Raw genomic sequence first — 115,343 nt, forward strand, 5'->3', positions numbered from 1 at the left:
GGGTTATAGGACATTTGGTGTTGTTTTTGATCCGGGTTTTCGTTGGTGTGGTGGGCGAAACTGGGGTTTTGAGTTGGTCTGCTTCAACTGCGAGGTCGGACAGGATGTGTTGGTAGAGGGCAGGGTTTTGCCTGTTACGGCGCGGTAAAGTCGCGTTTTGAGTTGCTCGTGTTGTGTTCGTGTGCATGAGTATTCCTTCTTGCCCTATTTGCAGTGCGAAGATGACGCGTCATGGTTACACCAGTGCGGGGAGGCAGCGGTGGCGTTGTCGGGCTTGTAGCGTTAGTGGGCTTAACAGTATTGATAACAGTGCTAAGCGTTTAGAGGAGTTCCTTGCCTGGTTGTTATCTGGTACCAGGCAGGTCGATATGGCGGGTCAAGGAAGATCGTTTCGGCGTCGTTGTAAGGACTTGTGGAGTATTTGGCCGCTTGCCCCTCTGGTGGATGAGGTCCATGACGTAGTGTTTGTTGATGGCATCCACCTGGGGCGTAAGGCAGTGGTGTTGATTGCTTGTACCCCTGATTACGTGCTGGGCTGGTATGTGGCAAGAGCGGAGAACTCTAGGGCTTGGACTGCTTTAATGCAGCGTATTGCCCCGCCCTTGTTGGTGGTCTCTGATGGTGGTGGCGGGTTTGAAAAAGCGTTACGCCGGGTTTGGCCTGATAGTGAGCATCAAAGGTGTACCTTCCACGTATTTACTCAAATCCGTCAGGCTACTACTACGCGCCCGAAACTAGAGGCTTCTCAAGAGCTGTACTCATTGGGAAAACAGTTGTTAAGGGTTAAAAACACCGGCCAAGCCCTGGCCTGGATGGTCGACTACCAGGCTTGGGACCAGTACTGGAGCGGGTTTTTAGCCGAGAAAACTCTTACTGCTACAGGGTGGACATACACTCATGAGCGCCTAGTTCGAGTGCGTAACAGTATTAACAAGCTCATCAGTCGTGGCGTATTGTTTACGTTTTGTGATCCCGCCTGGCAAATGCCTATGCCAGCGATGAATAACCAAATCGAAGGCGCGATCAACTCCCCTCTTCGCCACATGCTGCGCGACCATCGTGGCATGCGTCTAACCAGGCGTATCAAAGCAATCTTTTGGTGGTGCTACATGCACACCGAGAACCCGCTACCAGCCGCGCAAATCCTTAAAACAATGCCTACCGACACCGACATAGAAAACGCCTGGCAACAAGCCAGCCTCAAACACCAAACCAGTGGAATCATCCCGAAATGGGGAGACGCCACCGCATGGAACGAACTACACCACACCACCCCATACAACAACACCTGGGACTAACCCCCAGCAACACAATTTGTCCTATAACCCGCTAATGCGGGTTACCGGACAATTTGTGTGTCTTTTGCCGGGCGTGTCGGGGTGGGTTAGTGGCCTGCCCAGCCTTTGCGGATGTGTAGGGATCCGTCTTGGTTTACCCAGTGAGTATCTGGTTGCGGGTAGAGGCTGACGGTTTTGGTTGCTCCTTCAAGCCATAGCCTTCAACCCACAGCATTTTCATAGCTAGATTCAGTGGTCTTCTCAGGTTGGGTGTCTACATTAATAGTCATCACAAAGGAATACGGCGAACGAACCACAAGGGTTCGTCACTGCCGACGGAATTGTTGAGGAGACGCTATCGGGAGACTCTTTCTGTGTTGATGGGATGCTCCAAAGGGCCAAGCCGCAAGGTTTGGCCCTTTGGAGCATCTACGCCACCATCACGTGGCGTATTGCCAGGATCAGACCACACTCTCGAAAAGCTCAGTTGCGCAAAGAAAAGCTTCAGGCTCCCGGCGCACGCTCGGCAAGGAACCGCGTCAGAACAATGGCGCCAGCCTTCGATAGTGGCTCATTCCCGTTCCCGCACTTCGGACTTTGAACGCACCTCGGGCACCCGTCCTCGCAGTCGCAGGATTCCAGGGTTGAAAGCACCATCCGCATCCACTTGCCTGCGTTCTCAAATCCAGCGGAAGCATACCCAGCTCCACCACGGAACGCATCGTGCACAAACACGGTCGGCAGACCGGTGTCATCATGCTCCGTGGTTGACAGGCCACCCAAATCCCAGCGATCACACGTAGCCAAAAGGGGCAGGAGCCCAATCGATGTATGTTCGGCCGCGTGCAACGTTCCAGACAGGTCCTCGTTCCCGATTCCTAATCCGCGCAACTGCACCTGAGCGGCCGGCGACAATTCATACCAGACCGCCTTCGTTGGCAGAGTATGCGTTGGCAGCTGGAGCTCGATGTTGCGAATAAACTCAAGCCTCGGCAGGCGCAACAGGTCGTAGTCAGTCACGCGCGTCGACACGTCCACACTGCCAAACGACCAGGTCACAAGCCCATCGTCGGACGTCCACGTGTCGTCAACCGACGTGATCGACACGGACACACGTTGCTTGGCGCGCGTGCGCAGGGGAGTGCGGACCTCTTCGACGAGCGCAATCCGTTGCTTCTCCTCAGGGGCCGGTGGCGCGATGTAAGAGATAGGTCTAGGCCGAGCGGACAAGGTGCCGGCGTCGGGTTGGCCCCCAAAAGAATCACTGGCCGGCTGTGCGAGCGCGCCCGCACTCCGCTCCCGTGGCACACCCCCGCTACTTCGCGCTTCCTTGGCAGGCGTGGCGCTCATCATCGGCGAATACTCCACGACGTGGTACGTCCGCCCCTGATGTACGTAAATCGCGTCGGCAAAAAGGTGCGCATCTGCGGATCCGGCGTCCATCGTGCCGATCACCGCGCCCGTGCGTGCGTCGACAATCTGTACGTCTCCCGACCCGCCTCGCAGGTCAGTCAGGTCGGCGGGCCTCTCTTGACGGGTGGCGTCCCAGTACCAGCCGGTTGGTCGCTCGCGAAGGTAGCCCTCGTCGGCAAGCTGGCGTGCAAGAAGTGGGAACGAGGCTCCAAACAGCGCCAGATCTTCACCATCTGTGCGCTCAAGCGACAGCGGGATTTCCGAGGCTGCCACACACAAATGAGGCGCCAACACCCACGGGTTGGTGGCATCGATGACGTTTGCTTCTACGGGGGCAAAAATCTGATCCGGGTGGTGAACAAGGTACTCATCCATCGGGTTATCGGACGCAACCAGAACAGAAACGCCCGCTTCCCCTGCGCGTCCGGCGCGACCAATCTGCTGCCAGAGCGACGCGCGCGTCCCCGGCCAGCCTGCAGTCACCGTCGCGTTCAAACCGGAGATATCGAGCCCCAACTCCAGAGCAGACGTGGTGGCAACCGCACGCAGTCGCCCGCTTCGCAATGCTGCTTCCAAGGCGCGACGCTCCTCAGGTAAGAAGCCACCGCGGTACGCGGCAACACGCCCGGCCAGAGGCGAACCATGGGACGAGAGCGAATTCCGAACCTGCGCCGCAACCGACTCAGCACCCGCACGTGAACGAACAAATGTCAGAAGACTCGCGCCCTTTTCGATCATCGCGGCAGTCAGGGACGCGGCCTCGGTCTGCGCAGAAACGCGACGCATCGGCGCTTCCAAAACGGTCTCTTCCCCTGCGACCGCTTTCAAGAATGCGCTCATATCCACTTCGGCCTCATCGGGGACGAGGCGCCCCTGCCAGAGGAACAACTGGTGGTCTGAAGCGGGCGAACCATCATGAGTCACGCCGATGCACGGGCGTCCGGTCATAGCTTGGCCGACGGCCTCGGGATCACGAATTGTCGCCGACAGCATGATGATGATCGGATCAGCGCCCAGATGGTGCGCGATGCGTAGCAGACGGCGGATGACCAGCGAAATGTGGGCGCCGACGACGCCTCGCCAATGGTGAAGTTCGTCAATGACGATGTATTTCAAGGAAGCCAGGAATCGCGTCCAGCGTTCGTGGCCGGGGAGCATCACGTAGTGCAGATAGTCCGGGTTCGTCGCAATAATGTCGGCGTTGGCTCGTGCCCAATCCTTTGTTTCCCGCGGAGTATCACCGTCTGCGGTCACCGCGCGAACCTGACGCAGAGCAGAATCAGAGGGCGCAGCTGACAGTAACGCACCCAGGTTTGCCATCTGGTCGGCGGCCAACGCCTTCGTCGGCGAAATATACAGGCAGGTCGGGCGACGACGAATCTGCGAAATACGCCCAGAGTCTTCGGCGCTCACCAGATCAGAGAGGATCGGGGTCCATGCTGGTGCAGACTTACCAGACCCTGTGCCCGTCGCGAGGACAACATCATTGCCGGACGCAATGGAATCTAGCGCCTCAACCTGATGAGACCACGGGCGAAGAACGCCTCGTGCTTTCCATGCTTCTACAACGTCGAGTGCAACCCAGGTGGGCCACTCAGCGGTGCGCTCGGCCCGCCCTTCGATGACGTGCATATCGATCAGACGATCATCGCCCGCACCGATATCCATCAGCAGACGCGCAAGATCACCGGCATTCGGGGACGGAATTGGGGTGAAGGAGGCGTCGGTGCGCGCAGGTGTTTCACCACCGGATTGACCGGCTATACCTGACGCGGGAACCTCGTTCACTTGCGCGGGTCAGTCCAACCGAGAGTCTGCTCGGCGGCCTGCTTCATGTATTCGATTGCCTTCAGTCCCGTCGAAATGCCTGCGTCAATGTTTTCGGACAGCTGGTCGTTCGAGATCCCGGCGATCGCGTCGATGCTGAAATCAGCGCACACCTGCAGGTTTCCATCTTCGTCCGGCATTGAGTAGACGGTCGGGAAGTACATTTCGCGGTTCCACGAATCTGCGGCGGCAAAAACTTGCTGGGTTGACGACGCAAGCGGAATGTCGGCTGCCCACATCGCGCGGATCGTGATGAAACGGTTCGACGTATCCAGCATGATGAGGAATGGCGTCGTATCGAACATGGCGCCGGCAACACGGCCTTCGCTGACCTGTTCCACCTGGAAGTTCTTATCCGAGAACGCCTTGAGCAGACGGTCGAAAGTAATCGGGTAGGGAGTCTGATCATCGTTCGGGACGGCAAAGGGAGCACTCATCAGTTGTCCTCCTGAATATCAAGCTCGTCAGACCACGTGACGAATTCTGGAAGTGCTGCTTCCAAGTCGGTAATAAATGTCAGGATCATCGACATCGACGACTCCCAGAACGCATCCAGCTGAGCCTTCGTGAACCCCTGCGACGCGACCACATTGCACTCGGCAATCAGGCCGAACTTCCCGGCGTCTTCGAGCGGAGCAAGGTACGCCTTGGGCAGGATGCGCGACGAGTTGCACGTCGAAACCTCGTTGACCAGTGCGGTGAACTGAGCGTCGTCGGTGGCAATTCCTCGCCACTGAGCACGCAACTGTAATACCTGCGGGTTCGACATATTCCAGAAGAAAACGGCGTTGCGCGTCGGGATCGCGAGTTCGGCCTCGCCGTATTCCCCGAACGAAACATCGCGATCGGAAAGCAACTGCCGAATCCGCTCGGTGTTGACGGGCGTCGTCGTGGACATTCAGATTCTCCTGAAGATGAAGGAACGAGGCCGTCCATCGCCACGGATCGTGATTCGGCGAACGACGTTCGAAAGAGTTGATTTACTCTATCGAAGTATGCGTGCGCCGGCGCGTTCAAGCGCGCTTGTTCACGCCTGACCCGCTCTGTTCAGCGGATACGGACGGGTTATCGATAAGGTATGTGCGTACCGTTTACTTGTATAGACCACGAAAATGGTGCGGACACTCCCAGGGTTCCGCTTCGACACTTTTATCAGACGAAGCGGACAGTTCAAGGCAACAGGCAAGAAGAGGTGACACGCGTATGCAACGCCCAAACGTTCCCCAAGCGCGCCAGCCTCAACTATCGCGCCTCAACCGGCCACGAGGCGCGCAAGCAGGCGTGGCCTCGTCCCCAACTAGCCAGGCATCTGCCCGTGGGACGTCAACGGGTCGCTGGTATGCGCGCCGGCTTCGTCGCAGGATCGTTTCGGCGATCGCATGTGTGATCGGCGCAGTTGTTATCAGCTATGTCGCCGTCACGACGCCCGCGGGGCAGGCTCTGGACACCCTGTTCATGGAGGCCGCGATCCGCTGGAGTGACAGCGCAGGCAACCTGACGCGTCTGATTACATCCATTGCATCTGTTCCCGTGATGATTATCGTCGGCGCAGTCGTGTTTGTTGTGGCAGTGATCCGTCGTCGCCCAACATTGGCGGGTCGAGCAATGTTCGTCGTGATCGGGGCTAACGCAACAACTCAGATCGCAAAATATCTGCTGGATCGGCCAAACCTCGGCGTGACAACAGATGTTGCAAACTCCCTGCCATCTGGGCATACAACAGTTGCCATGGCGATTGCTCTTGCTCTGGTGATGGTTGCGCCACCGTGGCTTCGCGCGCCTTCAGCGTGGGTTGGTTGGGTGTGGACTGCCCTGATGGGGATATCGGTGATGATTTCAGCGTGGCACCGGATCGCGGACGTCGTTGTCGCGTTCCTGATTTGTGGCGCCTGGGCGCTGGCATTGGCGCCGATTGAACACCGCACACGACATATCGGCGGGATGCGCGCGTACGTCGCAATGGCCTTGGTGATTGGCTTTATCGTTGCCTCGATCTTGACGGTTGTGGCGCTTGCGGGCGTAGACGTGTCAGCGGTCGCAAACCCGGGACCGTCCGGATACGGCTTCGCCGAGTTCCTTGAAGAATCTCCCAGTCGCGCGCGCATTCTGGCTATCGCGGGCACACTGTGGGTTGTTGTGATTTCCGGCTGGGTCATTGATGAGGTTGATTCACTCAGTGGGAACGAACGCTAATTCTTGTTATCTGGCGCGTGCCTAGAGTCGACACTCGCCCGCCTTCAAAACGGCGATCGGGACGTTGGGCCCATTTTTGCGTTGTTGTGTGTCGTGATCGAAAGATGCTAGGGCGTGTTGCGTCAAAGAGACTCGATTTCACTTGAGCAACTACATATAGTGGTGAGCGCTTCGCGCAAGCACTAGATATAGTGCTTGCGTTCGTGTCTGACCGTTGGGAACACACCGTTTCCACTGGTCAGAGCTTTTCCTCAACGAAGAATTGCCAAAGGTCAACCAATGAACGCCGCTGAAAAAGCCTCGCCATCCACACTATCCCCGCTCGCGGAAAACACCAGCACCCAATCGCGCTATGACGTTGATGCGCTGGGAACTGTCGACGAATACCTCGACCGTTCTGACTGGCGAGTCAACGCAAACGCGAACCAGGGATACTCGCTCGGTGGCCTGATCCTGAATTCAGCCGGCAAGATCATTGCGAACTACTGGCTCGAACAGGTCTACACCCGTGAAATTGGCGAAGCGCACCGCCGGGGTGACTACCATATCCATGACCTCGACATGTTCGCCGGCTACTGCGCAGGCTGGTCGCTGAAACGCCTGATCCAGGAAGGCTTCAACGGCGTGGGTGGCGCGATTGCTTCCGGACCACCCGCACACTTCTCTTCCGCATGTGGTCAGATTGTGAACTTCCTTGGCACCCTGCAGAATGAATGGGCCGGCGCCCAAGCGTTCTCCTCGTTCGACACCTACATGGCGCCCTTCGTCCGCCTGGACAACATGGAGTACGACGAGATCGTCCAGTGCATGCAAGAACTGATCTACAACCTCAACGTTCCGTCGCGCTGGGGTAGCCAGTGCCCGTTCACGAACCTCACCTTCGACTGGACGTGCCCGGATGACCTGGCAGAGGAATACCCGCTGATCGCCGACGAGGTCTGCGATTTCACCTACGGCGAGCTCCAGCATGAAATGGACCTCATCAACCAGGCCTTCATCGAGGTCATGACCGGTGGTGACGCCGACGGTCGCGTCTTCACCTTCCCGATCCCGACCTACAACATCACCCCGGATTTCGATTGGGATACGCCGAACACGGATCGCCTGTTCGAAATGACGGCGAAGTACGGCCTGCCCTACTTCCAGAACTTCATCAACTCCGACCTTGACCCGCACATGATCCGCTCGATGTGCTGCCGCCTGCAGCTTGACCTGCGCGAACTGCTCAAGCGCGGCAACGGTCTGTTTGGCTCGGCAGAATTGACGGGTTCAATCGGCGTGGTGACGATCAACATGGCGCGTCTCGGTTACCGTTTCGCCGATGACGAAGCAGCCCTCATCGCTGAACTTGATCACCTCATTGACCTTGCCTCACAGTCCCTTGAATTGAAGCGTGAAACGATCCAGTTCCACATGGATCGCGGTCTGTTCCCGTACTCTCGTCGCTACCTGGGAAGCCTGGACAACCACTTCTCAACGGTCGGTGTGAACGGCATGAACGAGATGGTCCGAAACTTCAGTCACGATGATTACGATCTGACCGATGAGCGCGGCTTCGACATGTGCGTCCGCATCCTCGACCATATTCGCGATCGCATGGTGGAGCTTCAGGAAGCCACCGGCCACCTCTACAACCTCGAAGCGACGCCGGCTGAAGGTACGACCTACCGTTTCGCGAAGGAAGATGGCAAGCGCTACCCGGGCATCCTGCAGGCGGGAACCGCGGCCGAGCCGTACTACACGAACTCGTCCCAGCTTCCCGTTTCCTACACGGACGACCCCTTCCAGGCTTTGGAGGATCAGGAAGTCCTGCAGTCGAAGTACACGGGTGGCACGGTCCTGCACCTGTACATGGGTGAGCGCATTTCGTCCGGCGCAGCGTGCAAGGAATTGGTTCGCCGTTCCCTGACCGCGTTCAAGGTCCCGTACATCACGATCACGCCGACCTTCTCCATTTGCCCTGTTCACGGCTACTTGGCTGGCGAGCATGAGACGTGCGAAAAGTGCGCCGCCGCCCACCCGGATCGCGAGCCCCAGCAGTGCGAGGTCTGGACCCGCGTCATGGGCTACTTCCGCCCCGTCCAGTCGTTCAATATCGGCAAGAAGGGCGAATACGCTGAGCGCACAATGTTCAGCGAGGATGCCGCTTCCCACCACGGCGAATTGGTGTCTGCGTTCCCGCCGGTTGGCGAGCGGTGAACACTGGTCAAATCGGTCTGACGCTCGCTTCCGGGCCTCGTGAATTTACCCCCGATGACCTGCAAATCGCGGGACTTGTCCCCATGTCGACGGTGGACTGGCCGGGAAAGTTCGTCGCGTCCGTCTTCTGCCAGGGGTGCCCGTGGGAGTGCGCGTACTGTCAGAATTGTGCGATCCTCGACCCGAGAATCCCGGGCGTCGTCGCGTGGGATGCTTTGGAACGCCTACTCGCGCGACGGCACGACCTACTTGACGGCGTCGTCTTCTCTGGCGGGGAAGCGACACGTCAGTTGGCGCTCATCCCCGCAATGCGACGTGTTCGAGACCTCGGATTTGCCGTCGGACTGCACACCGCGGGCGCTTATCCCGCGCGCCTTCGCACCCTCCTCGAAGAAGGGCTCGTCGACTGGGTCGGCTTGGATATCAAGGCACTCCCTGAGAACTACCCATCCGTCGTCGCCCGCTCCGGCAGTGGAGAAAAAGCGTGGGAAGCCCTCGACATCCTGCTCGACTACGCCGAGGAAGCGCGCCGCGGTGCGCACGCCAGCCGAGTCGTGAGGGACGAGGCCGGGACCCGCGCGCACGTTACGCCTGTCGTTGCGGGAGTTGATTACGAGGTCCGACTGACCGTCTACCCCGGAGGGCCGGGGGATGGACTGGATGTCGCTCTCGCTCTCAAAGAGCGCGGGGTAGCCTCGTTCGCGCTCCAGCAGGCTCGCGCCCAAGGAACCCCCGATGCCTTCGTCGCCGAACAAGTGGGATGGGATGAGCAAGTACTGGCGCTCGCGGATGCGTGCGAGGTGCTCGGCTTTGAAACCTTCACGCGCCGGCTTGCTTGAATGCCCTAGCTGTCGGTGACGTACCTTCATAGAGTGGGCATGAGGTCGATGCAGATCGTTTCACGTGCACGAACACCGCGATTGGCCCATGGTGAACGCTAGAGTGGATAGCACAAGCGCAATGGTCGCAAGACAACTCTTGTCAAAGATATGAAGGAATGCCATGGCTACGCCTGAAAATGCTCCCGATGCGGTACTCGCTGTCGCGGACCCCAACACCAGCGCAGATGATCTTCGTCTGATTGCTGCGGTGCGTCCAGACTTGCATACGGCAATCGCAGCCCACCCGAATGTGTACGCGGGCCTGCTTGACTGGATGGAGTCACTTGGCAATCCAGAGGTTGTCGCTGCAGTCGCACAGCGTCGCGCATTCGATGCGGGGGCTGTGCCACCTAGCGCACCTACGCCTCAACCGACCGATGCGTCAACCCAAACGTTCGTTAATGTGATTGAACAGCCGGACACTCAGGTACACGAGCCGGCAAAGGACGTTACCCTAGAGCCTACTCAGGTCGAAGAAGAGCCAGAAACCACGGTTGACCACGTCACCCTTCAGCCCGAGACCGTCGTAGCTACGTCCGAAGAACCGGCAGTTGACGAACCGGTGTCTGAGGTTACGGAAACTGAAGAGGGAGAATCCGAACAGGCTGACGCTAAAGAGCCCGAAACTGAAGAAACCGAAGAGGTCGCCGTCGAGTCGCAGCAGATAGCTGAGTACACTGCTCCCGATGCTGATTCTGACGCGATTGCCAGCGAAGGTATTGACGCAGAACAACCCGCGCCCGAACAAGTCGAAGAAACCCCCGTCCGTCAAAGCATCTTCCCAGAATCGACCGTGAATGCCGAAGATGGCGATCATACGACGGTACTCCCCACGGTGAATGGCCCTCAGGCAAGCGAAACAGATTCATTCCCCGCAGTGGATCAGGGAGCTCAATATGCGCCGACGCACCCCCAATCCACCATGCCCACTCAGGGGCAGATGCCCGTCGGCTACATGCCCGCAGGTGCAATCCCGCAACAGGGATACCAACAGCCCATGAACTACCAGGGACAATACCCCGTTCAGGGCGTGCCAATGCAGCCTGCAAAGAACTCCACGAACAAATCACTGGTGATCATTCTGGCCGTCCTGGTGGTGATCGTGATCGTTCTTGCTATTGGAGTTGCTGGAGCATTCGCCGGTTGGTTTGATTCAGGTTCGTCGAGCGACACGTCCGCTGATTCAATGACGCAGTCGGCTCAGACACATTCGCAGACGCAAACTCCCGAGCAACCGCAGTCGGCGAAGCCAGAGGTAAAAGAAAAGTATCCGGCACCGTCAAGCGCCGAGGTTGCTGATACGTTCTCAGCTCCGTCCGGTAATATCATCTGCACTCTTGGCGGAGACATGGTTTCCTGCCAGATCAATGAAACCCACTGGACTGGCGCGGCCGGGTATGAGGTGTGTGGTGACAACCGAGGCGCACTCTTCACTGTCGACTCCAAGAACACGAATTATGCCTGCGCCAACATTGCCCCGCCGATGAACGGCAAATACATCAGCTCCCTCGCGTACGGCTCGTACGTGAAGAACGGAAATGTCGCCTGCATCTCAACTCAAGACGGTATCTCCTGCTGGAACACGATTTCCGGCAAGTCCTTCGCTATTGCTCGCGAAGGCTGGATGTTCGATACCAAAGGTGAAATCCTGCCGTCCCAGTTCATCTGGAACCAGTGAACTCCACGTCTGAGTGCCACAACTAGGGAACACGCGAGTAGGGAACACGCGAGCGCCTCATAGGCTCGCGCCCCTGAAACGCACCGGCGCCCCTCACACGCTGTCGTGATGTGAGGGGCGCCGGCCTCGTCAATTGGGGAAAACTGCGAACTGGACTATCTGCACCGACTGGCTGATCCGCGTAGTCTTCCCGCTTGTGTCGAGGTGAGCCTTACTTTTCGATTGGGCCAAGGACCACGTTCGCCCACGCGCCGTGCAGTGATTCTTGATCCGATGGCTGGAAGAGGCCGGCGAGAGCATCACGGTAGAGGCGAGACAGCTCGTGACGGTTGTAGTAGGACGAGCCACCGCACGCGCGAATTGCCTGCTCAACTGCGCGAAGAGTGGCCTCGGCGGAAGCATTCTTTGCCGCCGACAACTGTGGCATCCAGATCGGACCACGGTCAACACCGGCATCAATGTCGCGAGCAAGCTCGCGGATCTGCGGGCCAACCGCGTTCATTGACAACGCGGCCTCGGCGATACGCCAACGAATATCCGGATCGTTCGAGTACACCGTCTGGTTCTTCACCGACGTGCGAGTCTTCACGTGTTCGGCAGCGACCTCAACCGCACGCTCACCCACGCCCTGGTAGGTGGCGCCCAGCAGAATTTCGAAGTTTGAGAAAATGCCGAAAACAACCGGATCCTTCGACGGGCCGGGCTCGCAACGAGTCAGAATACGATCGGCGGGCACGTGAGCACCTTCGAGGATCGTCGTATTCGACTGGGTTGCGCGCATACCGAGCGTGTCCCAATCATCCTTGATCGTGAAACCGCCATCTTCGCGGTGCATGATGCCGAACACCGAGTGTGGGCCGTCCTCGCTCGAATCATCGCGGCCGAAGGTCAGCAGGCGCGTCCACACGGGAGCAAGAGACGTGAAGACCTTCGTACCCTCGAACGAGTAGCCACCCTTGCCATCCGGCGTTGCCTTCGTGATCGAACCGAAAAGAACCAAATCGTTACCCGGCTCGGAAATGCCGAACCCGAAAAGCTCACCGGCAGCCGCGTCGCGCAGGATCAGTTCGCCGCGATCGTTTCCGTTGCGCACGAGGTGACGGCCGAGGCCCACGATGATGTGGTGCATATTGATGCCGAGCGCCGTGCCCGGAGCTGCCTTCGCAAGTCGTGTCTGCTCCGCTGCAATTTCGACGAGGCTCAGGCCAGCGCCACCGTATTCCTTCGGAACAAAAGCGGCTAGGTAACCAGCGTCGCGCAGGTCAGCCAAATCGTCTGTCGGGAACGTGTTCTCTTGGTCGTGAACGGTAGCGCGCTCGTGAATACGAGCAAGCAGTTCATCAGAGAGGAAACCCATCGTGGTCCTTTCACAAAGTTAGCTTTCCCTAACACGCTACTCTTTCTGGGTGAAAATGCACTTCAGCTTTTAAAAGTGAACGTACGACAGACCATAGTTGTGTTGCGAACCCGCCGAATCGGGCACTTTTCGAGTAGGTTAAAGACGTGAGTCAACCGCATCCCGCACTTAGCCCTCGTCAGCGCTTCCTTCAAGAACGCCAGCGTCGCCAAAACGTGACGTTCGCCGTGACGATCGTCGTCATGCTTGTTCTTGCATTGCTCAGCGCGCTGGTCCTGACGGGAATTGTTCCAGTTCCCTTCGGCAACTCCTTCTCGAAAGCAGAAAAGTTCGCCACCAGCGGTAAAGTGCCGTGCCCACCGGAAGAAACACTCCCGGTTGATCCCGCATCGGTGAAAGTCCAAGTTCTGAACACCACGTCGCGTCAAGGCATAGCCTCTGAGGCAACAGAAATGCTGACCGCAGCGGGTTTCGCCCCCGCTGAGCCGGGCAACTACTCCACCGAATACGCTGGAACTGTTGAAATTGATACCGGCATCGCTGGCGTTGTTGACGCATACACGGTCGCGCGATTCTTCCCGAACTCGAAGGTCATCCTGACCGACGCAACCGACAAATCTGTCACCGTTCTGCTGGGCACGTTATACGACGGTGCATTGAATGCTGATGAAATCCAGCAAATCCTCAACTCCACCGATGCTCTTACAGCTCCTGCCCAGTGCCTGCCCCTGTCTGACGATGATCTTGAGCGGATCGCAAACGGCGGGCAGTCCGGCGCACAGTCTGGCCAGTCCGGACAATCGGGCGAAACCCCTGAGTCCGGTGCGCCCGAAGAAGCTGCGACAGAAGAATCTGCTTCCTGACTGCTAGGTCGGTTCAACCTGGAGCAGGCGTATGCCTAGCGCCTAGGCATACCTGTTCTTGCGCTAAAACGCGTGCTATCTACGCATTTATCCGGGTAATGTCCTGTTTCCTATCGCGTCCAGAGTAGGTATTCACACTGAAGATGTAGGCGCGGCCTCGTACCCCAGCACCCTAGAACGCAGAACGGAAATGTTCCCTCAACGCGTCCCCATCTGAGCCGAACCACACCGGAATCGAACTCGGCACCGTGCGCAACGCATCCGGATACAGGCATTCGAAAGTACCGTGCGACATGAACTGCTCAATCTCCGACAATGAGCGGATCGCAATCCCCGCAACATTCTCAGGATGCTCACGCGCGAACTCAGCGTAAATCTCCGGATCGCGCTGCCCATCATCGCCAACCAAATACCACTTCATCGACGGGAACATCCGAGCAAGCCTTCGCAACTCTCGACGCTTATGCTCAAAACCCGAGCGGAACCAACCCGTATTCGACGGCCCAAAATCCGTCATCAAGAACCCGCCACGCGGATAATTCAGGCGACCCAGGAAGTCGCGAAGTGCGGGCACAACATTCCACGCGCCCGTCGACAGGTAGATAAGAGGGGCGTGCAACGCCTCGTGCTGGGAGTCGGCGGAAGTCTGGGGGGTTTGCGGGTCAGCTGAGGTTACGGGAGTTTGCTTGCCTTTGGTTTGGGGGTGGGTGGCTTGCGTGTGAGTCGAAGCTTGGGGGACTGTCGATTCAGCCGAAGCTTGGCGGTGAAGGGCTTGTGTGTTAGCCGAAGCTTGGCGGTGCGCCATGTCCGCTAAACACGTCAGGAAGCCCGCCATCCCAGGAACAGCCTCTCGCGACGACACACGGTCAACGAAGGAATGCCTCGCGGCAGTGAGCAAACGCGGGAGCATCGTCACCATCACCGTGTCATCAATGTCAGACACGACGCCAAACTTTTCGTTATCACCAGCGATGCGTAGGGAAACGCAAACGGGCTTCCCCGCGCGGATCCTCTGCGACCCGTGTCCCGTCTGCCCCGACAGGCGGAGGGCATCTTGCGTTGTCAGGCTCTCGCCCTCGCCGATGCCTAGGGTATGAAGATCCCCCTCGTGCAGAACCTGAATCCACGCATCATGCCAGCCCGGCGTCAGACCATGCCCCTCGACGGTCAGGTCAATGTAGCCACCGCGATCAGCGAAAGTAATTCGACGTTGGCGACCAACCGTGACCAGAACAGGCTGACGAGGAACCTGGGCATCAAAGAACTGACGCCACCCGCGTCGCTCGGCCAGCCACGAACGCTGGTCGGCGGTGCGTTCCATGATTACGCGCCCCAGGATGCGCGCTCTGCGCGTGGAGCCGTGGCCACCGAACCCGACAATGCCGGGGATGAAGCCCCACTCTTCCAATGCGCGTGCGAGGATACGGGAGCTCGCCTCGCCAACTGACGAGGTCAGTGCGAGCAGAAATGACGGGGTTTCGTCATCGATAAGCGGTTCGGCGAACATGTATCTCCTGAGGGTCAGCTTCCATTGTGCCCGATTTGCTGCTCGTCCGCCTCCGGCTCCTGCCTTGTGGCAGTGGCTACGGTCGGGTTTCTTGGCCCCGACTGCACCTGAGGCGACACTTTTGCCCTGAAAACCCCAGATCCGTCGCCCTAGGTGCAGTCCGTGTAGTTCCAAGCAATGCGCAGTTGAAGCTTTACTGTCCGTCTGCGTCCTGCTCCTGCGTTGCCTGGCCTGACGCGGAGGGGGTGTTGCTTTCGTCCGGCACGGGTGCTACTTCGGCAGTCGAGGTTGCGCCACTCGTCGCGTTACGCACGATCTTCAGTCCGGCCAGCATGACTAACACCATTAGCCAGGCTGCGACCACCATGAACAGATATCCGCCGTGCGATCCGCGCGCGTCCACGGCAGGGCCGGCAAGAGCTGAGCCGATGGACAAGCCGAGGTTGAGGGAGGTCGACATCCAGGTGAGTCCTTCGGTGAGGGATTCAGAGGGGACGACTCGCGCGACGATCATATTGACGTTCGTCATGGTGGGCGCGCATGCGACGCCTGCGATCAGCATGATGACGGCCATGACGGGGAGTGAGTGTGCCAGAAGGTACGTGCTTGACCCGATGGCGAGTGCGACGACGCCGATCGCGTAGAGCTTCCACATGGGGGCTTGCCAGGTGCGCGAACCGTAGACGAGCGCAGCGAACATTGATCCTAGCGAGAAGAGTGCGAGCAGGACGCCCGACATTGCCGGGTGGCCGAGTGCGTCCGCGAAGTCGACGACGGCAACGTCGTTTGCTCCGAACATCATGCCAGCGCCGACGTAGGTAAGGGCGAGGACAATGACGGCAGGTGTACGGATCACGGATGAACGGCGGTGACCGGTGGGTCGAGGCGAGGGTTCAGGTTCGGTTGCGCGCTGGCTAAAGAATCCGAGGCCTCCAATGAGGACAAAGACGACGATCAGGATGATGCCGAGTGCTGGGTGGAAAACGGTGCCCAGGACTGTCGAGAGTACGGGGCCGAGCGTGTAGACGACTTCGTCCATCGCGGATTCGTAGGCGTATGCGGTGGTGAGTTGGCTGGGGCGTCGTACGGTTTTTGCCCAGCGTGAGCGGACGAGCGCGGAGGGGGATCCCCAGGTAGCTCCGGCAAGTGCCGCGAAAAGGCAGACGAGGCCGGGATACGCATGAAGCAGTGCGACCGCAAGCATGCCGGACACGCTAGCGACAGAAATGATCAGGGATGGCACCATGATTTTTGTTTGGCCGTATTGATCGACCAATCGGGACAGCGTGGGTGCGACCAGAGCTGTCGCGATGATGTTCACGGCGGATACTAGGCCGGCAAGGGTGTAGTTGCCGTAGGTTGCCTTGATCAGCAGGATGATGGATATACCGATCATCGACATGGGCAGTCGCAGGATGAGTCCGGAGATCGAGAATTTCCATGCGCTGTTGAGGCGTAGAACTTCCGCGTATGACTTGAACACCTTTGCATTCTAGCGATGTGGTGAACTGGCCTCATGGAGGGGTTGCTCACCCCTATTCGGTGACCTCGAAGGTTCCCTGTTGGCCCTTTCGACGTAACTTATGGCGCGGTTGACGAAGTTGTCGTGGCCGGTTTCGAGGCCTCACACGCGGATGCGCTTGCTGACGGCGGCCGCATAGTACCCATCGGCTTGGGCGCTGGCGTGCAGACCGCAGGAGTGGAGATTAACCGCACGGTACGCCGCTCCCAATCCATCCTCGGCTCATACGGCGCACGCACCCGCCAAGACCTACCTGCGGTAGTTGAGCTGGCCTCTGAAGGCGTCATTAACTACAAGGAGATCGTCTCTAAGCAGTTCTCACTTGAACAAGCTGACGAAGGCTACAAGGCGCTACGCGACCAGAAGATTCAGGGTCGTGCAGTTGTGGACACGAGCCTGTAACGCCACTCCTAGACTAATCAATAGGACTGCCCTCGCTGTTGGTTCTCAACAACGAGAGCAGTCCTATATCTATTACAAGAGCGCTTGCTAGCAGCAACATTCTTCAGCGCAACGATCCACGACAGGGCTAATAATCGTGCCGGAAAATCCAGGGTTAAAGGACAAATTGTGTTGGGGAGGTAGTCCCAGGTGTTGTTGTAGGGGGTGGAGTGGTGTAGTTCGCTCCATGCGATGACGTCTGCCCATTTTGGGATAATTCCATCGGTTTGGTGTTTCAGTCTGGCTTGTTTCCAGGCGTTTTCTATGTAGGTGTCGGTAGGCATGGTTTTAAGGATTTGCACGGCTGATAGCAGGGACGAAGCTGTCACGGCAAGGCCGTTCTTAACGAGGCTACTGAGCTGTGCCTTCTTAGCCCATGTGGCGGTGAGTATCCCTGCTGGGTCAGATCGGTTTCGCAACACAGGAGGCCGGCGGGATTCTGGTGAATCCCGCCGGCCTCGTCAAGCGAATGTCTTGCTACTCAGACTTAGCCAAGGGCGTCAGACACAACCTTCTTCGCGGCCTCCTGGACCTGGGCAAGATGCTCAGCGCCCTTGAAGGACTCGGCGTAGATCTTGTAGACGTCCTCGGTGCCGGACGGGCGAGCGGCGAACCATGCGGACTCGGTCGTCACCTTCAGGCCACCGATCACAGCGTCGTTACCCGGGGCGCGCACCAGCTTCGCAGTGATGGCCTCGCCAGCAAGCTCCGTTGCAGTCACGTCGTCAGACGACAGGGCTGCAAGCTTTGCCTTCTCTTCACGGTTTGCAACCGCATCAATACGGGCGTATGCCGAAGCACCGAAGCGAGCAACCTGATCATCGTGCAACTGCGATGGCGTCTTACCGGTGACAGCCGTGATTTCGGAAGCCAGCAGAGCAAGGATGATGCCATCCTTATCCGTCGACCAGACCGTGCCATCCTTGCGCAGGAAGGAAGCTCCGGCAGATTCCTCGCCACCAAAAGCGACCGACGCGTCAAGTAGACCGGGGACGAAGTACTTGAAGCCAACCGGAACCTCGATCAGCTTTCGGCCGATGTGCTCAGCAACGCGGTCAATTAACGACGACGAAACAAGGGTCTTGCCGATCGCAGCATCCGCCGGCCAATTCGGGCGGTGTGTGAACAGGTACTCAATCGCAACCGCCAAGTAGTGGTTCGGGTTCATCAGACCGTCGGGGGTGACGATGCCGTGACGGTCTGAGTCAGCATCATTACCGGTAGCAATGTCATACGGAGTCTTGTCATTAGCGTCCGGCGTCATTACCTGACGTAGGGAGGCCATTGCGTACTCGGACGAGCAGTCCATGCGGATCTTGCCATCCCAGTCCAGCGTCATGAACGGCCATGCCGGATCAACGGTCGGGTTCACAACCGTCAGATCCAGGTCGTAGCGTTCAGCAATCGCTGCCCAGTAGTCAACCGATGCGCCACCCAGCGGATCGGCACCGATACGAACATTGGCGCGACGAATCGCGTCAATATCAATGACGGTATCCAGCTGGTCGACGTAGTAGGTCAAGTAGTCGAACTTCTCCAGGTGCTCATCGTTGAACAACGAGGTGCCGATGATGCGCGGAACCTTGCGCCAGCCATCTTCTAGAATCTGGTTTGCGCGGTTCGCGATCCAACCGGTGGCGTCCGTATCAGCCGGACCGCCATGAGGCGGGTTGTACTTGAAACCACCATCGCGCGGCGGATTGTGCGACGGGGTAACAACAATGCCATCAGCCAAGCCCGGGCCGGATGTGCGCAGAGCCTTGGGCGCACCATTGGCGCCAAGGATGGCAACAGAAACCGCCGGGGTGGGCGTGTAGGAATTACGAGCATCAATCTTCACGCGCACACCGGCGGCAGCCAGAACTTCAAGAGCAGTGCGCCAGGCGGGCTCGCTCAAAGCGTGGGTATCGCGACCGATAAACAGCGGGCCATCAAAACCCTGGGCTGCACGGTACTCAACGATCGCCGCGGTGGTTGCAACGATGTGTGCTTCATTGAAGGTGCCATTCAGGCTCGATCCGCGGTGACCGGACGTACCGAATGAGACGCGCTGTTCGACAGTGGCTGGATCAGGCTCGATGTCGTAGTAAGCGGAAACGACCTCGTCGACGTTAATGAGGTCTTCTGGAAGGGCGATGGTGCCAGCTCTTTCATGCATGGTCACAGTTTGACACTCGAGCGCCGAAATGGGGAGTCATTTTCGACTGGCGAAACAAAATGGGCAGATGAATAGGTAAGTGGAGCCGGCCTCGTCGATGAATGAAAAGCGAAAAGTGACAGTATTCGTGAACCGAATTCGCAGATGAGGCACCAATACCGCTAGTATATGTAACGCCGGTCACGCCGGTGCGCGTACGCGACCATGCAACGAAGATGATGCAGGAGGCCCTCGTGGGGTGGTTCGACTCTATTGAGCACAACAGGTGGCTATCAGCCCAAATGCAAGCGTTAATCGCCGAAGCAGAAGGGGCGATTGTGCCCACGGGCTTCGCGCACCTGACCGATCAGGGCGAACCTGACCCGACCCGAAGCATTGACCTTGCCGTCACCGCTCGAATGGCATACGTCTTCTCGCTGGGTGTTCTGATGGGACTGCCTGGCACACGTCGCTACGCCGACCATGCCATCAAGTGCATGAATCGCTACTTCGTTGACCCCGTCAACGGTGGCATGTGGACCTCCATCAAGCCTGAACCCGACGCCGACGGACACGGCGTTCCGTGGGATGACGCCGTCCGTGACAAGTCGCAGTATCACAACGCGTACGTGATCCTTGGTGTTGCCGCGGCCACGGTTGCCAACCGCCCAGCTGCCCACGAACTGCTGACCACCCTGCTCCACGACCAAGAACGCCACTGGATCGAACCAAATGGCCTGGTCGTTGATCAATTCGACGAAGCATTCACGCAAGCGTTGCCGGTACGCGCTATGGGCACTCTGCTTCACACTGCCGAGGCCTATCTTGCTGCCGCCGAAGCGACCACCGACCCTGTTTGGCTCGAACGCGCCGAGGCAATGGCGGCCTTCACGTATCGCACAGCGTCCGCGAACAACTGGCGCCTGCCCGAGTATTACGACAACTCATGGCGGGCGCTGACCGGAGAGCCTCAGGGGCAGACCGACGGGCGTCGCGTCTACCACGGCTACGTCACCGGACATGCTCTGCAGTGGTCGCGTCTTGCCCTGCAGATTCGTGCCGGCCTACGCTCTATGGATCGCACCGTGCCCGACTATCTGATGGAAATGGGCCTCGAACTATTCGAACGCGCCCGCGTTGATGGCTGGCGACGTTGCGACGGCGAACCCGGTTTCGCCACCTGCGTTGATGGCATGGGTGAGCCCGTCCCGGGAGAAGATGAACACCAGCAGTGGGTTGTCTGTGAAGGCATTACCGCGGCGGCGTCCCTACGTCGTGCCTACCTGGATGATGGTGTCACTCCCGGCGAGGTTGAGCACTTTGAACACTGCTACCGTTCCTTCCTTGATTTCGCTAATGACTATCTGATTTCTCAGCCGGGACGCTGGGTTCGTCGCCTCGACGCGCACAACCAGTCCGTTGTTGCAGCGAAGTCGTCGCGCTGGGATGTGTACCACGCTGTTCAGGCGATGCTTGCCGTCCGAGTTCCGCTCTGGCCGCCCTACGCGTCCTCCCTGTCGCGCGGACTGTTGGATCATCCGGAAGAGGCACCGTCGGATAAGAAGTCGTGGAACCTGTTCCACTTCCGCCACTGAGAATCTCAGTTGGGTGTTGGTTCCGTTACTGATTGACGAGGCCGGCCACGCTTGACTGATCTTCTCGCTGACCGTGGGGCCGCGGATTGTGTCATCGTGATACATTCCGCGGCCCCAGGTGTTTGTTCGGTTCTGAGTTTTGAATGTTTTTCATGTACTCTGAATCCCACTGGAGGGCTGACCGAGCGGCCGAAGGTGACGGTCTTGAAAACCGTTGTGTCAGCAATGGCACCGGGGGTTCGAATCCCTCGCCCTCCGCTCTGATATGTGTCGCGACATTGTGTGTGCAGTGTCGCGACACTTTTTTGTGCACCTCGTATGTCGTCGATGGGGTGGTGCAATCTGCTTCAACGAACTCCACTACACCACCCCTACCACAACATCTGGGACTAACCCCAGCAACATGAAATGTCCTATAATCCGGGGAGTGCCAATGCTTTCGTAATGTGATTTCGATGCGCCAATTTCCCTCACGGCATCGAAACCCGTTAGGATTAGTGGGTACTTCCGTACTGGAGACGTGGCTGAGTGGCTGAAAGCGCACCCCTGCTAAGGGTGTGTACGTGTTGAAGCGTACCGCGGGTTCGAATCCCGCCGTCTCCGCCCTTGAAGCGCTAACCGCCTAGAATTAAACCAGTCCAACTTTTGGAGGCTAGTCCATTTCAACGAATGGCGGGGTTTGTTGTGGTCGCCGGTTCCTGTGGCATGATCGACGTTACGTTATGGACATAATTCCACCGCGCTTCGTACATGCGGTGAACGTATTCCGCGATAATCGTCCAAATCATAAACTGATGTCACCGGTTAAAAGACGCACTTAGGTCATCAAAGGAGTCCCACACCATGCAGATCGGTATTTTTAAGACGGCTGACGAAGTTGCAGATGTCGCTATCAAGGAATTGATTGATGTCCTGTCGGTCGCCGACGTGAAGACGCTGGGCGTTGCTACGGGTTCTACTCCCTTGGCTCTTTATGCTCGTATTCGCGATGCTCATGCAGCGGGGACGTTCTCTCTGACGGATTTCAAGGCGTTCGCGCTTGACGAGTATGTCGGCATCGCCGAGGACCATCCGGAGGGCTACCGTAAGGTCCTGTCCCGCGAGCTCGTCGGTGATGACAAGACCGGCCTGACCGAAGAAAACCTCAATGTTCCCAACGGTTTCGCCGACGATCTTGAGGCTGCAGCGAAGGGTTATGACGAGGCAATCAAGGCTGCCGGTGGCGTGACCCTGCAGATCCTCGGCATCGGTTCAGACGGTCATATCGGCTTCAATGAACCGGGCGGTTCGCTGGTGTCGCGCACGCACGTTGATGCGTTGACCAAGCAGACTCGCGAAGACAACTCTCGGTTCTTCGACGGTGACATGAGCCAGGTTCCGACCCGTTGCATGACGCAGGGCCTGGGCACGATCATGGACGCGAAGCACCTGCTGATGATCGTCACCGGAGAAGGCAAAGCTGACGCGGTTGCAGCGATGATCGAGGGTGGCGTTTCGGCTCTCTGGCCGGCGTCCATCATCCAGATGCACCCCAGCGTCACGGTTCTGCTCGACGAAGCGGCTGCCTCAAAGCTCGCCCACAAGGACGTGTACACGAACGCGTGGGAGATCCTGCGATGAGCTCCGCGGGTGCACTCCCAGTCAGCGGACTGGTCGACGAGGACTCTGTCGTCACTCTCAGCGGGCAGGTACTGGACGCTGACGGTCACACGCTTGGTTCCGGCCTGGTTGTGAAGGATGGTCGCGTTGTCGAGGTTCTGCCGTATGACGAGTCCGTGAAGGGCTGGATTACTCCGGGTTTCATTGACATTCACTGCCACGGTGGCGGGGGATGCTCGTTCCCGGATAAACCGACGTTTGAAAAGATCATGACGGCGATCAACGCTCACCGTCAGATGGGGACGACGGCTTTGCTGGCGTCAACGGTGTCGTTGGTGGACCCATTGCCGGCGATCCGTGAACTGGTCGTAGCCTGCGAGTCCGGTGATCTGATCGGCATTCACATGGAGGGCCCGTATATTTCGCCTCACAAGTGCGGTGCGCAGAATCCAGAAGCGGTACGTAACCCCGACCTTGATGAGCTACGCACGTGGCTTGAAGCGGGCAAGGGTTACATTCGCACGATGACGATCGCTCCCGAAGTGGAAGGTGCTACCGAGGCTGCGAAGCTCCTGTTGGATTACGGCGCAATCCCGTCGTGGGGGCACACGGTGTCGTCGGGGCCTCGTACTCGCGAGGTCATCGCCGAGACGACCGCCTACGCGAAGCAGATCGGATTCAAGACTCTGCCACAGACTGCGACGCACCTGTTCAACGCAATGCCTGGGATCACGCACCGCGCTCCCGGTCCCGTCCGTGAATTGCTCGCTGCTGCTCGCGCGGGTGAGGTCGCCGTTGAACTGGTTGCTGACACGATCCACGTGGACGCTGACTTGGTGTCCGACGTCGTCCGCTTCGTCGAGCCGGAAAACCCGCACGGCGTTGTCTTCGTGACCGACGCGATGGCGGGCGCTGGTATGCCCGATGGTAATTACCAGCTCGGTGGCTTGGACGTGGACATCACTGACGGTGTTGCTGTTCTTGCAGGAACGGACACGATTGCCGGTGGCACGGCCCGTATCGCCGAGGAACTGCAACGCTTGGTACGAGGCGGATTCTTGAGTATCGAACAGGTTGTTCGCGCAGGAGTTGGTGCGCCCGCCAAGGCGCTTGGAATCGAGGGACGCGCCGGCGTGACCCTCACTTTCGAGCCTGGCGTCGTCCTGAACGCCGTTGTCTTTACCGAGGACTTTGAGGTTGCTGAGGTCTACAGGGAAGGCCAGCGTCTGAAGTAGACCAATCTGGTCGCTGTTTCCACGCATTGAGCGCATAGTGTCCCCGCTGACGAGCACGTCAGCGGGGACACCGTGGCTTATAGGGCATACGTGGGCCTCATGCCCGAATTGTGTGCCGTGTTGGAATGCCTCCGCGGGCTACGGCGCATTTATGAGTCGTGACTTCTACGAGCCAGCCTAAGCCGTAGCTCCCTAAAGATACTCGCGTAGAAGAAGCGTGCAGAAAGATGTGGGGTTAATACCCAAAATGTGCCCGCTACCTGGGAAACCAAGTAGCGGGCACGTCCTATCAAGGGGTAGTGCTCTGGCATTCTCGTCAGATTGTTGGGGGCGCAGGCGAGCCTTTACTGTGGCTTTACGGCGCGTGCAGCTGCGCGCGCCGCTACGGGAGCCGCCGCGGCAATTGCTTCAAACTCCCGTTCGCCATGCGAGGCTGACACGAACCACGCCTCAAAGAGCGACGGTGGCAAGGAAACACCGGCATCAAGGAAAGCGTGGAAGAACGCCGGGTGACGCCATGTGTCCTGCGCCTGCATTTGAGCGTAGTTGATCAGTGGAGCCTGCGCGGCCTCGTCCCCAAACGCGATGGAGAACAATGAACCGGCGCGCTGAACGCCGAAGGGGACACCCTCGGCGACAAGGGCGGACGACACGATATCGATGACCGTCTGCGCGGCTGAGTCAACATGGTCGTACACGCCCTGATCGGCAAGCTTCAGGGTGGCAATACCGGCTGCGGTCGCCAGCGGATTGCCGGACAGGGTTCCTGCCTGATAGACGGGACCGAGCGGAGCCAGCAGGTTCATCACATCTGCGCGTCCGCCGACCGCCGCCAGTGGCATACCGCCACCGACAACCTTCCCGAATGCGAAAAGATCGGGTGCCCAACCACCTTCGGATGCTGAACGCAAGCCCCATATTCCGCCGGCGGAAACGCGGAAGCCGGTCAATACCTCGTCCAAGATCATCAGCGCACCGTACTTTTCAGTGACGCGACGAATCGCTAGGTTGAACGATCCGGGGTCAACAACGCCCATATTGGCCGGCGCACCTTCGCAGATGACGGCGGCAATTTCTTGACCGCGAGTGGCAAAGCATTCTTCGAGGGCCACCTCGTCGTGGTAGGGCAACACGATCGTCTGAGCGCTGACCGCAGCCGGCACGCCCGCGGATCCGGGCAAGCCTCCGGTAGCAACACCCGATCCTGCGGCCGCAAGCAAGGCGTCAGAATGCCCGTGGTAGCAGCCGGCAAACTTCACGATCAGGTCGCGACCGGTCGCTCCGCGTGCCAGACGCATGGCGGTCATGGTGGCTTCAGTGCCGGTGGAGACGAAACGGACGCGCTCGGCGGCGCTCACCCTGCCGCGGATCAGTTCGGCGAGTTCAACTTCCGCCTCGGTCGGCGCACCAAACGACAAGCCTTTCGCTGCCGCCTTCTGAACGGCTTCGATGACTGCCGGGTGCGAGTGTCCCAGCAGTGCAGGTCCCCACGAACATACCAGGTCCACGTATTCGCGCCCAGTCGCGTCTTTCACATATGCGCCCTTCGCGGATGTGATGAACGGCGGGACGCCGCCGACGGATCCGTACGCGCGCACGGGAGAATCAACTCCGCCGGGAATCACGCCTAAAGCGCGGATGAATAGTTCTTCGTTGGTGGTCATCGGGTTCTCCGTATATTCATCAGTCTAACGTTGTATAGAAATTGACGAGGCCGCTCAGTTTCGCGCTGTTTTGCGCAGTTGCCGGGTGTCGCTGGGTGGTGCGTGGGTTTACTTTCGAAGGCGCTTGGCAACTTCAAGCGCCCAATAGGTGAGGACCATGTCAGCGCCTGCGCGCACGATCGCGGTGATGGATTCGTCGATGATGGCATTGCGATTGATCCACCCGTTTGCGGCGGCTGCTTCGACCATGGCGTATTCGCCGGACACCTGATAGGCGGCGACTGGGACGCTCGACAGTGAAGCGACTTCAGCCAAAACATCAAGGTAGGCAAGCGCGGGCTTGACCATGACGATGTCAGCCCCTTCCTCGATGTCGAGCAGAACCTCGCGTACGCCTTCGCGCTTGTTCGCGGGATCCTGCTGGTAGGTGCGACGGTCGCCTTTCAGGGTCGAGTCGACGGCTTCGCGGAATGGGCCGTAGAACGCGGACGCGTACTTTGCCGAGTAGGCAAGGATGGCAACATCTGCGTGCCCATTATCGTCAAGCGCTTCGCGGATTGCGCGCACCTGGCCGTCCATCATCCCCGATGGGGACACCATGTGGGCGCCGGCTTCAGCCTGAGACAGAGCCATCTTGACGTACAGATCTAGGGTTGGATCGTTGTCAACGCGACCCTGTTCGTCGAGGACACCGCAGTGCCCATGGTCAGTGAACTCGTCGAGGCAGGTGTCAGCACAGATGACGAGTGCATCGCCCACTTCTTCGGCAACGGCAGTGATTCCACGGTTCAGAATCCCGTCTTCTGCCCACGCCTGCGAACCGGTCGGGTCACGCACCTCGGGCACACCAAACAGGTCAATTCCGCCGATGCCAGCTTCGGCGCACTCGGCTGCGTAGCGACGCAACGAATCAATGTCGAACTGGAACTGGCCGGGCATTGAAGTGATCGGCACGGGAGAGTCGATGCCTTCGCGGACGAACACGGGTGCGATCAGTTGTTGGGCGCTCACTCGAGTTTCGCGGACGAGGCCACGCATCGCAGCAGACTGTCGAACTCGGCGGGGGCGGAAGAATGGAGCGGGAGAAGTCATGGAAAGTCAGATCCCTTTCTTTGGTGAATGACCAGCATGTGTTTCAAGAATGCGCTTGACGCAGTCGGCAACCGCTTCAGGAGTGGGATGATCGGCGACAATGACCTGAGCTTCGGGAGCGATCTCTGCCATCGTTGTGGCGCTCGCCTGTCCTAATACAATGACGGGAATGTGCGGGAAGAAGTAGTGCGCAACATCTTTCAAAGCCCGCGCTGATGACGGGGCGGTGATGACCGTCGCGGTCACAGAGGTGGACGAGCACATCGTCGCAAGCTTGCGAGAATAACGCGGAGCGACCGTCACCGTTGTGTAGACCGGATAATGACGGACCGAATAGCCGGTCTCGCTCAGCATCTGGCGAAGCTGAACCCTGGCGATTGCCGACTGTGGAAGTAGTACTTCGCGAGTCTGGACACCGCGCTCGCGATCAAAAGCGACAACAGCGTTCGCCAAGTCCTCCCCGGACCCTTCGGATTGCAGATCAGCGTCGATGCCGAGCGCTTTCAATGCTTTCGCTGTGGCAGGGCCAACCACGCCGATGCGCGCGCCTCGTTCGTGCACGCACTTCATATAATCAACAAAACTCTCGATGCGATCTGCGCATACGCGAATCGTGCGCGCCGAAGTAAACAGAATCCATCCGCACGAACCCGTTGACGCGTACGTCATCAGATCATCTGCGAAACGCTTGCACTCCTCGTCACTCACTGTGGTGCGAGTGAGTTCCAAAGATTCAGCGTGAACGTGCACGTCCGGAGTCGAAAGGGCTTCGATTGCCTGCCCAAACGGGTCGGGGCACTCCGTCGAATGTGGGCGTGTAATGAAGACGTGTGCGTCGGTGCTCATTTCGCCTGATTCTTCATGGCGTGTATATCAGCGACTTCTTCGGCTCCCGCCCTAAGCAGGGTTTGTGCAAGCGTGCGTCCCAGCAAGATTGCGGCCTCGTGCATCTCGGTGGAGATCGCGGACCTGGAATCGTGGACCAGGGGAATGGGGCACGAGGCCACACGTTCAAGCACCTGGCTGCCATCGGTCGCGATCACGCGCCCGTGCAGGGTCAATACTCCGTCGTCGATTGTGCCAAGCGCTCCAAGTGGTGCAGCGCATCCGGCACCCAATGCGTTCATGAGCGAGCGCTCTGCAGTTACGCCGATGTGTGTTGCCGGGTCATCCAACGATGCAACAAGAGCGATCAACGCGGGATCCCAGTCGGATCGCACTTCAATAGCCAGTGCCCCTTGGGCGGCGGCAGGAAGTATCTGATTGATCGGAAGGTACTGTGAAATCGCCTCTGACATGCCTAAACGGTTGAGCCCTGCGGTTGCCAATATGACGGCGTCCAGATCTTCGTTGATGCGTGCGAGGCGTGTCGGAACATTGCCACGAATATCGACGATCTGAATGTCGGGGCGGGTAGGCAGAATCTGGGCACTACGCCTGGGAGAACCCGTGCCAACCTTTGCACCTTCTGGAAGCTCTGCCAACGGCACGCCACCTCGTGAACAGAGAGCGTCACGAACATCCTCGCGCGGTGGCATCGCGACGAGGGTCAAACCGTCAATATCGCCAGTCGGCAGATCCTTACACGAATGCACGGCGATATCGCATTCGCCAGCAAGTAGAGATTCGCGCAGGCGGGCAACGAATACCCCGGTTCCCCCCAGCTTCGACAGGGGAGTTGGGTCAACGTCGCCGTGAGTCGTGATCTGAACAAGCTCCACGCGGACGGGGGCGCCCGCATTTGCGCCAGCTTCTTCGATCGCGTCCGCCACCATCTGCGATTGGGCGAGGGCAAGCTTCGAAGCTCGCGTGCCCAGCTTGAGGACGGGGGTATCGGAAGCGGGGATGGGGGAGTTCATGGTCACCATTGCAGATTAGACGAGATGAGGGTAATTCGATAATTGATAGTGACAAAAGTCGGTTCTCTTCACGTAATTCTTCGGATTCAATTATTTTATGACAGAGTGAATTAAAAACTATCTGGAGAGTCGGAATTTATGTGACAGATATTCGGCAATAGGTAATGACGTAATTCGTATTTCAGGATTAAATGAATTCTTTTCACCTGCCGAAAAGGAGTGAGCGCCTCTCACCCCGTACGCGCTGACGTGCATCTGCCACCACGCTGGCGATTCCGGAACCTGATACCCACGCCCCACAAATCAGCAAGCCGGGCAATGATTCCGCCTTCTGGCGCAGGGCACTGATTCGACGAGCCAAGTCGGGTGTCGCCTGCGCCAAAGTGCCATTCCAGTGAATCACCCTGTGATCGATCACGTCCTCGGTGGCAAGATCTGTGCCGGTCAGCACGCTGGCGTCATGCAGAAGCTCGCCCAGTGATGGCGTTCGATCTTCATCTCCGGGTCGACCGTAAGACAGGCGAAGAAGATGAACGTGCTCCCCGTGAGCCTCGCGCAATTCGTCGGCAATCCATGCCCACTTCACATCCAGCTGAGAAAGTGCTTTCGCGCCTACAGGGCACTCGGCAACGCTAGAAATATCGGGCGAAACCAGCAATCCAGGACCAACCGGAGCGCTATCCAGTGCCTCTGCTCGAACAGTGAGGAAAGAACGAACAATCGGCGCGCCCGGCGCAAACGCGCATTCTTGGGCTTCCGGGAACAAAGGGGTCAGCACGCGCAGAGCAGGTGCGTGCGAACAAGCCAGAATGACGCGACTGGCTGTTAGTAGACGTCCGACCGGCGTGCGATGGGGTTCTGCGGAAGGAGCTCCAGCTGGGGTCGTATTGCGAATATCCACCTGCCATTGGACGGTGCTCGAGTCGCTGGAACTGACCTGCGTGCGACAGATCGCTTCCGCGCCGCAACGCGTCGCAATCGTGCCACCCTTTGCCAGAATCTCAGCTGTAAGGGCGTCGATCAGAACCTGCATTCCACCCTCAATGCTGACGTCGCCACGCGGCCCGCTGGACTTTTCCAGTCGTGCGCCAACAGTCTTCGCAAGGCTCTTGTGATGGAGTAGGTCAGCGCGCATCCCGGGTAGTACACGGTCGACATCCAGCTTCTCGGGATCCTGCGAGTGAATACCAGCTACCAGCGGGCGGACCAAGCGATCAAGTGTGGCTCGCCCCATGCGGGCTTCAATAAACGAGGCCACGTCGGCGCATTCGGCGCCGACGTGGGGAGGCAAAGCCAGGTCTTCACATGCGCGCATCGCCCCTTGCGCCCCAAGAATTGCCCGGACTTCTGCCGATGCCGGGTCCGAAGGGATACCCATCATCGAGCCCGATGGGAACCGGTGAAGACCCCACGTGGTTTGGGCAGAATCAGGAACGGGTGGCAGGAAATAATGCGAGCGTCCTCCACCGGGTGCAGTGACTTTCAGCCCCAGCTCTTCAGCCATAGAGGTCACCGCGGTGCCTCGTGGAGCAAAACTCTCCGCGCCGATATCGACGTGAGCACCGCCCACCATCATCGATGCGACTTGCCCGCCCACATAGCCTCGCGACTCAACAAGCAGGGTCGCCTGGCCTGCTTTGACGGATTCCCAGGCGGAAACAAGTCCAGCAATTCCGCCACCGATCGCGATCGTGTCCCAGTGATCGCGGGACAATTCGCTTGTCGATGAGATCATGCGATCTTTGGCGCTCATAGCGAATGCACCAACTCGACCAGACGTGTCAGAACGCTTGGATCCGTGTCCTTTGGAACGCCGTGAGCAAGGTTGAAAATATGGGACGGTGCGGCCTTACCCTGACGAATAATCTGACGCACCTTTTCTTCAAGAATGTCGAATGGAACGGTCAGGTAGGCGGGATCCAAATTGCCCTGCAGGGGAACAGTATTGTCAAAAAGCGCGGATGCTGAGTCTAAAGAAATGCGCTGGTCAACGCCGATAACATCGCCACCTGCATCATGCATCGCGGTCAGCAACTGCGGTGTGCCCGTGCCGAAATGGATCATCGGGGCGCGCGCTCCAGTTGTTGAACTCAGGACGCGACCGGCAACCTCGATCGCACGCGCTGAATAGGGGGACACGTGGCGCCGGTAGTCGTCTTCGCCTAGTACGCCAACCCACGAATCGAACAGCTGAGTGGCTGATGCGCCAGCCGACACTTGCTCGGCGATAAACGCTCCGGTGACATCTGCGCACCACGTCATCAGCCGATCCCACGACTGAGGATCTGAATACATGAACGCTCGAGCTTCGCAATGGTCGCGCGAAGGTTGGCCGGCAACTAGGTAGCAGGCGAGGGTAAAAGGTGCGCCACCAAAACCAATGAGGGGAGTGGATCCAAGCTGGGTAACCGTCATGTGTACGGCTTGGTGGATCTGCTCAATTCCGGGCGCGATTGAAAGCGACGCTCCGCGCTCTGTCAGACGATCAACGTCATCCGCGCAACGAATCGGAGATGCGATGACGGGGCCAACTCCCCCCACTATCTCCACATCCACGCCCGCAAGTCGCAGGGGAACCATGATGTCCGAATAGAACACCGCCGCATCAACCCCGTGGCGACGAACCGGCTGTAGTGTCGCCTCACTTGCCAATTCGGGAGTCAGGCACACGTCCAACATTGATGCCTGCGAGCGTGCGCGAAGCTCGCGGTACTCAGGCAAAGAACGTCCAGCCTGGCGCATAAACCAGACGGGGGTCGTGGCTGGGCGACGGCCCGACACTGCTTGCATGAACGAAGACTCGGACACGGGTGACGTGGCGGCCTTCGTCGCCAAGGGCGCGTTGTCCGAAAGGGTCACGGTTTTCCTTACATGGTGGGGACAGATTCAACAATTAGTTTTTATGTCAAAGTGTCATTTATTTTATCTGTCAAATTGTCGTTAAATGAGTTTTCAAAATGTTTCACATAAATTGTGAATCATACGTTTAATTATGGTTTGATTGCGACGAAATGGGAATTCATATTTTATCCGTCAGCCATTCCGACCAGGGCCTTGATGCCGTGGCCGAGGCTAGTCGCACCACCCCGTCGATTGTCGATGAATTCCTCAAAGCCGGAGTAATCGACGGTGCGGTCACGATATCGACCTGTAACCGCGTCGATATTGTTGTTGACTCCGCTGAATTCCCGGTGGCGCTGAATGAACGACTCGACGCGGTGACATCGCGCTCTGGTCGCGATGCCGTCGCCTACCTGTTTCGCGTTGCCTCGGGCTTGGACTCCATGGTCATCGGAGAACGTGAAATTGTCGGCCAAGTCCGTCGCGCAGCTGAAGTGGCCACGCAACGGGGGACGATCACTCCCGCTCTTTCGCGCCTCTTCCAATCCTCGTCCGCGGTGTCACGCAAAGTAGCTGCGAAAACAAGCCTTGCTGGCCATGGGCGCTCCATTGTTCACGTGGCGCTTGACTTGGCGAAAGAAGTGCGAGGCGACCTCGGCGACCAACGCGCCATCCTCTTTGGAACCGGGTCCTACGCGGGTGCAACTGTCAGTGCCCTGCGCGACCATGGCGTCCGCGAGATCGGAGTCCACTCAGCATCGGGGCGCGCCGAAGCGTTCTGTGAGGGGCACGGCGCCCGCCCGATTGTCTCCGACACCATTGACGACGAGCTTGCCCACGCGGACCTCATTGTTTCGTGCAGAGGCAGTGGTCAGCCGGTCTTGACCGCAGATCAGATCTGCGCGGTCGTATCTACCCGAGGCGCCGACAGCCCACTGATCATTGTCGATCTTGCGTTGGTTCCCGATATTGAAATCGACGATTTCGAAGCAGACCAGGTGGTTCGCATCGGCTTGGACAACGTCTCTGATCGCCTGCCCGCAGTCCAACGCGAAGACATCGACATCGCCGAAGCCATCATTGCCGACGCTGTCACAACCTTCGTCAACGTCGCCCATGGCGCGGATGTCGACCGTGCGATTGTGAACCTTAGAAACGCAGTTGACGCGATCGTTGAAGAAGAATGTGCCACTCTTTCTCACCTTTCTGGGGACGAGGCCGCGCGCACTGCTCGAGCCCTCCACCATTTGGCGGCGCGTTTGGTGAACGCGCCCTGCCGTACTGCCAGGGCAGCAGTAGCAGACGGAAATGCACATGAATACCTCGAAGCGCTTGAACGAGTCCTTGGAATTGGAATAGAAAATGACTGATCTGACCGCACCCTACGATGCGCTTCTCGTGGTTTCCTACGGTGGCCCGAACGGCCCCGACGATGTGCTCCCCTTCATGCGTAACGCCACGAAAGGCAAGGGGATCCCGGACGAGCGCCTGCTGGAAGTCTCCGGTCACTACGGTCGTTTCGGGGGAGTCAGTCCCATCAATGCCTGCAACGAGGCCCTGCTAGAAGCTCTGCGCGAGGAACTGCATTCACGAGGCGCGGACATCACTATTGGCCTCGGAAACCGAAACTGGCACCCCTTCATGTCGGAAACAACTGCGGAACTTGCCCTAGGTGGTGCCCGCAGAATCCTGATGATGCAGACCTCTGCCTACGCCTCGTACTCCGGATGCCGGCAGTACCGCGAAGATGTCGCGGACGCACTCGCCCTGCTCCCCGATGGAGGCAAGGACATGACCGTCGATAAAGTTCGCTCGTACCACGATTCTCCCGGCTTTCTTACCGCCCAGATCGACGTTGTCAGCGAATCAGTGAAGACGTTACTCGATCGAGGAACTGCGATCGACGATTTGCACCTCGTCTTCGTCACTCACTCCATCCCCACCCAGATGCAGGGCGGATCCGGTAATCCCGACAAGCCCGGTTCAGACTACGCGGCTCAGCATCTCGCGCTCATGGAACTGATCGTCCCCGCAGTCGAAGAAAAGCTTGGACTCGAAGCAGGAACGCTGAAAAACGACCTGGCCTTCTGCTCGCGTTCGGGCAATCCGAACGCATCCTGGCTGGAACCCGACATCAATGATCGCCTTGAAGAACTCAAATCCGAAGGCATCAAAGCCGTCTCATGCGCGCCCATCGGCTTTATTTCCGACCACATGGAAGTCGTCTTTGACCTCGACACCGAAGCCAAGCAAACCGCGGCCGACCTGGAACTCGACTACGACCGCGCGCACACCGTCGACACACACCCTGCATTCATCGCATCCCTTGCCGACCTCATCCTTGAACGCGCAGCCCGCGCTCGCGGAGAAAACCCAGAACAACCCTCGACCCTTCCGCTGGGCGCGTGGCCGGACGAATGCACAAGCCACTGCTGTCGCATGATCGAAGGTCTCGACACGGGAAAGACAGTGGTTGCAGGGCCAACCGCCGCGAAGAACGGCGAACTACCCACGCACGCTCGCCCACGCGGTGCACACCACCCGACCGAACCCGCCCCAGAAAAGCCACGTGAGTAAGAACGGTGGGCGGCCTCGTCAATCGGAGAAAACTGCTCGCTGAATATTCGCGCCAACTGAAACAAACAATCAAATAGCTTCACACAAAGCTCACATCAAAGGAGAACCAATGAGCCAGACCGGAAAGACCTACTCGCACAAGGATCCGCGCGACGCCACCGACGTCGATATCGACGCCATCAATAACGGTTTCCACTACGGCCTGACCTCGGTCTTCGAGACCGGCGCACCGTTACCGGCCGATGAAGCAGAACGCAAGGCCCTGGTTGAGGAAACCCTGGCAGCCATCACCCCCGAGGGCGTGGAACTGCGTGGCACCTACGACCTTGCTGGTCTGCGCGCCGACGCTGACCTGCTGGTGTGGTGGCTCGCCGACGATCCGCTCGCGTTGCAGAAGGCCTACCGCGGTCTGCTCGCGTCGCCCTTGGGTGCCTACTTGATTCCCGTCTGGTCCGTCATGGGCCAGCACACTCCTGCAGAATTCAACACCCGCCACGTGCCCGCTTGCTTCGCAGGCGTCGCACCGCGCGACTGGATCACCGTCTACCCGTTCGTCCGTTCCTACGACTGGTACCTGATGGAGCCCGAAGAGCGTAGCGCCATCATGGCCGAGCACGGCAAGAACGGCTTCAGCCAGTACCCGGATGTCAAGGGTTCGACCCTGTCCGCATTCGGTATGTCCGACTACGAGTGGATTCTCGCATTCGAGGCTGACACGCTCGATCGCTTGGAGGGTGTGCTTCACGCTCAGCGCTACACCCGTGCTCGCCTGCACGTGCGCGAGGACCGTCCGTTCTACACCGGTCACCGCGTCTCGCTTGGCGAATGGGCCGACGTTCAGCCGCAGGCGTGATACTCGCGATGGGGTGAAGTCCCTGACTACATAAACTGACTACATAAACTTTCGGGCTCGTGTCACTACCGTGGTGCGAGCCCGATTGTTTTTGAGAAGCGCGGTCAGGATTCGACGAGTTGGCGAGCTAGGGCCTGGCGAACAAACTCTGAAGGCGTGGAGCCGAGCTGTTTGGCTCGAGTCTCGGCAAGCTTTCATAGCGCATCGGGGACGCGAATCGTCTTAGGGGTCATTGCTTGGGTTGTGTATTCCCATGCCCGTGGAACAGTCGGTTCGAGGGGGCTGTGAGGGAATCCAGAGTCAATTTCGTCTTTCCAGCGTTCGATGTCTCCGTCGTGCGGTTGCCTTTATGGGCTACTGGCGAGTCGAAAAAGCGAAGGGTCAGCACTGAAATCTGATTATTCTTTCGTCCGTTCAATAAACGGAATCTGAACACCGACTTTTCCTTGCTATTGAGGCGATAATGACGGTGAATGTGGAGGAGTGGTTCTCCCCATTTTTTCTGGCATACAAACGCATTTCTACATGGGTACACGTAGGGTTGGACTGTGACCACAGCTCTGTATCGTCGTTATCGTCCAGACACATTTGCTTCCGTCATCGGTCAAGACCATGTGACGGGGCCACTTCGTGCTGCTCTGCGTGCAAACAAAGTGACCCACGCATACCTGTTTTCAGGTCCGCGCGGGTGTGGAAAGACCACGTCAGCGCGTATTCTGGCCCGCTGTTTGAACTGCGAGCAAGGACCGACTGATACTCCGTGTGGAACCTGCCCGTCGTGCGTCGAACTGGCCACCGGTGGTTCGGGGTCGCTCGACGTTGTCGAAATTGACGCAGCCAGCCACGGTGGCGTTGATGATGCGCGTGACCTGCGTGAGCGCGCCACCTTCGCGCCCGTGCGTGATCGCTACAAGATCTTCATCATCGACGAAGCCCACATGGTTACAAATCAGGGCTTTAACGCGTTGTTGAAGCTGGTGGAAGAACCCCCAGAGCACGTGAAGTTTGTCTTCGCAACGACAGAACCAGAGCGCGTGATCGGAACGATTCGTTCTCGTACCCATCACTACCCGTTCCGTCTGGTTCCGCCAGATGTTTTGGAACCCTACCTGCAGCAGTTGGCGGACGAAGAACACGTCAACATTGGCTCCGGTGTTCTGCCACTGGTCATGCGCGCCGGTGGCGGTTCAGTGCGTGACACTCTTTCCGTTCTTGATCAGTTGATGGCAGGCTCCATTGACTCGGCTGTCACGTATGAAACCGCTGTTTCACTGCTGGGGTATACGGACTCTGCTCTTCTTGACGAGATCGTTGATGCTCTTGCTGGTGGCGACGGTGCGGCGGCTTACCGCGTTATTGAACGCATGGTGGATTCTGGTCACGATCCGCGTCGCTTCGTTGAAGACTTCCTTCAAACACTGCGTGACCTGCTGATTATCGCGGTCGCAGGTGACGGCGCAGGCGATGTGCTGACATCCATCCCTGCTGAGCGTCTCGATCGTATGCGCCATCAGGCAGTGAACTGGGGTCCGCGTCCGCTGTCTCGCGCAGCTGATCTGACCGATGAGGCACTTCGTTCCATGACCGGTGCAACATCACCGCGCCTCCAGCTTGAGCTTCTTATTGGGCGCATTCTTGTGCCGACACCTTCTGGTCAGGCTGTTGCAGATATGCCGGTTCCCGGCACGGTTGGCATGCCCGGTGGGGGTGCTCCAAGGGAGCATCACGGTGCTGATTATGCTGGAAATAAGCCGATTGGTGCCGCCCCTTCAGCTTCTGGCCCCCAGGCGGCTCGCGCTGCGTTGGCGCAGACAGCCCAACGCGCTTCGCGCCCTGATTCGAACCAGCAGGACCAGCCGGCGGATCTGGCACCACGTGCCCAAGCTCCTTCGTCTCCGCATTACGAGGGGGCGCCGGTTTCCGATGCTCCTACCCCAATGCCTCAGCAGGGCTCCTCGTGGCCCGATGTGGCCCCGACCCTTTCGTCTTCGTGGGATGACTCGTCGGTCGCCCAGTCTCAGAACAGTGCTCCCGCTGTTGAGCCTGAAGAGCCAGCGCCTGCGCCACAGGCAGAGCCCCAGTCGGTGGATGCGGCCTCGTCAACTGAAGCACCAGCTCGCCAGACACCAAGCCAGAACGGTGGGAAGCAGGCGGACATCGTTCGAGCTCGATGGAATGAAGTGCTTGACCGTCTGGCCTCGATGAGCCGCGTCGCATGGTCGCTGATCAACACGAACGCGCAGTTGGGTGCGATTGAGGGGTCGAATCTTGTGCTGGTGTTCCCCTCCGAAGGAATCATGGCGAACTTTGAACGTGGTGGCAGACATCAGATCGTCTCCGACGCGATCTACGAGGTCACTGGTCTGCGCTATGAACTCAGCGCACAGGTGGGACAAGCAGCGGGAGGGCTGGCAGTAACGGCACCTTCGGCACCTGCATCGCATCATGCATATTCCGATCCGGCTCATGCCAATCAGTCCTATTCAGGTCAGACGCAGAACGTGCCACTCAACAACACCGCGAACCGAGCTGGGCAGCCTGATGCTGGATGGGTTTCGGAGCCGCCCCCTTTTGAGCACCGCGTTGTCCAGGCTCCTGACGTTGGTTCACAGGCCGTGGGCGATCCAGCGCCACGTGTTGCCCCCGATCCGGCCCCGCACGTCGGCTCTGATCCGGTAGTGTCGGATGACCCGTGGGGTGAAGTAGTTATTCGCACTCCGCACGAAGACGTTGAAGAGCCAGCCCAAGCGCGTGAACCTGAACCGCAGGAGGGTCTGAGCGAATCGCAACAGGTGCACAACGGTCCGCAACCTAGCTGTGATGACGCTTGGTCAGCTGAGGCTGAGCCTGCTTCAACGCGGTTGGATTCGGATCCCGCCGAGGCACCTGCGGATTCCAGCCCGGGTTTTAAGGTTCACTCGGATTCGTCGGCAGTATCCGATGATCGCCCCTCCGATGGTCACGACGACGATCAGGCAGACTCCGAGTCTTTGACTCAGGTAGAACCAGTGCGTACCGGGGGGCCGGTACACCGTGCCATGAGCGTCTTCACCTACGACGATTTTGACCCGCAAAATGCGAGCGACGATCAGGTGACAACGCCTAGTGGGTGGGCGGATGCTCCCGTTGCTCAGACGAACTCGGTGAGCTTTGAAGACTTCGGCGATACGGCTCAATCTGCAGGTGACTCTTGGGCTAACGGTGACAATAGCGCTGGTAGTGATGCCGATAATGATGGGTCTATTGATGACGGTCAGGATTCCGCTCCGCTCGACATGGGTGAAGACCTGCCCTCAATGGATGACGAAGATATTGAAACCACAACTATGGTCGGAGTCCCCGTTGTCCTTGACGTCCTCGGTGGCAAGATCATTGAAACAATCCCGAACGGAAGTGAACGCTGACCATGTACGAAGGTGCTCTTCAAGATTTGATTGATGAGTTCGGTCAGCTTCCCGGAATCGGACCGAAGTCTGCCCAACGCATGGCCATGCACGTATTGGATGCGGAATCAGATGACGTTGCTCGACTCGTTGATGCTATTCAGGCGGTGCGGAAAAAGGTTCACCACTGCTCGGTGTGCGCGAACCTGACCGAAGAAGAAACCTGTTCTATCTGCAGAGACGTTCGACGTGACCCCACAATGATCTGCGTCGTCGAAGAACCGAAAGACATCCAAGCGATCGAAGCGTCACGGGTATTCCGCGGACGCTACCACGTGCTCGGCGGAGTTATTGACCCGATCCGTGGCATCGGCCCCGAGCAACTCCGTATCCGTCAACTGCTGTCGCGTCTTGAAGACGATCAGATTACCGAGGTCATTATCGCGACCAACCCGAATGTCGAAGGCGACGCAACCGCTGCGTTCATCGTCAGAATGTTGAAGAGCATCGGCGTTTCAACATCGCGTCTTGCCATGGGCTTGCCAATGGGTGGCGACCTTGAATACGCCGACTCGAAGACTTTGGGTCGGGCCCTTGAAGGACGAACCGCTCTGGGCTGACAGTGTCATCCCAGAGCGGTGCGTTCGGACTGCAAGTCCGGCAAAGACGAAGGAACTCAGTCGGTGAGCTCAATGCCGTTGCCGTCGCGGTGCCACTCGCTACCCGGGGCGGACACCAGAATGAGGATGCCTTCAATGAAGCCCCACAGGCAAGCAATACCGAAGGTGAAGATTGTCAGAACCAGCTGAATGACAGCGCGGGTGGTGCGACCAAGGTAGAAGTTGTGGATGCCAAGACCTCCAAGGAAGATGCCCAGGATACCGGCGATAATCTTTGACTTCTGCTGGTAGCCCGCCGGAACGGAGGTTGCGAATGTAGGCTGGCCGTATGGCTGTCCCTGCTGGGCGTAAGCTTGCTCTTGGTTGGTGTACTGCGGGTCTGATTGGCCGTTGAACTGCGGAGTCGGTGTTGTCATCGTATGAACTCGTTTCGTTGTGAGAACGTTTAATACAACTAAGGTACTACTTACTACGGGCATACGGAAGTGTCACGAGCCAGACCATGTGTGCGGTGAATGATCACAGGGAACCCACAGTAGGCGAGCGGGACAGATAGTGAGCTAGCGTGAAACGATCTGAGCGTGAGTCCAGCATCTGAATCGTCATGTGTTCGCTCTGATGGCACGCCCGCTCGCATCCTTGTTGTGGATGAAGAGTCTTTGCTTGCCGTCTGCCGTTGTCACCGAGTGGTTAACCGTGAAAAGCAGTGTTGGGGGGAGTACGTCATCGACGTGCTCCCCCCAACACGGTTGGTAACGCTTTAGCGCATCACCGGGTGCTAGGCCAAGAGGGTGCGATCAGAGAGTCCCGCTCCACCTTCGCCTCGCAGCTTATCGAACTGAGCAAGAAGGGATTCGACAGTTGCATTCTTCTTTTCTTCACCCGCCAGCTCGAACATGATGCGACCGTCGTGCATCATAATCAGGCGGTTGCCCATGGACAGTGCCTGCTCCATGTTGTGTGTGACCATCAGCGCCGTCAGATTCTTCGACGCGACAGCATCTCGGGTCAGCTCGGTAATCAGAGCAGCACGCTTCGGGTCAAGAGCGGCGGTGTGCTCGTCAAGAAGCAGGACGCGCGGGTGAGAGAAGGTCGCCATCGTCAGCGACAGAGCCTGACGCTGGCCACCGGACAGCAGACCAACCTTGGCAGTCAGACGATTTTCGAGGCCCTGTTCGAGAGGCGCCAGAACGTCGCGGAACATGGCGCGCTTCTTCGCTGTCAGAGCAGGCCCCAGGGTTCGGCGGTTGCCTCGTGACCATGCGAGCGCAAGATTCTCTTCGATCGAAAGGTGGGGTGCGGTGCCAGCCATCGGATCCTGGAAGACACGTGAAACGTAGCGCGCAACCGCGTAATCCGGAAGCTTCGTGACGTCCTTATCGTCGATCGTCACGCGACCCACGTCAGCCTGGTAACGGCCAGAAATGACATTCAGCAGTGTCGACTTACCGGCGCCGTTTGAGCCGATGATCGTGACGAAGTCACCCTCGTCAAGGTGGAGTGAAATATCGCGAAGCGCCACGCGCTCGTTGATGGTACCGCGGAAGAATGTCTTAGTGACGGCTTCGATATCAAGCATCAGAGCACCACCTTTTCGTTGTCGCGCTCTTCAGGCGTGTGCGTAATGTCAGGTTCTCGGACCAGTGTGTGCGCGCGACGGCGCTCGCGGATCTTTGAGAAGAAACCGACACGAGGAATCATCAGTGCGAGGAATACGATGATCGCACTGATCAGCTTCATGTCATTCGCTTCAAGGAACTCGATGCCGAGGGCAAGCTGGATGATGACGCGGTAGACGATCGAGCCGATCACGACGAACATCGAGGTGATCCATACGCCACGCGACCCGATCAGTGCCGTACCGATAATGACCGATGCCAGACCGGCAACAATCAAGCCGATGCCCATCGAAATGTCGGCGTAGCCCTGGTACTGAGCGACAAGAGCGCCAGAGGCGGCAACGAGGCCATTTGAAAGGGCAAGGCCGATAATCTTCATCGTTCCCGTGGGAACACCCTGGGCGCGAGCCATACCTTCGTTGTCACCGGTCGAGCGCATGCCAAGACCGATCTGGGTCGACAAGAACCAGTTGAAGACGGTGGTGACGAGGCCGATTAAGACGGCGAAGATAGCGACGGATACCCACGAGCCGTTCAGGCCTGCGTCGCGCAGGGGAGTGAGGACAGTTTCTACACCACGAAGAAGCGGAACATTTGCTTTGCCGAGAATACGCAGGTTGATCGAGTACAGGCCGATCTGCGTCAAAATGCCGGCAAGCAGGGGGTGAATGCCTGCTTTGACGTGAAGGAAACCGGTAATTGAGCCCGCAATACAACCGGCAAAGAAGCCGGCGATCGAGGCAAGCCACGGGTTCTGGCCGGCGGTAATCATGATTGCTGCAACCGCTGCGCCCGTTGTAAAGGATGAGTCGACGGTCAGATCAGCGATATCGAGTACTCGGAACGTCAGGTACACGCCGAGTGCCATGAGGCCGTAGATCAGGCCAAGGTCGAGAGCTGTAAGCACTGGTTTTCCTTTTCAGGGTTTGTTTTCACGCGCGGGTGCTCAGGAACACCGGTTGTTCGCTGAGCACCCGCGCGTGGGTTGCGCGTCAGCGCGTTGAATTATTCGCCGACCAGGACGGCGGTGTCCTTGAGAGCATCCGGAAGAGTCACACCAATTGCTTCAAGGGTCGTCTTATTGACGGTCAGTTCGTATTCGGTCTGGGACTCGACAGGCATGGTGGCAGGATCGGCGCCTTCGGTGAGGATTTTGATTGCCATCTGGCCGGTCTGGTAGCCGAGTGTGGTGTAGTCGATGCCGTATGTGGCAAGCGCACCGTGAGCAACGGAATCAGATTCGCCTGCGATCAGCGGAATCTTTGCGTCTTCAGCTGCCTGGACGACAGAAGCGAATGCGGAGACGACGGTGTTATCGGTCGGGACGTAGATAGCGTCGACCGTGCCCGCCAGATCCTGGGCTGCCTGCTGAACTTCAGCGGAGTTCGTGATGGTCGTTTCCTTCACAGAAAGACCTTCGGATTCGGCTATCGTCTTGGCAAGTTTCACCTGGACTTCGGAGTTCACTTCACCGGAGGAGTAGATGATGCCAATGCTCTTCGCCTTGGGTGTGAACTGCTTGACCAGCTTGATCTGCTCTTCGACCGGGTTCATGTCGGTGGTGCCCGTTAGGTTCGAGCCGGGGGCGTCGAGCGAGTCTACGAGCTGAGCGGAAACCGGGTCGGTGACGGACGTGAACAGGACGGGAGTGTCAACGATGGATTGCGCAATTGCCTGAGCTGAAGGGGTTGCGATAGCTAGGATCAGGTCGTGATCTGCTTCTGCGAACTTCGCAGCGATCGAGGTTGCGGTTGCCTGATCCCCTTGGGCGTTCTGTTCGTCGAACTTCACGTTTAAGCCAGCGTCGGTAAACGCCTGCTTAAAGCCTTCGCGTGCAGCATCGAGCGAGGTGTGAGTGGTGATCTGGCTGATGCCGATCGAGTATTCCTCAGACGCACCGGCTGCTCCCGATTCGGATCCGGTCGATGCTGAGCCGGAGCATCCAGCAAGGACAAGGGCGAGCGCTGCGCCAGTGACAGCACTGATCTGCGCGGTGCGTTTCATGGTGAACTCCACGTGTTGACGTTTACGGTTGGAGGGCCAGCCGGGCTGACCTTCTTCCATGACGCTAACGAGTGAAGTGGTTTTCAAGGAGTGGGTGTTCAGTGGGTGAACATAGAGCGGTCGAAAATATCTCAGAATATGAAACCGGGTACTCCGTTTTGAGCGTGCTGATTCTGAGTTGAAACAAAACGACTAAAAATCAGGCAAAACGGTGTTCAACGAAAGAATTCACTCAAGTCCAAGAGCGTGGCGCGCGCGATAGCGCCCATCTCCACCATCGAAGGCGCCGACAACCGCATCGGCGGCCGCGTGACACTGCTCAAGAGAAACCTGACCAAGCTGAGCGCCCACACCGGAAATCGCACTTGACGCCATCGACAGCGATGTCACACCCATGCCCACAAGTACGCACGCCAGAAGCGGATCGGCGGCTGCTTCACCGCACACACCAACGGGCTTGCCTAACCGCAGTCCCGCTTCGACGACCTTACGGATCAGCGCAAGCGGGGCGGGCTGCCACGGATCGGAGTACTCCGCCAGGTTTGCTGACAGACGGTCAGCGGCCATCGTGTACTGGGTTAGGTCATTCGTACCGATAGAAACAAAGTCCACGTACTCCATGATCTGGTCGATCAGGATTGCGGTCGCGGGGACCTCGACCATCACCCCAGCCTTCAATGACACGCCAAAAACGTCGTTACGTTCGTTAATCAACCCGGCAAACCAGCGTGCTTCAGCGGCAGTAGCGATCATCGGTGCCATCACCCACACGTCGGTGTCGGGGGCAGTCATGGCTGCGACGGCAATCGCGTCCAGCTGATTAGCCAGAACATTCGGGTGAATGCCGTTAATCCGGATACCGCGAACACCCAGCGCGGGGTTCGGCTCATCACGTAGCGTCGCGTAGGCAACCGGCTTGTCAGATCCTGCATCCAGAGTGCGAACCACAACCTTCGATCCGCTCCATGCCAGCAGTGCCTGAGAGTAGGAGCGCGCTTGCTCTTCAACGCTGGGCTCAGTCGGGTGGTCAAGGAATGCTAGCTCGGTGCGCATCAAACCGACGCCCTCAGCGAAGCTGGACTCGTGAGCCGAAGTAGCGCTGGGCCCGTCCTGAACGTTCGCCAACAGTTGGACATGCACCCCATCCGAGGTCTGCGCGGGGCCCGTCCATGAACGAATCAGTTCCAGTCGCGCTGCATCAGCCCGGACTTTTTCGAGTGCCGCGGCCTCGTCGATCCCGGTTGTGATCGCACCCGTCCCACCGTCGACCAAGACGGGCACCTCCGACGCAATCTGATCCACCTGGCGTGCTGCCACGATGCACGGAATCGCCAGCTGGCGCGAAATGATCGACGTGTGCGAGGTCGGACCACCTAACTGAGTCACGATTGCGACGCATAAATTCGGGTCTAAGCTTGCGGTGTCGGCGGGCGACAGATCATCCGCCAGCAGGACAAACGGGTAATCGCAGTGCGGGATACCCGGCTCAGGCACGCCCTGCAGGTGCGCGATCACGCGGTCACGAACGTCGCGCAAGTCAGTCGTGCGCTCCGCCATCACACCGCCGGCAGTCTCGAACATGACGACGAACCGCTCGGTCGCCTTCATCACCGCCTGAATCGCAGGGATGCCGTCGCGGATGCGCTTCGACACGTCCTTCGTCCACGCGCGGTCAGTGGCCAGCGACGAGGTCACGATCAGAACGTCAGCCACTTGCCCGGTGGTTTTTGAAGCACGATTCATGAGCGAGTCAGCCACGGCATTTGCACAATCAAGGAAGCGACTTACTTCGGCTTCGCGGACATCATCCGGCAAAGCAGGAGCCGACTCAGGCGGAAGTTCAGGCCTGCGCACCCAGAGTGCCGGGGCGTAGGCAACACCTTGAACAACAGGAGTTCCATAGATTGTGATCGGGTCAGCCATGCGAGCCTCCTTGCTCAACGGGTCACGTGCTGTGACCAGCATAAAAGCTCACTTGAACACAAGCGATTGTCAACCCTGATCCTGCACAAGTGACCTAGAAGGGCCCCGATTGATGTTTCGTTTGTCCGCCCATTGTGTTTCCTTTGCCCGTATGGCGGTCGCACTCCCGCTAGATAGGGCGCATCTCTAGGATGAAAGGACGCACGAAAGTGCGTAGTAAAAGAAGAAATGGGGAACCGTGGCACTCATCGTGCAGAAGTATGGTGGCTCATCCGTCGCAGATGTTGAAGCGATGAAACGAGTCGCCCGCCGAGTCGTCGAAACTCACCAGGCAGGACACCAAGTCGTTGTCGTCGTATCCGCAATGGGCGACACTACCGACGACCTGCTCGACACAGCCGCGCAAATCACCCAGCACGCCCCCGAACGCGAGATGGACATTCTGCTGTCCGCCGGCGAGCGTATCTCCATGTCTCTGCTGTCCATGGCAGTCAACGAACTCGGCGTTCAAGCCCAGGCGTTCACCGGCGCTCAGGCCGGTATTAAAACGACTTCACACTATGGGCGTGCCCAGATCGTCGGTCTGGTTACCGAACGCATTGCCCGCACCGTCAAAGACGGTCACATTGCCATCGTCGCCGGGTTTCAAGGAATCTCCGAAGATGACGATGTCACCACGCTGGGCCGTGGCGGATCGGATACGACCGCAGTCGCGCTCGCGGCAGCCCTGCACGCTGACGTCTGCGAAATCTACACCGACGTCGACGGTCTGTTCTCCGCAGATCCTCGTATTGTCCCCAAGGCGCACCGTCTGCGTCGCGTCACCCAGGAAGAAACCCTCGAACTTGCTGCGCACGGAGCAAAGATTCTGCACCTGCGCGCCGTCGAATTCGCGCGTCGCTACAAGGTGCCGCTTCACGTCCGCTCATCGTTCTCAGAAAAGAACGGCACCTGGATCTTCGACGGTCCAGCAAACCCAGAACTTAAGGGACTCGTTCCCTCAGCCGCACTTGTCGATCCGCAGGAGGACCCCATGGAACAGCCAATCATCTCCGGTATCGCCCACGACCGCTCCCAGGACAAGATCACCGTCACCAACCTGCCGAACACCCCCGGTATGGCAGCGCGCGTCTTCTCCATCTGCGCCGAGGTCGGCGCAAACGTCGACATGATCGTTCAGAACGTTCCAGTCTCTGACTCGACCCGCGCGAACGTAACCTTCACGCTTCCCGAAGGCGATGCACAGCGCACGCTCAACGCTCTTGAAGCTGCGCGCGACGAAATCGGCTTCGACCAGTTGCGTTACAACCCGAACATCGGCAAGCTTTCGCTGGTTGGAGCGGGCATGCGCACCAACCCGGGTGTGTCCGCCAAGCTGTTCGAGGCCCTGTCTGATGCCGGCATCAACATCGAGATGATTTCGACTTCCGAAATCCGTATCTCCGTTGTCACCCGCCTCGACGATCTTGACCGCGCAGTCCAGGCCGTCCACACGGCATTCGGCCTTGACGCCACCGAATCTGAGGCAGTCGTCTACGGTGGCACCGGACGCTGAAAGGCGCACCGCTCGTCGCTTCGCCCCTTATGGGGATTATGAGAGAAACGCTAGGCGGCCTCGTCAGTTTAAAATCGCAGACTTCCGCGTGAAAACCACGCCGGATCCCTCGGTCGCCCCACCGTATGGGCGCCCACACCAAAGGAGAAAACAATGACCGGACTGAACGTCGCAGTCGTCGGAGCAACCGGACAGGTTGGCCGAGTCATGCGCACTCTGCTCGAAGAACGCGACTTCCCCGTGAAGTCGATTCGCTTCTTCTCTTCTGCTCGCTCGGCGGGCACGACCCTGACTTTCAAGGGTGAAGAGATTACGGTCGAAGACGTCGCCACCGCGAACTACGACGGTATCGATATTGCTGTTTTCTCTGCGGGTGCCTCAGCCTCGCTTGAGTACGCGCCGAAGCTCGTTGCGGCCGGCGCGGTTGTTGTCGACAACTCTTCCGCATGGCGCAAGGACCCGGACGTGCCACTGGTCGTGTCTGAGGTCAATCCCGAGGACATCACGAACCGTCCCAAGGGCATCATCGCGAACCCAAACTGCACGACCATGGCAGCTATGCCGGTTCTGCGCCCGTTGGTTGACAAGGCGGGTGGCCTGAAGCGCCTGTTCGTCTCGTCCTACCAAGCAGTCTCCGGTTCCGGCTTGAAGGGCGTCGAAGAACTCGTGCGCCAGACCGAAGCCGGCGTCACTCAGAATCTTGCCGGTCTTGCACTAGATGGCCGCGCGGTCACTCTGCCCGATCCGCAGGTCTACGTCGCCCCGATCGCATTCGACGTTGTGGCCCTGGCCGGTTCGATCGTTGACGATGGATCGGAAGAGACCGATGAAGAGCAGAAACTCCGCAACGAGTCCCGCCGAATCCTGCATATCCCGGACCTCAAGGTGTCGGGCACCTGCGTCCGCGTCCCTGTTTTTACCGGCCATACGCTTTCGATCCACGCCGAATTCTCCGGTGCGATCACCCCCGATGAGGCGCGTTCCGTCCTGGGAACCGCTGACGGTGTCCGCGTCGTCAACGTTCCGACTCCGCTTGAAGCCGCGGGGCGTGATGAGGTTCTGGTCGGTCGTATTCGCCAGGATCAGGCTGTCGATGACAACTGCGGTCTGGTTCTGGTCGTCGCCGGCGATAACCTGCGTAAGGGCGCTGCCCTCAACGCAATCCAGGTCGCCGAACTGGTGGCAGCTGAACTGCTTGCCTGACCAGGCGCATCAAGCCAAGCCTAGGGAAGGGGCGCTGGGATAAAACCCCAGCGCCCCATTCCTTTACGCGACTTCGTTGTCCGCATCTGAGCTCGGAAGCACCCACCCCGACGTCACATCAAACTCAACCAGTGCACCGACTTCAAAGGGAGTTGATGTGTTGGGCGTGCGGACAACCAACGTCCCGATCTCGGTTTCTACGTCATAGGACATATGGGATCTGACGAACGAAGCGGAAATGATTTGCCCGTGGCGCCCGATTACCGAATACGGAGCACTGGGAGTCAAATGAATATTCTCGGGCGGAATGCTGATCTGAGCGTCTCCCGGCTTCGTGCCGTGGGGAGCAGGAATCGAATAGGTCACAGTCCCACACGTCACCGTTGCCAGCAGAAGCGATGAAGCGGGAACCTTGTCAACACTTTCGACCGTGCCCGACACGATGTTGGGGATGCCCATCAGGTGCGCAACTTCGATGGAATTCGGTTGTGTATACAGCATTCGCGCGGTGTCGATCTGCAAGCATCGACCCGAATCCAACAGCATGATTCGATCGGCGACCAGACATGCTTCGGTCACATCGTGCGTCACGTAGAGAACTGCACTGCCCAAGCGTCGAACCTCGCGAATCAGGGAGGCTCGGATTGTTGACGCAACGGATGCACCCACGTGTGCGAGAGGCTCATCCAACAGCAGGACGGAGGGTCGTCGCACAAGTGTCCGTGCCAGAGCGACGCGTTGAGACTGACCGCCCGACAGCTGGTAGGGGTAGCGTGATGCTAGGCCGACGATACCCATGCGAACCATGATCGAATCGATCAAAGACTCGCGCTGAGCAGGGGGAACATCCGTACTCTCCAGCGCGAAAGCAATGTTTTTGTGGACGTTCATGTGATTGAACAACGAGGGCGTCTGAAAAAGTAGGCCGGTTGGGCGTTTTCCTGCGGGAAGAGTGGTGATGTCCGAGCCGTCAACGACGATGGAACCACTTCTGGCTGTTTCGATGCCCGCAAGGGTATGTAAGAGCGTCGTCTTGCCACACCCCGACGGCCCAACGACGGCAACGATCTCGGCAGAGGCAACGTCGAATGAAATGTCGCTCAGGATGCGTGAGCCACGGTGAACGTCCAGACCACGAACATGCAGTCCGGAGTTCATGTGAATAGAGGTTGTCATAGGCTCTTCCTGACATATCCGGAGTGACGTGTTGTTGAGGTAATGAATGCGATGCCCAAACTAATCATGACCAGGGCAGATGATGCGGCGAGCGTGCCAAGAGCTAACACTGACCAGTGATCGCCGTGGATGCCAAGTGGAAGAAGCGCAACGGCGGGGAACGCGGAACCGACGGGGACAACGAACGCCGAGGGGGCACTCATACACATGAGCAACCCGCTGAGTGCTGCAAACACACCGATCAGTCGAGCTGCCAAGGCGGGAATCACCACTGTGAGAGTGGTGCGCGTAGTGCTTGCTCCCAGTTCTTCCGCGATCCTCATCGCTTGGCGAACAGAGAGCAGTGAGAACGACATCAGGAAATATGAGGCCGGCAGGGCAAGAAGAAGATTGGTGAGAACCACCGTCAGCATGCCACCCGCAATCGAGCCGCCGCCCAACAAGCGTGGCAGGATCGTGTGGTCGCCGATTGATATCGGGTGTTGGAAAACTAAGTGAATCAGAATTCCGCCGGCAATGGGGGCGGACAGTAAGGCAGTCAAGAACAGGGCGTTGATCGCGCGGGGGAATGCCCAGCGATGCTGGGCAATCAAGAATCCTATTGCTGCGCTCAGCGGGACGATGCCCAGGATCAGCAGTGATTCTCTGACGGTCTGCCCCAAGAGTTCCGCAGATGCGGTGTGGATGAACCAATGGGATGCTCCGACGAGCATCACGATGATGATTCCTGCACTCACAATTGCGGATATCAACGCGAAGGGGATGACGCTTGCGGATAGAGTCGGAAGGTATTCCTTCAGCGGGGTTGGATAGGTTGTCTGTCGGGCTGTGTAACGAGTCAGCGTCAAGCTATGCAAAACGATGAACGTGGTCGCGGACGCGACTCCAACGTAGATGAATGCGATGTGAGTGGGGACGGAAGAATCGAGTCCTGAGTTCAACGCATTGAGCGCCAACACCGGTAGGTACGGTTCAGCCGACGCGTTCGTGCTTGTTGCTGACACGTCGGAAGCTGCCATGAATGTGGTCAACGCGAATGCGGGGATCAGGGCTGCTCGGATGCGTGGAGCAAGAAGCTTTTTAAAAATGTTTCGCTCGGGGTTCCCGAATGCGACTGCTGTTTGGACTTCAGCGTGGTTGAAGGACGACAGGATGAAGCTCAGCATGAGGGCAGCGAAGGGGCTTGCGTTGATGGCAAGTGCGACGATGATTGTTGCCTGCGAGTAGGGTGGGGCGCCCATCCAGATCAGTGCTTGAGCGATGACTGCCGGTGGGATCAGTGCAGGCAAGAGTGCTGGAAGAATCCAGATGAATGTTCGTCGGGAGCGCAGGTACAGGGGGAGTGCGATTGCGATTCCGAGGATTGTCGCGCCCAGTCCGGCTAGCGTGCTAATTTTCAGCGTGCGAATGGCAGTGGGGACGAGGTCACTCCATGACAATTCATCGGCTAGGGGTAAAGATTCAGTGTCTGACACGCGGTGGTTGGCGCTGGTCGCGCCAATGGGGGCGGGTACGTCCTGGGTGGGCGATGGAAGGTAGACCTCTTTCGTCCATCGCCTAATCAGGGTTGCGCGGTGAAAAGAGGCCGCGCTGGGGTCATCGCCAAAGATTGATATTCCGAGTGTTTCAAGGCGTCGTGAAATATGTTCGGGGAGGCGTGTGCTGACGGGGGATTGGTCTGCGACCTCGGCACCAAGCGCCTGTCCTTCGTCGCTGACAACCCACTGCAGGAACTTTTGTGCGTCCTCTGATTCGTGAGTGCGTCGGGGAAGAGATGCCGCTCCGATTTCGAAGCCGGTTCCGTCAAGCGGGTAGGTGACCATGACGTCGGCGCCATGTTGTGCTTCAAGGCGACAGTAGTTGTCGAAAGTGATAGATGCGGGTGAGCGTCCGATTGCGACAAGGTGTGCGGGGTCGGTTCCTGAGTTCACGTAGGTCAAGGTGTGAGCGTCGACTTGGCGCAGGAATTGGATTGCTTGCGAGGCGCTGCTGAAGCGTTCTTCCTGCACGTTCAAAAATGTTGCTGCTGTTCCCGAGGTCAGGGGAGAAGGGACGATCAGGGGGAGCGAAGTTGATGACAGGTCCTGCCAGCTTCGAAGACCCTGAGGGGATTGTGTGACCGTTCGTGACTGGCAGAAGGACAAGATGCCACCGTAAATCCCGAACCACGATTGAGAGTGGAAAGCATCGGGTAGCCCACCGGTGTCAACGTCCGGGGCACGGCGAAGTAGTCCGAGGTTTTCGGCTTGGGCGTGCGCTTCGGCTGGACCACCAACCCAGACGTCGAATTCTGAGTGGCCACGGGTTGATATCAGGCGAGCAAGGGCTTCTGACGTTGGTACCCGTACGACGTCGACGCTTGTCCCTTCGCGTTGCTCGTAGCGCCTAGCGAGAGCTTCGCACACCTTTGACGTGTTGGAGCACAGGATTCTTAGGTCCGGCTTTGAGTCTGCGAAAAGAAGACAGAGCGGCGAGATGCTGATGATCCCCACGACTGCCACCGCGATCAGGGAATTGAGGCGGCTGTGGCGTAGGGATTTCATAGGAACCAGACTAGTGCGAGGATGCAGTATCGCCGGCGACCAAGATTGGGAAGTCGCCGGCGATACACATCGGGGAAGAAGGTCACTTATTGGCTACGTGACGCTCCATGAGGGCTCGTTCATCCTTGCCGACGATCATCATCAAGATGACGGCGACGACGGCAACGACAATAAGGAAGCCATAGGCGATGTTCCAGCCGAAGTTGTGGATCAGCAGACCAACGCCGGACGATGCCAGGGTTGCGCCGAGCAGGTATCCGAAGAGGCCGGTGAAGCCAGCTGCGGTGCCCGCAACATTCGTGGGTGAAAGGTCAATTGCTTGAAGACCGATCAGCATGACCGGGCCGTAGATCAGGCCACCGATAATGGCGATGAGCAGGTAGAAGACCCAGATGGGGGCGCTGTAAGGCATGAGCCAGTAGGCGAGAAGAGCAATGCCAACGCCTGCCAGGAAGAGTATGCCTGCGCCTGAACGCCAGCCCTTGAAGATCTTGTCGGAAACCCAGCCACAGAGCAGGGTGCCGGCGATGCCGGCGCCTTCGTAGATTGCGAAGCCAAGGATGCCTTCTTTGACGTTGACTCCGTGAACCTGTTCGGTCAGGTAGATCGGGATCCAGTTGAGGACTCCGTAGCGGAGCGTGTAGACGAAGACGTTGGTGATGGCCAGGAGGACGACGACGCGGTTGGTCAGGACGTGCTTGAACAGCATTTCCTTCCACGGCATATCCGAGGTTTCCTTCACCTTTGCCGGGTCGTTGCGGTATTCCTCGATCGGTGGAAGACCGAGGGCTTCGGGGCGGTCGCGGACAAGGATCAGTGCAATGAGGGCGACGATGAGCGCTGCAATTGCCGGTGCCCAGAAGGCGGGACGCCAGTCAGCATCGGAGGTTGCGAAGGTGTCGAGTGCCCAAGCGGAGAGCAGGCCGACGCCCGCGCCACCAACGTTGTGTGCACAGTTCCAGATCGAGGTCATCCAGCCACGTTCGGTGGTGGAGAACCAGTGGACTAGGACGCGACCCGAGGGAGGCCAGCCCATGCCCTGGAACCAGCCGTTGATGAACATCATGATCGCGAAGAGGCCGACTGATGCGGAAAGAACGGGCACGAATGCGATCAGCAGGTTCATGATTGCCGAGAGTGCCAGGCCGATCGGCATGAAGTAGCGTGCGTTTGCGCGGTCGGACAGCATAGCCATGAAGAACTTCGACAGGCCGTATGCGAAGAGCACTGCGTTGGCGACGATGCCGATGCCGGCAGCGTTCATGATGTCGTGTTCCTTCAGGATTGCCGACACCAGTGACACATTGTTACGGATCAGGTAGAAGCCGGCGTATCCGAGGAAGATTCCCATGAACACCTTGAAGCGCCATGAGCGGTACATCGAGTCAACGCGTTCGGGGCTGACGGGCGATGCTGCCGGTGGCGCCGAAAGGAAACCCAAAGAGTTTGACTGGGAAGACAACATTGTCTCCTTATGTTGAAGAGTTAAGACTTAATGATTGTGTCTTCTGATTGGTGACAACTTGGGCGGGTTTTGGTGGCGCTTGGAAACAGTGCTGTTACCAAAGTGCGCGGGCTACGTTCCAAAGTGCGCGGGCTAGGTGCGTGCGCGCGGTCTGCGGACACAATGGGGGAACACGAGGCTCCTTATTAAGGGCGAGTGCTTAAAATCAGCGTCATGAGGCGTCGATGACGAAACGGTAGCCTCGTCCCCTGACCGACTGGATACACGAAGAGTCGATGCCCGCGCGTTCTAGCTGACGGCGAAGGCGGTACATCGTCGTTTTGATCATGTCGTGTGCGCCGACTTGGTCGGTTGTGGACCAGCCTTCGCTCAGGAGGTCTCGCCAGGGGATGTCCTGGTTTGGTCGCGAGGCCAGGATTGTCAGGACACGCTGTTCGGTGGGGCTGAGTGGAATGACGACTCCGTCCCAGGTCATGCGTTGCATATCAGCATCGATGGTGATGGGCCCGAGGTGCACGGATTCTTGTTGGCGTACAGGCTGGGTTCGCCTGACGATTGCTTGGGCGCGCAGTGCGAGCTCGCGGGGACTGAAGGGTTTGGTCACGTAGTCGTCGGCGCCTGCCTCGAGGCCAACGATACGGTCTTCCTCATCACCAAGGGCAGTAAGCAAAATGATCGGAACCGCCATGCCGGCGCCACGGATTCTTCGGGTCAGGTCAACGCCTGATCCGGTCGGCGTCATGACGTCAAGGACAACCAGATCAACACTGCGATCCTGAAGGTATTGCCAGGCTTTTGTGGTGTTGGGTTTCGTTTCGCAAGTGAAGCCTTGGGTTTCCAGCGCGAAGGCGATGATTGAGAGCATCTGGGGTTCGTCGTCGACGACAAGTGCGTGCTGTCCCATCACTTCCCCTTCGGCAGTACAACGTGGATGACCGTGCCACACTCAGGCAACGAGTCCACCATAATTCTGCCACCGTGCGCCTCGATTATTCGTTGGGAGACCATCAGTCCGATTCCGGATCCCTGGCCACTGGTGGTGTCCGACGTGAAAGCATCGAACATTTTTTCTTGGGTTTCAGGGGTAATTCCCGGGCCGGAGTCCTCGACGGTGATTTGCGCTCCGCCATCTTCGGTTGAGGCGACGCTGATCGTGATCGGCGAGGTGCCGTCTCCGTGGTGGAGTGAGTTGTTGATGAGGTTCCACATGACTTGCCGGAGCATGGTGGCGTTCGCGTGGATGTTGAGGACTCCCCCGACCGCGTTCACATGGATGGGGGTGCTGGTGATACGTCGCATTTCTCGTGCGGTTGAGGTAACGATGTCTCGGACGTCGACGAGCTCGGTTGACAGTGTTTCGCCACGTGAGAGTTTGAGGTCGGTGATGATTGACTCGGTCAGGTCGATGACCTGCTGAGTGTTCGTTGTCATGGTGCGAACGAAGTGGCGTTGCTGTTCGGTCAGGTCGCCAGCAAGACCTTCTTCGAGCAGTTCGCCGGCCCCGCGGATGAGTGCCAGCGGAGTACGGATCTCGTGGGCGATGATGGCGGGTCGGTATGTCAGCAGATCGTTGCCCGTTTCGTCAGCGTGATTCTTCTTTTTCAGTGGGGTGGCACCCCGCGTTTTTTCACCGTTGCGCGCCCGTGAAATGACGTAAATTAGGGCGATTGCGGTTGCAATAAACAAAAGCCACCCGACGATTGTGAAGATCATCGTCGGGTGGCTCATGGTTCAAGTGTGTCGCTAATGGTGCGACTTGCCAAACCGAGAAGGTGGGTTTCTGCCGGCTCACTTCTGGGATTCGGCAATGGATGCGCGAACCTGATCCATGTCGAGGTCGCGGATCTGCTGGATCAGATCGTCGAGTGCAGCACCCGGAAGGGCGCCGGACTGACGGAAGACGGCGACGCCATCGCGGAACGCCATGATCGTCGGGATGGACGAGATCTGAGCTGCGCGAGCAAGGTTCTGCTCTGCGTCGGTATCGACCTTGCCGAAGACGATGTCGGTGTGCTTGTTGGAGGCTTCTTCGTAGACCGGGCCGAACTGACGGCACGGGCCACACCACGTTGCCCAGAAGTCAACTAAGACGATGGCGTTTTCGGCGACGGTGGTTTCAAAGTTGTCGTTGTGAAGAGTGACGGTGGCCAATGTGGTCTCCTTATGTGCGGGGTTCGAGTGAACCCTGGGTGCGATTGTTTTCGCGTGCTCTATTGCTGGGAATCGCTTTGATTATTTCGTTGCGGTTTCCCGTTTCGTAGAGTTCAACGGCGTTAGCAGTGAATCTATTCCCTGCGATTGTTACAGAAGTGTGGTGTGCGTCGCACGTCTTTGACGGTAAGGCGGTTTCAGGGGGCCTCGTACCTGCGCGTCAGTGCGCGACTGGGCACCGCATGAAAGAGGCCTGGGTATTGTGCTCTTCGGCTTCGGCGCGCTTTTTCGGCGAGGGGAGTGCGTGGATTTTCTCCGACGAGGCTCCGACTGCACGCAAGACGAACGCTTCCGATGCTGCGTAGAGTGCGCGTCGCTTGTCAGGATCCGAGGGCAGGCGTTGCCCGGACAGGCAGGCGTGGATCAGCGCGACCAGAATGTGCGGGTCCTGCACGGGGATCGCTTCGCACTTCATCGCATCGATGAGGATGGTGAGAAGGAGGTTGCCGATCACGCCTGCATGCTCGTGAAGATGTTCGGACTTTTCCGTCGACATCTGATCGCGCAGGTGAACACGACTTGCCAGATGGTAGCGACTGGTCATCTCCAGGTGTGCGTGCACGTAGATGCGGAGGCGCTCAATCGGGTCGGATTCTGCGTCGATTGATTCGTGAAGAAGCGCCGAGAATTCTGCGGTTGCCTCGTTCATGTAGGCAAGGAGTAGAACTTCTTTGTCTTCGAAGTGGTTGTACACAGCGGTGCGTCCGACGTTGGCGCGCGACGCGATCTGCGACATGGTGATCGTGTCGAAAGACTGTTCGGCGAGGAGCCCTCCGAGCGCGTCGAAAAGCTTGTGGCGAGTCAGAGTGCGGTGGTTCTCTAGGGAATCTCCGATGATCTTAGGCATAGGGCTATTCTGACAGATACACCCCATGTGTCGCCAAATTATCTAGGTATTTGGTCATATATTCAGGCTCTTAGCGGTCCGCTGGCTCGAAACCGCATGTGCGTGCAACGGCCAGTGCAATCTCAAGATCGTGGCCAATCCAGTCAAGGGTGTCGACCTTATCTAAAGGAGTCCAGAGGAACTCACTATGGGAACCATTCAAAGTGGGGGCGGGCGCGTCCGGCGATAGTTCAGCTAACCAGACTCCCATTGTGCGCCCCTGCAAGATCGGCCACCACGTGCCCTCTTCCGTCATTACCTGAGCGCCCACGCGGATGACGGTGTTCATTTCTTCGCGTATTTCGCGGTGAAGTGCCTGAAGCGGGGTCTCGTCGCGATCGATCTTTCCACCGGGAAGCTCAAATTTTCCTGCCAGCTCGGGCGGGTATGAGCGCGCGGCGCAGAGCAACTGCGTTGGGTTGTCGAGCGAGTCGACGATGGCTGCGGCAACAACTAAGCGGGGCATGACTGCAGTGTAGGCGGTGCGTGTGGGACGAAGGTAGTGCATAGTTGTCGAAAAATTGTGCTGAGCGTCGACATGGGTAGCGTTGAAAGCCTGTTCAATTTCTGTATTATGTATTGCTCGCCTTCGTAGGCTTGTCGGATAATGGATGTGTGCAGTCTCATCAGAGACGCTCTCATTGTCAGCTTCCCCATCATCGACAGGACAGTAAATGAAGACACGAAACAGACTGATGGCGTTACTCGGCGCTTGCGGTCTTGTGGTGGCAATGATGCCGACACTTGCAGGCAGTGCCCAAGCGGCTGAATTGCCTTCTGACCTTCAGTTAGATAGCGGTTCAGGATATGTAGCGACCACGGATGTGAAGCTCGGTGGTGCTGTCAAGACGGAAGCACTTGCTGCAGTGAAGAAGTGGCGTCAAGATGCTCTGGATACGAACGTTCCATGGCCAAAGTATGACTCCCAGACCACGATGAGGCAGTACTTAGCGCAGAACGGTATTTCTGAGACTGATTATCTTCACCCAAAGTGGTCATACGAACTTGAAAAGATCGCCCTTCAACGAGCCGTTGAAGCTGCTGATTTCAAGGCTGGCCACACGCGTCCTGATGGATCGCATTGGTTTGATTTGAATTCCAACGGAGTCGAATCCCGCTCGGAAGTACTTGCGTGGGGTGGGCGCACCGTCTCGGCCGCTGTTGATCAGTGGGCTTGTACAGACAAAAATAGCCAGACACAGTGTGAGAAGAAGAATTACTTAACGAACAACGGCTCTGTAACGGGACACTACCTCTATCTCATTAATCCAAAGTGGAAGTCGTATGGAATAACAGGATATGTTGGCGCGGGAGCTGATTATGGCGCCGTGTGGGCAGGCCAGACGAATGAGTCGATTCAAGCGAATCAGGATGAGCTCAATCTCAGCGGGACCTACAGTTTTGTCACGACGTTGTCGGAAGGCCGAGTGAAGGAAGGCTATTCACCGGATAAGTTCAGTTGGTCTACTGGTGACGCAGGCTCCATGCCAACTGTCAAATACAACTACTTCAAGAAGCGCTACTCGGCAGCAGGTACATGGTCTTCGGACGATCCGGAAATTGCGACCGTTACTGCGGACGGTGCTTTCACAGCTGTGAAGGCCGGTTCTGCGACCTTCAAGCTCACCGCTAATGGGCACTCACTGACCTTCTCGGTGACAGTCGCCGACGATGCTGTCACTGCCGTGACGAATCCTGAGGCCGTGACTGTCGCATCGGGTACTGCTCCGACCCTGCCGAAGACTGTTTCGGCAACACACAAGAGCGGTAAGACCAAGGATGTCGCTGTTACCTGGGATGTTATTCCGGCTGACAAGTACAAGGCGCGTGCTGGTGGGTCCTTTATCGTTGAGGGTCATGTTGCAGGTTGGAACAAGCCGGTCGCGATTACCGTGAATGTCACTCCCGCGACTGTCACTGGTGCTGCGGTGAAGGGTTCGGATCATGTGACGACTCCTGCCGGTACTGCTCCGACTTTGCCGACGATGGCGACGTTGACGTGGTCGAATGGGGACACGACCGAGGCCTCGCTTTCGTTCTCGGCGTCTGACAAGTACAAGGTGCGTGAAGGTGGCGAGTACACTCTGAACGGTACTGCTGAAGGTTGGGACAAGCCCCTTTCTGTGACTGTGACTGTCACCCCCGCAACCGTCACGAAGGTTGAACCACTTGCCGATGTCACCACGATTGAGAAGAAGGCCCCGACCCTGCCGTCTCAGGCGGACTTCACTTGGTCGAATGGTGATAAGTCAAAGGAAACAATCACCTGGGAAACGATTCCTGAAACGCAATATGCGTCAGCGGGCACTTTCATGGTGAACGGTACCGCGCTGAACCAGAAAGTCACCGTAAAGGTCAACGTTGTTACGGCGATGGTGACCAATGTTGCTCCTGTTTCTGAGGTCACCACTGAATCGGGCGTTGCTCCTACGCTTCCGGCATCCACTGAGGTGACATGGTCGAACGGTCAGAAGACCACGGAGAACATCGCGTGGGATGCGATCACACCTGAACAGTATTCGCCTCGTGAAGGTGGATCATTCACTGTCAAGGGCACAGTTGCTGGTGAATCGATCACCGTTCAGGTGAAGGTGAATCCTGCGACGATCGGCCTCGTCACCGTGGATCCCACCCAAGTGGAAACCGAATCTGGCACTGCGCCGAAGCTCCCCGAGAGGGCCACTGTCGCATGGTCGAACGGTGAAAGCACCAGCGAAACTATCGCGTGGGCTGACAACAATGGCTACACGGTTCGTGAAGGCGGATCGTACGATCAGGCTGGCACCGTCCTTAACGGAGCAAAGACCGTGAGCGTCAAGGTCACCGTGAAGCCGGCAAAGGTCGTCAAGGTGGAAGAACTGCGGGCTACGACGACTGTTGGTACTGCTCCGCAACTCCCCAATACCCTCAAGGTCACGTGGAGCAATGGCGACGTCACCGATGAAGCTGTCGAGTGGAACATCGAGGGCCTGACGTGGGATACCCCTGCCGAGGGAATTCAGGTTCCAGGAACGGTTACCGCCCTTAAGCAAGACGTGACCGCCCTCGTGGACGTGACAGAAAAGCCTGCCGAATTGAAGCTTGCGCTGTCGGCTCAAACTGTCATGGAAGGTGATCAGGTCACGTTCACCGTCAGTGGTTTCAAAGCCGGAGAGGCTGTCACCTTCACCGTTCACTCGGATCCGATTACTGTCGCGACTGTCGATGCGGATGCGAATGGTGTGGCAAGCACCAAGTGGACTGTCCCAGACAACTTCGCCGGTGAACACACCGTCATTGCAAGCGGTCGTAGCGGATCGGTTGAACAGCCCTTCACCGTCAAGGCAAAGGCTCCGACTGCTACCGGTGCGGCGAAGACCCTGAAGAAGCGCCTTGCATCCACCGGTTTTGCTGGTGGCGCTACTGGCATTCTTGCTTTGGCGTTCGCCGGAGCCGGCGCGCTGGCAGTGAGCCGCAAACGACACTGATCTGCGTGCGCCAGGCTGATGCTGTCGGCCTGTCAAGCGTTGATGAAGAGGAGGGGCGTGATTCCTTGTGGGATAGCGCCCCTCCTCTCTTTGTCTGTCGCCTTGTTCTGTCGCCTTGGCTGACCAGTGTGTTTGGCCTCTGGTATGATTTAACCTGTTGCCAATGGCGATGAATTGCGGGCGTAGTTCATCGGTAGAATGGAAGCTTCCCAAGCTTCAGAGGCGGGTTCGATTCCCGTCGCCCGCTCCACTATGACGTCGAAAATGATAAGTAGGCGTTTGCGTTAGCGAGTACACCCCAAGGGGGTCAAAACGTTAGCGAGTGTATAGCGCGTTAGCTCTGACCTGCCGAAATACTTCCCGAGCACTATCACTTCGCTGTTGCCACGATTTCTGGGCATGAGAAAAGCCCGTCCGCGCACTCATGCACGAACGGGCTAAAAATTTCCCTCTAACCTCCTACAGCTGAACCCTCACTACCTCGCCAACTCGGAACACGAACCGGATCGTATCCTCGCCTACGATGGCGTGATCGATGAGTGCGCTCCACTGCGCGGGACGAAACTCGCTCACCGGTTCGCCCGCCAGATCATTCAGGGTTGTGGTGATGGCGGCATGCTTGGCAGTGTTCGCTACGATATCTGCTTCCAGGCTTGTTTTACGTGCAAGCGTCTTACGGTAGGTAGTATCGAGTTTGGTGTACTTGTTTTGGTAGGCGTCTTGGTCGAGCGCACACCGCTGGTTTTCCGCAATCAGCGTCTCGATCTGCTCGGTGAGTTCCACAAGTTTTGCCTGGCACGCTGCGGCTTGTTCTTCCAAACGGCTCGTATCGAACATGTCGCCAAGCACCTGCGGCAGCTGGCTTTCGTACCGGTGGCGGGCGATCAGTTGGTTGAGCGCTTGGACGAAAGAATCCTTGATCTGCTCGTCTTTCACCGTCGCGCTGCTGCAGGGATGTTCGTCTGTGTATTTGTGGTTGCATTGCCAGACTGTGTACTTGTATTTCGTGTTCGACGCCCACGTTTTACGCCCATACCACGCCCCACACTGAGAACATTTCAGCCGGGTGGAGAATAAGCCGACTTTCGCTGACGATATGTTGGCATGGCGGGTGGCGAGTTCGTATTGCACCTGATCCCAGATACGCGGAGCAATAATCGGCTCGTGATTACCTGATACGTAGTATTGGGGCACTTCACCCTCGTTGACCTTCATCTTCTTAGTAAGGAAATCGGTGGTAAACGTCTTTTGGAGAAGGGCGTCGCCCTTGTATTTTTCGTTGGATAGAATGGAGCGCACTGTCGAGGTTGACCACACTTCTTTCCCACGCGGGGTGAGAATCTTACGCTGCGCGAGCTCGGTTTTAATCTCACTGATCGCCATCCCGTCAAGGAAAAGCTGGTAGATCAACCGCACGGTCGGAGCCTGCGTCTCGTCGATGACGAGGCTGCCACCCTCGCCTTTCTTGTATCCGAGTAGGGATTTGTAGGGCACCATGATTTTTCCATCGGCAAAACGTTTCCTATGTCCCCAGGTGACGTTCTCGGAGATGGAGCGGGATTCTTCTTGCGCCAAGCTCGACATGATCGTGATGAGTAATTCGCCTTTGGCGTCAAAGGTATAAATATTTTCCTTCTCAAAATAAACCTCGACGCCTGCATCCTTGAGCTTGCGCACGGTAGTGAGCGAGTCGACGGTGTTGCGTGCGAACCGGGAGACGCTTTTGGTGAGGATCAGATCGATTTTGCCTGCCAGGGCGTCATCGATCATGGTTTGGAATCCCTCACGGCGCTTCATAGAGGTGCCAGAGATACCTTCGTCGCAGTACATGCCCGCGAACTGCCAATCATTACGGGAATGAATGTAGGTGGTGTAGTAGTCGATCTGAGCCTCGTAGGAGGAGGTTTGTTCTTCCATCTCGGTAGAGACGCGAGCGTAGGCGGCGACCCGTCTGCGTGCCGGTGCGCCAGATGAGGCTGCGGCAGATCGAAGCTTCTTTGTTGCGGGTATCGCGGTGACGGTGCGGTTCATGCCAGCCTCCCCTCACTGGTTAACCCCACTGGTGTCATGGTTCCATCCGCGAGGTGGAAGGTGAGCTGATGCTCGAAGGCCTCGATCATCACGATCTGCTCGCCAACCTGGACGGGGTCGAAACCCTGGGTGCCGAGCATGTCTGCGCAGGCTTGTTCGAGGAGTGTTTCGCGCAGGTTGTGCCCCCTACAGGGGTTGCCGTTCCCGGTGCAGGCACTCCAGCAGCGCCAGAACTTGTATGAGGTTCCAGACTTGTAGGTGCGGGTTTTGCGTTGATAGTTCTTCCCGCACGCCGCGCAGCAGATCCGCCCGGTGAATACGCCCGTGTTCTTTGACGGGGTCGCCGCCGGGCCCACCTCACGCCTGTGCGCGATTTCTGCTTGCACCGTGTCAAACATCGCCTGATCAATGATCGCTGGGAGGGCTTGCTCGACCCAGTATCGCGGCAGCTCCCCGTCGTTGAAGGAGCGTGTGGGTGCTTGGATTGTGGGGCGGTACATTTTCTGTAGCATTTGGCAGCCCTTGTACCGCTCGTTTTCGAGCATGCGACGAAACACGGATCCGTAGAACCGTCCCCCTCCCCGAGAGCGTTTACCTTCAGCGTTGAGCATGCCAGCGGTCTTTTCCGGGCTGATCCCATCGAGATAATTGGCAAACAGTAAGCGCACGATCTTGGCTTCTTCGTCGATGATGGTGAACTGGCCGTTTGCCCAGTGGTAGCCATAGACAACGAAGGAGTTCGTGCCACCGTTCTTGTATCGGTTGCGGATTGCCCATTTCACGTTCTGGGATAGCGAGCGTGATTCTTCTTGGGCGAACGAGGCCAGCAAGGTTAACAGCAGTTCCCCGTCAGCGCTAAGGGTGTCGATACGTTCGCGTTCGAACCGTACGGCCACGCCAAGGTCTTTGAGCTCACGGACCGTAGCGAGCAGGTCGACAGTGTTGCGGGCCAGGCGTGAGATTGATTTACACAACACAATATCGACACCCCCGCCCCTGGCTGCGTCCATCAAGTCGGCCAGGCCTTGCCGGGATTTCGTTGACGTGCCGGTGATACCCTCGTCGATAAACACGCCTGCATAGGCCCATCCGGGTGTGGACTGGATCAGGCGCGAATAATACGAAACCTGCGCCGATAGGGATGCTAACTGCTCTGTGCCGTTGGTTGAGACCCTCGCGTATGCTGCTACGTTGACCAGTTTCGGGGTCGGCGGCCGAACTGGTGTCACCACACTGATGTGTGCCACGTTTTCTCCTTTCGCGTTAGGTCTATACACGCTCTAAAGGCGGTGTTTATCCAGTCGTTTCGCCCACAATCTGTGGTTGATAGATCGGGTTCCGGTCCTCCCACAACAGCCGATAGGCACGCCGATACTCTGAAGATGTGAGCACACCCCGACTTGCCAGCATGCTTAAGACGTGAGCGTCAGTAATAAAGGCGAGTTCTCGGGCGAACATCTCAGGCTGTGTCATCTGATCAACCCGAGCCGTGAGAGCGTTCATGGTCGTCCGCCACGGGTGCCGAAGCGAGCACGTACATAACAGGCGTGGCAGCAGTACTTTTGGCCCGGTTTGTCCACGATCGCGAAGCGGCGTCCGCAGTGCGTACAGGTCTGCTCGCGCACTGGCTCGGTTTTCTGTCGGTGCCGCCACGCTTTATGTCTGCATGCGGGCGAGCAAAACCGAGCCCGAACACCTCCCCGAATGGGGCTGGCACACCACTGGCATACCTGCCAGGCCATCACCAACCCGGCGTCGAGATTTCGGTTGGTGCAGTACGAGCGGACCTGGTCACGAGTCAGGGCGCAAAACTCGGCAATCGCTTTATACCCCCAGCCCGCCGTGCGCAGGTTACGAATACGTTGTTCGTCAAGATCATTCACAGTGAGGTCACTCCCTTCACCCCACTGCCGACAAACCCGTATGTGTTAAATCCGTCCATGAAACGACGAAAAGCCCCGCCACCACCGGCTCCCCGAGGATTGGGAAGTCACAGTGATGACGGGGCTTCAATACGCCGTAGTAGCGTGCGGGGTTAGTAGCCGAGCTTGGCATTCACGCGCGCCTGAACAGCGGCGTAGAGGTTACCCAAGCGGCGCTTACGCTCATCCCCGTTGCCGTAGTCGCCGCGAATGACGGCGTCAGCCAGAGCATCAATGTTGGGCCCTGCGGGCTTCGTAGGCGTGTTGCCAGAGAGCTTCTCATTGACTCGCTGTTGAACAGCGGCGTAGCTGGCTCCGAGGCGACGTTTGCGCTCATCCCCGTTGCCGTAGTCGCCGCGAATCACCGCATCGGCAAGAGCGTCGATGTTCGGCGTTGCAGGAGCAGGTGCTGGTGTGAGCGCTGGCGCTGATGTAGCGCCGGTCATCTGGTCATACCAATACTGAGCGCGAGCCATGTAGGCGGCGTGCTGGGAACCAGCAAGAGATGCCGGACAAGCAGTGGCAGAGAAGTCCTTGTGCCCGAACACGTTCTTACCCCAGACCGGGCGGCCAAGACCGTAGAACTTGCAAACGGCCGCGACGAGGTGTGCTCCGTTATCCAAACATGCGTCGGATACCGACCAAGGATCGGAAGAAACATCGGCGTGTTCGATGCCGATACTGGTGGTGTTGGCGGCAAAGTTGCCTGCATGCCAGGCGGTGTCCCGGTCCCACACGAGCTGGCCGATGCGTCCGTCAGTTTGGACTTGGTAGTGGGCGGAAGCAGGACGGGACTGCCACACGTCGTAACAGCCCCTAATGGTGAGGTTTCCGGCGTTGTGGTGGATGATGACCTTATCGATCCGCCGACCGTTCCTGCCGGGTGTGTAGTGTGTGTTCATGATGAGGTCGATGTCGGCCTCAAGCGCGAGCCAATTCTTCATCAGTGAATCTCCTTATCTGTTGGGTGTTCAGCGGTTGTTTCGGTCAGTGAGGGTCTTGTTTCGGCGCGGTTGGCGATCGCATCGAGCGCGCCGCGCATTTGGGATGGGACGGGTAGGCCGAGGCGGGTGGCGTTTTCGACCAGGGAGATGCCTTCGTTGGATAGGTAGAAGAAGATGACCGCCGCTCGCAGCACGCCGGGTGCTCCGAGAATATGGACGTCGATGAGGTGGGCGAGGCCGACGAGGGTAAAGATGAGGATTTTGCGGCTGATACCCCTAAAACCGACGGATGAGCTGAGGCGGCGCTCGTTGATGGCGGCCAGCACCCCGGTGATGTAGTCGGCGATAGCGAAGACGATCAGGGCATAGACGAGGCCGTCGAGACCTCCAAGATAAGCGGCGAGCCACGCACCAATACCAGCGATGCCGGTTTGGATGGCGTGCCAGATGGCGTGTAGAGACATGAGAATGATTCCTTTCGTGGGCATAAAAATTGCCCACACCCATCAGTGGGTGAAGGCATCAAAAATTGGTGTAGCGCAGCGGGTTACATGGTTGGGTCGGTGAGCACCTCCAAGATTGGCAGGCTCAAGTCGAATGAGGCCGCCTGCGGCACGGGTAGCGTGATTTCCTCGACCTGTCTGGCTGGTGGCGTGGGCGTGGCATCGGATTCGACCGGGATGATGGGTAGCTGTACTTCTTCGCTAGACGTTGACTCATCGGCCGTGACTTCGGCCAGTTCTGTGTTTTCGTATTCGGTGGTCATTGGCCACCCTTGGTGATGGCGTCGTAGAGGACGTCGTAGGCTTCCGCCGACACGCCAGACAGTTCACCCTCATAGCCGTCAAGAAGTGCTTTCACGTCCTTGTCGTGGCCGTCGTAGGTGGGCCCGGAGACTTCCGCAACAGATGCCAGTAGTGATTGGCGTGCGTCGAGGAATTCACTGGCTTTGTCGGGGTTGGCGAGCATGAAGGTGCCGTCGTCTGCGAACACTGGGCGACCCTGATCGTCGAGTGTTGCGAATTGGGTGACGAGGTCGTATTCATCTTCCCCGAACCGGGCAATCGCTTCCTTCACTAGCGTCAGGAGTTTCGAGCGAGCACGGGACTGCGCCGCCTTGAGCGGCATATTGGTGAGTAGGTCGGCGATGGGTTGCAAATGGTGGTTGGCGAGCATGATCTTCATCAGTATTTCCTTTTACTTATGCGAGGTTGGTGGACATGGTCGATAAGCCAGTGTTGGAGAAGTACCGCCACGTGATGTTCGACCCAGACCCGGAGATGGATGTGATCCACCCCTGATTGAGTAAGGTCAGGATTGCGTTCATCCGCGACATCAAATCCTTGGTGCGATCAAAGAGACGGGTCATGTTGTAATACGAGCCGTTAGTGACCACCATCAGGTCATAGGTGTGAAACACGATCTTCGACAGCCCGCTTGGCCCCACCCAGCCCGAATAGGTTCCCTTGCCCGTCAGCGTGCAGTCCTGCAAGGTCACATATCGTGAGCCCGTCGTGTAGAACTTATAGCCACCAGTACGCAGATCGGAGCCGAGATGGATACCGGATTTCCCGTAAAACAATCCCTTCGGATCCAACGTCAAACACGTGTAGTAGGTGCCGCCGTCTGCCTTCTGGTAGGTCCAGGCAACGTAGTCGCCTTTGTAAGCAAGTTGGTTGACGATTCCTTGCACATTCGGCTTATCTTTATGAGCCCGCCGCGCGAACTCACCGATATAACGGGTGCCGTACCAAAACTGCATCCCAGCGCTCGTAATCTTGCCCTCCAGCATGGAGCCGTCATACCAAGCGATCTGATACGGGGTGATGCGGATAGATTGCGTCCAACCTGCCAGGCCTACTTGGATGGCGTTGGTCGCGAGCTTGTCGGCCGTAATCGACCGCGCCCCAATCCGAGCCGCCGACAACGTCCCGGTGGTGATCTTCCCAGCATCCAGCGAAGCAATCTTGGCCGATGTGACCGCAGCGTCTTTAATCATCGCATTGGTGATGTATCCGTTGGCGATCGTGAGCTTATCGGAGGTAATGGACCCTGCTGCGATGCGTGCAGCCGACAAAGTGCCAGTCATAATCTTGTTCGCGGATAGGCTGCCAACCTTCGCATCCGTGATCGCCGCATTCGCGATCATCGCATTCGTAATAAACCCGTTGGCGATCGTCAGCTTGTCTGAGGTGATGGATCCAGCCTGAATGCGTGCCGCTGCCAGGTAGCCCGAGGTGATCTTGTCTGCCGACAGTGAGCTGATTTTCGCGTTGGTGATCGCGGCATCAGCGATGTGTGCGGTGCCGATGGCGGCGTCTGCGATGTGTGCTTGGCTGATCGCTTTCGACCCGATCATCGCGCCACCCACCGGTGTCTGCTCCCATTGGTTGTTGGTGAGAATGTATTGGCGGGCGATCACGCCGTCTACGCGCACTTGCCATAGCGCACCCTCCGGCCTGCCAGCCGCGTCCGCTACGCTCGGGTCAACAACGGCAACCGTGAGCCGCCCATCCGAGGTAACCGCAACGTCGTGGGCATCTTGCGCCAACTGGGTAGCACCAGCGGCTGCGGTATTGGCCTGGTCAATATCGACCTGCGCCGAAGCCATCTGAGTGGCGACAGCATCGGCGGCGGTTTGTGCGTCTTGTGCGGTGGTGAGGGCTTGGTCGACCTGCGTGCGTGCTGCGTCGAGTTCCGCGCTGATCTGTGCATGGTTCAGATCGGTGGCGAGGGCGACCCAGCCGGGCTGCCCGGTGTCGGTGAGCCGGTATATCCAGATTTCGGTGGTTTCGCCGTTGCTTTTGAACCATGTGTCGCCGAGCTGTGCCTTCTCGGGCTGGGTGGTGCCGTAGTGGTTGGTGTTCTTCCCATCAGCGCTTGCGAGGGCGAATCCTGCCGTATCCGATGCAGCCACCGCCGTATTGATGGCAGTCTTCACTTGCCGGGTGACGGACGTGAACTTCCGAGCAGTAGAACCCAGTTCGACCGAAATGTACTGGAGCGCGAGTGGGTTGTATTCGTAAGCGACCACCCGTGCCGTGAGCGCAACACCAAGATCAGCGTGGCGGACGGTCACGGTGTCGCCAATTTCGACGGTTTCCAGCCGTGCGAGGTCAGCGTATTCACGGGTTTGTGAAAGGTCAGTGAAGCGGATCTTGTACGACCCGGACGGCTCATCCACATGCTTGGCGCTGAATTCTGCTGCTGCCAGATGGCGCAACTGCGCGTGTGCTTGGTCGAGTGGAAGCTCGCCTTCACGTGGGTTGTCTTTATCCGTGATGGCTTTGACTTGTCCGTAGCGGATGACGCGGATACGCGGCACCACATAATCACCCAACTTCAGCGAATCCACATAGAGCTCGGGTAGGAGTAGGCCGTCGTAGCCCACCGGGAGAATCCGCGTCGCCACCGTCGAAAAATCAATGGATGACTCAAACCCAGTGAGGTTCTTCCGATCACGGATGACAACGCCTGTATTTCGCCCACGCCGAGCGGAGTGATGGATATGGAAATTATCGCGGGCCAGTTCGCCGCCCCAGCGCGAGATGAGCGTGTTATCCTCGCCCGCATCCATGAGAGCTTGGGCGATGGGCATGCGTACCATCCGTGCCGAGGATCGCGTCACCGTATCCGAGCTTGTGGCAGTGAAATTATGGTTGGTGTTTGCCGCGCCAAGGATTTGAGTGAGTGCATCTTTCGCGGTTTTGTTGACAACGTAGGTGTCGGCGATGAGGTTCGCGGCCAGATCATAGAAGACATGAAACGCCGTCACTTCCAGCGTTCCTTCGAGGGTGGTGACGACCTCGCTGATCCGGAAACCCTGCCGTTGCTCCAATCCTGGCACGGGCGCTGCCACAATGTTCTCAAGTACGAGGTGCGTGGCTGCGGGGCCGTCTGCTGGGTAGGTGAAGGTCAGGGAGAATTCGCCACCTAGTTCTTCCGTCACGATCGGGTTGATGATCTCTCGGTCGAGGACACCGAGGCCGGTGGCGGTGAATGTCGTGGCGGTGCGGTCGTGAACCGTAATCATGAGTGAGCCTTCCAAACAAAACACAACGACCACCCCCGTAAAGGGATGGCCGTCAAAGAAAGATGTAGTGAGCGGCGGATTAGGGGTTGCGCCAATTCGGCACAATGAGCACTTGTGAGATGCCAGTACCGAGAGTGATCCGATTGACCCCAGGCTTGAAGGTTGGGAATGCTTCACTGAGCGCATCGGTCTGGACTTTCCCGTGGGCGTGTGCGACGAGACGCGCGCTGTCGAGCGTGACGGAACCTGCTGGCGAATTCACGTGATAGACGCGCGCATTGATCGTCAGCGAGAGCGCCCCGGTGCCATAGACGGTGATGATCGGATCGGCATCGAGTAGGCCGGGGTTCGTGATCGCCCCAGACTCCGACATCGTTACCGACTTCAAGCCCTCAGACAAATAGCTGAAGGGCTGGCAGGTGAGCCGCGCGGTGAACAGCCCCCACCCCGACAGCTCCCGGCGCAACTCGCCAACTTCGCAGTGCTTAACCTTCCGATACACACCCGACTCACCAGTGAACGCGATCATGGACGCGCCCGTCAGCTCGTGAGAAGCCTGTCTATACTGGTGGAGCCCGTCACGGATAGACACGGCGAGCTCAAGCTCGACCTCGGTATCCTCCCAGCCCGTGAAGCGCGTGAGGGTCCCGGCGCGGCCTTCGACCTCAATATCATCCACCGCACGGACGGCGGCGGGAATCGCCACCGGTGCCGTGAGTCGCAGACCAAGCGACGCCGAAGTCACCGTGTTGTTCAGGGTGAAGCCAAACATGATCAGTAGCCTCCTGCCATCACAGTCTGCCGCCGATCAAGGCGCGCGAGTTGCTTGTCGAGAGCGGGTGCGAGCTTGCCCACCAGCGTCCCATCCGACAACGTCACTGAAATATCCAAAGACCCGAGGATGCGTTTTGCTGTTGCATCGACGATGCTCGCGACATCCACACGCTCACTATCAGCACCGCCACTCGTATCGCGACTGATAGCTATGGGTTGTGGGGTGAGGTCAACGGCAGGTACCTGTAGATCCGCAACCGCCTCGATCGGGACGCTCAGCCCGTCTTCAAGGTCGGCGAAGGCGTCCATCGTGTCCCTAGCTAAACCAGTAGCGGCGGTGACGGCTTCGTTGCCGTCCGTGCGGATGGAGCCTGCGAGGCCTTCGACAAGCATCTGTCCTGCCCACGCCATCTTGCGAGATGGTGAGTGGATACCGAAGAAGCCGGTGATCGAGTCCCAAATTCCGCTTGCCCAGTTCGAGACCCGATTCCACAACCAGCTCGCCAAGCCTTGGATGCCATTCCACAGGCCGTAGACGAGGTTCTTACCCGCCTCCACCATCTGCCACACGCCCTGCCCAACAGCAGACACAATCCCAGAAATAATCGATGGGATTGCTGCGACGATTGTGGAAATGATCTGCGGCAGGTTTCGCACCAACGCGGTGAGGAGTTGGATTCCTGCTTGGACGAGTTGCGGGATAGCCCCACCAATCGCCGATACAATACTGGCGATAATCTGCGGGAGCGCGGCGACGATCGTCGTGATGATCTGCGGTAGCGCCCCAATCAACGCCGTCAACAACTGAATGCCTGCTTGGATCAGTTGTGGGATCGCACCCACCACGCCGCTGACGATCGCGGTAATAATCTGTGGGAGTGCTGCGACGATTGCTGTGATGATCTGAGGCAGCGCCCCGATCAAGGCGGTGAGTAGTTGGATTCCTGCTTCGATGATGATGGGAATTGATGCGATGAGTCCTTCGGTAAGTCCGGTGATGAGCTGCAACGCCGCATCAAGAAGCAACGGGAGGTTATCGACCAGGCCCTGCACTAAAGCCATGAGCATCTCCACCGCCGCAGGAACCAGTTCCGGTAGTGCTTCGCCGATACCAGAGACGAGGGTGGCGATGATCTGAATCGCCGCCTCCAACAAAGACGGCAACGTTTCGATGATTGCTTCTACTAAAGCGATGATCAGCGTCACGGCTGTTTCTGCTACTTGTGGCAACACCTTGATAATGCCTTCAAGGAGCGCGGTCAAAATGCTCATGCCGGTCTCGACCACCATCGGTAGCTGCTCAGCAATAAATGCGAGAGCTTCCTGTAACACGGTGCCGAGGGTGTCAATCAGGGCAGGCGTGCCTCCTTCTTCGAACGCTGTCGTGAGTTCGTCGATCCAGCCGTTGACCATCGGCAACACCGAACCCGCCAACGCCTCAGAGACTCCGCCTGCGAGGAGGCCTTTGAGGTTTTCGATCCCGTCCTGCATTGTTGCGAGCTGGCCGCTAAAAGTCTTGGATTGGGCGTCCATCGCCCCATAGAACCGGCCACCCTCGGCCGTGGCAGAAGCAAACGCGTCCGCAACCATGTCCGCAGAGATAGCTCCCTTGGCCATTTCCTCCTTGAGCTCACCAATGCTTTTGCCGGTCTTGCGGCTGATCTCTTCGAGCGGGTTGAATCCGGCGTTGATCATCTGCAGCAAGTCCTGACCCGTGAGCTTGCCGGTCGAGGACATTTGGGCGAAGGCGAGCGTGAGCGATTCCATCTTCACCGCATCTCCTTGGGAGATGTCGCCGATTTCGTTGAGGTGCTTTTTCGCATCCTCCAGGCTCATCCCGAAGCTCAGGAGGGTTTGCATGTTGCCCGCGAGGTCCTCCATACCAAACGGAGTCTTCGCCGCCTGGGCCTTCAAATCATTCACAAGCTTCTGAGCCTTGGCTTGGTCACCCAGCATCGTCGTAAAGGATGTCGAGTATTGCTCCATGCGGGCGTTGTACTCCACGCCTTCCTTCAACGCGCCTACCATGCCGCGACCGATCGAGGCGATCGCATGCCCGATTCCTTTGACTCCGGCGATGATAGCTTCGGAGGCGAGGTTGGCTTTCAACACGTCACCGAAAATGCGGGTCTTGGAGCTGGTGGTGTCCATCTCCACGCCGAGATCATCGACCGCGCCCTCGAGTTTGCCCGCATCTTTGGCAGCGCCCTTCGCATCATCTCCCGCACCGTCTGCCTCGTTCCCGAAATCTGAGAGGGCGTCGTTGTTGGCTTTGAGTTCGCCTTCGAGCCGGTTGAGTTGCGCGCCTGCGTTGTTGAGCTGGATCTGCCAATTCTTCGTCCGACTATCGTTCTCACCAAAGCTCGTGGCGGAGTTTTCGAGTGCGGCGCGTAGGGTCTCGATCTTGGCTTTTTGAGCTTCGATTTCTTTGCCCAGCACTTGGTTACGGGCGGTGAGGGCTTCGGCGGACTGGTCGTTCTTATCGAACGAGGACGCCACTAGCTTCATCTCCGAGCCGAGCACACGCATCTCGCGGTTAATATCCGTGATCGCGCGCTTGAACTCACGCTCACCCTCAAGCCCAATCTTCAAACCAAAACTGGAGTCGGCCATAGGTCTGTATTCCTTCGCGTTGCTGGGGGTTAAAATTGGCTAGAGGATGAGGAGGAATCGTGTGGGCCAATGTTGTAACTAATCGCCGGTGGGTATGGCCGTTGTTTGCTTTACTCGTCATCGGTACGGTCGTTTTCGCTGTTTTGTGGATGAGCGGTGTCGTGCATCCCGTCACGGGCATCGCTAATGCAGCAGGTTTCGCAATATGTGCGATCGGGCTTGTAGCGTGGCATCTTGCCACTCGTGGTTTGCAGCGATGAGCATTCCGGTGCTTTTCCTCCACGGACTTGGTGAGACCCCGCAAGCCTGGAATGGCGTCATCAACGAGTTCGAGAGCATTGACGCGCTCACGCCCACTGTTTTCGATCAGCCATCAGGAACGCCATGGTCGTTACATGAGCGCACGGACGAACTCGCCGCATCACTGAATGATCCAGTCGACGTGGTTGGGCTATCTCTTGGTGCGGTGATGGGTCTTGATCTGGCAATTCGGCACCCGCGCATGGTTCGGTCGCTGTTTCTTTCAGCTCCGCAGGCGCGCCCTCCTAAAGCATTGATGTGCATTCAAAGCGTTCTCATGCGAGTCTTGCCTGAGCGTCTCGTGTGCCCACCACAGATTTCCAAGCAACAGTTGCTGGAAATCCTGCGTCAAATATCAGCCATTGATTTTGAGCCAGAGCTTGGAAATATCGCGGTTCCAACGACGATTGCGTGCGGCTCGAAAGACCGTGCGAATCTTCCTGCCGCCCGCACCATCAGCCAACAGATCCCACATGCCCGCCTCATCGTTGTGCCAGACGCGGGTCATCAGTGGCATCAATCAATGCCCACGCAATTCGCTCACGAACTAAAAGCCCACTGGAACAGTATCTAAATCCCGGCAGGAATCACGTCGTCGATGAACCATTGACGTAAGGGTTGGGCTCTGCCGGTTTCGAGTCGCCAGCAGTCGACCAGATCCAACAGCTCACCAAACACGGTTAAGCCCACCTCCACCCGCGATAGGTGGAGATGGGCCATTCCGATATACGCCAGCCGCGTGAACACAGAATTGTCGGTTTCGACTATCCGTCCACCGCTGCTGGTGCTTTTGGGACTGGCTCGGTAAAGATGTCTCGGCGTGTGCCTCGCTGGAGGGCTTCGGCGATCGCGCCACGATAGTCCGCCAGATCAGCAGGCACAGTGAGTAGTTCAACCTCATCCACGCTCAGCTCTGGGCGCTTGCCGTCTGGGTGGCGGTGATTGTGGATCTGGACTGACTGGTTGGCTAGCAGCGTGATCAGCCAAATCACCTCACCGAGCGTTTTACCCAGATCATCAGAGGTTTCGAGGGCCTCGCCGAGGTGCTCAAGTCCGCCGTAGCGTTCGGCGATGAGCCGGGTGGCGCGGGTGGTGAGCACCAATTCGAACGGCTCCCCACCAATCAGCACAGTCGCTGACCGGCCAGACTCCACCGTGCTTGCAGCCTTAGCGTTGCTGGTTTTCTTGCTCATGGCTTTCAGTCCTCTCGGGCTAGCTGTTGGATGCGGGTTTCGCGCTGGTGGTGGCGGGTTCATAGACTTGCGCATACCAGTTCGTGATCGTCTCGGGCTTGACCCCGGTGCTGCCTTCGGTGACTTCGGCCTTCCACGGATGACGCCCCTTTGTATCCGGCTTGTTGCGGCGCAGAATCGTGCCCTCAATGCTCGGGGTGGAGAACGTGATCGAGTCAGCCTTGGTGGCCAGCGTTTCTGTTGGCAGGGCGAACTTGACACGGTACAGCCAGAAATACTGATACTTCCCATTGCTTCGTGCGGCTCGGAAACCTATCGCCACTGGAGACCCACCGTCCTCGGAGGCTGAGATGAGCACCCCGTTAGAATCCACGCTCGCGCCAGTCAAGGCGGCGGCTGCTTCACCACCCAGATCATCAATCCCCAAAGTGAGGGTTCCGGATTTGAATTCCTTGACGATCTCGGAAGGGCCGTCATCGGCATACAGGATCGCTTCAGCCACCTCGACGGAGAGTTCAGCGGAGATAGCTTTGGCCAGCGGTTTGGGTTTGGCGTAGGTTTCCTCACCCGTATCGGGGTTTTCGGTGATCGTGGCGTAGTAGAGCTTGTCTAAACCAATAGTTGCCATGAGAAATTCTCCTTATCTGTAGATGTGGTGGGTTGCGACGTCTATCGCGTAATGGTGAAATCCGGTATCAGCTTCAAAGCCGACATACGTACGGCCAGTAATCGTTAAACCGGCGTCGAGCAGGGCGCGGGTAATGCGGTTACGCAGGTCGAGATAGTTAGATTTCGTGAAAAGTGCGAGGCGAACTTCCTCAACCTCGATACTGGGTTGATTGTCTGCGAACACGTCCAACACGTCCGTCAGCGGGGTTGCCACCAGATACGTCTGCGACGCTGGCGTCGTCGTGTAGAGGCTGACTTCGAACGGCAAACCAAGCTCGTCAGCGATCGTCGTGAGTTGTTCGAGGAGTGCGGTCATGGTTTGACCTGCTCAATCCGCGCCGTCAACGCCGTTTTCATAGCCTCGATCGCACCCCGCCTTGTTTGCGACCGTGTGGGTGCAAGAAACGGGCGCGCAGGTTGGTTGGATCGGCCGTGTTCGAGGACGTTGGCGATCAACGCATTCGCTCTGCCGTCGCGGCGGTTCTCAGCGAAGCCAACCTTAATGTTGTGATCACCTCGGCTGTTTACTTTCACCGAGGTCGTACCAAGCGCAGCGAGAAGCTGTCCTGTTGAACGCGAGGGATTCTTGGTGGCGCGTCCGATCGCGCCGGTGAGGTTGGCTCGCATACGCGGCTCAACCACCGCAGCCCCCGCCTCCAACACCTCATCAGCCGAGGTTTCCAGCACGCGGCTGGCGGCGCTGAGGGAATCAATGAACGCGTTTGGCAAGCGAATCTGAACTCTAGCCACGGGGCTCTCCTTCGGGCGTGGTCTGGTGGGCAAGAATCTCGACGTAGCGGCCGATGACTTCGACGGCGTCGATCACATACCGCCCGTCTGGTCCGCTGATCTCCATATCAGTGGTCACGGATAGTCCGGGGATGGTGCGGATGCGGAAGAGAACGTCAGCCTGTGAGTACGCTGCCCGGTTCACCCACGCAGCACTCGCGTGCCGCACCTCGACCTGCACCCGCACCGTCGCCTGCACTTCATCGCGTGTGGTGGTGAACCCCGCCTTATCGCGGACGACGACCGGGATGATGAGGTCGATCGTGGTGCGCATGGATCCCAAAGAAGCCATGAGTGTTCTCCTTAGACTTTCCAATCCCGATCCAGACGCAGCAGATTGTTCACCGCGCTCCACACCGCTTTAGCGGCATCCGGTTTATCTGCCCAAAACCCTGCCGTGGAACCATCACGCGACTCGTAGAAATGCGAGGCGAGCATGACAATGCTCTGCCGCGTCGCCCCAGACATCTCGTTCTTTTCGTAGTGGTTTTCGGGCAGGTGCTGGAAAGCGGTCGCGTAGGAGGTGGCCGCATTGATCAACGCGCCGATCAATTGATCGTCATCGTCGAAGGTGATGAGCAGATTCGCCTTCACCAGGTCGACGAGCTCTGTTGTGGTCATTGCGGCCACCTCCTTATCTGTTTAGGCTCCAGTCTTTTGGGTCAGAACTTTGATCGCTTCGGGTAGGACGAGCTTGCCGTCCAGTCGCTGCGAGGCGAGGAATCCGACCTGCCCGGTGGTGGCGAACAACTCGTTCAGCCGCTTAAACGAGCGTCCCTGGCGGTCGGCGATCCAGTAATACGACAAGTCACCGAAAGCAACCGTGGACGCACCAGCCTTGATTTCCGGCACGAAGGTGCTCGTGTGGACGGGGCGGCCAAGGACAAGGTCTGGGGTTCCTGTGGTCAGGGCTGGCTGCCACAGATACTGGCCGTTGCCGTCCTTGAGCTTGCGGATGGTTTTCACGGTCGAGTCGTTCATCAGCCATACCGCGTTCTTCCGATACGGGCCGCGCAAACCGTAGTGCAGATCGATGAGTTCATCAGCCGTAATATCGCTCGCCTTGCCCGTAGTCAGTGCCTTCTCACCACCACCAGTGGCTGCGAAAATACCGGTGGGCTTGCCCTTTCCGTCCCCGGTGAGGAAGGCTTCTTCTTCGGCAGCGCCGATACGGCGAGCAAACTCCGCCGCCAGGTACTGCTCGACATTAAACGCGCTATCGTTCAAGAGTTCCTCTGAAATTTTGAGGAAGGTGCCGAGCTTAAACGCGCTCAGCGTCACCTGCGTGAAGGCTTCATCTGACTCTGTATATGGCTTGCCTTCATCGAGCCACCCAGCAGTACCATGCGTGGAGACGACCGGGATCTTCCGATCCCCGCTGGTGGTTTGAATGACCTTCGCCAAGGAGCGCATGATGTTCTGATCTTCCAGTGAGGAGATCAGCGTGCGTTCAAACTCGTCAGGCACCAGATAGCCGCCCTCGGTATCGACGCCCTCGGACAGTGCGTTGCGTACTTCCATCGGTGAAATGTTCAGTCGCATCGCATCCCAAAACGCCCGCTTATACGAGGCGGTTGCTCGAGGTGCAGTCGGCTTGGCTTCATCATCAGGGTTCATGCCTGGCATTGAGGTCAGCGGCGTGTTGGTTGCCTTGGCGAGGTCGGCGTCGCGGCGCAGTGCACGTTCGGAACGGGCGATTTCATTGGTGAGACAATCGATCTCGGCTTCCATCTTCGCGTAAGCCTGATCATCTTCAGCCGACAAGCAGCCCGATGTAGCATCGCGGCGCTCATCGAGGAAGGCCTTCGCCTTCTCCCAAACATCTGCGCGCTTGGTACGAAGGTCAGAAACAGAAAGTGAAGTAGACATGAGTGTTGGTCCTTTCAGTGGGGTTGGTTAGCTAGTTCGGCGTACAAATCAAGAACCCGCCGACCAACAGGCACGGCGGGAGTAGCGGTGGGGTGTGGTGGTCGCACCGGCTTCGGCGGTGATGTGGCGGTCAGGTGTGCGACGAGTTTTTGCTCGGCTGCTCGGCGTGAAAACACCGTGCCTTGTCCCACGTTCTTGGGTGGGAACACCTGCCGCTTCAGCTCCTCATCGTCGTCTTCGTCTGGATCGTCTGGAGAGTCGACCTCGTCCTCATCATCTGGGTCGTCATCCGGGTCATCGTCGGGCTTCTTGGGTTCGACCGCGAAGGCGGGGTTGCGCTGGCCGGTGAGGAGTTCGTCGGCGAAACCCATGTCAATCGCGGCACGGGCATCCATCCACGTCTCGGCATCCATGAGCTTGGACAGCTTCGCCCGGCTCAGGTTCGTCTTTTCCTGGTAGGCATTCAGGATCGAGTCTTTGACCGAATCAAGCATGCTCATCGCACGTGCGAGTTCGTCCTTATCGCCAACCGCCATCGTCGCTGGGTTATGAATCATGAGCATCGAAACCGGACTCATAGCCACGGTGGATGCGGCCATTGCAATCACGGACGCGGCCGATGCGGCGATACCGTCGATATTGACGGTCACCTCGCCTGGGTAGTCGATGAGCATGTTGTAGATCTGCGCCGCAGCCACAACATCACCACCAGGCGAATTGAGCCAGATCGTCACCGGCCCGCTACCCGCGTTGAGTTCGGCTGCGAAGATGGCGGGTGTGATGTCATCATCGAACCAGGATTCTTCAGCGATTGTGCCGCTAATACGCAAAACCCGGACACTACTTGCGTCCGGGTCAGTGTTGTGTGGCTCGGGTGTGAGCCAGTTCCAAAAACGTCTCATATCCTCCTCCTTACAGAAGATTCACTCATAGGTTCCTCAGCCGGTTCAGGCTCTGGTTCAGACTCGGTTGTCTGCGCGTATGCCCCTGCGAGACCGAGCGGGAGCATATTGCCGTTGACTAGGTAGAGGTCGCCGCCAGCTTCGGCAGGGATCTTGTCGAGGTTTTCTAGTTCGCGGATATCGTTGGCGCTCATCCACCCGTTCTGGCGTGCCACCGCATACCCATTCATTCGGGATTCGTAATCCCCACGCAGCAAGCCTTCGAGGTTGAACTTCACATAGATCTGCGGCTTCTCGCGCGGGCTGAGCAGGGTTTTGGTGATGGCTTGTTCGAAGCGGATCACCCACGGATCAAGCGTGTACTTCACAAACTCCAACGACTGCTGCTCAATATTGGAAAACGAGGATTTTTCGAGGTCGCCGATCATGTGCGGCGGAATACGGAAAATGCGGGCGATCTCGTTGATCTGAAACTTCCTCGTTTCAAGGAATTGAGCTTGTTCTGGGCTGACGGAGATGGGCGTGTATTTCATGCCCTCTTCCAGTACCGCGATCTTGTTGCCGTTCCGTGCGCCGCCGAACGTTGCCTGCCAGGACTCCCTAACTCTGGCGGGGTCTTTGATCGTGCCCGGATGCTCCAACACCCCACCAGGAGCAGCACCGTTAGCAAAAAACGATGCGCCGTAGTCTTCTGTTGCTTGGGCGAGGCCGATGGCGTTTTTCGCCATCGCAATCGGGCTATAACCAACCAGGCCGTCAAAGCCCAGGCCGGGAATATGGAGGACATCGCGCGCGGCCAACGTGATGGTCTCGTATCTTCCTGTTGGTTCGTCCCATGTGCGCTGATACTCGTAATACAAACGCCCGGCTTCGTCGCGTCCGACGGTCATGCGGTTGGGCATGAGCGGATACAGGCCGATGACCTCGTCGCGGCCGTTACGGATCACCTGAGCAAACGCATTACCCCAGAGCAGTAGGTGGGTCATCAACGTTTCGCGGAACACGAAGCTCGTCATCTCTGGATTCGGCTCATCATGCAGCAACCGATACAACGGATGATCGAACGCCTTCACCTTCGCGCCATCAGCGTCTTGCTGATAGACATGCAACGGCAGGCCCGCGATAGCTTCAGCCAAAATCCGCACACACGAATACACCGCAGTCATCTGCATCGCCGAGCGTTCCGTCACCGGACGCCCAGAAGACGTCGCCCCAAAGAAAAAGCTATAACCAGAGCTGATCGCGTTATCGTCAACGGAGCGGGCAGTGTCGCCACGCAACCAATTCAGAAAACCCATGTGCATACCTTTCAATGAGAGAATCGGTAAGAGAAGGAGGAGATAGCGATGACCGAGAGTTCGTTCCAACAAGCAAAAGAGGCCTATCGAAAAGCGCGTCTCGTTGAACGCGAGAAAATCCGTAACTTGCTTCGATCCATGAATTTCGAAGTAGTCGACGGCCCTCAAGCCGGAGAAGGTCCTTTCTCCTACCCAAAGAGATCAACGCGCATTCGCCCACAACTAGACCTAAGAAACTGGATGTGGGTAGGAGGAACGTCACTCAGCGATCGTTCAATCCAGGTTCTCGTCACACTGCAAGTCCTTGACTGGGATTGGGAAGAGGAGGATGGCAAGTTAAAAAATACATCGAGAAATGTGCATGCCCTGTTTGATCGTTTAGGCGTTATTCCTTTTTGCGATGCTCCGCACCCGAAGCTTCGACCAGGTGCGCATTCAGAATTAAAATTCCCGACATGCAACCTCGAGGCCGATAAGTGGGTTAAGAACGCAGTTCTCAACGATCAGTTCCATACGGATATTGACCTCCCGCTGGATGAAATCAAACTTCATAAGCTCGAGCAGATAATCCGAACGCGATGCTGTCACGCCTAAATAACGAATAATCCGCGTTCGTCATAAACACTGCCGCTGACGTGCCCGCTGCCGGTTCGGATAGCTCGGTCGAGGGCCATGATCGTGGCGACCACGCCGTCAATCTTCTCCGTAGACTTCTGCTTATCCGGCTTAATGTTGCCTGCTGGGTCGGTTCGCACGTGAATGTTATCGACCATCCAAGCCAGCACCGGGTGCCCGCCGTGGGCGAGCTTGCCCTCGAGTGCGAGCTTCATCAGCTCCTTCGACGGTGGGCTCATGTCTTTGAATCCTTGCCCGAACGGTACAACGGTGAAACCTAAGGCTTCGAGGTTTTGACTCATTTGGACTGCGCCCCACCGGTCGAAGGCGATCTCCCTGATATCGAACCGTGTGCCGAGTTGCTCGATGAAGGCTTCGATTGCTCCGTAATGAACGACGTTGCCCTCAGTCGTCTCTAGGTAGCCTTGGTGTTGCCACAGGTCGTAGGGCACATGGTCACGGGCTACTCGCAGTTTGAGGTTGTCTTGCGGTATCCAGAACCATGGCGCAATCACATACGCTTCGTCACCTGTTTCGGGTGGGAAGACGAGCACGAACGCCGTGATATCCGTTGTCGACGCAAGATCCAGCCCGCCGTAACACACCCGCCCCTCCAGATCAGACAGATCGACGGGTGCGTTGTTAGCGTTCCAGACGTGCATGGGCATCCACCGCACCGACTGCTTCACCCACTGATTCAAACGCAACTGTCGGAAAGTGTTTTCTTCAGCTGGATTCTGCCTGGCTGAGTTACAAGCTTGGCGGACTTTCTCAATCGGAACAGTGATCCCGAGACTCGGATTAGCCTTATGCCACACGGCTTCGTCGGTCCAGTCATCTTCGCGGCCAGCCCCGTAAATCACTGGATAGAACGTCGGATCGTGCTTTTTGCCTGCGAGGATGTCTTCAGCTTTCTCATGCTGCTCATAACAAATCGAATGCGTATCGGTGCCCGCTGTCGTGATGAGGAAGTACAACGGCTGGGTGCGCGCGTCACCCGAACCTTTGGTCATCACGTCGAACAAGGCGCGGCCTGGTTGGGTGTGCAGTTCGTCGAAAACAACGCCGGAGATGTTGAACCCGTGCTTCGAATACGCCTCAGCCGAGAGGACTTGGTAGAAGGAGTTGGTGGGCTTGTAGATGATCCGCTTCTGGCTGGCGAGGATCTTGACACGCTTGGACAGGGCGGGGCTCATGCGCACCATGTCGGCCGCGACCTCAAACACGATCGAAGCCTGCTGACGATCAGCGGCGCACCCATACACTTCGGCGCGTTCTTCACCATCTCCGCAGGTGAGCAGCAGGGCGACGGCAGCGGCGAGCTCACTTTTGCCCATCTTTTTGGGTATCTCGACGTAGGCAGTGGTGAATTGGCGGTAGCCGTCTTCTTTGACGGTGCCGAATAGGTCGCGGATGATTTGCTCTTGCCAGTCGATGAGCTGGAAGGGTTTGCCTGACCAGCGGCCTTTGGTGTGTTTCAGGGCTTGGATGAACGCGACCGCGAAGTCGGCTTTCCGCTTGTCGTAGCGTGAGCCTGTGGCCATGAACTGGGTCGGCGTGTAGGTGTCGAGAGTGCGCATCACGCCCGTCAGGCTCCTTCCTGTGCTGGTTAGTTGGTGTGGGCGAAGGCCCAGGCGATGGCATGCCCGGCGTCCTCAAAGAGGTTGTCGGCTTCGGCAACGAGGTCGAGGCGGCATTCGATGAAGGCTCGTGCGTCTGGTCCCCAGCCGGGGATGGGCTGCTCGGCGAGCTTGTAGACGCGGGCGTCGTTTCCGATCCGGTCTTTGCCCAGGTGCCGGTATGCCGAGGCGAGGACGAAGTCTCCGTAGGGGATCACCGTGCCGTAGCTGTCGGTTGTCATCTGCAGCTGCTCCATCGTGGTCTTGCCGTTGTTCATGACTTTCTCCTTGTCCTCTTGTTCGGTCATGTACATACAGCCATAGGTGTGCGCGGTTATCCAGCCGTTTTCGGCGTATTTACACAGGAAGAATAGAGATTCTGATCTCTTGCATATTTCCCGTTTATTCGGCCTGTGTGGGCGTGGTTTTCCGCGCCGCGTTGCCTTCCAAGTTCGCGAGCAGAACGCGGCGAGCGTTCTTGTAACCTTTGCCAATCATCCCCAGCCGTAGCAGCCAGCAGCGCATCGCATACTTATCATTCCCTGGTTCAGGTGGTTTCGGTGAGATGCGGGTGGAGGTCTTGGCTTGCTCGATCATCAGCTGGATAAGCACGCTGGCAGCCTCGATCACCTCCGTCTCGGGAAGTTGTTCGAACCAGGCAAACTCAACCGTTCCCTCCACCGCATTCAAATTCATCGGCGTAGCGGGAATGCCCAGCGCCTTGGCGATAAGTGCTCCCTTGGCGGCGAGCAGGGTTTCAAGCTTCGCGCCTGTGGCCTCGTCCCACCCGATCGTGGGGAATGCGAGCGTCAGCCCGTACTCCTCGCTCGTGGGCGCGAACCCGGCCTCCTGTGTGGTTTCAATGAGCGCTTCGGCGTTGATGTCCTGTGGGAGGTGGAGCACCCAGTCCCGATCTAGCCGGGCTTGCCCGATCAGGTAGTCGAACGTGGGCGTGCCCGTATACTCCGCTCTGACGCCAAGGTGAGAGGCGATGGTGTCGGCGAGTTTCTTACGCCCGCTCTTGTTCGAGGCGAACGAAATTTGGTTCATGCCGCCACACCCTCACCGTCAAACCAAGACTGGACCAGTTGCAGGTAGCTGGTTGTGTCGTGTTCGATCGCACCCGCAACCAGGGAGAAGTTCCACTTTCGTGCAATGTCGTGGGCTTCTTCGACGTCCCAGATGTTGATGCCTGCTTCAAGCATCTCGCTGATCTCAATATGCAGATCACTCATGACCATCCTCCATCTCGTATTTCCCCTTGTCGGGGGTTTGTTTGGTCATGTACATACAGCCATAGGTGTGGGAGCTTATCCAGTCCCTGCGCGAGCAAAATTTTTCAGTCTTTCAAGGATGTGGCGAGTCACGGGCAAAGCGATCGCGTTACCTCACAACTTGTATTGGGCACTATCACTGGTTGGATTCTTCAACCAAGTAGTGACTTGGCGTGCGGTTCGTGGTTTCACGCCGCGCGCCCAGTTCCAGGTAGCCCAAATGCCCGTCCAATACTCGATGTCCTCGCTTGTCGGATCCTCGATAGCAAGACCGTCACACCAATCGTCAGGAAACCCCTGCAATCGGGCGCACTCCACCGGAGTGAGCCGCCTGGGGAGCAGCGACGAGCTGGCGACCATGGGCGGGTCGGTGTAATCCGTGGCCAGCAGCGCACCTGCTTGGTTCTTGGTGGCGCGGGTGAAATAGTCGGCTTTGGATGTAGCATAGACGGGCTCCAAGATGACCATGCCGCCCTGGTTGCAGGTCGGCTCTCCGCCTTTCAGGTCGAGGGTTTTCGACACTTCCGCTTCGTAGCCGTAGTGGCCGCCACCGCTGCGGGACTGGTGGATCGAATTTAGGCCAAACACCCTGCGTTCCTCTGGGGCGTCGAGGAGGATGGGGACGTTGGTGGGTGAGTTGCCCATCCGGGCAGTCAGCGTCTGCACCACCCCCGAGGAGTTAACGGTCAACCTCGAGTCCTGCGGATGATGATCCATCAATATCACCGAGCTGCTACGGCCTCCAAGGCTTGCTTCAGGGGTGTGGGCATGGTCTTGTTCTTGCGTGCCGCACGATTCAGAATGCCTTGGCAGGCTCGCGGACTCAAATAGAATCTCGGGTGCGGATCGGCCTGCAAAATCTGCGACAAGGTAGATGCGGCGGCGTCGTTGGGCGAGGCCGAAATGTTGCGCATCGAGTACACGCCATGCAACCGAGCATCCGCCTGCCACGACGGTCCCAGCGTCGGCCCACCGCGTGTCAGGAACAGGCACGTCAGCAACGGACGGCGCGACGACCTGGATGAGGCTCGTGAGGACGGCGGCGAAATCCGCCCCTTGGTTGGAGGAGAAGGCTCCCGGCACGTTCTCCCAGACAGCAAATCGGGGATATTGGTCATTAGTCGCCTCCCTCATTTCCTTGATGATGCGAACAGCCTGAAAGAACAGGCCGGAACGTGAACCTGCCAGCCCGGTCTGCCGTCCTGCGACCGACAGGTCTTGGCACGGCGACCCGAACGAGACGATGTCCACCGGCTCGATCACGGTGCCGTCGATAGTGTTGACGTCGCCGAGGTGGGTGACCTCGGGCAGACGGGTGGAGGTGACGAGGATCGGAAACGGCTCCACCTCGGACGCCCAGACGGGGCGGATACCGACGTGGAGGGCGGCGAGTGGGAAGCCGCCCGACCCGTCAAACAGAGAGCCAAGCGTCAACGCGGTCATGTGGTGCCTCGATCCACTGCCTTCACGACATCCAGGTAGGCGAGCTGCTGGCCGTCGCGGAGACACGTGATTCCTGCGGCGTCTCCGGTGGCGTCGGCGTAGCGGCGCAGAATAACGCTCGCGTATTTCTCGTCCAACTCCATGCAGTAGCAGATGCGGTCGGTTGCCTCAGCTGCCATGAGCGTGGAGCCGGAGCCCGCGAACGTGTCGAGCACGATCGCGTTCGCCTGGGTGGAGTTCTGAAGCGGATACGCCAACAAGTCCAGTGGCTTGCTGGTTGGGTGGTCGGCGTTGCGGCGTGGCTTGGCGAAGTTCCAGATCGTGGTTTGTTTCCGGTCGGCGTACCACTTGTGCTTACCCGTCTTTACCCAGCCGTAAAGGATCGGCTCGTGCTGCCACTGGTATGGGGATCGCCCCAGTACCAGAGAGTCCTTGACCCAGATACAACAGCCGGAGAGCTTGAAGCCTGCGTCTTGAAAGGCGCGACGGAAGTTCAATCCTTCGGTGTCGGCGTGAAACACATACGCGGATGCGCCCTTCTCACACACTTCCGCCATCTGGGTGAAAGCGGCGAGCAGGAACTCGTAGAACGCGTCCGCACCCATCTTGTCATTGCGGATCGACAAGCCATCAGACGATTCGAACGCCACGTTGTACGGCGGGTCCGTGAGCACAAGGTTGGCGCGCGTGCCATCCATGAGCACCTCGACGTCTGCTTGCGAGGTGGCATCCCCGCACACGAGTCGGTGGCGGCCAAGCGTCCAGATATCCCCGCGCTCCACGAACGCGGCGGCCTCCAGGGCGGCGGTAAGGTCGAAGTCGTCGTCCTCAACCTCGCCCTCATCCAAGGAGCCGATCAACTGCTGGATTTCGGCGTCGTCGAAGCCAGTTAGTTCAGCATCGAAATCCGAAGCATCGAGGTCGGCGATGAGGAGGGCGAGTTTGTCGTTGTCCCATTCGCCGCTGATCTTGTTGAGCGCGATGTTGAGTGCTTTCTCGCGGGTCTCATCGAGCTCCACGACGATCACGTCCACGTCCGTGTGGCCTAGATCTTCGAGCACCTTCAAACGCTGATGGCCACCAACGACATGACCAGTGGTGGAGTTCCAGATGACGGGTTCGACGTAGCCGAACTCGGTCAAGGATCGCTTGAGCTTCTCATACTCAGGATCACCGGGCTGGAGGTCTTTACGCGGATTGTAGTCAGCGGGCTTGAGTTCACTAATGGGCATTGGCTTCATGAGCATGTGTAGTCACCGCCTTCTTTAATGCGTCGACGTGAGCGAACGAGTTCTCCCAGCGCAGACCGGGATAGCCGAAATGTCCGTAGGTCGAGTACCTTGTAAAACCAGGCTTGCGAAGATTCAAAGCATCGATAATTCCACCGGGGCGTAGCGGAAACACCTCGGCTACGGCCTTAGCGAGGATCTCGTCGGTGTATTGGCCCGTGCCGAGCGTGTCCACGCTGAAGGCGACCGGGGCAGCCTTCCCAATCGCATAGGAAATCGCGACCTGGCATTCGAGTGCGAGACGGGCATCGACGATGGTCTTGGCTATCAGACGCGCCATGTATGCACCCGATCGATCAACCTTCGAGGCGTCCTTGCCTGAGAACGCACCACCACCATGTGGGGCGAGACCGCCGTAAGTGTCAACCATCAACTTGCGACCCGTCAGACCCGTGTCGGCCTTTGGACCACCCACCGTAAACAAGCCCGAGGGATTCACCAGAATCTCGGTGTCAGCGCTAATCGGCAGGTACGGTTTGCACGAGGGTGCGACGATGAGGGTTTTGACCTCTGCCGCCAACTCATCCAAATCCTTCGCCGCTTTGTGTTGGATCGACACCACCACGGTCTCAACCGCCACGGGCCTACCAGCAGCGTCGTAACGAACTGTCACCTGTGCCTTACCATCAGACTTAATACCGGTAATCGTGCCGTCCTTGCGGGCCTTATCGAGGCGGGCGCAAATCTCGTGTGAGAGCACCAACGGCAACGGCAAACGCTCCGGGGTTTCCGCCGTGGCGTAGCCGTAGACGGTGCCCTGATCGCCCGCGCCCTGCAACGCAAACTCACTCGTGTCTCCGAAGCGAGCCTCCAAGGACTTGGAAACTCCTGCGTTGATGTCTGGGGACTGGCGACGTACCCACACGAAGGTCACAAACCGCCACGGCACATACCCCGCCTTCACCAGCGCGTAACGCACCGACTCACGAATACGCGGACGAACCTTCGAAGTGATCTCGCCAGTCACAATGATCCTGTGGCCAGATGCCATCACTTCTACTGCAACGCGTGCGGCTGGGTCCTCGTAGAGAATGTCGTCAAGGATTGTGTCTGAGATCAGATCGCAGAGCTTATCGGGATGGCCGATACACACGGCCTCAGCAGTCTTCGTAGACATACATACTCACTTTCCGAAGAATCAAGGCATAGAAAAGTGCCCACCCATCCGGGGCGGGAGCACAAAAATCAGAGAGTTGTTAGGAGCGGGCTTTCAACAACTGCTCCATCACGTCATCACCCGGTGCAGCGCCCGAGTAGTCGGTGGTGCAGGTGGCGCGCACGATCTCGTAAATCTCGTACCAGTACACGTTCGCTTGCTTCCCGAAAGACTGGGACATAGCAACGAACGGGGATGCGATCGCTGCCCCTGTGGTTGGGTGTTTGCCGAGCAGACCGAACTTGGAGATCGCCTGCTCGCACTGCACATACCGCGCGAAAGACTGCGCATAGGATTCAATCAGCCTGGGTGCCACGAACTGAGAACAACCACGAGCATCAAGCCACTGCCACGTCTCCCGGTAGACCAAATCTGCGCCGAGTGGTTTGCCATCGCGCTGGATGTCGGAGAGATAATCCGATGGTTCAGGCATGGTCTCACCAGCAAGCACCGCACCATCCCCGATATCTGAGCCTGCAAAGTCAAACGGCTCACCCAGCGGATCCTCAAGCCGAGTGGCTGGGCGGCCAGCTGCGAGCTTCTCATTCAGCGGATCAGGCTTCGCGCCAGCTCGCACGCGGCGGCCACCACGGTTCGTTCCGTCTTTCGCCATGGGTTTTCATCTGCTTTCCTGCTTTGAGATAATTAGTGGCGTGCCGAGACCGAAGACGAAAACTGAACTATTGGATGCCGCCGAGGCGCAGTATGCGAAACTGGACAGCCTCATTGAGGGCATGAGTTCCGACGATCAGCATACGAATTTTGATCCCAGCATCACTCAAATCGGTAAAGAAGCCCACTGGGCGCGGGATAAAAACCTGCGCGACGTCCTTGCCCACCTGCACGAGTGGCAGCGCATGTTGCTTGGCTTCGTCGACGCCAACCGCCAGGGTCAGCCTCGACCGTTTCTTCCGTTTCCTCACACGTGGCGAACCACGCCAACGCTCAACCAAGAGATTTGGACTCAATATCAGGGCACTGAGCTTGAGGCTATCCGCGAGAACCTCGCTGACAGCCACACCGCAGTAGTGGCTCTCATCGGCGAGTTCACCAACGAGGAGTTATTCACCAAGGCGCATTTCCCGTGGACGGGCACAACCTCGCTCGGCTCCTACTGCGTGTCAGCCACATCAAGCCACTACGAATGGGCAATCAAAAAGCTCCGTGCATTCACCAGAAAGCCGCCAGAACAACCCCATAACCAAGCCGCCCCCCAGTAGCTTCTTACCACGCTGTACACCACAGACAGATACTCGGGAGCCTCTGGTATAGGCGCTCCCGTGCGCCTTTTCGTGACTGTCGGATTCAACGCACCAGGCCTCGTGCCTGCATTCACGCAACATCCGCCCGATCAGCGCTATCCTTAGCAATGCAGGGAAACCCTTCTTGTAGAATGAGAACTTATTGGGCATACAACTCCTGATGCCGTTGCCGTATCAAAATGTGTAGCGAAAAGTTGAAGGGACTGGTCATCAAAAAAATATCTGTGTTTCTTGTATCCGCTCTGGCATATTTTGTCGGCGCGTGGCTTTTCGCCGCCATCTTTCTACGGTGCAAGGATCAGGATCAGAGATTTTTTGTGGTCTTCTTATTGATGCCACTCATGTATGTGTGTTTCACGATTCTTCTTCTGCTTTTTAATAAGCATTTCATCGGTATTCAATCTGCCCGCGCGTTGCAACTTTCAGCAGGAGCCTTTATCGGACTCTCAGCTTTTCTCTTTTCACTCGATGGTGTCGGCTCGTTAGTTCATAGTGATTCTTTTTCTCAACTGCTGAGCCAGTTTTCCGTTCCCGCCATCGGCGCTCTTGTTGCTGGTGGTGTAGCGCTTGGGTTTAGCGTTTTTACCCAAGCGCCACACCAAGGAAAAGACCAAATCAATTATCGGTAGATGAATTCAGCTAGCTTTCGGCAAGCTGTCAAACGAATCTCTTCCTTGACGTATCCAGCCAGGAACCATCCTAAAACGGCGCTATCCAAGTCGGCATATTCACTTATTTTCTGATATGCCTCAGTGGAATTATTCGCCCCCAAGCTCCAGCCAATCTGCTTGAATCTGTTGGCTAGTTTGCTGGAGTTGTTGTAGTACTCTCGCAGTGTTGCTGACAGAAGATGACTGTTGGAATCGTTGCCGTTTTCTAGCGTGTTAGCGATGACGATGGCGTCTCCGTCACAGCAGAGGTCGTCACGGTTACAGTTGTTTCCTACCGATTCCCATTCTCCCTTGTCGTTTTTCTTGTCAAGTACTAGCCCCTTCAAGCCAGGATGCTGACGGTAATCGTTACCTTGACCGACTAGAGCTGCGGCCACCTGATCCAGGTTCGCACTGGGATTCCACTCAAGCGTTTTCTGAATGTTTTCCATGGCAGTAGCTAGGTCTCCAGCCCAGCCAGTCCACGCATCAGGGATAACATTCCAGTTGGTGTATCCAAGCGTTGCTGCCGCCAGATGCGCTAGATCAACCGATTCTCCGGTCTTGTCGGTCATGGATTGCCGCCACGTGTTATCAATATAGCGATTCAAGGCAGCGATGATCTTCTTGCCTACAGCGTCCTTCTCGAGTACGCTCGCGTCAGCGCTCCTGAAACTTTCGGCAGACACGGACCAGTTCACCGCAGATCCACTACCACCGTCACGCAGGTAGGCTTTTGCTAAATAGTTGAGGATGCAACGCCAAGTTGGAACAGTGACCCATGTTCCTCCACCATGAAATCCTGCAACGTAGTCTTTTCCAACCTTGCCACTGGCACGAAGTTCTTCGAAGCGTTTCTCTAAATGCCAGATCAGATCAATCGGAGCCAGCTTGTTGTAATCAATGCTGGTGTCGGGCGCAGCGTCACCGGCACTCGAAGGAGCAACATGATCAACTGCCGCTGCTTGTCCTGAATAGGCGACCCGATCTAGGTCAAAACCAGCACCCTTGTAGTCACTGATTTCAGTGAACTGGTCATAGTTCCAATCGTCAGGAATAGGGAAGCCGAGGTTGCCGGAGAATCCTGTAGACATGTCCGAGACGAACGCGCTTCCAGCGTAGCCGGCTTTAATGATGCGGCTACAAATGTTACGCGAGGCGTAGATGCCTACTTTGTATCCGCCTCCCAGGCTTCCTCGCACACCTTGGAAATACGGAAGAATGTGACTTGTGACCTCGGGGTCGGTCGCGTCGAAATCAACTGCGAAATAGATATACGTTCCCGGAATGCCAAGTCTTTGGGCTGCTTGCCTTGCGAGCGTCGCGTGCCGAGCGCCGTTTTCCCGCGTGAAGTGTCGAAGCTTGGTTGAGTACTCCTGGAAAATCGGGAAGAACTTCATCCCTCCGTTGGTGATGCGTTCAAGTTCTCCGGGGCGAATTGCTTTGAAATAGTTGGACGGATCTTTTGAATCCTGATTCGGCTCAGTCAGGTAACGTCCTACGATCTCATAGCCGTTCGCCTTAAGTAGGTTGAGTCGCTCAGCCGTAATCTCGAAGCGTGTATCGCATGCTTTACAGGCGCGATTCGGATCACCTTTCGAGGTCAACAGGCTCATCCATGTAGTCGAGTCGACCACCCCGCTTCGTGGGAGCTGATACTTTGCTTGGAATTGCGGAACGAACGTTGACAGTGCGGTTTGTGCAGAAGGATAGATATCGGGAGAAATCCGGTTACACACTAGAGCAACCTGAGCTAGCCAAGCCCACTTCGGTAAACTTGCCGCATTGCTGGGTGTAACTATTGTTAGACGCGCTTTGGTGCCATTGCCGAAATTACCTGTGGCTTCCGCAGGGCTAAATCCTTCAATGGCTTGCAAAACCTGAATCAGAGCAGTGTTCATTTCCCGACCGTAGAGTCCATCGGTTGGGATGATTCCGGTATAAGCGCGATACTGTTGGTTGATTTGTTGCTGTGCTTGCCGAATCGCTGAAATGCCCCCATAAGAGCGAAGCAGGACGAATTGCTGCATTGACAACAGCGCTTTCATGACGTCGAGCGTCACAGTGGAATCTCCACCAATGCCCATGTCGCTCTTAAGCTGTTTGATGGCCTTTCCAGTTCCGCTATAGAAGTGAGTCGTGATATCGCTGGCACCGGCAGAATATCCCTTGCACCACAAGGCGCCTTGGATAATGCCGTACACATTAGAAGTCTCCTGTGCACCGTCATCCTGTTGGCGGATGCCGTTAGGCCACCGAGACTGGAAGCGACTGATAGTTCCCGGTCCGAAATTGTTCGCCGTTGTCGTAATACCCAGCTCGATTTGCAGGGCCCGAATCAAAGCGTTGACCGTGCCCCAGCCGGTATATCCGTCCTCTATGACTGAACCGAAACCAGCCTTGCTCCTATAGGTGCGATTAAGCCATTGCTGTGTTTTTAGCACCATTTGATCTGTCATGATTCCTCCTTTTTGGAAACCAGTTTGTTAATTCAAGACAGGCGAACACCTGCCAGGGAGGGATCCAGAACACCGGATGAGAAGCTCCGAGTTTATTGCCCTCACCTGTACGTCCCTGGGAAACCCAAATCCGGACGGACAAAGCGCAAGAAAACCGAGCAACACTCAGCGGGATTTCACCCCTCACTGGTACTGCCGACGAAGCCCGAAGTGTTAATACCCTGTTTGATTCGGTCTTTTTGCGCACGGTCGGCCCCGCCCGCTGACCCCTCAGCGAGTCGTAGAGATTCGACGCCCCCAACCCCTAACCGAATCCTCGACTTGTTCCGTAACTTGGCGCTGGAACAAGGTCAATATTTTTAGGGTGGGGAAGTGCTTAGTGGTTATGTCGCGATTTTCAAAAATCTAGTAGGTGTAGACCCGAGGTTGTTGCCTCCATCGGTCATCATCGAGCGCGCTCTGGCGCGAGTGGCAGGGCTTGCACAGGCTTCGGAGGTTATCAAAGTCGTGGGTGCCGCCGTGTTCGAGCGGGAGAATGTGGTGAACCTCTTGTACGGGTGTGTAGCATCCGGCCTCTAGGCAGTCTTCGCAGAGCGGGTGGGCGGCGACGTAGGCGGCGCGGATCTTACGCCACCGCGCGCCGTAGCGGTGGTTGATCTTCGGATCACGCTGATACTTCCGATACCGGGCGTCTTCTGCCTTGGCATGGGCGTCGCAGTAACGTTCACGGGTGAGCTCAGGGCAGCCAGGGTGGGAGCACGGGGACGCTGGTTTGACCGGCATCGCTAGCTCCTTCCCGAACATGGTGAAGCCCCAAGTTCCCGTGTGGGTTCTTGGGGCTTCACCTACTTTTCAACCACTTATATGTTCTCACACTGATATGCGGTTTTCTATCGCATGTTTCGGATACCCGCTAACGCTAGAGCTGTCCATACAAGGCGGTGGCGAACCTGTCGAGGGCCCGGTTCTTGCGCCGATAGACCGTGTCACGCTCGACGTAGAAATGATCGGCGATCATCGATACCTTCTCATCTTGTGTCCCCTCGCTGAGGAAGAAGCCTTCGAGGATGAAGCGGTCGTCTTCAGCGATGACTTCCCACGCAGGCAAGAACCAGTCCATGTACTGGCGGGCCTGTAGGTAGCGAGCCTTGTAGGCGTCGATTCGCTCAATGCTCGCCACGATCCGATTCTCCGAAGCGTGGAGGTTGCCTGATGGTGGTGTGCCGTCCATGCGTGGGGATGCTGGGCTTGCCGCGTCAGCGTAAGCCGCCTTGATCTGCTCGTCGGTACTCTCGATGATCTGTTCCATCACCGCATAATCCTGCAGCGCAGCGATCGCGGCTTTCCTTGTGTCGAGGTATTTGGTCATCACATGCATGAGCTTGTCCTTTCAGTGGTTGTAATTTCTGCTGTGACCGCGTCAATCAACGCAGCCTGAGTAGCGTCTTTCGCATCAAGAGCTTTGAGAACGGCTTCATCGAGCGTCCCTTCCGCAACAAGATGCGTGATCGTCACAGGTTCGGTTTGTCCTTGCCGATAAAGGCGGGCATTCGTCTGCTGGTAGAGTTCCAAGCTCCACGTGAGCGAGAACCACACCAGCAGATGCCCACCGCTCTGGAGGTTCAGTCCATGGCCAGCGCTCGCGGGGTGGATCAGCCCGAGGGTTATCTCGCCTCTGTTCCACGCCTCGATATCCGCGCTCGTTTTCAGTTCGCGAGCTTGTGGGAAGCGGGCGGTGATACGTTCGCGGTCATGGGTAAACCAATAGGCCACCAATAACGGGCTGCCGTTGGCGGCTTCAATGAGGTCTTCGAGAGCGTCGAGTTTTCGCTCATGAACCGGAGCCCATTGACCGCCTGCGGTGTAGATCGCGCCCGATGCCAACTGCAGGAGCTTGCCTGAGAGTGCTGCGGCGTTCGCAGCATCAACTGTCGCCCCATCAAGGTCGAGGACGAGGTCGGCTTTCAACTGCTCATACACGCGTCGTTCTTTCGACTCCAGATGCGCGGGCGTGGTCGTCACCGTCAGTTTTGGTAGCTGAAGGTGGTCGGTGGTTCGCATCGACAACGTCATGTCACCAATCGCCGCATAGATCTCATCCTCAGCACCCACGCGTGGCTTATAGGTGAAGATCTGCATCCCATTACGCTTATCCGGCGTGAACCAGCGCTCGCGGTAACGAGTAATGAAACGACCCAAACGCTCGCCACCGTCGAGAAGACGGAACTGCGCCCACACATCCATCAGCCCGTTCGACGCTGGCGTGCCGGTCAGTCCGACCCAGCGTTTAACGTATGGGCGCATTTTCACCAGCGCAGTGAACCGTTTTGCCCGGTGGTTTTTGAAGCTGGAGAGTTCGTCGATGATGACCATGTCGAACGGCCAGCTCCCCCCGAGTTGGCTAATGAGCCATGGTATGTTTTCACGGTTGATGATGGTTACCATCGCAGACGCCGCGAGAGCGTTCAGCCGGTCTTGTTTGGTGCCAACAGCGACCGCGACGGTGAGCCCGTCAAGGTGATCCCACTTCGCTATTTCGGCGGGCCAGGTATCACGGGCTACCCGCAATGGTGCGATGACGAGGACTCGGTGGATGGTGAAGTAGTCGAGCATGAGCTGCCAGATCGCCGTCAACGCGATCACTGATTTGCCCAAACCCATGCCGAGGAAGATCGCCGCCTCGTGGTGGTCGATGATGAACTGGGTCGCCTGGCGTTGGTAGTTATGCGGCTGATAGTGCATCAAGCACCTCCTGTATGCCGTCCACCGAATCGACAACGAAGGTCTGAAAATCTTGCTCGCGCAGTTGGTTCATCCGATGTTGTTGAATTGGGCGTGGCTGTTTGCCTGGTGCTTTGAGCTCGACGAAAACAGCCCGGTTTCTCATCAGGCATATCCGGTCAGGTACACCCGTGGTTCCAGGGCAGACAAGCTTCCAGCACAAGCCGCCAGAGGCTTCAACGGCTTTCTTCAGTTGGTGTTCTATGGTTCGTTCGTTCATGATCACTCCTTGAATGGTTTCTCAAGGGGTGCAGAGTGGTGCAGGGTATTTCCTAACCTTTTACATAGAGAAAAACACCATGTAATTTCACATGCGTAAGGTAGGAAAACGGGTTGCACCGGTCTGCACCCTCATAACTTTCAGCTGTTGAATTCGCTGGTCAGGGCCAGCCCGTAGACGCGGATACCGGACTTGGTTTTCTTGCGCTCGAATCCTGCTTGTTCACATGCGGCGTTGAAGTCGACCATCGGGCGCGCCCATCCTGAGGTGTTTTGCGCCCACGCCCGATACGTCTGATAGAGGTCACCAGCCCTCTCCGATAATCCGTCCTCGACGTCGCACGAGTCCTCAAGGAACTGCGAGAACCAGTCGTTATCCTCCTTATATGCTTGCGAGGCTTGAACCACCTGAGGCGGCGGAGTGAGCTTGTATCCCTCACTGTGAATGAGTCGCGCTCCTTCCATGATCCAGGAAAGGATTGCTCCGCCAGCGTGTTCGAACAGGTGGTCGGCATAGTTCTTCACATCCGTGTCGCCTTCGATGGTGGCGTTGAACGGGATGACGATCAGACGCCGCCAGATGCCTGCGTCCATGGCTCCCACACGCGGCAAATGGTTCGTGTACAAGACCAGCGTGTGGGAGGGGGTGAAGGCGAAGGGGTCCTTGAACTTTTTCTCTGCCGAGATCTGATCGGTCGAAGCAAGCTGTTTAACGTTCGAGGTCGATAGGCGCATGCCTTCTTCGGTTTCAGCCGCGATCAAGAGACGTTTACCTCTGGCTTCGGCGAGTTCGGGTTTGACGTTGCGACGCACCCCGACAGTGAGCGCATCTGCTGAAATCGTGCCCGAATACGTTCCCAACACGCGGGCGATGGTGTTCCAGAACGTGGATTTGCCGTTTCGCCCGTCCCCGTAAGCGATGACGAGCGCTTCGACGAAAACCTGCCCGATCGCCGCCAACCCCACAATGCGCTGCACGTAACCAATCAACTCAGGATCTCCTTGGAAGAAGACGTCAAGCGCGTCGGCCCAGATCTGTGCACCCTCATCGTTGGGGCCGACAGCGGTCTGCTTAGTCAGCAGATCGGCGGGATTGTGCTCGTGGCTACTACTGTCGCGTAGATCCCAGGTACCTGCCGGGGTGTTGAGTTGGTAGGGGTCGACGTCGAGGTCACGGACACGTACCTGCAAGATCGGCCCGGCTTCTTTCAACGTGGCCGTGATATTGCGTGACAAACGCCTGGAGAGAACGAACTTGTGATAGCTTTTGGATTCATCCCACGCCTTGAATGCTGCGACTTGGGCGGGGTTGAGTTTTGCTAGGCCGCGGGCTTTCGATGAAGCCGATGCCATCACCACGTCAGCACCGGTAGAAACCATGTCTTGCCATGTTGTGGCGATAAGGTGTTGTGCTTCTTCAAGTTGACGAGAAGTCAGTTCTTGAACCACTCCTTGTGCAGACAGGTCGTTCTCATCCCACACGCCATGGTCGTAGACAAGCCACTTGGTAGCCAGTGAGTAGCGGATCTTGTTCGCATACTCGCCAGCCAATGTGTCTGCCTGACCGACATCGGAAAAATCATCCGGACGTAAACCTGCTAACGCCTCATACGCCTCTGGTGGCAGATAGCTCGGGTCGGAGGCGACCTTCGAAGCGAACCTGCATGCCGAGTTCCAGATCGTCTGCAGTTCGCCCTCGTTGAGCGGTGGTTCGCAGAGGTTGGCTTTGCGGTCGAAGAGGTCTCGTGCTTGATCGGTCTGCCCGTAGCGGATGAGGACCCGCCCGGCGAAGCGAGAGAGCGTGGCATTACGGGAGCCTTCACCAATCACCAAAGTGCTCTGATCGAAGGCAGCGAACACGTCGATCTCGTCAGCCGCGTCCAGCCATGCATCGAGCAACTGGTCGCCCTCATGCGCCGTAACTTGTGGGTTAGGGGTGCCGTAGATGAAGCGACCGGCATCCAGAGCATTGCGATCAAAGAAACCAAAGCGCGATGCCAGGCGATGCTTCAATCCTGCATATTCGTCCGCATCTTGCACGTTGTGGATTGGGAAGTAGACGTGGAAACGTGGCCGGGCGGAGAGCACACCCTTCGGCTTCATGTGGTTGCGGGAGGTGGCGGTCATGAACTCCACACCAGACATCAACTTGCCGAGTTTCTCAGGCGTGATCCAGTCAGTTTGGGTTTCGGTGTGGTCGTTATCGATATCCATCACTACGCAATCCGAGGAGATGAACGCTGCAGTTGAGCGGCGGTCATTCACGTAGGTGGCTGCCACGTGATCAAAGCCAGCAACCGCTGTCAGCGAAGCCGCATCAGTGACCTCGTGTCGATGCGGGTAGTGGTTATTGTTCTGAACGCCAGCAACAGTGGCGGCGTACAAGGTGAAAGGCGTGGTCATAGGGTGACCTCCTTGAAATCAGAATCGAAATACTTAATCGGCAACTCGAGGTCGCGTGCCCACCCGATCTCCAGGCGCATACCAGGGCTAACGCGTCCGACATATGCCCACAGCGCTTCGCACTTGGCGAGCAACACACGGTTGAAAAACATCGCCAACTCACGCTGATCAGGGTCTGCATCATCCATGAACTGGGGATAGTGCAGATGCGGAGCGAACGGGATCTTGCCCGCGCTTACTGCAAACCCACAGAATTGACGGGCGAGCTCAACGTTCGCCTCGGTGTCACCTGAGTAGGGCGAGCAGATATAAACCAAGGGTCGGTAACCGAATAGTTCGCGCTGGAGCTTCTTGAGCGCGTGGTAGCTCGTCAGGTCCAGATAGCCTTCGGTGTTCTTCTTCGAAAACCCAATATCAAGAGTCGCGACAGTCATGCTTGCACCTGACTTTCACGCTCAATCACCGGGAGGATGCCGAGCTGGTTCTTGAGCAGGTCGTAGATGAACAGACGTCCCTTCTGGGTCCAGTACATGTGGGTGCGGGTCTGGCCTTCGCCGTATTCGTGGGTCTTGGACTGGGTGTATCCCTGCTCGGCGTACTTCGCGTACAGGAACCACCGGCCCGACTGATGGAACTGCACGCGAGCATCACGCAGGATCCGGTTGAGCTTCTTCGCGGAAAGTCCGTAGTCCTTCGCAATCGCAGTCGTCGTCAACAACGAATCCGATTGCAACACAACGTCGTAGTACGAGACTTTCGGTTCCGCTTCGAGCAGGGCTTGCTCTGCTGCCAGGCGCTTGGCCCGTTCGGCCCGCAGAGTGGCGATGGCATGCTCCAGGAATTCATCGTCAGCGAGTAGTTCGTCGTATGCGTACATGCCGTGGCGGCGAATCGTCGGTAGCACTTCATCGAACACCCAGGCTTCGAACTTCTGTGCTGCCGGGAGCTTTGAAGAGATGATGAGGCGATAGAGGTCACCTTCGGTAATGAAGGTGGCTTCTTGTTCGCGTCCCATGGCATCGACGATGGGGTAACGTTTTAGACCCCCATCGGCGCGAGCATGATCGCGTACTGCCTTGCTGGCGTTAACGTAGCCGAGCGCAGTGGCGACGTCCTTCCCACAAAACAGCGTCTGGCCATCATTGGTGATGGTGCGGATGGTGCCGAACACGTCGTTGGTGAATGTTTGAATCTGGTTTCCCATGGCGGGGTTCCTTCCCGAGACCCCGTCGAGAAAAAGTCGTGCCGGGCGGCACAAGGAGTTAAGGGCCTCACCCCACTGCCGACGAACCTAAAAGTGTTAAATCCATGCAGGGTATACCCCGCAGACAAACAGTGCTGCACGAGCGATCATGGAGATATGGGTGAGATTGATAAAGCCACGGTGTGGGCGATGGCAATGCGCATGCGTCTCTTTGCGTTCTTGGAATACTTACACGATCTTGACAACGATCCAGCGCCCTCTGCTGCGAATCAGCAGATCGCCGCGTATCTTCGAGAGTTCATGGAAACCGACCCGAAGCTGCTGCTCGGCGACGAGTAGGAGTTAGTCCTTGCGGTAGTAATCGCATTCGTAGCCGTCGGCGTCGAGTGGGAGCCCTGCTGCCCAGTCGGGCGGTGTCGTCATGAGCTCGCACGCGTCAGCAACGGTGAAGCCCGAATCTGTGGGTTCGTCGATAACGATTTCGTCGTGAACATGCATCACAATCTGGTGCCCTGCCTCGGCGACTGCGTGCATGCCAACCACGAGCAGATCACGAGCGATCGCCTGCACGATATTCTCAACCAACTTCCCTCCGTAGGTTTCGAGATGTCCCCATTTTCTGGCGGTGGTGGTGCCGGTGTAGGTGATGGATGTGCCGCCCCAACGGTTCTCCCCAAGACGCGGCTGCACATACGCAAGTCGTCTGTCTGAGGGGAGTTCGATGAAGAGAATCCCGGACTCGACGGTAAATCGCAGATTCCGCAGCCGGATCGGCTGGCGCAACGTGATTGCAGCGATAGCGGCTTCTTCGACGTCTGCCCAGAGCTGCACGACGTGTGGGTTAGCTTGCCGCCAGGCGTCCACGATCGGTTTGAGCTCATGCTCGGCTAAACCCATGGTGAGTGCTCCCATGCGCTCCAAAGCGCCCGTTGAGCCGCCAAAACCACAAGCCAAAACTGCTAATTTTCCTTTCTGCCGAAGCTCACCATTAACGCCGTGTTTTTCGACTGGCACTCCGAACATACGGCTCGCGGTTTCGCAGTAGAGGTCTTTACCTTCACGGAAGGCTTGAAGGGTGGTGGTTTCTCCTGCGAGCCATGCGATGACACGTGCTTCAATTGCAGAGAAATCAGCAACGATGAACCTGTGCCCAGGTGAAGGGATAAACGCGGTACGGATGAGTTGGCTGAGGGTGTCGGGCACGGACTCGTACAGAAGCTCAAGGGCATCGAGGCTGCCTGTTCTGACGAGCGATCGGGCTTGGTCAAGATCAGGCAAATAATTCCTGGGGAGGTTCTGGACTTGGACGAGGCGTCCGGCGAAACGTCCGGTACGTCCTGCGCCGTAGAACTGGATGAGCCCACGTGTACGGCCATCGGATCCTGCGACGTTTTGCATGGCCTGGTATTTCTTGACGCTTGATTTCGCTAGATCGCCGCGAAGTTCGAGGACTTCTTTCACCTCACCGGTCGCAGTATCGAGGGCTGCATCGACGTCGGCTTTGGTCAGCGATTCGAGTTCGCAGCCGTGCTCGCTCAGCCATTGTTTGAGCTGGATCGGCGAGTTCGGATTCTTCAACCCAGTCAATGTCTGTGCCCGAGCGAGTGTCGCGTTGCGGTGGTGCTCGTCCACGGCAACGGCATTATCGACGAGCGTGTGGTCGAGAAGAATCCCGGCATCATTAATGCGTTGGTCGAGGGCGTAGGTGTCCCATTCGGCATCGGGCATCGGAAAAGACGCCAGTCTGTCGTGGATGGCTTGTTCGACTTCGACGTCGCGCCGGTTGTAGTCGATAAACCGTGCCCAGCCGGTCGGGTCAGCTGATGGTGGGTTCCTGTGTTTGCCGCCGTTCAGGACTGAGGGTGTGGCGGGTGTGCAGAACTGCTTGATCAGCTTGCGCCCCGCAGAATCTTTTTGGACGTCAAGCTTCAAAACTGTGGCTACTGCATCGAGGCTCATCGGGAGACCAAGGTAGGCCGACCAGATCATGGTGCAGCGCCACTGCCTTGGGCCAAGAAACCCATCAGCGAGAAGCTCGGGATGATGAGTGCGTAGCCAAGCGGACAAGCAGACTCGCTCGAAGGCGGCGTTATGCGCCCACTTGACCACACCCGAATCCACTAAAGCCGCTAGAACCTCATCGGGCAGGGTCTCGCCGCTGGCAAGATCCACTATTTCGACTGGGCCGCCGTCAATCGAATAGCCGAACAGGAGCAGCTCGAAGTCTGGGTGCTCGGCATACGGGTAAACGCCCGCCTTGGCGAGCTGAACTGGACTGAAAGTCTCGATATCGCAGAAGAGTGTTCGCATGACGGGGTTCCTTTCACATAGAGGAAAAGTGGAGGGAACCAACAAGATGTGCTGATTCCCTCCACGTGTGGGGATGGTTAGTTCAGGAAGTCGTCATCAGCGGCGAAGGCACCGAAGTCGGTCTCAGCGGAAACTCGTCCACCGCCAAGGCTCTCGCCGTCACGGGTCTTTTGGATATTGCCGAGTCCGCAGGCGATGCCTCGGTTGCCATTCGTGTTAAACGCATAGAAAGTGAGGCTGACACGGGCATAGCAGCCGGAATACACCTCGGCGCGGTCCAGGATCGGGGCGACGCTCTGATCGACGATCTGCGGAGCGGTCAGGGAGTTGGCGTTGAGGAAGTAGGCGCCCTTGTAGGCTTCGTCGTCACGCTCAATATCCCCATCGCGCAGCGGCAACTTGAGGGCGGCCTTGTTGGGGCGCTTGCCACCAAACTTGGCCGTCCCGGCCTCGATGGCTGCATCCACGGCCTTCTCGATCGCCGCAATCGTGGCAGTATCGGACTTCGGGATGATCAGGGAGACGGAGTACTTCGGTTTGCCTCCCTGGATGGAGTTCGGCTCCCACACGTGTGCGTAGGATAGGCGAACTTCGCCGGTCACAATACGAGTTGTGTTAGTCGTTGACATAATCATTCTTCTTTCTACTCGTTACTTGTTTGGTTGAAAATCGGTGGCCGCACTCACCAGGTCAAGCGCTGGCCGTTTATCGGATGTAGGAACCAACGTAGGTTTTCCTGCAGGCTTGGTCACGAGATCACCGAGGACCTCGTTGAAGGCGGGTTTACCCATGAGGCGTTCCATGGCTGTGAGGGTGATGAGCTTGCGATCCCAGATGTCCCTATATCCAGCCGCCTCAGCCGCTGCAGCGACATCGGTTTCGGAGGTGTATTTGCGTATCGACCGTCCGGCTACGAGCTTGAACCCCTCAAAGACCACTCCCTGGTTGACGGCCTTCGACAGGGCGTAGGCCTCCACATCCGCCGCCCAAGTTTTGAGCTGCGGAATCCTTGCCAGCACGTCAGCGATCTCTGTATCGCTAAGTTCTGCTGGTGGGGCGAACTCCAACCTGGCCAGCGCAAGATTGGCTTCAGCTCGTGCCCGACACGTGGGTGCAATCTTGCAGAACTGACACCACGAGCCCGGACAAAACTCGCCCTCGCCAGCCGCTGCCAGCTCAGCCTTCGGTTTCACTTCCGCTTCGGCCCAGTGCTCGAGTTCAGTGACGGGGATTTCCCAGGTGTCGACGTTCGCCCGGCGCGGCTGGTAGATCGTCACCGCCACGGTCTCGATGCCGTACAGGTCGCCGAAAGCGTGGAGCGCTCCGAGCGCGTACAACATGAGCTGCGGATTGTGTGCGGCTTCGACGAGGACGCCTTGCCCGTACTTCAGATCAATAATCTGCAAGGTGGGTTCGGCGATGATCACGCAATCCCCGGTACCGAAACCTCCCGGCACAATATGTGAGAAATCGAGGTGCTGCTCGATCAGCACCTGCGGATCAGCACAGGATTCTTGGGCGATGGAGATGCGTTCTTGGACGAACGCCACATAGTCGTCTGTGAGGGTTTCCATCTCGTCATCAACCCAAGTTGAGACTGGCCGCTTCGAGCGCTGCTTCAACACTCGGCGGAGCTTGTGCTCAGCCAGCGCGTGAGCGGCGGTGCCTTGCTCGGCAGCGGCAGACGTGGATTCTGGCTCATCGGATTCGAGGCGGGCGGAGGGTGGGCAGTTGATCCACCGGTGCGCACCCGACGCCGAGAGGAGTGAGTGATCAGACGGTGCCATCAGCAATCTCCTTCGCCCGATCCAGCAGCCACCCGTACTTCGACGGATCCACCGCTGAGAGCTTGTCCGCACCAGCCTCGACGATCAGCTCACGAACCTCTGCCGTGTGACCTTGCGCTGAGAGCTCGGAAAGAAAAGCACGTACTTCTTCCAACGTCACCGTCGGTTCAGGTTCAACCTCTGGCTCGTCCGCAAGTAGTTCTGGCTGGGCGTGCGTGGCTGGGATGGTTCCGAAGGGTTCCTTGATCTGCAGGGCAAGCTCCGGGCGTTCACCAGGCATTCCTGCGTGGTCTTCGAAGCTCTCCTCAACGATCTGCTGAGCCCGCGCAAGCAAATCGGCGAGCGATCGCATCGTCTGGTTTCCATCACGAATGAAGGCGTTAATTTCCGGCATCATCATTTGGATTCACCCGTCTTGAGAGCATCGGCCAGGGCCATGAGGTCGTCATCGGTGTTTTCGGTGATGTCGATCTGCTTGACCGAGTCACCGGGAACGAGAATCATGACTTTGCGCGGGGTACCAAGCAGTAGGCGCATGAGCCGTTCACGCAGCGTCACGTTCTTAGTTGCGACGATTCCGGGGTCGTCAGGGATATGCCGGGCAATATGAAGCTTGAGACTATGTCGAGCCATCGGGCTTACCTTTCTTCCTCATTTGTGGGAGTAGCCCGGTTGGCTTCTCCCTTCACCCCACTGCCGACACCGCTCGAAGTGTTAAATCGGACCTCCTCAACCGCCTGTCGAATCAGCGGTTTTACCTCTGCCACTAGCTGCGATACCCGAGCACGGGTCAACCCCATATCGCGTGCCACCTGCGCCTGATTGAGCTTGTCGGTTGCAAGAAGGCGCGTCATCACCTCATGATGCTGAGGATCCAAACCAGCGATGACGCCACGCATAGCCTCGAGCTCACGGGTGTGCTCGACGCTGTCCTCGCGTTCGATGACCTGGTCTTCAGCGCTGATACCCGGTGAAGCTGGATCAAGGTCGATGTCGAGCATCTGCTCATACGAAAACGGCTTGTTATTCGGGACGCGGCATCCACGTCGAGGACCGCACCCAGCCCCGCACGTGCATGTCTTCTTACCCTTGCCGCGATCAGCGCGAACCGCCTGATGCGTGGCCGCTTCTTCTGCGTTCCACAACTCGTCCAAGATTTTCTGTGCGGTGCGGGGCTTAACCTGGTCGAGCGGAACACCAGTTGCGGCGGCGCGTTGCTGCCGGTCGGTTGCGATCATGAGAGCGAACTCGCCAGGGTCAATGTCGAAAGTGTCAGTGATGGACTCATTCTTGTTGTTGTCTGCTTCGTGCCTGAAGGTGACCTTCATCGAAGGATCTCCATTTCTCCGGGAATCCCGGTGATGTGGAGACCTGATCTGTTTGGCTCAGATCACTAGTGAGAACTGCTAGGAAGACGACAAAGGCGAGCCACCCCACACGCCCCTCAGCAAAGAGGGGTTGGGTGAGGTGACCCGCCGAGCGCTCCCAGAGCAGGTCTCACTAGTGATTTGTTTGTCTAACCCCACGGCCTGCACCCGCCATAGGGCTTGCTCATCCGCCAGATGAGCTCCCGAACAATCACGCTCAGGCTTGGAGAACGTCAGTGCCGGTGGCCACCAGCACTACCGTCCCCACCCACCCGGCCCGCACTGTGTCGAAACCGAGTGGGCTGTGTACGACTACTTGCCGCGCTTGGACGGCTTAGTCTGCGCCAACGCCGAGGCGGCAACAGACTTCGAGTCCTTGCCATAACGGCCATCGGTCAGAATCTTCGACGCCTTGGACGCCACCTTCGCGGACGTCTGCTTACGGTTCCTTCCCATGTGCTTCACCTCCTTCGCTCTCGCTACGACACCCACCACCACTTGGTGCGTGTTCATGAGCGTTCGCGCGAGTCGGCGTGCGATAATGAGATGACAGTTGTTCGTCTCGTCGGCTCGTGTTTTGCTCACATACTCATCAAACGCTGTGGTTTTGGGACTTCAGATCGGTGAGGGAAGCAAAAACTGGGACTTCTGGGACTAGTTTTGGGACTCGGCATAGAGGAGCGTGACGCATATGGGTTTGCCCGAGTTTTGTCGCGCTGTTTATAAGCGGAAGAGTCCCATCACTAACCAGGCAAAATTCGTCCAAGCCGTATTCCAACACGCTGGCAGCGCAGAGCGGTTAGATGACGAGTACGCACGCAAGATCTTTACCGGAGCAAAACCGATCTCCGAACCGCAATACGAGTCATTTCCTACACAGGTGAGCAAGAAATCGTTGCATGATTTCCTTCTTGCCCACCTGAGGCCCCTCCCAAGCACGAAGCGCACGTTGGATGATCGTTGCCAAGAAGTCGGCAAAGATGCCGGGCTGCCCTCAACCCTCACTATCGAACCAGAAGCGTTCATTTGGGCACTCACAGATTGGTTCGACGCGATCATCCATGACCCAGACCATTGCGATGTCCTTGAACACTGCTACCGACTTCGCCTTGAAGGCCAGGAACCAGAAGAAATAAACCCCGCGCCGCAGCCGCTCTATCAAGGAGATCGCGTCGACGTGACGCAACCGCCCGCACTGCAAAAACACAAGCCAGGATTTTGGGTCGAGTTCACTCACACATGGACACTGCGCAACGTTGGCAGCATCGACTGGACCAGTCGGACACTCATCTGTACGAATCCAACAGACCCGCGACTACGACCCGTCGGCACCACACAGATCGCCATTCCTGACAGCCCACCGGCGACAGCGAAGTTCATCAAGATTTCTTGCACGTTTCGGGCGCAAGGCTATGAAGGTGCTGCCTCAAGCCACTGGGAAATGCGCAACCAGGAAGGCGAGAACTGCTTCCCTCAAGCGACTACAACATTCAACGTCAATGCCACAGTTATTAACCCGGATCTTCACGCGATAAGGCAGGAACGATGAGCGAAGCTGAATTAGAAAACTGGGTCACCATGAAAGAAGCGCAAGCCCACCTCGGGGTGCGCCGGGAAACCATCACGAAATGGATAACAACCCATAATCTCCCTGCCTATAAAGTCGGCAGGGTCTGGAAGTTCAAACTCTCAGAAATCGACGAATGGGTCCGCACCGGTCAAGCCGCAGAAGAACCACATCCCAACAACCCTCACGAGCCTAAGGAGGAACGCTAATGCCAGAACTGAACTGGGTCGGCAAAGACAAGGTGATCACCCACCACCTCGACGTTCCCTACCGCGTCCTCGACCGCCAATACTCATATGACGAGCACGGCCAACACGATGGGGACAACGGCTCACAGAACATGATTATTCATGGTGACAACCTCGAAGCCCTCAAAGCTCTACTACCAAAGTACGAAGGCAAGGTTGACTGCATTTATATCGATCCTCCCTATAACACAGGCAACGAAGGCTGGATCTACAACGACGCCGTCAACGACCCACGAATCAAGAAATGGCTTGGCGAAGTCGTCGGCAAAGAAGGCGAAGACCTCTCCCGCCATGACAAATGGCTATGCATGATGTACCCACGGCTAAGACTTCTCCATCGCCTGCTAGCCAGAAACGGATTGATTGCTGTCTCGATAAGTGACACAGAGCTGTCCAACCTAGGCTGCATCATGGACGAAATCTTTGGCCCTGCAAACCGACTTGCTTGTGCGCCAGTGCGCTCTGAACCAAGTGGAGGGAAAGATAAAACGGCCCTGCGAACAGGGCACGAATACATTTTGTTCTACACCAAGGGTGACCAATCAAGTCTTGTCAAAGAAGAGAAGACAACTGGGAAGCTTGACCTCAAGGACAGCAAGGGCCCGTATCGAAAAGGGCGTGAGTTACGAAAGTGGGGTGCAACTTCCGACCGATCAGATCGACCGACATTGTGGTTCCCCATTACTGCACCCAATGGTGGAGAAGTATTCCCAATCAAGAATGACGGGTCTGACGGCTACTGGCGTTGGAGTCCTGCTCACGCAGGTATGTCAGAGTTATTGGACAATCCTGAGGCTGCTCACTGGGAGAAAACATCATACGACCCAGGGGTTGTTGTAGATGGAGAGACTGAGCGCTGGGTTCCATACGAGAAAATTCGTGACGTAAAAAAATCATTCGGATGGAATACGTGGCTCGATGGCTATGGAACTAACGCCGACGCGACTGCAGTAATCAAGGCAATCTTTGGAAACAAGAAATTCGACACCCCGAAACCACTATCACTAATCGAATGGATTATCGCCCTGCATGGCAACACAGACGGCATCGTCTTAGACTCATTCGCAGGCTCAGGAACGACCGCACACGCCGTGCTTAATTCAAATATGTACGACGACGCAGATAGAAAATTCATCCTCGTAGAGCTCAGCGACTACGCAGAATCAATCACGGCAGAGCGGGTCAAACGAGTGATCGACGGATACCGCACCGATAAGGATGAAGTGCCCGGAACAGGAGGGTCATTCTCTTTCTACGAGTTAGGCGCGCCACTACTTCTCGCAGGTGACTTGAACCCAGAGGTGCCTCTTGAGCGGGTTCGTGAGTATGTGTGGTTCACCGAGACGGGGCAGCCGTTCTCGAATCCGCCCAGTGCCCATCCGTATTTCTTAGGACGGCATGAGGACGCATCGTTGTTTTTCGTATATGAGCCGGATCGGGCAACGGTTTTGGATCGTGACTATCTGGCTTCGATCCCTCCTGAGTGTGCGGCTAGTTCGTATGTGATTTATGCCGACACGTGTTTATTGTCGGATGAGGAGCTGCGCTCTCTGAATATCACGTTCAAGAAGATCCCTCGGGATATCACCCGTCTCTAAGGAGTGTTGGTTATGGAGTTGAAGAAGTATCAAAACCGGGTGATCGCCGATCTAGAGGATTACCTCACCCAGCTCAACGAGCAGCCTACGCTGAGCGATGCTTTTAAGGTGTTTTGGGAGTCTCGCCAGATTGAGGTTGGCATCCCGCAGATGCCGGGCTACCAGAATGTGATCGATGGTGTTCCGCACGTGTGTTACAAGGTCCCCACTGGCGGTGGGAAGACGTTTTTGGCTTGTGCGTCGGTGAAGCCGATATTTGAGGCTTTGCCGCCGACGCGGAAACAGGCTGTGGTGTGGCTGGTGCCCTCAGATTCGATTTTGACGCAAACCTTGGCGGCGTTGAAGAATCCGGCCCATCCGTATCGGCAGAAGTTGAACGCTGATTTTGGTGGCCGAGTTGAGGTGTATTCGAAGGAAGAGTTGCTAGCTGGTCAGAATTTCAGTCCGTCGACCGTGGCTGAGCAGCTGTCAGTGATGGTGCTCTCGTATGATTCGTTCCGCTCACGAACAAAGGACGGACGCAAGGCATACCAAGCTAATGGGAATCTCGCCTCGTTCGCGACCGCGTTTGGTGCCCCGGGGCAGCCGATCGAGAACGCGGATGAAACAGCACTGTTCCAGGTGATTAACCAGTTGAATCCCGTCGTTATCGTGGATGAGTCGCATCACGCGACGAGCACGTTGAGCCAGGAGATGCTCACGAATTTCAACCCTGCATTCATTCTTGATCTGACCGCAACCCCGAAGCGGCAAGCGAACGTGATCTCGTATGTGGATGCGCTCTCACTTAAGAACGAGAGCATGGTCAAACTTCCGGTCATCGCATATAACCGGGCGTCGCAAAAGGATGTCGTTACGGACGCGATCGATCTTCGCCGTTCTCTAGAAGTCGCTGCTACACAGCAGTATGAAAGTGGTGGCTCTTATATTCGACCGATCGTGTTGTTTCAGGCTCAGCCAAAGACGAGCGAGGACGCTACCTCGTTTGAGCGGCTGCGTGACAAGCTCGTCAAGGCGGGTATTCCTGCCGAGCAGATCGCGATTAAGACCGCCGACGTAAACGAGCTTAAAGGCGTTGACCTGCTCAGCAAGGAGTGCCCGATCAGTTTCATCATCACGGTGAACGCGTTGAAGGAGGGCTGGGATTGCCCCTTCGCCTACATTCTGGCGTCGTTGGCGAACAAAACCAGCCAGGTCGATGTTGAGCAGATCCTTGGCCGTGTTCTGCGCCAACCCCACGCCAGGAAGCAGCCGAACACGTTGTTAAACATGAGCTACGTGTTGACCTCTTCAAACGATTTCGGCGTCACGCTCAAACAGATCGTTGCCGGGCTCAACAGTGCCGGATTCTCCAAGCGTGACTTCCGTGCAGCCGATCAAGTCGCTTTCGACTTCACTGGCACGAACCAGCCAAGCAAACCCGCCCCAACGTCCCCAGTCCCAGGGGAAGGTATGGACGTTGAAGAGTTCCTGGAGTTCGATGAAGAACAGGTTGCAGCGGATTTAGATGCGCGAGAAGAATCCGCTAGTTCACCAGAGCCTTCGGCGGATCCGACGGTGGCTTCGATGATCGAGCAGGCGGCTCAGCAGGGTGCGGACTATGAGCAGGAGGCCGAAGAAGCCGCACAGATGGGTGAGGGCTTCGTGCCTTCAGATTTGGAGGATGCTGTGGACACGAGCTTCGTCAACCACGAATTCGCTGACGAGATCGAAACCCTTCGCCTTCCCCAATTCGTCATCCAAGAACCCGGATCAGCATTGTTCCCGACCGCTCATGAGGGATACAACGAGCTCAAGCACGAGGCACTAGCCGGTGACTTTGACTTGGCTACGAAGGACATCGACATTGACCTGTCGACGGCAGACGAGCAGATGTACAAGATCGACGTGCGAAAAGACTCCGAGGTTCCTAAAGCCTTCCGGATGTCGAGCACCGATCAGAAATTCATGCGCGAACACTTCTCGAAACTGAGCGTCGAAGGACAAAAACGCAACACGGCAATCGCCATCTACGATCGGATCAAACCGATCAATTCGATCACTGACTCTGACCTGCGCGCATACATCGTGCGGATGGTTGAAACCTTCGGCACCGAGCAGCTGCTGACCTATCAAGAACACCCACATGCGGTAGCAAGCAAGGTCAAACAGAAAATTGACGGCCTTTTAGAAGCGCACAAAATCAAGAGATTCTATGAGGACATCGAGACCCGCCGCGTTGATGTTCAACCGCTCTATGCGTTCCCGAAAGCGATCCAGCCCATTCATGCCTCCTCCCTGATCGGTGGGTCGCTATATGAGGCCGAAGACAAGATGAACGGCTTTGAGCTCGAACTCGCTGGTCGCTTCTCCGGCATGAACAACGTTCGCTGGTGGCACCGCGTCATTGAACGCAAGGGCTTTTGCCTCAACGGTCCGTTCAACCACTACCCAGATTTCGTCGTGATGACCACCAGCGGCACCATCGTGGTTGTCGAGTCCAAGGGCGAGCATTTGAAGAACGACGATTCTAACCGCAAGATCAGGCTCGGCCGGGCGTGGGCAAACATGTCCGGCAATGACTACCGCTACTACATGGTCTTCGAAGATGGCGTCACCCCACCCGACGGGGCGGTCACTTTGTCGGAGCTCGTACGTATCCTCGAAAAGCTGTAGGCGGGAAGGACACCTTTTGGGAGAAGACGAGATGGCACAGGCAACGATAACGCCAACGCTGCGCGGCGACACATTCGCGTCCACGTTCACCGAAGTGGCCCATTCGAACACGTTAGGTCTTCGAAACGACGAACAGTTACGCCTGTTCCATCTGTCTATCCAAAACAACCGCTTCGACCACACAGCCCTCATCAAGTTCCTCAAACGCAACGTTGGACGCTACGTCTTCTCCCGCGCCGAATACGAAGGTTACAAACAGCGAGACGATCTCGAAGAAGTTGCTCTCGACGCGGTAAACCGGATGCGTTCACAACAAGACGGCATGGGGTTGGGCGAAATCTTGCTCTACGTCCTGCTCGAACAAATCCTTGAAGCACCCAAAGTGATGAGCAAGATCGAGCTCAACCAGGCCCGAGGCCAGATCCACAGCCGCTGTGACGCCATCCACCTACTCACACCAGACGGTCAGCGAACCACCAGCAGCATCGTGTTTGGAACCTCCAGCGTTGTGGGCAACATTGGGGATGCCATCACTGCAGCATTCGAGCGCGTCGTAGACATCGAAAAGAACCGAACACGCGAAGTTCAGCTCGCCGAGCAAACTGTGTTCACCAAGACCCTCGAGCCAGCAACAGCAAACTACGTCAAAGATCTGCTAATCCCGAAGCCGGGTGGGGCACCCGTGTTCGATACCGCTTATTCGATGTTTCTGGGCTATGACATCGGTCTCGATCCGAAGAACTACAGCAACCAGCGATATCGGGCTGCGCTCGATCAGAAAATGCAGGGCGATATCGCAGCGCACGCCCAAATCATCGCCAACGAGATCAACACCCGAAACCTGGATAATTACTCGTTCTACATCTATGTTTTGCCACTCAACGAAGTAGACGTCGATGCGTGCGCGATCATGGATGGGCTCGTGGACGGGCCAGGTGGTAGCCATGTCTGACAAGCAAGTAACCGTCGGCGATCTCGTATTTTCTGACATCGACTCCAACGAATTCCTCAAACAGCTGTACGCCAACCTGCTCTACAATTACGGCTTACATCGGTTGGGGTTGGTGGATCGTCACCCATACGACGTGGATCTTGAAGCCGCCCTGCGGTTCGCAGACCTGCTGTCGAAATCAACCCACCCCACCAATCGTGACCGGCACAGGGTGTGGGCGCAAGAAATCGCGCTCCTGTGCCACATCCTCTACCCAGACGATCCGCACACGCAGGCATACGTTCCTGCAATCTTCACCACGCTAGGTAACTACCCAGGCCTGAAGCAGTTGGGCGTGACTTCCGATGCGGGCGTCCTCGACGCCGCATTCAACGCCTACCAAGCCGAGTACCTCACCGTGCCCGGTGACAAATCGATGAAGTTTTTCGCGCCGCAAAAGAAGATCTACGACCGCCTGAACGACGGCAAGTTTTCCTTCTCAGCTCCAACGTCGCTGGGTAAGTCCTTCATCATGCGCACCTTCATCACCAACCAGATCAAATCCGGGGTGACAGCCAACTTTGCGATCATCGTGCCGTCAAAAGCGCTGATCAACGAGACCCGCTCGAAACTGATCGCTGACCTCGGCGAAGACCTTGAACGGCACAACTATCGAATCGTCAGTGCCGCTGGTGACATCGTGCTCGAAGGCGATCACAACTTCATCTTCGTGCTCACCCCAGAACGCTTGCTTTACCTTCTGATCGGCAAACCTGCAATCGAATTCGAGTACGTCTTTTTCGACGAATCACACAAACTCTCAGGCAAGAACAGCCGCGCCCCGTTCTACTACCAAACCGTGACAATCCTTCAACACCGCCACAGACCACCACACTTCATCTTCGCTTCACCCAACATTCCCAACCCAGAGGTATTCCTAAGGCTGGTTGATCCAAACTCTGACGAAAATGAAACCAACGCGGTCGCAACCCAGTATTCGCCAGTCGCGCAATTCAAATACCTCGTCAACCTGCACGAGAACACCATTTCCAGCTACAACGACCACACCCAAGAATTCACGCACCTAGCCTCACTTCAAGCTCAGGACGCTACCGCACAGGGCGTAACCCGATTTGTTAGTGAATCATCACGAGGTTCAGATCATCGTGGGCAAACCATCGTGTTTCATTCTGCCCGACATCACGCAGTGCAAGCGGCGCGTGACTATGCCCAGGGTTTGGCAGACCTCAACGATAAAGACTTGGACGCTCTCGCAAAAGACATCGAACGCGACGTCCACGAGGACTACTACCTCAGCGGTCTCATCCGTAGAGGCGTCAGCTACCACATCGGCTACCTCCCGCCAGCGATCCGCGAACGCATCGAAGGCCTGTTCCGCGAAGGCAAAATCTCGACACTATTCTGCACCAGCACGCTCCTCGAAGGAGTCAACCTTCCCGCCGACAACCTCGTCATCACAACCAACAAAATCGGCAGAGCAGGAATGACAGCAGTCGACTTCAAGAACCTGATCGGCCGAGTCGGGCGTATCGAGTTCAACCTCTACGGCAACGTATTCATCATCGTGGGCAACCAACTTGCATCCGAGCAAAAGGCCAAGGAACTCCTACAAGCGAACGTTCCTGCACAGAAGCTATCCGTGCAAACTGACTCACAAATTATCAGCAAGAAAATGAAGCAAGGTGTCGTCAAGGATCTACAGGAAGGTCGCATCGAATTCTCCAAAGGGAATGAGAGCTATGAGCGTTATGATATGAAACGCAAATTCGGTCTCATGCTCTTGCGCGACATCACTACCGGACGTCAAAGCCTGGTGCGTGAAGAATTCTCTGACTATCTTGACGAACAGGCTACCAACAGCATTATTGCTACTTTCTCGCGACGCGAAGGCCAACAAGATGACGATATCAATGTCTCCGTTGACCAGGCAGAAGCGCTGACGCACGCAATCCAAGCTGGACTCCAGTATCCACAACTTTCTCCAAACGGAAAGTTCAGTTACGACGAGACCCTCGCGTTTCTTCAGCGGCTTGCCTCAATCTTCAAATGGCGAATTTACAATCCCGAGACGTTAGGGAGAACAACCAAGGGAAGTGACCAGCTCGCTATGCTGTCCTGGTACACCGTCCTCCTGTTGCAATGGATGGAGGGACACGGTTTGCGTTCCATCATGAATCGTGCAATCGAGCATCACCGGAAAACTGGAATTGTGTGGATCAATCGGCAACCGAATCGCTACCTAGATTCGAAAGAACACCGAAACCTTGTTTTTAGTGACACGCTTGAAGCTATTGAGCAAGTAATCCTTTTTGAGCTATCGAATTACTTTCTTAAATTCTCCAACGAATACAAGAAGGTCCACGGAAAAGAGCAGTTCGACAACGACTGGTACGAATACGTCGAGTACGGCACAACGAAACAGGAAACCATCCTTCTCCAACGACTCGGATTCACCCGCGAGAGCGCCACTTACATTCGAATCAACGTCTCCAATGCAATCTTCCTTCACGAAGGAAAACCCCACCTGAACCCGATTCTCCTCGAAAGCTCGAACATCAACGTCCGCAAAGAAGCCAACGAAATCAGATACAACGTGCCAGAAGCCTTCTCGATGCCAGATTTCTTGTTCTAACACCCTCGTCTGATACCCGCTAACGCAAGCATTCCCGCAGACCCCCTCAACCAGAAACGTGCCCCTGCCGCGCGGACGTCATGGCGACGAGCACCAGATCACCGGACCTCCAGCGAGCCAACGAACAACCCCAGAAACGACAAAACCCCTGCTCAACAGGGGTTCAAGGACTCAAGCGGCTTTTATCATTTTCGACGTCTAAGTATCCACTTAGACGTCGGATTTGATAAGTACCCTTTTGCGTTAGCGAGTATCGCTTAGGGGGGGTGAAAAATCGCTTGCGTTAGCGGGTTTGGGTTTTGCGTTACCTAGTATCGTGTTTTTCCTGTTCGGTATGATTTTGGGGTTTAACTCGCTAGCGGAGATGAAAATGTGCCTATCTCACTAGCAAATAACGCTGTTCTGGTGGTGCAGGTACGATTTCTCTTTTAGCTCACCCTCAAGGCCAATCTTCAAACCAAAAGACGAATCAGCCTTGGGGGTTTACCTTTCTTTTCGGTAACGACAGTTATGGGATAATCAGTGAACGAACAAGTAAAAGGGGAAGGGCATATATTGGGAAAGAACAATGCGCGAATGCGTAACTGGTTAATGCTGGTAGCCGTTGGGCTATTATTTGCAGCTGTCTGTTTTGCTGTTTTCGGGTTCACGCACGTGATTTCGCCGGTCACTGCTATCGGAAATGCTGCTGGTTTTCTGGTAACTAGCCTGGTTGCAGGTTTTTTCGCGCTGCGTAAATGAGCGATGCCCAAAAGGTCGTGTTTCTGCACGGGTTGGGTGAAACCCGTGATGTTTGGAACCCCATAATAAAGCAGCTGCCACAAACCGAGTGCATATCTTTAGACGTTTTGAGAATGAAACCGCCGCTGGCTTGCTGGTCGCTCGAAGACGTATGCACCCAGATTTCTGACTTACTCACCGAACCAGTTCACCTGGTCGGGTTATCGTTGGGCGCAGTGATCGCTTTAAAGATCGCGGTCACCCATCCCGATAAGGTGTCCTCACTGTTTGTTTCAGCTCCGCAAGCTAAACCCCCAAAAATGTTGATGAGTCTGCAAAAGACACTAATCCGGGTTTTACCAACGAAATGGGTCTGTCCGCCGCAGCTTAGCAAACCTGAGCTGGTGGGCGTGCTCGATAGTTTGAAAGGTTTAGACCTCACTTCGCAGCTACCGACTTTATCCATGCCTGTAACTGTGGTTTGCGGTAGCAAAGATAAAGCAAACCTTTCTGCAGCTCGCAAAATCGCAGGTCTTATCCCCGCGGCTCACCTAGAAGTTATCCAAGGTGCGGGTCACCAGTGGCACGCCGCCCATCCTCAGCTATTCGCCTGTTATCTCACTAAACATTTAGCCCGCTAAACTCCGGCAGGAATAATATCGTCGATAAACCAGATGCGTTTCGGTACGGCTCTGCCGGTTTCGATGTGCCAGCAGTCAACCAGATCTATTGGCTCACCCATGGTGTTTTCTTTCTGTTGGATCCTCGTATTGAGGGATGATCTGTTTTTTTCTCAGTTATTCTTGAGGTTAGGTGCGTGTGAACGAGGGGCGTGGTTGTGATGGCGCGGGGTAAAGCGGTAGAGCTTTTTCTGGTCGATGGAACCCCAGGTGGTATGGCTACTGCGGGGATAGAGGATTGGACGGGCATTCTCACCTCTGCACGCCGCGATCAACTTTCCCAGCTTTATAAGCGAGAGGAAGACAATAGTGGAAGATTTCGTCGGCTTCTTTCTTCACGTTGATGTTCGTTGAAGAGGTAAACCAGAAGTCGAGATGGAGGTTTCCTCTTCGTCCATACGCAATAGGGTGGGCTCAGTCTTCTCAATATAGGCTGCGGATTCCTGGGAGAAGCCTGTGTACTGTGAAGGGCGATAGCTAGTTCATTGGTAGTGCAGTATTTGATGTAGTCGTACCAGTTGTTTGGGAAGCTCTGGATATAGTGGATTTTCTTGTATTTATTGGAAAATCGCAGGAAATAGAGGGAGAGGCCGAAAAGGGTCTGCTCTTAGCCGGATGCCTTGCGATTTTGGGAAATATTTTATGAGTATTGATGAGTTTTCTTGTTCACAAGTTCGTTAGGCGTTTTCGCGAGGCAAAATCGCTATCTCTAAACCGGCGAGTACGACTTCTATGATGATTTCAAAGTATTCCTGACTCATGCGGTCTTCATTTTTCGGGTTGGCTAGCGGAATTAAGTAGCCTTGGATGATGTCAGCGAGCGTTGTGGAGCAGGCAGCTAGGGGCTGAAGTTGGGTAATCATTTGGCCTAGGTCGTGGCGCTGTTCCTGCTTGGTTGGGCTGCGCAAGTTGCGAGCACTAATGCTCCACAGTATCGTGTTGATGATAATTGAGTATGCGATGTGAATGTACTTGCTAAAACCAGCGTCCCGTAGTTTTTCGTAAGCCACCTCCAAGATTGGTATCAACGCGGCGTCCATATGTCCATACATCAGTTTGTCGGTGACTCCGGGGAATTCAAGAAAGACGGGCCTGACATTTTCTGCTAGGGAGATGAACCAATCTTTCCATTCCAGATGCTCGTCCGGTAGCTCGATGGTGCTAGTGATCTCGCCGATTACAGAAGCGGTAATGGCGTCACGGTTTTGGTAATGGTGGTAGATGACAGAGGGAACTACTCCCAGATGCTGCGCAAGGTCACGAATCGACCATTTTTCTAGACCGCACTCTCGGGTCAGTTCCATTGCGGTGTACATGATCTTTTCCTGCGTCAGCCAGGCGCGTCTACCCGTGTTTACCCGCTTGTCTTTATTTCCCACGAAAACAGCATACCCTCAACCTCGACAATACTAGAACATTGTTCTAGTATTGTTTCAGCTTGATTGGTAGCTCACTTTGGAAAGGATGTTTTAATGTGCGCCACTAATGAACGAAACGAGAAAGTCGAATCAAAAATAACGGGACTGTTTCCCCTGTTTTTGACGGTTTTACTGGCATATATGGGGCAGATGATTCTTAATCCAATTCTGGCTCCGCTATCGCGCGAAATCGGGTTGAAGGAATGGCATATTGGTGCCACCATTTCGTTAGCAGCCGTCATGTTCTCTCTTACCTCTACCAGGTGGGGACGGGTCTCATTGCGATGGGGATCTCGGCGCATTTTGCTTATTGGGATGTTTGCCGGAATCCTGGCTCTAAGCGGATTCGCTATGGTGGTGTGGCTAGGATTTAAGGGTCTGCTCACCGGCATAGCGTTGATTCTAGGAGTAGTCATAACTAGGGGCGTGCTGTACGGCGGTGCCATCGCATCAGTTTCCCCAGCCGCGCAAACCTACGTTGTGACTCATACTTACAATGAGACGCAACGGGTAAAAGGTCTGGGAGTCTTGGGCGCTGCGCAAGGATTCTCGTCTATTCTTGGAGCCTTATTGGGCGGCAGCCTTGCAGCTATAGGAGGTTTCATGATGCCCTTACTGGTGATGCCTCTGGTCATGCTTTTAGGCGTTGCCGTTTTGCTGCTAACATTCAAACCCAAAGGTGGAGAAGAAAAAGTCGCTCAACCGGCAAAAGTTTCCTATTTTGATTCAAGAGTATTCGTGTTCCTGGCTTGCGGTTTCCTAATGTTTACTGCTTTTTCTACCGTGGCTACACTTTTCGGCTTTTTACTGCAGGATGTATTGAAGCTAGCGGCCGGCGCAACAGCAGGGCTCACCGCTTTGTGCATGTCAATAATGGGTGTGGTGATGATACTGGCGCAGGCCTTGGTGGCTCCAAGGTTAAACTGGGGTGCTAAAAAACTCTTTAGAAGAGGATTAATAATCGTTCTTCTCGGGTTACTACTCTTGGTTTATCCACTAAATCTTGGACTGTTCATCGTGGCCAGCATCTTGA

101 protein-coding genes, 3 tRNA genes and 1 pseudogene (1 of these 105 running past the window's edge) are annotated in these 115,343 nt (G+C 57.2%); 35 read left to right on the forward strand and 70 right to left on the reverse strand.

Going from position 1 to position 115,343, the window contains the following annotated elements; all coding sequences use genetic code 11:
• The coding region (locus PG731_RS03380) for a hypothetical protein (protein ID WP_270772178.1) at nucleotides 1-187 on the reverse strand (187 nt) is incomplete at its 3' end.
• Between PG731_RS03380 and PG731_RS03385 the strand changes: the two genes are divergently transcribed.
• Nucleotides 186-1,298 (forward strand): IS1249 family transposase, encoded by a 1,113-nt coding sequence (locus tag PG731_RS03385; protein WP_270772179.1) that lies wholly within the window; start codon nucleotides 186-188, stop codon nucleotides 1,296-1,298. The two genes, PG731_RS03380 and PG731_RS03385, sit on opposite strands and share 2 nt — an antisense overlap.
• Nucleotides 1,299-1,781: 483 nt before the next feature.
• On the opposite strand, the gene PG731_RS03390 is transcribed toward PG731_RS03385, so the two are convergent.
• The 3 genes from PG731_RS03390 to PG731_RS03400 are packed head-to-tail and all read right to left on the reverse strand — an operon-like array spanning nucleotide 1,782 to nucleotide 5,415.
• Complete coding sequence (locus tag PG731_RS03390; protein ID WP_270772181.1) at nucleotides 1,782-4,478, reverse strand: DEAD/DEAH box helicase; 2,697 nt, start codon at nucleotides 4,476-4,478, stop codon at nucleotides 1,782-1,784.
• The gene (locus tag PG731_RS03395) at nucleotides 4,475-4,954 is read right to left on the reverse strand and encodes a YbjN domain-containing protein (protein ID WP_006680427.1); all 480 of its coding nucleotides are present in this window, start codon (nucleotides 4,952-4,954) and stop codon (nucleotides 4,475-4,477) included. The genes PG731_RS03390 and PG731_RS03395 overlap by 4 nt, the downstream gene beginning before the upstream one ends.
• Nucleotides 4,954-5,415: a YbjN domain-containing protein gene (locus PG731_RS03400; protein ID WP_270772186.1), complete on the reverse strand. Its 462-nt coding sequence runs from the start codon at nucleotides 5,413-5,415 to the stop codon at nucleotides 4,954-4,956. Before PG731_RS03400 ends, PG731_RS03395 begins: the two co-directional genes overlap by 1 nt.
• 305 nt (nucleotides 5,416-5,720) lie before the next feature.
• Between PG731_RS03400 and PG731_RS03405 the strand changes: the two genes are divergently transcribed.
• The 4 genes from PG731_RS03405 to PG731_RS03420 all read left to right on the forward strand — a co-directional run bounded on the left by PG731_RS03405 (nucleotide 5,721) and on the right by PG731_RS03420 (nucleotide 11,468).
• Nucleotides 5,721-6,710 (forward strand): phosphatase PAP2 family protein, encoded by a 990-nt coding sequence (locus tag PG731_RS03405; protein WP_270772188.1) that lies wholly within the window; start codon nucleotides 5,721-5,723, stop codon nucleotides 6,708-6,710.
• 279 nt (nucleotides 6,711-6,989) lie between these two features.
• The gene (locus PG731_RS03410) at nucleotides 6,990-8,909 is read left to right on the forward strand and encodes a ribonucleoside triphosphate reductase (RefSeq protein ID WP_270772190.1); all 1,920 of its coding nucleotides are present in this window, start codon (nucleotides 6,990-6,992) and stop codon (nucleotides 8,907-8,909) included.
• Nucleotides 8,906-9,748 (forward strand): anaerobic ribonucleoside-triphosphate reductase activating protein, encoded by an 843-nt coding sequence (locus tag PG731_RS03415; RefSeq protein ID WP_270772191.1) that lies wholly within the window; start codon nucleotides 8,906-8,908, stop codon nucleotides 9,746-9,748. The genes PG731_RS03410 and PG731_RS03415 overlap by 4 nt, the downstream gene beginning before the upstream one ends.
• Nucleotides 9,749-9,911: 163 nt before the next feature.
• Nucleotides 9,912-11,468 carry a variant leucine-rich repeat-containing protein gene (locus PG731_RS03420; protein ID WP_270772192.1) on the forward strand — a complete coding sequence of 519 codons (1,557 nt, stop codon included), beginning with the start codon at nucleotides 9,912-9,914 and terminating at the stop codon, nucleotides 11,466-11,468.
• Nucleotides 11,469-11,679: 211 nt separating this feature from the next.
• On the opposite strand, the gene PG731_RS03425 is transcribed toward PG731_RS03420, so the two are convergent.
• A complete protein-coding gene (locus tag PG731_RS03425) occupies nucleotides 11,680-12,825 on the reverse strand; it encodes an acyl-CoA dehydrogenase family protein (protein WP_270772193.1) in 1,146 nt (381 codons plus the stop codon).
• A 146-nt stretch (nucleotides 12,826-12,971) separates the two neighbouring features.
• Between PG731_RS03425 and PG731_RS03430 the strand changes: the two genes are divergently transcribed.
• Nucleotides 12,972-13,688 (forward strand): LytR C-terminal domain-containing protein, encoded by a 717-nt coding sequence (locus PG731_RS03430; protein ID WP_270772194.1) that lies wholly within the window; start codon nucleotides 12,972-12,974, stop codon nucleotides 13,686-13,688.
• A 172-nt stretch (nucleotides 13,689-13,860) separates the two neighbouring features.
• Here PG731_RS03430 and PG731_RS03435 read toward each other — a convergent pair whose 3' ends face one another.
• Both PG731_RS03435 and PG731_RS03440 read right to left on the reverse strand, forming a co-directional pair.
• Complete coding sequence (locus PG731_RS03435) at nucleotides 13,861-15,195, reverse strand: App1 family protein (RefSeq protein ID WP_270772195.1); 1,335 nt, start codon at nucleotides 15,193-15,195, stop codon at nucleotides 13,861-13,863.
• A gap of 193 nt (nucleotides 15,196-15,388) precedes the next feature.
• Complete coding sequence (locus tag PG731_RS03440; protein ID WP_270772196.1) at nucleotides 15,389-16,678, reverse strand: MFS transporter; 1,290 nt, start codon at nucleotides 16,676-16,678, stop codon at nucleotides 15,389-15,391.
• 102 nt (nucleotides 16,679-16,780) lie between these two features.
• On the opposite strand from PG731_RS03440, the pseudogene PG731_RS03445 reads away from it, so the two are divergent.
• Nucleotides 16,781-17,119, forward strand: a pseudogene (locus PG731_RS03445) (hypothetical protein); the annotation flags it as partial.
• Between the two features lie 17 nt (nucleotides 17,120-17,136).
• Here PG731_RS03445 and PG731_RS03450 read toward each other — a convergent pair.
• Nucleotides 17,137-17,580 carry a hypothetical protein gene (locus PG731_RS03450; protein WP_270772198.1) on the reverse strand — a complete coding sequence of 148 codons (444 nt, stop codon included), beginning with the start codon at nucleotides 17,578-17,580 and terminating at the stop codon, nucleotides 17,137-17,139.
• Between the two features lie 65 nt (nucleotides 17,581-17,645).
• Complete coding sequence (pgm, locus tag PG731_RS03455; RefSeq protein WP_270772199.1) at nucleotides 17,646-19,316, reverse strand: phosphoglucomutase (alpha-D-glucose-1,6-bisphosphate-dependent); 1,671 nt, start codon at nucleotides 19,314-19,316, stop codon at nucleotides 17,646-17,648.
• 233 nt (nucleotides 19,317-19,549) lie between these two features.
• On the opposite strand from pgm, the gene PG731_RS03460 reads away from it, so the two are divergent.
• The 5 genes from PG731_RS03460 (at nucleotide 19,550) to PG731_RS03480 (ending at nucleotide 23,724) form a co-directional block, all read left to right on the forward strand.
• Nucleotides 19,550-20,890: an AGE family epimerase/isomerase gene (locus PG731_RS03460; protein ID WP_101628726.1), complete on the forward strand. Its 1,341-nt coding sequence runs from the start codon at nucleotides 19,550-19,552 to the stop codon at nucleotides 20,888-20,890.
• Nucleotides 20,891-21,061: 171 nt separating this feature from the next.
• A tRNA-Ser gene (locus tag PG731_RS03465) sits at nucleotides 21,062-21,148 on the forward strand.
• A gap of 256 nt (nucleotides 21,149-21,404) precedes the next feature.
• A tRNA-Ser gene (locus PG731_RS03470) sits at nucleotides 21,405-21,493 on the forward strand.
• A 240-nt stretch (nucleotides 21,494-21,733) separates the two neighbouring features.
• A complete protein-coding gene (gene nagB, locus PG731_RS03475; RefSeq protein ID WP_101628502.1) occupies nucleotides 21,734-22,510 on the forward strand; it encodes a glucosamine-6-phosphate deaminase in 777 nt (258 codons plus the stop codon).
• Nucleotides 22,507-23,724 carry an N-acetylglucosamine-6-phosphate deacetylase gene (locus PG731_RS03480; RefSeq protein WP_270772201.1) on the forward strand — a complete coding sequence of 406 codons (1,218 nt, stop codon included), beginning with the start codon at nucleotides 22,507-22,509 and terminating at the stop codon, nucleotides 23,722-23,724. The genes nagB and PG731_RS03480 overlap by 4 nt, the downstream gene beginning before the upstream one ends.
• A gap of 344 nt (nucleotides 23,725-24,068) precedes the next feature.
• Here PG731_RS03480 and hemL read toward each other — a convergent pair whose 3' ends face one another.
• The 6 genes from hemL to hemE form a co-directional block, all read right to left on the reverse strand.
• A complete protein-coding gene (gene hemL, locus PG731_RS03485) occupies nucleotides 24,069-25,388 on the reverse strand; it encodes a glutamate-1-semialdehyde 2,1-aminomutase (RefSeq protein WP_270772202.1) in 1,320 nt (439 codons plus the stop codon).
• A 108-nt stretch (nucleotides 25,389-25,496) separates the two neighbouring features.
• Nucleotides 25,497-26,480 carry a porphobilinogen synthase gene (hemB, locus tag PG731_RS03490; protein ID WP_270772204.1) on the reverse strand — a complete coding sequence of 328 codons (984 nt, stop codon included), beginning with the start codon at nucleotides 26,478-26,480 and terminating at the stop codon, nucleotides 25,497-25,499.
• A gap of 6 nt (nucleotides 26,481-26,486) precedes the next feature.
• Nucleotides 26,487-27,326, reverse strand: coding sequence for a uroporphyrinogen-III synthase (locus tag PG731_RS03495; RefSeq protein WP_270772206.1), 840 nt, complete (start codon nucleotides 27,324-27,326; stop codon nucleotides 26,487-26,489).
• The gene (gene hemC / locus PG731_RS03500) at nucleotides 27,323-28,339 is read right to left on the reverse strand and encodes a hydroxymethylbilane synthase (RefSeq protein ID WP_270772207.1); all 1,017 of its coding nucleotides are present in this window, start codon (nucleotides 28,337-28,339) and stop codon (nucleotides 27,323-27,325) included. Before hemC ends, PG731_RS03495 begins: the two co-directional genes overlap by 4 nt.
• Before the next feature lie 202 nt (nucleotides 28,340-28,541).
• Nucleotides 28,542-30,092, reverse strand: coding sequence for a protoporphyrinogen/coproporphyrinogen oxidase (locus PG731_RS03505; protein WP_270772208.1), 1,551 nt, complete (start codon nucleotides 30,090-30,092; stop codon nucleotides 28,542-28,544).
• Nucleotides 30,089-31,198, reverse strand: coding sequence for a uroporphyrinogen decarboxylase (gene hemE, locus PG731_RS03510; RefSeq protein WP_270772209.1), 1,110 nt, complete (start codon nucleotides 31,196-31,198; stop codon nucleotides 30,089-30,091). Before hemE ends, PG731_RS03505 begins: the two co-directional genes overlap by 4 nt.
• A 152-nt stretch (nucleotides 31,199-31,350) precedes the next feature.
• Between hemE and PG731_RS03515 the strand changes: the two genes are divergently transcribed.
• The 5 genes from PG731_RS03515 to recR all read left to right on the forward strand — a co-directional run bounded on the left by PG731_RS03515 (nucleotide 31,351) and on the right by recR (nucleotide 38,613).
• Nucleotides 31,351-32,550 (forward strand): glutamyl-tRNA reductase, encoded by a 1,200-nt coding sequence (locus tag PG731_RS03515; RefSeq protein ID WP_270772210.1) that lies wholly within the window; start codon nucleotides 31,351-31,353, stop codon nucleotides 32,548-32,550.
• Nucleotides 32,543-33,757 carry a ferrochelatase gene (locus PG731_RS09160; protein WP_333558940.1) on the forward strand — a complete coding sequence of 405 codons (1,215 nt, stop codon included), beginning with the start codon at nucleotides 32,543-32,545 and terminating at the stop codon, nucleotides 33,755-33,757. The genes PG731_RS03515 and PG731_RS09160 overlap by 8 nt, the downstream gene beginning before the upstream one ends.
• Before the next feature lie 109 nt (nucleotides 33,758-33,866).
• Nucleotides 33,867-34,610 (forward strand): hydrogen peroxide-dependent heme synthase, encoded by a 744-nt coding sequence (gene hemQ / locus PG731_RS09165; RefSeq protein WP_101628511.1) that lies wholly within the window; start codon nucleotides 33,867-33,869, stop codon nucleotides 34,608-34,610.
• A gap of 548 nt (nucleotides 34,611-35,158) precedes the next feature.
• Nucleotides 35,159-38,014, forward strand: coding sequence for a DNA polymerase III subunit gamma and tau (locus PG731_RS03525; RefSeq protein WP_270772212.1), 2,856 nt, complete (start codon nucleotides 35,159-35,161; stop codon nucleotides 38,012-38,014).
• Between the two features lie 2 nt (nucleotides 38,015-38,016).
• Nucleotides 38,017-38,613: a recombination mediator RecR gene (recR, locus tag PG731_RS03530; RefSeq protein ID WP_270772214.1), complete on the forward strand. Its 597-nt coding sequence runs from the start codon at nucleotides 38,017-38,019 to the stop codon at nucleotides 38,611-38,613.
• Between the two features lie 56 nt (nucleotides 38,614-38,669).
• Here recR and PG731_RS03535 read toward each other — a convergent pair whose 3' ends face one another.
• From PG731_RS03535 to ptsP, 5 genes are all read right to left on the reverse strand, one after another.
• Complete coding sequence (locus PG731_RS03535) at nucleotides 38,670-39,029, reverse strand: TM2 domain-containing protein (protein ID WP_270772216.1); 360 nt, start codon at nucleotides 39,027-39,029, stop codon at nucleotides 38,670-38,672.
• Between the two features lie 362 nt (nucleotides 39,030-39,391).
• Nucleotides 39,392-40,192, reverse strand: a complete 801-nt coding sequence (locus PG731_RS03540) for an ABC transporter ATP-binding protein (protein WP_270772217.1) — start codon at nucleotides 40,190-40,192, stop codon at nucleotides 39,392-39,394.
• Nucleotides 40,192-41,139, reverse strand: a complete 948-nt coding sequence (locus tag PG731_RS03545) for an ABC transporter permease (protein WP_270772218.1) — start codon at nucleotides 41,137-41,139, stop codon at nucleotides 40,192-40,194. Before PG731_RS03545 ends, PG731_RS03540 begins: the two co-directional genes overlap by 1 nt.
• A 98-nt stretch (nucleotides 41,140-41,237) precedes the next feature.
• On the reverse strand, nucleotides 41,238-42,323 hold the full coding sequence (locus PG731_RS03550) for an ABC transporter substrate-binding protein (RefSeq protein WP_270772219.1): 1,086 nt from the start codon (nucleotides 42,321-42,323) through the stop codon (nucleotides 41,238-41,240).
• A 141-nt stretch (nucleotides 42,324-42,464) separates the two neighbouring features.
• On the reverse strand, nucleotides 42,465-44,159 hold the full coding sequence (gene ptsP, locus PG731_RS03555) for a phosphoenolpyruvate--protein phosphotransferase (protein ID WP_270772221.1): 1,695 nt from the start codon (nucleotides 44,157-44,159) through the stop codon (nucleotides 42,465-42,467).
• 238 nt (nucleotides 44,160-44,397) lie between these two features.
• Between ptsP and PG731_RS03560 the strand changes: the two genes are divergently transcribed.
• On the forward strand, nucleotides 44,398-45,714 hold the full coding sequence (locus PG731_RS03560) for an aspartate kinase (protein WP_270772223.1): 1,317 nt from the start codon (nucleotides 44,398-44,400) through the stop codon (nucleotides 45,712-45,714).
• Between the two features lie 153 nt (nucleotides 45,715-45,867).
• Entirely contained in the window at nucleotides 45,868-46,917 is a 1,050-nt protein-coding gene (locus tag PG731_RS03565) for an aspartate-semialdehyde dehydrogenase (protein WP_270772224.1), read from the forward strand.
• Between the two features lie 63 nt (nucleotides 46,918-46,980).
• Here the strand turns inward: PG731_RS03565 and PG731_RS03570 are convergent, their stop codons facing one another.
• The 8 genes from PG731_RS03570 to PG731_RS03605 all read right to left on the reverse strand — a co-directional run bounded on the left by PG731_RS03570 (nucleotide 46,981) and on the right by PG731_RS03605 (nucleotide 55,664).
• Nucleotides 46,981-48,093 (reverse strand): ABC transporter ATP-binding protein, encoded by a 1,113-nt coding sequence (locus tag PG731_RS03570; RefSeq protein ID WP_270772225.1) that lies wholly within the window; start codon nucleotides 48,091-48,093, stop codon nucleotides 46,981-46,983.
• Nucleotides 48,090-50,636, reverse strand: coding sequence for an extracellular solute-binding protein (locus PG731_RS03575; protein ID WP_270772227.1), 2,547 nt, complete (start codon nucleotides 50,634-50,636; stop codon nucleotides 48,090-48,092). The genes PG731_RS03570 and PG731_RS03575 overlap by 4 nt, the downstream gene beginning before the upstream one ends.
• A gap of 82 nt (nucleotides 50,637-50,718) precedes the next feature.
• A complete protein-coding gene (locus PG731_RS03580; protein WP_438271510.1) occupies nucleotides 50,719-52,098 on the reverse strand; it encodes an MFS transporter in 1,380 nt (459 codons plus the stop codon).
• Between the two features lie 214 nt (nucleotides 52,099-52,312).
• On the reverse strand, nucleotides 52,313-53,005 hold the full coding sequence (locus PG731_RS03585) for a response regulator transcription factor (protein WP_101628521.1): 693 nt from the start codon (nucleotides 53,003-53,005) through the stop codon (nucleotides 52,313-52,315).
• Nucleotides 53,005-53,829 (reverse strand): sensor histidine kinase, encoded by an 825-nt coding sequence (locus PG731_RS03590; protein ID WP_270772229.1) that lies wholly within the window; start codon nucleotides 53,827-53,829, stop codon nucleotides 53,005-53,007. The genes PG731_RS03585 and PG731_RS03590 overlap by 1 nt, the downstream gene beginning before the upstream one ends.
• Before the next feature lie 60 nt (nucleotides 53,830-53,889).
• Nucleotides 53,890-54,252, reverse strand: coding sequence for a thioredoxin (gene trxA / locus PG731_RS03595; protein WP_270772230.1), 363 nt, complete (start codon nucleotides 54,250-54,252; stop codon nucleotides 53,890-53,892).
• Between the two features lie 220 nt (nucleotides 54,253-54,472).
• The gene (locus PG731_RS03600) at nucleotides 54,473-55,159 is read right to left on the reverse strand and encodes a TetR/AcrR family transcriptional regulator (protein WP_270772232.1); all 687 of its coding nucleotides are present in this window, start codon (nucleotides 55,157-55,159) and stop codon (nucleotides 54,473-54,475) included.
• Nucleotides 55,160-55,229: 70 nt separating this feature from the next.
• On the reverse strand, nucleotides 55,230-55,664 hold the full coding sequence (locus PG731_RS03605; protein ID WP_270772234.1) for an NUDIX domain-containing protein: 435 nt from the start codon (nucleotides 55,662-55,664) through the stop codon (nucleotides 55,230-55,232).
• Nucleotides 55,665-55,872: 208 nt separating this feature from the next.
• Between PG731_RS03605 and PG731_RS03610 the strand changes: the two genes are divergently transcribed.
• Nucleotides 55,873-58,665, forward strand: coding sequence for an Ig-like domain-containing protein (locus PG731_RS03610; RefSeq protein ID WP_270772236.1), 2,793 nt, complete (start codon nucleotides 55,873-55,875; stop codon nucleotides 58,663-58,665).
• A gap of 176 nt (nucleotides 58,666-58,841) precedes the next feature.
• A tRNA-Gly gene (locus PG731_RS03615) sits at nucleotides 58,842-58,915 on the forward strand.
• A 209-nt stretch (nucleotides 58,916-59,124) separates the two neighbouring features.
• Here PG731_RS03615 and PG731_RS03620 read toward each other — a convergent pair.
• The 9 genes from PG731_RS03620 to PG731_RS03660 all read right to left on the reverse strand — a co-directional run bounded on the left by PG731_RS03620 (nucleotide 59,125) and on the right by PG731_RS03660 (nucleotide 70,982).
• A complete protein-coding gene (locus PG731_RS03620; RefSeq protein WP_204880315.1) occupies nucleotides 59,125-60,696 on the reverse strand; it encodes a recombinase family protein in 1,572 nt (523 codons plus the stop codon).
• Entirely contained in the window at nucleotides 60,693-61,943 is a 1,251-nt protein-coding gene (locus PG731_RS03625; protein WP_270772238.1) for a recombinase family protein, read from the reverse strand. Before PG731_RS03625 ends, PG731_RS03620 begins: the two co-directional genes overlap by 4 nt.
• A 788-nt stretch (nucleotides 61,944-62,731) precedes the next feature.
• Complete coding sequence (locus PG731_RS03630) at nucleotides 62,732-63,562, reverse strand: N-acetylmuramoyl-L-alanine amidase (RefSeq protein ID WP_270772239.1); 831 nt, start codon at nucleotides 63,560-63,562, stop codon at nucleotides 62,732-62,734.
• Nucleotides 63,562-64,026 (reverse strand): phage holin family protein, encoded by a 465-nt coding sequence (locus PG731_RS03635; RefSeq protein WP_239541502.1) that lies wholly within the window; start codon nucleotides 64,024-64,026, stop codon nucleotides 63,562-63,564. Before PG731_RS03635 ends, PG731_RS03630 begins: the two co-directional genes overlap by 1 nt.
• Before the next feature lie 83 nt (nucleotides 64,027-64,109).
• Entirely contained in the window at nucleotides 64,110-64,328 is a 219-nt protein-coding gene (locus PG731_RS03640) for an acetyl-CoA carboxylase (protein ID WP_204880319.1), read from the reverse strand.
• On the reverse strand, nucleotides 64,325-64,747 hold the full coding sequence (locus tag PG731_RS03645; RefSeq protein WP_204880320.1) for a DUF1617 family protein: 423 nt from the start codon (nucleotides 64,745-64,747) through the stop codon (nucleotides 64,325-64,327). The genes PG731_RS03640 and PG731_RS03645 overlap by 4 nt, the downstream gene beginning before the upstream one ends.
• A gap of 16 nt (nucleotides 64,748-64,763) precedes the next feature.
• Entirely contained in the window at nucleotides 64,764-67,595 is a 2,832-nt protein-coding gene (locus PG731_RS03650; RefSeq protein WP_204880321.1) for a phage tail spike protein, read from the reverse strand.
• Nucleotides 67,596-67,674: 79 nt separating this feature from the next.
• On the reverse strand, nucleotides 67,675-68,367 hold the full coding sequence (locus PG731_RS03655; protein WP_204880322.1) for a hypothetical protein: 693 nt from the start codon (nucleotides 68,365-68,367) through the stop codon (nucleotides 67,675-67,677).
• Between the two features lie 2 nt (nucleotides 68,368-68,369).
• The gene (locus PG731_RS03660; protein ID WP_270772241.1) at nucleotides 68,370-70,982 is read right to left on the reverse strand and encodes a phage tail protein; all 2,613 of its coding nucleotides are present in this window, start codon (nucleotides 70,980-70,982) and stop codon (nucleotides 68,370-68,372) included.
• A gap of 256 nt (nucleotides 70,983-71,238) precedes the next feature.
• On the opposite strand from PG731_RS03660, the gene PG731_RS03665 reads away from it, so the two are divergent.
• Entirely contained in the window at nucleotides 71,239-71,856 is a 618-nt protein-coding gene (locus PG731_RS03665; RefSeq protein WP_204880324.1) for an alpha/beta fold hydrolase, read from the forward strand.
• Nucleotides 71,857-72,046: 190 nt separating this feature from the next.
• Here the strand turns inward: PG731_RS03665 and PG731_RS03670 are convergent, their stop codons facing one another.
• Genes PG731_RS03670 through PG731_RS03710 form a run of 9 tightly spaced genes read right to left on the reverse strand, consistent with a single transcriptional unit; the run spans nucleotide 72,047 to nucleotide 78,002 of the window.
• The gene (locus tag PG731_RS03670) at nucleotides 72,047-72,475 is read right to left on the reverse strand and encodes a hypothetical protein (RefSeq protein ID WP_096882529.1); all 429 of its coding nucleotides are present in this window, start codon (nucleotides 72,473-72,475) and stop codon (nucleotides 72,047-72,049) included.
• A gap of 19 nt (nucleotides 72,476-72,494) precedes the next feature.
• Nucleotides 72,495-73,103: a major tail protein gene (locus PG731_RS03675; RefSeq protein WP_096882528.1), complete on the reverse strand. Its 609-nt coding sequence runs from the start codon at nucleotides 73,101-73,103 to the stop codon at nucleotides 72,495-72,497.
• 12 nt (nucleotides 73,104-73,115) lie between these two features.
• The gene (locus tag PG731_RS03680; protein WP_096882527.1) at nucleotides 73,116-73,460 is read right to left on the reverse strand and encodes a hypothetical protein; all 345 of its coding nucleotides are present in this window, start codon (nucleotides 73,458-73,460) and stop codon (nucleotides 73,116-73,118) included.
• Complete coding sequence (locus PG731_RS03685; protein WP_096882526.1) at nucleotides 73,457-73,894, reverse strand: HK97-gp10 family putative phage morphogenesis protein; 438 nt, start codon at nucleotides 73,892-73,894, stop codon at nucleotides 73,457-73,459. Before PG731_RS03685 ends, PG731_RS03680 begins: the two co-directional genes overlap by 4 nt.
• Nucleotides 73,887-74,225, reverse strand: coding sequence for a phage head completion protein (locus PG731_RS03690; RefSeq protein ID WP_096882525.1), 339 nt, complete (start codon nucleotides 74,223-74,225; stop codon nucleotides 73,887-73,889). Before PG731_RS03690 ends, PG731_RS03685 begins: the two co-directional genes overlap by 8 nt.
• An 11-nt stretch (nucleotides 74,226-74,236) precedes the next feature.
• On the reverse strand, nucleotides 74,237-74,554 hold the full coding sequence (locus PG731_RS03695) for a head-tail connector protein (protein ID WP_096882524.1): 318 nt from the start codon (nucleotides 74,552-74,554) through the stop codon (nucleotides 74,237-74,239).
• 21 nt (nucleotides 74,555-74,575) lie between these two features.
• Entirely contained in the window at nucleotides 74,576-75,802 is a 1,227-nt protein-coding gene (locus PG731_RS03700; RefSeq protein WP_096882523.1) for a phage major capsid protein, read from the reverse strand.
• A 14-nt stretch (nucleotides 75,803-75,816) separates the two neighbouring features.
• Nucleotides 75,817-76,704 carry a head maturation protease, ClpP-related gene (locus PG731_RS03705; protein WP_096882522.1) on the reverse strand — a complete coding sequence of 296 codons (888 nt, stop codon included), beginning with the start codon at nucleotides 76,702-76,704 and terminating at the stop codon, nucleotides 75,817-75,819.
• Complete coding sequence (locus tag PG731_RS03710; RefSeq protein WP_102216804.1) at nucleotides 76,701-78,002, reverse strand: phage portal protein; 1,302 nt, start codon at nucleotides 78,000-78,002, stop codon at nucleotides 76,701-76,703. Before PG731_RS03710 ends, PG731_RS03705 begins: the two co-directional genes overlap by 4 nt.
• A 48-nt stretch (nucleotides 78,003-78,050) precedes the next feature.
• Between PG731_RS03710 and PG731_RS03715 the strand changes: the two genes are divergently transcribed.
• Entirely contained in the window at nucleotides 78,051-78,596 is a 546-nt protein-coding gene (locus tag PG731_RS03715) for a hypothetical protein (RefSeq protein WP_204880328.1), read from the forward strand.
• On the opposite strand, the gene PG731_RS03720 is transcribed toward PG731_RS03715, so the two are convergent.
• The 8 genes from PG731_RS03720 to PG731_RS03755 form a co-directional block, all read right to left on the reverse strand.
• Nucleotides 78,593-80,197 carry a terminase large subunit gene (locus PG731_RS03720; RefSeq protein ID WP_270772326.1) on the reverse strand — a complete coding sequence of 535 codons (1,605 nt, stop codon included), beginning with the start codon at nucleotides 80,195-80,197 and terminating at the stop codon, nucleotides 78,593-78,595. The genes PG731_RS03715 and PG731_RS03720 overlap by 4 nt on opposite strands.
• 29 nt (nucleotides 80,198-80,226) lie before the next feature.
• Nucleotides 80,227-80,550, reverse strand: coding sequence for a hypothetical protein (locus PG731_RS03725; RefSeq protein WP_270772245.1), 324 nt, complete (start codon nucleotides 80,548-80,550; stop codon nucleotides 80,227-80,229).
• Nucleotides 80,551-80,638: 88 nt separating this feature from the next.
• Entirely contained in the window at nucleotides 80,639-81,286 is a 648-nt protein-coding gene (locus PG731_RS03730) for a hypothetical protein (RefSeq protein ID WP_270772246.1), read from the reverse strand.
• A complete protein-coding gene (locus PG731_RS03735) occupies nucleotides 81,283-81,471 on the reverse strand; it encodes a cell division protein (RefSeq protein WP_270772247.1) in 189 nt (62 codons plus the stop codon). The genes PG731_RS03730 and PG731_RS03735 overlap by 4 nt, the downstream gene beginning before the upstream one ends.
• Nucleotides 81,472-81,624: 153 nt before the next feature.
• Entirely contained in the window at nucleotides 81,625-82,953 is a 1,329-nt protein-coding gene (locus PG731_RS03740) for a DNA cytosine methyltransferase (RefSeq protein WP_270772248.1), read from the reverse strand.
• A complete protein-coding gene (locus PG731_RS03745) occupies nucleotides 82,950-84,200 on the reverse strand; it encodes a site-specific DNA-methyltransferase (protein WP_096882517.1) in 1,251 nt (416 codons plus the stop codon). The genes PG731_RS03740 and PG731_RS03745 overlap by 4 nt, the downstream gene beginning before the upstream one ends.
• Entirely contained in the window at nucleotides 84,175-85,359 is a 1,185-nt protein-coding gene (metK, locus tag PG731_RS03750; RefSeq protein WP_227909789.1) for a methionine adenosyltransferase, read from the reverse strand. Before metK ends, PG731_RS03745 begins: the two co-directional genes overlap by 26 nt.
• Before the next feature lie 79 nt (nucleotides 85,360-85,438).
• Complete coding sequence (locus PG731_RS03755) at nucleotides 85,439-86,011, reverse strand: terminase (RefSeq protein WP_270772249.1); 573 nt, start codon at nucleotides 86,009-86,011, stop codon at nucleotides 85,439-85,441.
• A 40-nt stretch (nucleotides 86,012-86,051) separates the two neighbouring features.
• Here PG731_RS03755 and PG731_RS03760 point away from each other — a divergent pair, with 40 nt between their 5' ends.
• Nucleotides 86,052-86,618 carry a ClbS/DfsB family four-helix bundle protein gene (locus PG731_RS03760; protein WP_004007622.1) on the forward strand — a complete coding sequence of 189 codons (567 nt, stop codon included), beginning with the start codon at nucleotides 86,052-86,054 and terminating at the stop codon, nucleotides 86,616-86,618.
• Nucleotides 86,619-86,854: 236 nt separating this feature from the next.
• Nucleotides 86,855-87,289 carry a hypothetical protein gene (locus PG731_RS03765; protein WP_227469326.1) on the forward strand — a complete coding sequence of 145 codons (435 nt, stop codon included), beginning with the start codon at nucleotides 86,855-86,857 and terminating at the stop codon, nucleotides 87,287-87,289.
• Here PG731_RS03765 and PG731_RS03770 read toward each other — a convergent pair.
• The 8 genes from PG731_RS03770 to PG731_RS03805 form a co-directional block, all read right to left on the reverse strand.
• Nucleotides 87,280-89,769 (reverse strand): glycoside hydrolase domain-containing protein, encoded by a 2,490-nt coding sequence (locus PG731_RS03770; protein ID WP_270772254.1) that lies wholly within the window; start codon nucleotides 89,767-89,769, stop codon nucleotides 87,280-87,282. The two genes, PG731_RS03765 and PG731_RS03770, sit on opposite strands and share 10 nt — an antisense overlap.
• Nucleotides 89,770-90,174: 405 nt before the next feature.
• Nucleotides 90,175-90,552, reverse strand: coding sequence for an HNH endonuclease (locus PG731_RS03775; protein WP_270772255.1), 378 nt, complete (start codon nucleotides 90,550-90,552; stop codon nucleotides 90,175-90,177).
• Between the two features lie 136 nt (nucleotides 90,553-90,688).
• A complete protein-coding gene (locus PG731_RS03780) occupies nucleotides 90,689-91,147 on the reverse strand; it encodes a hypothetical protein (RefSeq protein WP_028822310.1) in 459 nt (152 codons plus the stop codon).
• Nucleotides 91,138-92,511 carry a DEAD/DEAH box helicase gene (locus tag PG731_RS03785; protein ID WP_270772256.1) on the reverse strand — a complete coding sequence of 458 codons (1,374 nt, stop codon included), beginning with the start codon at nucleotides 92,509-92,511 and terminating at the stop codon, nucleotides 91,138-91,140. The genes PG731_RS03780 and PG731_RS03785 overlap by 10 nt, the downstream gene beginning before the upstream one ends.
• Nucleotides 92,492-92,770, reverse strand: a complete 279-nt coding sequence (locus PG731_RS03790) for a VRR-NUC domain-containing protein (protein ID WP_270772258.1) — start codon at nucleotides 92,768-92,770, stop codon at nucleotides 92,492-92,494. The genes PG731_RS03785 and PG731_RS03790 overlap by 20 nt, the downstream gene beginning before the upstream one ends.
• Before the next feature lie 140 nt (nucleotides 92,771-92,910).
• Complete coding sequence (locus PG731_RS03795; RefSeq protein ID WP_270772260.1) at nucleotides 92,911-95,172, reverse strand: phage/plasmid primase, P4 family; 2,262 nt, start codon at nucleotides 95,170-95,172, stop codon at nucleotides 92,911-92,913.
• Nucleotides 95,169-95,606, reverse strand: coding sequence for a DUF7768 domain-containing protein (locus tag PG731_RS03800; RefSeq protein ID WP_270772262.1), 438 nt, complete (start codon nucleotides 95,604-95,606; stop codon nucleotides 95,169-95,171). The genes PG731_RS03795 and PG731_RS03800 overlap by 4 nt, the downstream gene beginning before the upstream one ends.
• Nucleotides 95,603-96,376 (reverse strand): phage antirepressor, encoded by a 774-nt coding sequence (locus tag PG731_RS03805; RefSeq protein ID WP_048708034.1) that lies wholly within the window; start codon nucleotides 96,374-96,376, stop codon nucleotides 95,603-95,605. Before PG731_RS03805 ends, PG731_RS03800 begins: the two co-directional genes overlap by 4 nt.
• Before the next feature lie 156 nt (nucleotides 96,377-96,532).
• Between PG731_RS03805 and PG731_RS03810 the strand changes: the two genes are divergently transcribed.
• Nucleotides 96,533-96,715 carry a hypothetical protein gene (locus PG731_RS03810; RefSeq protein WP_048708039.1) on the forward strand — a complete coding sequence of 61 codons (183 nt, stop codon included), beginning with the start codon at nucleotides 96,533-96,535 and terminating at the stop codon, nucleotides 96,713-96,715.
• 3 nt (nucleotides 96,716-96,718) lie between these two features.
• On the opposite strand, the gene PG731_RS03815 is transcribed toward PG731_RS03810, so the two are convergent.
• From PG731_RS03815 to PG731_RS03845, 7 genes are all read right to left on the reverse strand, one after another.
• Nucleotides 96,719-98,686 (reverse strand): DNA polymerase, encoded by a 1,968-nt coding sequence (locus tag PG731_RS03815; protein ID WP_270772265.1) that lies wholly within the window; start codon nucleotides 98,684-98,686, stop codon nucleotides 96,719-96,721.
• Between the two features lie 77 nt (nucleotides 98,687-98,763).
• Nucleotides 98,764-99,321 carry a DUF2815 family protein gene (locus tag PG731_RS03820; protein ID WP_442952643.1) on the reverse strand — a complete coding sequence of 186 codons (558 nt, stop codon included), beginning with the start codon at nucleotides 99,319-99,321 and terminating at the stop codon, nucleotides 98,764-98,766.
• A gap of 15 nt (nucleotides 99,322-99,336) precedes the next feature.
• Nucleotides 99,337-100,473 (reverse strand): DUF2800 domain-containing protein, encoded by a 1,137-nt coding sequence (locus PG731_RS03825; protein WP_270772267.1) that lies wholly within the window; start codon nucleotides 100,471-100,473, stop codon nucleotides 99,337-99,339.
• Nucleotides 100,460-100,873 (reverse strand): hypothetical protein, encoded by a 414-nt coding sequence (locus PG731_RS03830; RefSeq protein WP_270772268.1) that lies wholly within the window; start codon nucleotides 100,871-100,873, stop codon nucleotides 100,460-100,462. Before PG731_RS03830 ends, PG731_RS03825 begins: the two co-directional genes overlap by 14 nt.
• Nucleotides 100,870-101,106 (reverse strand): hypothetical protein, encoded by a 237-nt coding sequence (locus tag PG731_RS03835; RefSeq protein ID WP_270772269.1) that lies wholly within the window; start codon nucleotides 101,104-101,106, stop codon nucleotides 100,870-100,872. Before PG731_RS03835 ends, PG731_RS03830 begins: the two co-directional genes overlap by 4 nt.
• Nucleotides 101,107-101,111: 5 nt before the next feature.
• Nucleotides 101,112-101,801 carry a sigma factor-like helix-turn-helix DNA-binding protein gene (locus PG731_RS03840; RefSeq protein WP_270772270.1) on the reverse strand — a complete coding sequence of 230 codons (690 nt, stop codon included), beginning with the start codon at nucleotides 101,799-101,801 and terminating at the stop codon, nucleotides 101,112-101,114.
• Between the two features lie 351 nt (nucleotides 101,802-102,152).
• Entirely contained in the window at nucleotides 102,153-102,296 is a 144-nt protein-coding gene (locus tag PG731_RS03845; RefSeq protein WP_270772271.1) for a hypothetical protein, read from the reverse strand.
• A gap of 235 nt (nucleotides 102,297-102,531) precedes the next feature.
• Here PG731_RS03845 and PG731_RS03850 point away from each other — a divergent pair, with 235 nt between their 5' ends.
• The 8 genes from PG731_RS03850 to PG731_RS03885 all read left to right on the forward strand — a co-directional run bounded on the left by PG731_RS03850 (nucleotide 102,532) and on the right by PG731_RS03885 (nucleotide 112,853).
• Nucleotides 102,532-103,389 (forward strand): NBR1-Ig-like domain-containing protein, encoded by an 858-nt coding sequence (locus PG731_RS03850; protein WP_270772272.1) that lies wholly within the window; start codon nucleotides 102,532-102,534, stop codon nucleotides 103,387-103,389.
• A complete protein-coding gene (locus PG731_RS03855) occupies nucleotides 103,386-103,616 on the forward strand; it encodes a helix-turn-helix domain-containing protein (protein ID WP_004007641.1) in 231 nt (76 codons plus the stop codon). The genes PG731_RS03850 and PG731_RS03855 overlap by 4 nt, the downstream gene beginning before the upstream one ends.
• A complete protein-coding gene (locus PG731_RS03860; RefSeq protein WP_004007642.1) occupies nucleotides 103,616-105,253 on the forward strand; it encodes a site-specific DNA-methyltransferase in 1,638 nt (545 codons plus the stop codon). Before PG731_RS03855 ends, PG731_RS03860 begins: the two co-directional genes overlap by 1 nt.
• Nucleotides 105,254-105,265: 12 nt before the next feature.
• Nucleotides 105,266-107,908: a DEAD/DEAH box helicase family protein gene (locus tag PG731_RS03865; RefSeq protein ID WP_270772275.1), complete on the forward strand. Its 2,643-nt coding sequence runs from the start codon at nucleotides 105,266-105,268 to the stop codon at nucleotides 107,906-107,908.
• Nucleotides 107,909-107,924: 16 nt separating this feature from the next.
• On the forward strand, nucleotides 107,925-108,860 hold the full coding sequence (locus PG731_RS03870; protein ID WP_270772276.1) for a HamA C-terminal domain-containing protein: 936 nt from the start codon (nucleotides 107,925-107,927) through the stop codon (nucleotides 108,858-108,860).
• Complete coding sequence (locus PG731_RS03875) at nucleotides 108,853-111,492, forward strand: DEAD/DEAH box helicase (protein WP_270772277.1); 2,640 nt, start codon at nucleotides 108,853-108,855, stop codon at nucleotides 111,490-111,492. Before PG731_RS03870 ends, PG731_RS03875 begins: the two co-directional genes overlap by 8 nt.
• A gap of 522 nt (nucleotides 111,493-112,014) precedes the next feature.
• Nucleotides 112,015-112,233: a sodium:proton antiporter gene (locus tag PG731_RS03880; RefSeq protein WP_270772278.1), complete on the forward strand. Its 219-nt coding sequence runs from the start codon at nucleotides 112,015-112,017 to the stop codon at nucleotides 112,231-112,233.
• A complete protein-coding gene (locus PG731_RS03885; protein ID WP_270772279.1) occupies nucleotides 112,230-112,853 on the forward strand; it encodes an alpha/beta fold hydrolase in 624 nt (207 codons plus the stop codon). Before PG731_RS03880 ends, PG731_RS03885 begins: the two co-directional genes overlap by 4 nt.
• A gap of 716 nt (nucleotides 112,854-113,569) precedes the next feature.
• Here PG731_RS03885 and PG731_RS03890 read toward each other — a convergent pair.
• Complete coding sequence (locus PG731_RS03890) at nucleotides 113,570-114,271, reverse strand: TetR/AcrR family transcriptional regulator (RefSeq protein ID WP_270772280.1); 702 nt, start codon at nucleotides 114,269-114,271, stop codon at nucleotides 113,570-113,572.
• A gap of 93 nt (nucleotides 114,272-114,364) precedes the next feature.
• Here PG731_RS03890 and PG731_RS03895 point away from each other — a divergent pair, with 93 nt between their 5' ends.
• Nucleotides 114,365-115,343, forward strand: the 5' portion of a protein-coding gene (locus tag PG731_RS03895; protein ID WP_333558941.1) for an MFS transporter. The gene runs 245 nt beyond the window's last position; only the first 979 of its 1,224 coding nucleotides appear in the window; its start codon is at nucleotides 114,365-114,367; its stop codon lies off the right edge, out of view.

The sequence above is a fragment of the Pauljensenia sp. OF14-1SRA genome (assembly GCF_027694595.1).
GTDB classification, from domain to species: domain Bacteria; phylum Actinomycetota; class Actinomycetes; order Actinomycetales; family Actinomycetaceae; genus Pauljensenia; species Pauljensenia turicensis_B.

Excerpts from the sequence above, each read along its gene's own strand:
- PG731_RS03620 (WP_204880315.1), bottom strand. The coding sequence starts at position 60,696 with ATGAACCGCACCGTCACCGCGATACCCGCAACAAAGAAGCTTCGATCT.
- PG731_RS03655 (WP_204880322.1), bottom strand. The coding sequence starts at position 68,367 with ATGTTTGGCTTCACCCTGAACAACACGGTGACTTCGGCGTCGCTTGGT.
- hemC (WP_270772207.1), bottom strand. The coding sequence starts at position 28,339 with ATGAACTCCCCCATCCCCGCTTCCGATACCCCCGTCCTCAAGCTGGGC.
- recR (WP_270772214.1), top strand. The coding sequence starts at position 38,017 with ATGTACGAAGGTGCTCTTCAAGATTTGATTGATGAGTTCGGTCAGCTT.
- PG731_RS03395 (WP_006680427.1), bottom strand. The coding sequence starts at position 4,954 with ATGAGTGCTCCCTTTGCCGTCCCGAACGATGATCAGACTCCCTACCCG.
- PG731_RS03600 (WP_270772232.1), bottom strand. The coding sequence starts at position 55,159 with ATGCCTAAGATCATCGGAGATTCCCTAGAGAACCACCGCACTCTGACT.
- PG731_RS03770 (WP_270772254.1), bottom strand. The coding sequence starts at position 89,769 with ATGACAGATCAAATGGTGCTAAAAACACAGCAATGGCTTAATCGCACC.
- PG731_RS03680 (WP_096882527.1), bottom strand. The coding sequence starts at position 73,460 with ATGACCGCACTCCTCGAACAACTCACGACGATCGCTGACGAGCTTGGT.
- PG731_RS03755 (WP_270772249.1), bottom strand. The coding sequence starts at position 86,011 with ATGGCGAAAGACGGAACGAACCGTGGTGGCCGCCGCGTGCGAGCTGGC.
- PG731_RS03410 (WP_270772190.1), top strand. The coding sequence starts at position 6,990 with ATGAACGCCGCTGAAAAAGCCTCGCCATCCACACTATCCCCGCTCGCG.
- PG731_RS03800 (WP_270772262.1), bottom strand. The coding sequence starts at position 95,606 with ATGACTGTCGCGACTCTTGATATTGGGTTTTCGAAGAAGAACACCGAA.
- hemQ (WP_101628511.1), top strand. The coding sequence starts at position 33,867 with ATGAGCCAGACCGGAAAGACCTACTCGCACAAGGATCCGCGCGACGCC.
- PG731_RS03850 (WP_270772272.1), top strand. The coding sequence starts at position 102,532 with ATGGGTTTGCCCGAGTTTTGTCGCGCTGTTTATAAGCGGAAGAGTCCC.
- PG731_RS03830 (WP_270772268.1), bottom strand. The coding sequence starts at position 100,873 with ATGATGATGCCGGAAATTAACGCCTTCATTCGTGATGGAAACCAGACG.
- PG731_RS03840 (WP_270772270.1), bottom strand. The coding sequence starts at position 101,801 with ATGAAGGTCACCTTCAGGCACGAAGCAGACAACAACAAGAATGAGTCC.
- PG731_RS03745 (WP_096882517.1), bottom strand. The coding sequence starts at position 84,200 with ATGCTCATGAAGCCAATGCCCATTAGTGAACTCAAGCCCGCTGACTAC.
- PG731_RS03885 (WP_270772279.1), top strand. The coding sequence starts at position 112,230 with ATGAGCGATGCCCAAAAGGTCGTGTTTCTGCACGGGTTGGGTGAAACC.
- PG731_RS03675 (WP_096882528.1), bottom strand. The coding sequence starts at position 73,103 with ATGGCAACTATTGGTTTAGACAAGCTCTACTACGCCACGATCACCGAA.
- PG731_RS03695 (WP_096882524.1), bottom strand. The coding sequence starts at position 74,554 with ATGACCACAACAGAGCTCGTCGACCTGGTGAAGGCGAATCTGCTCATC.
- PG731_RS03775 (WP_270772255.1), bottom strand. The coding sequence starts at position 90,552 with ATGCCGGTCAAACCAGCGTCCCCGTGCTCCCACCCTGGCTGCCCTGAG.
- PG731_RS03570 (WP_270772225.1), bottom strand. The coding sequence starts at position 48,093 with ATGACAACCTCTATTCACATGAACTCCGGACTGCATGTTCGTGGTCTG.
- PG731_RS03780 (WP_028822310.1), bottom strand. The coding sequence starts at position 91,147 with ATGCATGTGATGACCAAATACCTCGACACAAGGAAAGCCGCGATCGCT.
- PG731_RS03805 (WP_048708034.1), bottom strand. The coding sequence starts at position 96,376 with ATGGGAAACCAGATTCAAACATTCACCAACGACGTGTTCGGCACCATC.
- PG731_RS03535 (WP_270772216.1), bottom strand. The coding sequence starts at position 39,029 with ATGACAACACCGACTCCGCAGTTCAACGGCCAATCAGACCCGCAGTAC.
- PG731_RS03505 (WP_270772208.1), bottom strand. The coding sequence starts at position 30,092 with ATGAGCGCCAAAGATCGCATGATCTCATCGACAAGCGAATTGTCCCGC.
- PG731_RS03795 (WP_270772260.1), bottom strand. The coding sequence starts at position 95,172 with ATGACCACGCCTTTCACCTTGTACGCCGCCACTGTTGCTGGCGTTCAG.
- PG731_RS03720 (WP_270772326.1), bottom strand. The coding sequence starts at position 80,197 with ATGCGCACTCTCGACACCTACACGCCGACCCAGTTCATGGCCACAGGC.
- PG731_RS03710 (WP_102216804.1), bottom strand. The coding sequence starts at position 78,002 with ATGGGTTTTCTGAATTGGTTGCGTGGCGACACTGCCCGCTCCGTTGAC.
- PG731_RS03785 (WP_270772256.1), bottom strand. The coding sequence starts at position 92,511 with ATGCACTATCAGCCGCATAACTACCAACGCCAGGCGACCCAGTTCATC.
- PG731_RS03820 (WP_442952643.1), bottom strand. The coding sequence starts at position 99,321 with ATGATTATGTCAACGACTAACACAACTCGTATTGTGACCGGCGAAGTT.
- PG731_RS03400 (WP_270772186.1), bottom strand. The coding sequence starts at position 5,415 with ATGTCCACGACGACGCCCGTCAACACCGAGCGGATTCGGCAGTTGCTT.
- PG731_RS03855 (WP_004007641.1), top strand. The coding sequence starts at position 103,386 with ATGAGCGAAGCTGAATTAGAAAACTGGGTCACCATGAAAGAAGCGCAA.
- PG731_RS03860 (WP_004007642.1), top strand. The coding sequence starts at position 103,616 with ATGCCAGAACTGAACTGGGTCGGCAAAGACAAGGTGATCACCCACCAC.
- PG731_RS03670 (WP_096882529.1), bottom strand. The coding sequence starts at position 72,475 with ATGAGCAAGAAAACCAGCAACGCTAAGGCTGCAAGCACGGTGGAGTCT.
- PG731_RS03610 (WP_270772236.1), top strand. The coding sequence starts at position 55,873 with ATGAAGACACGAAACAGACTGATGGCGTTACTCGGCGCTTGCGGTCTT.
- PG731_RS03515 (WP_270772210.1), top strand. The coding sequence starts at position 31,351 with ATGGGAATTCATATTTTATCCGTCAGCCATTCCGACCAGGGCCTTGAT.
- PG731_RS03690 (WP_096882525.1), bottom strand. The coding sequence starts at position 74,225 with ATGGCTTCTTTGGGATCCATGCGCACCACGATCGACCTCATCATCCCG.
- PG731_RS03825 (WP_270772267.1), bottom strand. The coding sequence starts at position 100,473 with ATGGCACCGTCTGATCACTCACTCCTCTCGGCGTCGGGTGCGCACCGG.
- hemB (WP_270772204.1), bottom strand. The coding sequence starts at position 26,480 with ATGACTTCTCCCGCTCCATTCTTCCGCCCCCGCCGAGTTCGACAGTCT.
- PG731_RS03575 (WP_270772227.1), bottom strand. The coding sequence starts at position 50,636 with ATGAAATCCCTACGCCACAGCCGCCTCAATTCCCTGATCGCGGTGGCA.
- PG731_RS03420 (WP_270772192.1), top strand. The coding sequence starts at position 9,912 with ATGGCTACGCCTGAAAATGCTCCCGATGCGGTACTCGCTGTCGCGGAC.
- PG731_RS09160 (WP_333558940.1), top strand. The coding sequence starts at position 32,543 with ATGACTGATCTGACCGCACCCTACGATGCGCTTCTCGTGGTTTCCTAC.
- PG731_RS03815 (WP_270772265.1), bottom strand. The coding sequence starts at position 98,686 with ATGCGAACACTCTTCTGCGATATCGAGACTTTCAGTCCAGTTCAGCTC.
- PG731_RS03705 (WP_096882522.1), bottom strand. The coding sequence starts at position 76,704 with ATGAGACGTTTTTGGAACTGGCTCACACCCGAGCCACACAACACTGAC.
- PG731_RS03565 (WP_270772224.1), top strand. The coding sequence starts at position 45,868 with ATGACCGGACTGAACGTCGCAGTCGTCGGAGCAACCGGACAGGTTGGC.
- PG731_RS03660 (WP_270772241.1), bottom strand. The coding sequence starts at position 70,982 with ATGGCCGACTCCAGTTTTGGTTTGAAGATTGGGCTTGAGGGTGAGCGT.
- PG731_RS03845 (WP_270772271.1), bottom strand. The coding sequence starts at position 102,296 with ATGGGAAGGAACCGTAAGCAGACGTCCGCGAAGGTGGCGTCCAAGGCG.
- PG731_RS03810 (WP_048708039.1), top strand. The coding sequence starts at position 96,533 with ATGGGTGAGATTGATAAAGCCACGGTGTGGGCGATGGCAATGCGCATG.
- PG731_RS03645 (WP_204880320.1), bottom strand. The coding sequence starts at position 64,747 with ATGAAGATCATGCTCGCCAACCACCATTTGCAACCCATCGCCGACCTA.
- pgm (WP_270772199.1), bottom strand. The coding sequence starts at position 19,316 with ATGCATGAAAGAGCTGGCACCATCGCCCTTCCAGAAGACCTCATTAAC.
- PG731_RS03435 (WP_270772195.1), bottom strand. The coding sequence starts at position 15,195 with ATGTTCGCCGAACCGCTTATCGATGACGAAACCCCGTCATTTCTGCTC.
- PG731_RS03540 (WP_270772217.1), bottom strand. The coding sequence starts at position 40,192 with ATGCTTGATATCGAAGCCGTCACTAAGACATTCTTCCGCGGTACCATC.
- PG731_RS03585 (WP_101628521.1), bottom strand. The coding sequence starts at position 53,005 with ATGGGACAGCACGCACTTGTCGTCGACGACGAACCCCAGATGCTCTCA.
- PG731_RS03735 (WP_270772247.1), bottom strand. The coding sequence starts at position 81,471 with ATGAGTGATCTGCATATTGAGATCAGCGAGATGCTTGAAGCAGGCATC.
- PG731_RS03730 (WP_270772246.1), bottom strand. The coding sequence starts at position 81,286 with ATGAACCAAATTTCGTTCGCCTCGAACAAGAGCGGGCGTAAGAAACTC.
- PG731_RS03715 (WP_204880328.1), top strand. The coding sequence starts at position 78,051 with ATGACCGAGAGTTCGTTCCAACAAGCAAAAGAGGCCTATCGAAAAGCG.
- PG731_RS03835 (WP_270772269.1), bottom strand. The coding sequence starts at position 101,106 with ATGGCTCGACATAGTCTCAAGCTTCATATTGCCCGGCATATCCCTGAC.
- nagB (WP_101628502.1), top strand. The coding sequence starts at position 21,734 with ATGCAGATCGGTATTTTTAAGACGGCTGACGAAGTTGCAGATGTCGCT.
- PG731_RS03725 (WP_270772245.1), bottom strand. The coding sequence starts at position 80,550 with ATGTACATGACCGAACAAGAGGACAAGGAGAAAGTCATGAACAACGGC.
- PG731_RS03480 (WP_270772201.1), top strand. The coding sequence starts at position 22,507 with ATGAGCTCCGCGGGTGCACTCCCAGTCAGCGGACTGGTCGACGAGGAC.
- PG731_RS03495 (WP_270772206.1), bottom strand. The coding sequence starts at position 27,326 with ATGAGCACCGACGCACACGTCTTCATTACACGCCCACATTCGACGGAG.
- PG731_RS03385 (WP_270772179.1), top strand. The coding sequence starts at position 186 with ATGAGTATTCCTTCTTGCCCTATTTGCAGTGCGAAGATGACGCGTCAT.
- PG731_RS03590 (WP_270772229.1), bottom strand. The coding sequence starts at position 53,829 with ATGAGCCACCCGACGATGATCTTCACAATCGTCGGGTGGCTTTTGTTT.
- PG731_RS03640 (WP_204880319.1), bottom strand. The coding sequence starts at position 64,328 with ATGACCACCGAATACGAAAACACAGAACTGGCCGAAGTCACGGCCGAT.
- hemL (WP_270772202.1), bottom strand. The coding sequence starts at position 25,388 with ATGACCACCAACGAAGAACTATTCATCCGCGCTTTAGGCGTGATTCCC.
- PG731_RS03405 (WP_270772188.1), top strand. The coding sequence starts at position 5,721 with ATGCAACGCCCAAACGTTCCCCAAGCGCGCCAGCCTCAACTATCGCGC.
- PG731_RS03740 (WP_270772248.1), bottom strand. The coding sequence starts at position 82,953 with ATGACCGCGTTGACGCTTGGCTCTCTGTTTGACGGGTCGGGCGGCTTC.
- PG731_RS03630 (WP_270772239.1), bottom strand. The coding sequence starts at position 63,562 with ATGAAGAATTGGCTCGCGCTTGAGGCCGACATCGACCTCATCATGAAC.
- PG731_RS03425 (WP_270772193.1), bottom strand. The coding sequence starts at position 12,825 with ATGGGTTTCCTCTCTGATGAACTGCTTGCTCGTATTCACGAGCGCGCT.
- PG731_RS03790 (WP_270772258.1), bottom strand. The coding sequence starts at position 92,770 with ATGAACGAACGAACCATAGAACACCAACTGAAGAAAGCCGTTGAAGCC.
- PG731_RS03635 (WP_239541502.1), bottom strand. The coding sequence starts at position 64,026 with ATGTCTCTACACGCCATCTGGCACGCCATCCAAACCGGCATCGCTGGT.
- PG731_RS03665 (WP_204880324.1), top strand. The coding sequence starts at position 71,239 with ATGAGCATTCCGGTGCTTTTCCTCCACGGACTTGGTGAGACCCCGCAA.
- metK (WP_227909789.1), bottom strand. The coding sequence starts at position 85,359 with ATGTCTACGAAGACTGCTGAGGCCGTGTGTATCGGCCATCCCGATAAG.
- PG731_RS03865 (WP_270772275.1), top strand. The coding sequence starts at position 105,266 with ATGGAGTTGAAGAAGTATCAAAACCGGGTGATCGCCGATCTAGAGGAT.
- PG731_RS03700 (WP_096882523.1), bottom strand. The coding sequence starts at position 75,802 with ATGTCTACTTCACTTTCTGTTTCTGACCTTCGTACCAAGCGCGCAGAT.
- PG731_RS03875 (WP_270772277.1), top strand. The coding sequence starts at position 108,853 with ATGTCTGACAAGCAAGTAACCGTCGGCGATCTCGTATTTTCTGACATC.
- PG731_RS03650 (WP_204880321.1), bottom strand. The coding sequence starts at position 67,595 with ATGATTACGGTTCACGACCGCACCGCCACGACATTCACCGCCACCGGC.
- ptsP (WP_270772221.1), bottom strand. The coding sequence starts at position 44,159 with ATGGCTGACCCGATCACAATCTATGGAACTCCTGTTGTTCAAGGTGTT.
- PG731_RS03605 (WP_270772234.1), bottom strand. The coding sequence starts at position 55,664 with ATGCCCCGCTTAGTTGTTGCCGCAGCCATCGTCGACTCGCTCGACAAC.